Below are 82,085 nucleotides of genomic sequence, written 5' to 3'. Positions count from 1 at the left end.
CGGGGGGTTTCGCAGCCCGGCGTTGCGGGGTGCCGCTGCGCCCACCCGTGCCGCCCCAAGCGGCACGACTGCCCGCAGCTGGGGTGGCGTCATGTGAGGCCCAGCCAGGCGTCTGCGCCGAAGGTGCCCTTTACGTCGGAGGCGACGGTGGTCGGGTTCACCGTGGTGTCCAGGGCGTACACGGTCGTCGTGCGGGAGCCCCGGACCCGGAGCTGCACCGGAGTGTCCCCGGGATGGTCGGCGAGGATCCGCTTCAGTTCGCTCACGGACTGCCGGGTGATCCGGTGCGCGGGCAGGGCGAGATGGACGGGCGGCCTGCTTCCCTGGTCGGCCGAGGCGACGTCCAGGACGGCGAGTTCCCTGCCGAACAGGTTCAGCGTGCCGTCCCGGTCCTCGATGCGGCCCCGTACGGAGACGACGTCGTCCTCGGTCAGCGCGTGCTGGACGAGCTGGTACACGGCGGGGAAGAACAGCACCTCGATGCCGGCGTCCCGGTCCGTGAGCTGGACGACCGCCCAGGCGTTGCCCTGCTTGGTCACCTTCCGCTGGACGCCCGTGATCAGCCCGGACAGCCGTACCTCCCCGGACGTACGGCCGGAGGCGAGGAGCTCGGCGACGGAGCAGTCGCGGGCGGCGGCGAGGATCCGCTCGGCGCCGTCCAGCGGGTGGGCGGAGACGTAGAGCCCGAGCATCTCCCGCTCGGTCGCCAGCAGTTGACGGCGCGGCCACTCCTCCTCGGCCACGGCGAAGTCCAGGCCGAAGGCCGGGGCGGCGTCCGCCTCCGCCCCGCCGAGACCGGCGAAGAGATCGTCCTGGCCGAAGCTCGCCGCCTTCTTCACCGGGATCACCGCGTCCACGGCGGCCTCGTGCACGGCGGTCAGGCCCTTGCGGGAGTGCCCGAGCGAGTCGAAGGCGCCCGCCTTGATCAGTGACTCCACCGCCCGTTTGTTCAGGGCCGGCAGGCCGGCCTTGTGCAGGAAGTCGGAGAACGAGGTGAACCGCCCCCCGCGACGACGGGCGTCGATCACGGCCTCGATGACACCGTCCCCGACATTGCGCACGGACCGCAGCCCGAACCGCACGTCGTCGCCGACCGCCGTGAACTCCGCGACCGACTCGTTGATGTCGGGCGGCAGCACCCGGACGCCGTTGGCCCGGGCGTCGGCGAGGTACAGCGCGGCCTTGTCCTTGTCGTCGCCGACCGAGGTGAGCAGGGCGGCCATGTACTCGGCGGGGTAGTTGGCCTTGAGGTAGGCCGTCCAGTAGGAGACGAGGCCGTAGCCGGCCGTGTGGGACTTGTTGAAGGCGTAGCCGGAGAACGGCAGCATCACGTCCCAGAGGGCCCTGACCGCCTCGTCGGAGTAGCCGTTCGCCGTCATGCCGCCGTGGAACTTCTCCCACTCGGCGGCCAGCACCTCGGGTTTCTTCTTGCCCATCGCCCGGCGCAGCATGTCGGCGCCGCCCAGGGTGTAGCCGGCGAGCTGCCGGGCGACGGCCATGATCTGCTCCTGGTACACCAGCAGGTGGTGGGTGGGGCCGAGGATCGGTTCCAGGGCTTCCCGCAGCTCCGGGTGGATCGGGGTGGCGGCCTGCTTGCCGTTCTGGCGCAGGGCGTAGTTGGTGTGCGCGTTGGCGGCCATCGGGCCCGGCCGGTACAGGGCGTTGGCCGCGGCGATGTCCTCGAACCGGGTGGGAGCCATCAGCTTGAGCAGGGCACGCATGCCGCCGCCGTCCAGCTGGAAGACGCCGAGGGTGTTGGCCTCGGCCAGCAGCCGGTAGGTGCGGGCGTCGTCCAGTGGGATGACGACGGTGCCGGGGTCGCCGCCCGGATCGCCTCCGGCGCCGTCACCGGGGTCGACGGTGGCCAGCCGGACGCCCCGGTTCTCCCGGACGTTCTCGATGGCCTGGTCGATGACGCCCAGGTTCCGCAAGCCCAGGAAGTCCATCTTCACCAGGCCCATCGCCTCGCACGACGGGTAGTCGAACCCGGTGATCCTGGCCCCGTCGGAGGCCCGCAGATGCAGCGGGATCCGGTCGGTCAGCCGCGTCTTGGACAGGATCACGGCGGCGGCGTGCACACCGGTCCCGCGCGTCAGCCCCTCCACACCCCGGGCGGTGTCGATCACCCGCGCGACGTCCGGCTCGCTCCCGTACATCTGCCGGATCTCACCGGCCTCCGGATACCGCGCGTGGGACGCGTCGAAGAGGGCGTCCAGCGGGGCGGACTTGCCGTTCTGGTCGGGCGGCAGCGCCTTGGTGATCCGCTCGCCGTGCGCGTACGGATACCCCAGGATCCGCGCCGAGTCCTTGATGGCGTTCTTGGCCTTGATCTTGCCGAAGGTGTTGACCAGGGCCGTGTACTCGTCGCCGTACTTGTCGATGACGTACCGCACCATGCGGTCGCGCTGCCGGTCGTCGAAGTCGAGGTCGACGTCCGGCGGGTTGATGCGCTCGGGGTTCAGGAACCGCTCGAAGAGCAGCCCGTGTTCCAGCGGGCACAGCTCCGTGATGCGGGTCGCGTACGCGACGAGCGACCCGGTGGCCGAACCGCGCCCCGGGCCGAGCGGGATGCCGTTGTCCCGGGCGTACCGGCAGATGTCCGCCACGACCAGGAAGTAGGAGCTGAACCCCATCGGCCCGATGACCGCCATCTCGGTCTCGAACCGCTCCAAGGACGTGCGCGGGGACCGGGTCCCCGTAGCGGAGGGCGAGCCCCGCGCGGACCTCCTTCCGCAGCCACGACTCCTGCGTGTCCCCCTCCGGAACATCCGGGAACCGGGGCATCTCATCGACATGGTCGAAGACCTCGGCGTACGACTCGACGCGCTCGGCGATCAGCAGGGTGTTGTCGCAGGCGCCGGGCAGGTCGGCGAAGAGGGCGCGCATCTCGGCGGCCGACTTCAGGTAGTAGCCGGTCCCGCTGAACCGGAAGCGGCGCGGATCGTCCTTGTTCTTGCCGACGCCGATGCACAACAGGTTGTCGTGGGCGTCGGCCTGGTCCTCGGTGACGTAGTGCGCGTCATTGGTGGCCAGCAGGGGAAGACCGAGCTCCCGGGCGAGCCGCAGCAGCCCGTCGCGGACGTCGCGTTCGATGGCCAGCCCGTGGTCCATCAGCTCCAGGAAGTAGTTCTCCCGCCCGAAGATCTCCTGGTAGGCGGCAGCGGCTTGCTTGGCCTCCTCGTACTGACCGAGTCGCAGCCGGGTCTGCACCTCCCCGGAGGGACACCCGGTGGTGGCGACGATGCCCTCGGGCCACCGGCTGATCAGCTCCCGGTCCATCCGGGGCTTCCCGGCCGGGAACTGCCCCTCGTAACTGGCCTGTGTACTCAGCCGGAACAGATTCCGCAGCCCCGTCGCGCTGTACGCCCACATGGTCATGTGGGTGAACCGCCCACCGCCGGAGACGTCCTTCGACCCCTCCCCGTCCTCCCCGACGGCCCGCCGACCACCGGGCCCCCAGAACTCCTGCTTCCGCGAGAACCGGGAGGAGGGAGCGACGTAGGCCTCGATCCCGATGACGGGCTTGACCGCAGGGTGCTCCTTCGCGGTCTGTGCGAACTCGTGGGCCCCGAACATGTTCCCGTGGTCGCTCATCGCGATCGCGGGCATGCCCTGCCGCTCCACCTCGGCGAACATCGGCCTCAGCTTCTGCGCGCCGTCGAGCATGGAGTATTCCGTGTGGTTGTGCAGATGAACGAAGGAACTCGGCATCCTCGATATGTAATCGGTCTGACCTCGGCCGATCAAACAACCTCGACGTGGTTGCAACAACTACTGTTTGTACTACTAGGCTGCCGCCGTGGACCTCAAAGCAGTACGGGCATTCGTCGCGATCGCCGACGCCGGGCAGTTCCAGAAGGCCGCCGTGGATCTGTCGCTCACCCAGCAGGCGGTGTCCAAGCGGATCGCCGCGCTGGAGAAGGACCTCGGTGTGCGGCTGCTGGTCCGAACCCCGCGAGGAGCGGACCTCACCATCGACGGACAGGCACTCCTGCCCCACGCCCGGGCGCTGCTCCAGGCGGAGGAACGCGCGCTCGCCGCCGTACGCCCCGGGGACCGCGCACTACGCGTGGACGTCGTGGGGCGCCGGGCCGCCACGGCCGGTCTGGTACGGGACTTCCACCGCGCGCACCCGGAGATCGCGCTGGACATCGTCGCCCTGTTCGGCGCGGACGCGGCGGTGACGGCTGTGCGCGACGGCGCGGTGGACGCCACGTTCCGCGCGACGACGATGCCCGGGCACCGGCTCCCGGACGGCATAGCGGCCGTCTCCGTCCTGGACGAACCACTGCGCCTGTGCGTAGGCCCCGACCACGAGTTCGCGCGCGCACCCTGGGTCACGCCGGCGCAACTGGCCGGGCACCGGATATGGATGCCCGGCAACACGCCGGGGACGGAATGGTCCGCCTACTACGACGACCTCGCCGCGACCTTCGGCCCGACCATCGACGCGATAGGGCCCAACTTCGGCGTCGAAGCCCTCCTCGACACCATCGCGGCCTCCCCGACCCTGTCGACGTTCCTCAGCGAACGCACCCCCCTGGTCTGGCCGGCCGACCACGACCTCCGCCTCGTCCCCGTACTGAACCCGACCCCGGTCTACCCCCACTCCCTCCTCTGGCGCACGGACAACCCGCATCCGGGCCTGGCAGCACTCCGCGACCACCTGGTGGCTACACGCCCACGGTTGACGGAGGGGGAGGTGTGGAAGCCGGCTTGGGCAAGGTGAGGTGCTGCGTCCGTCGGCTGTCCGTAGCACGTCTCTTCGCTGTCAGAGGTGGCCACCCGGCGCACTCGCCGTGGCCCAGAAACTCAGGACAATACGCTCGAGTGGTTTACCCGGCGCACCCGTCCGCAGAGCACCTGACCTCAAATACCTTCATTCCGTAGTCATTTGACTACGTTGAGTGAATGGAGATCGCGGATGCGTTCGACGTTTATGGGGGCACTGGCCGTGGGGCTCACGCTGGCGGTGTCCGCACTTGTGCCCTCGGGCTCCGCTGGTGCGGCTGATCAGTATGAGTGGGCCGCGCTGGGCGACTCGTACACCGCCGGCGGGTTCGTCGGAGACCCGCAGCCCCCGCTCGGCGATGCGACACGGGACGGCTGTGACCGCACCACCGACGCCTACCCCGGCGTTGTCGAGAGGGAGCTCGACGAGTTCCCGCCGGGCAAGTACGTCCACCTGACCAACGTCAGCTGCGGCAACGCCACCATCGCCGAGATCGCCGACACCAAGCAGACGCCGATCAGCCCGGTCCAGCCCCCCGCCGAAGGCTGGCCCGCAGTGGACCCGCAGATCCAACGAGCGAAGCTCAACGACAAGACCGACATCGTCACCATCGGCGTCGGCGGCAACAGCCTGCCCTTCGGCGGCATGCTCCTCAAGTGCCTCGAACTGGGCGCGACGCCCGGCAAGTCCTGCCGCGAGTACTACACCAGTCCTCCCGAAGGCGAGGAGAGCATCCAGGACAAGCTCGCCAGGGTCCAGGACGAGTACATCCACATGCTGGCCAAGGTGCACGAGGCCGCACCCAACGCCAAGGTGATCACCGTCGGCTATCCGGCCGTCCTGCCGCAGGAGGGCAGTGCCTGCAACCGCCTCTCCCTCACCGAGCTGGGCGCGATCAAGCACGCCGACGTCGACTGGCTCCGTGACAACGTCCTCAAGCCGCTGAACAGCACGATCCAGCGGGTTACGTCGTTCTTCGGCGACCGCTACGTCGACGTCTACTCCTCCAGCGTGGGCCACGACGCCTGCCAGCCCGCGGGCACCAAGTGGGTCGAGGGAATCTGCGGCGACGCCGAGGACTACTGGCCTGACAGGCTCCCCGGCACCCTGCTGAACTGCGCTCCCATCAACAAGCGTGTCACCCTGGTCCACCCCAACACCCAAGGCCACGCCAACACCGCCGCCCACGTCGAACGAGCCATCCGCATCGCCCTCCTCGACCACTGACCAGCAGGCCGAACCCGGCAGGTGCCAGAGCCACGGCACCTGCCGGGTGCGGCGGTACTTGCCGAAGACGTAGCCCCGGTCGGCGTCCAGCCGCCGGGGTCCGCGTCGGGGAGTCGGGTGCCATTGGAGCACTTGGGCCACAGGCTCCAGCCCGCCCCAGAGTCCTGCGCCAAGGCCTTGACCCAAACGCTCCACTCTCCACCCCAAGCGCTCCGCTCCCGCCCCCGCACGCGTGAACCAGCCGTGCTGTTCGTCGTCGGCCCCATCGGTAGCCGGGCGCCGTCGGCAGGCATCCGATGATCCGCCGGGCGCACTGCCTGGCCTCGCCCTACAAGGCGTTGTCCAGCGTCAGGGTGAGCTCGGCGATCCGCCACCTACCGTCGGACCGTCGCAGGCTGAACGTGTAGACCCCGGTCGAGATCATCTGGATGCTCTCGCCGGTGTTCCTCGTCTGCAGCAGATGGGCCCGCACCTCGGCGGTGGCGGCGTCCGTCGTCGTGACCACGACGCTACCCAGGTGGTGCCGCACCCTTCCGGTCTGGGCCGTGTGCCCGTCACGGATGAAGTCGAGCACCGCCGCGCGTCCGGCGACCGGGCCGAGCACCCCCTGTCCGGGCATCGTGAAGGTCCAGGTGGTGTCCTCGGTCAGGACCGCTTCCAGCTCGGGCACATTCAGCTCGTCCAGGGCGTGGGCGTAGTTCGCCACCGCCTGCTGGAGTTCGGCGATCACGAGGCCACCGTCAGCACGATCTTGCCCTGGATGTGGCCCTGCGCGGCTCGCGTGTGTGCGCTGACCGCTTCGGACAGCGGGTAGGTGCTGTCCACCCCGACCTGGAGCTTGCCCTCATCGAACAGGCGCCCGATCTCGGCGAGCTGAGGGCCGTTGGAACGTACCTGAATGTTCGAGACGGCGATGTCCAGACGCGCCGTCTCTTCCGGGTCGTACTGGGCGAAGAACACCGGAAGCATGGTGCCTCCGCGCTTGAGCACGGTCAGGAAGCGTGAGCTGTCCGGGCCACCGACGGTGTCGATCACCAGGTCGACGCCGCTGACCACGTCCGCGGCCCGTGTCGTGGTGTAGTCGATGAACTCATCGGCGCCGAGCTTGCGCAGGAACTGCTCGTGCCGGCTTGAGGCCACCGCGATGACGTGTGCCCCCTTCCATTTCGCCAGCTGCACCGCGAAGTGACCCACTCCACCAGCGGCCCCGTTGACCAGCACGGTCATCTCTGGCGTGATCGGCACCGGCTGGTGCACCTGGCCGGTGAACGGAGACGGCACGTCGTGGCCGAGATCAACCAGGTACTGCCAGGCCGTCAGCACGGCCATCGGCGCCCCGGCCGCCTGTACGTGGTCGATACCGGCCGGCTTGTGAGCCAGGTCCGAAGCCGGCGCGGCCACGTACTCGGCGTACGTCCGGCCGTCGAATCCCGGGAACCGCAGCATGCCGAAGACCTCGTCACCGACGGCGAACCCCAGCACGTCCGGAGCGACCGCCTCGACCACGCCCGACATGTCCGTTCCAGGGATCAGGGGGAACTCCAGCGCCGGCCTCATCTCGGCCGGCATGACCTTCATCCCCTCACGCAGGTACCAGTCCGGCGGGTTGATGCCCGCCGCGTGCACCCGGACGAGCACCTCGCCCGGGCCGATCTCGGGAACCGGCACCTCGTCGTACCGCAGAACTTCCGGCCCGCCCGCCTCGTGGAACTGGATCGCCTTCATCGCGCCTATCGCTTTCTCAGGGAAACGTTGCTCCTTCAGTCAAAGCCCGGGATGGCATGGCCGTCCAAGACCGGTTCGGCAACCTGATCATTCCGAAACGGCATGACGCGTACCCTGCAAGGGTGAACGATCTCGGACAGGACCTGGAACTGCGGCTCGTGCGCTACTTCACCGTGGTGGCGGCGCACCAGCACTTCGGCCGGGCCGCCGCCGACCTGCACGTAGCCCAGCCGGCGCTGAGCCGCCAGATCCAACGGCTCGAGAAATATCTCGGCACACGACTGCTGGACCGCACCCCCCAGGGCACCCGGCTCACTCCGGCCGGCCAGACATTCCTCCCCCGGGCCCAAGCCCTGCTGCAGGCCGCCCGCCAGGCCGAACTGGCCGTGCGTGAACAAGCCCAGACCGAACGAATCACCATCGGTTACGTCGAAGACCTGGTGATCACTGCCGCCGTACGGGAACTGCGCCGCCGTCACCCGGACGCCGAGATCGCCACCCGGTACATGAGCTGCGGCGACGTCGGCGCACTGCCCGACAAGCGCGTCGACGCCCTGATCGCGCGGGCCCCGCTGCCGCTCGCCGCCGACGACGTGTTCACCACCCCGCTGTACGAGGAGCCCCGGATGCTTGTGGTCCCCCGCGGCCATCCCTTGGCCGACCGCGCGTCGGTGACCGCGGAAGAACTGGCCGGCGAAGAGGCGGCGCCGTGTGCGTTCGAGACCGCAGACTGGACTTCCTACCGGATCCTCGGGGCCGGCGTGCCGCCGATCGAGAGCTACGAGGACAAGCTCGAACTCGTCGCGAGTGGCGAGGCGATCGCCGTCCTACCGGTCGGCGATCGGCGTAGCTCACTGCGTCCCAACCTCGTCACCGTCCCGATCGAGGGCGCTCCCCCCAGCCAGGTCGTCCTGGTCAGCCGCAAGGGCGACCCGAACCCAATGATCAGGAATCTCCGGCTGGCCGCCAAGGCCGTCCTGGCCACCCCGGCAGCCTGACCGGAACCAGGCCGGGCGATGACCACGGGCGGCAGGTCTACCACGCAGCACCGAGCTCTCGTCCTTGACGCCGGCCAGGAACGACGCCCAGGGGCTCGTGCCGAACACGAGTATCGGGCTGTGGGGGAGTTTGCTGTCGCGGACCGGGACTATGCCGGGGTGGTCGTCGGAGACCTCGAGGCAGTTGTTGTCGCCCCCGTCGCTGTAGCTGGACTTGCGCCAGGTGAGCTTCATGATCTGTGCTCCTCCAGTACGTCCCTGATGAACGTCAGCGAGTCCGACGGGACAGCGCCAGATCCCGCAGCAGATCGTAGGACAAGCGGTGGTGCAGAACTTCCTCTGGATCGTCCAGCAACAGCCCGCTGCTGTCACCCTCCGTGTAGGCCACAGCACTGCCGTCCTCCTGCCACAGCAGGGTCCGATAAGGCAGGACATGACCCCCTCCCAGCTGTCAATGTCCTGTCGTACCCATCAGTAGCGCAAACTCCTGCCCCTGCTCTGACATCTTCACTGCCGTCACAGAACCGCAAGCAGGAGTGAGCCCCCCACATGCGTCTCATTCGCACGTCAACTCTCAAAAAAATCAGCACAGTTGCAGCCACCACCGCCCTCGCCATAACCGGTCTCCTGGCCGGCGCGGGGACCGCCACCGCCGGCCCCGCCGGGGCGACCGACATCCGGGGTGTCGACCCCGGGGACACCGACCGGATGATCGAGCGGCTCTGCGGTCAGGAGACGAGCCTGACCGGCGTCTACGGCGCCCTGAACGTCGACACCGGTGAGTTCAAGACCCAGGACGAGTACCTGCGGGACGTCTTCGGGCTGTGGAAGCCCGCCGGGCCCTGGGAGCTGTTCCGGGGCTGGTGCGGGTACGCCGAGGCGTCCACCTGGTCCATCAAGGGCGACACCGTCCGTACGTCCCGGTGGATCGGGAACAAAGGCTCGGCCGACGACAAGGAGACCTTCGTCAGCAGCTACAGCACCAAGACCTTCGCCAAGAAGAGCGTCGGCGGCACCATCAGCCTCTCCCTCGCCAAGAGCATCTTCAGCGGAACCGTCGGCGGCAGCGCAGGGTACGAGTGGGGCTGGGAGAAGGAGTCCAAGTTCGAGACCCGGAGTGAGAAGACCATTCCGCCCTGTCGGCAGGTCGCCGTCACCTGGACGCCGTACCAGCGCGTGGTGCGCGTGAACCCCGTCTTCCAGGTCGAGGACTACCAGTGGGACAAGGGGGACGGGGAGAAGACCGTCCACAGCTGGCGTGACCGGGGTTACCAGACCATCTACTCGCACGGGTATTACATAGACGGCATCTCCGACAAGCTCCTCCCCGACGGCCAGCCCGACGGCCGGGAGGACAAGGTCGAGGAGAAGCTCGATCCGAAGTCCTGCACCCAGTAGGTGAGATACCCCGGCAACCTTTCCGTGTGGGGCGGCGACTGGTCAGCGGTCATTCCCCCACACGGATCGGATCGCCGCATGAGTGAGCCGCGCAGCAAGGCCCGTCATCGTCACCGCAGAAGCCGCACCGCCCTGGCGGCCGGAGTCCCGCTGGCCCTGACCGCCGCCGGCGCCCTCGCCTACGGCATCACCGACCTCGGCGTCCTCGGACAGGCCTCGGCGGCGGAAGCCGTCCCCACCTGGGCCGCCGACACCGCCGACGGGTTCGCCTCCGTCAACTCCCTCGGGCAGAACGGGACGTACGGCGGCCGGGGCGGCAAGACCGTCACGGTGAAGACGCTCGCCGACCTGGAGAAGTACGCGACCGCCGCCGAGCCGTACGTCATCGTCGTCGCCGGGACCATCGACATGAACCCGGTCGGCAAAGAGATCAAGGTGCAGTCCGACAAGACCATCGTGGGTCAGGGGACCTCCGGGCACCTCGTGGGCGGCGGGTTCTTCCTCGGCCAGGGCGTGCACAACGTGATCATCCGGAACCTGACCATCCGGGACTCGTATCAAGGGATCTGGAACGACAAGGATCACGACTTCGACGCCCTCCAGATGGACGGCGCGCATCACGTCTGGATCGATCACAACGATCTGCGGCACATGGCCGACGGGCTGATCGACGTCCGCAAGGACAGCACGAACGTGACCGTCTCCTGGAACAAGCTGAGCGACAACAACAAGACGTTCGGCATCGGCTGGACCGAGAACGTCAAGACGGACATCACCATCCACCACAACTGGATCCGCGAGACCGAGCAGCGCAACCCGTCCACCGACAACGCCGCCCACGCCCACCTCTACAACAACTTCCTCGAGGACGCCCCGGGCACGGACATCGGCTCCTCGTACGGCAACTACTCGCGCGGCGCGACGAAGATGGTCCTGGAGAACTCCTACTTCCAGGGCATCAAGAACCCCGTCATCAAGGACGGTGGCGCGGCCGTCGTGCAGCGCGGCAGCGTCTTCTCCGGGACCAGCGGAAGGAACGAGAGCGGCGGGACCGCCTTCGATCCCAAGGCCTACTACGCCTACGCCCTCGACCAGGCCGCCGATGTGCCGTCGGTCCTCAGGTCCGGTGCCGGGCCCCGTGCCACCATCGGTACGACGGCCGCCGCCACCAAGGCCGCTGCCGCCACCACCCTGACCGTCGCGGCGGACGGCAGTGGTCAGTACCGCACCGTGCAGGCCGCCGTGAACGCCGTGCCGGCGAACAATCCGTCGCGGGTCGTGATCGCCGTGAAGCCGGGGACGTACCGGGAACTGGTGAAGGTGCTGGCCAACAAGCCGCACGTCACCATTCAGGGCACGGGCGGGAGCCGCAAGGACACGACGATCGTCTACAACAACGCGGCCGGTACGCCCAAGCCCGGTGGCGGTACGTACGGCACCGGCGGCAGCGCCACCGTCGCCGTCGAGGCCGACGACTTCCAGGCCCGGAACCTGACCATCTCCAACGACTTCGACGAGAAGGCCAACCAGAGCCTCAGCGGACACCAGGCCGTCGCGCTGCGGACCGCCGCCGACAAGGTGTTCCTGGACGGGGTCATCGTCAGCGGTGACCAGGACACGCTGCTCGTCGACACCGCCGCCAAGGACAAGCTGGGCCGGGTCTACGTCAGCGACTCGTACGTCATCGGGAACGTCGACTTCATCTTCGGGCGGGCCACGGCCGTCGTCGACAAGTCCGTCATCACGCTGAAGAAGCGCTGGGACGGCACCTCGGCCGGGTATGTCACCGCTCCGAGCACCGCCGCCAACCGCAAGGGCATCCTGATCGCCAACTCCACGGTGAACGGCGACGTGTCGAACGGCAGCTTCTACCTCGGCCGGCCCTGGCACGCGGGCGGTGACGCCTCGCTCGACCCGCAGACCACGGTCCGCAACACGAGCCTCAGTGCCGCGGTCAAGTCCACGCCGTGGACCGACATGAGCGGTTTCTCGTGGAAGGACGACCGGTTCGCCGAGTACAGGAACACCGGCGCCGGGGCGGGGAGTGCGAGCAGCAACCGTCCGCATCTGAGCGATGCGCAGGCCGCCGACCAGGAGGTCGCGGACTGGCTCGCGGGCTGGACGCCTTCGGCGTCCTGACGGCTCCCTTCCGGGTTCGGCTGACGAGCGGCGCCGAACCCGGAAGGGCCACCATGGTGATCCTTGGAGATCCTTACTGCTTCCAGGCGTAGTGCAGCCGGTCCAGGCCGCTCTGGTTGTTCACGGTCAGGCTGAGGTCGGTGCCCGTGCCCTGGAGCGTGGTGAGGGAGTAGGTGTCACCGTTGCGCAGGCCGGGCCAGTAGACCGAGCCGAGGCCCAGCTCCCGGATGGTGTCGGTCGCGGCCTGTATGTAGGCGATCTCGTTGGAGCTGCCCACCGGGCCGTTGTAGTCGAGGCCGGTGGTCATCGAGGCGCCGAACTCGTCGAGGATCGTGCGCGAGGCGCAGTCGCCGATACGGGACTTGAAGTCCGCCTTCCACTGGTCGACGCTGGTCCAGTCGGTGTGCCAGAAGCCGTAGTTGTGCAGGGCGAGGCGGACGCCCTTGAGGCGCGGGTCGGCGCAGACGGGCTTGACGTCCTCGCTGTACTTGTAGCCGCCGATGAGGACCCGGTCGCGGGGCACGTTGGCGTGGGCGGTCACCCACTTCGCGGCGATGTCGGTCCACTCCTCGGCGGTGTAGCCGAACGGCTCGTTCATCGGCTCGAAGTACACCTTGGAGTTGCCGTTGTAGGCGGAGGTGATCCGCGCCCACATCTGGTTCCAGGAGGCCTGGTCGTCGATCTTGCCGTCCTTGGCGTTGTCGGCCTCCCAGTAGCCCAGGATGACCTTGAAGCCCTGGGCGGTGGCGGCGTCGATCGCGCCCCGGTACGACTTCCAGAAGGGTCCGTTCACAGAGGTCGGGTTGACCGGGAGGCGGACCGTGTTGGCGCCGAGCTCGGCGAAGCCGCCGATGATCGCCTTGGACTTGGCGTAGGTGGTGGCGTAGCTGTCGGAGGTGGCGAGGCCCGAGGGCACGACCGCGTCATGCGCGTAGTTGTCGCGCGGGTCGGCCCAGTTGACGCCCTTGAAGTCGCTGACGGGCGGCGGTGTGGCGGGACGGGAGGCCGGCGAGGCGGCAGCGGGGGAAGCGAGAGCTCCGCCGAATGCCGTGACGCAGGCCAGCAGCGCCCCCGCGCAAGCTGTCCCGCGATGGTTCTTTTGAGACACGACATCCCCTTCTGAGCAGTGCGAAGGCGAGCGGTCACGGTCGGACCGCTCAGTGGAGCACGAAACTAGAAGGGGACTCGAACAGAGGTCAACACTTCTGCACACAAAGTTTCACCCAGGGACCCGCGGGGCCCAGCGGCCTCAGGAGGACTTCTCTCCGTCCGAGGACGACGACGACATGTCCTCCAGGTTCTGGCGGGCCTTCTGGGAGAGCTGCTTCTTCCCGGCCAGCACGTCCTCGTAGAAGCGCGCGCCGCCGACCTTGGCCATCGGGAAGTCCTCGTCGAACTCCTCCGCCTCGTGGTAGGGGTCGCCCTGCTTGGTCAGCGCGCTGCGCATGGCCTTGCCGGCCCCCGGGAACCTGCGCTCCTCGGACTCCTTCATGACCCCGTAGAGCATGGCGGCGGCCCGCTTCTGCGTGGCGCTCATGCCGGCGAGGAGTTCCTCGTCCAGGGCTTCGCCGCGCACGGCGGCCGCGACCATGGGCTCGTGCTCGGCGTCCAGGGCCTGGACGAGCTCGGTGTACGTGGTCCCGAGGTCCTCGCTGCCCGGGTGCTGGGTCTTCTTGTTCGACGTGATGTACGGGCCGGCGCCCCGGCCCTTGTTCACGGTGTACGGGCCGAAGGGGCTCTGTCCGGGGCCGTACGTGGGCGCGGCCTGACCGCGTTTCTTCGCCCGCTCGTTGGCCCTCCGCAGCCGGCTGAGCCCGTCCATGGGCTTCTCCTCGGCGGGGCCGGCACCGTTGCCGCCCTGGGGGCTGCGCTGGACGGCCACGAAGGCGGCGTTCCCGGCGGAGTTCTGGAGGGACATGGCCGCGTCCGGCGTCATCCGTCCCGCGGCTGCCAGCCGGGCCGCCTCGGGGCCGGTCGCACCCGGCCGGAGGAGGGGCCGGTGGTCGTGCGCGTCCGCTTCCGACTCGGGAGACCGGCCGTGCCTGCGCATCCGCATCATCCTCATCTCGGTCCGGGCGTACCCCGCCAGTCTCCGCGGCGGGTGCGGGGCACGGCAGTGCCCGGGGGCCAGACTTTCGGGCACGCTCCGCTGCGCGAACGGCCGTCCACGCACGGCGTGCGGCTCAGCCGCCCACGGACAGCCCCGAGCCCGACACCCGCACCCGGATGCCGTCCTTCCCCACCCGCACGTCCTGCAGCCGCACGTCCCCCTGCTCCGGCTTCGGCAGTTCGAACGCCAGGGACAGCCGGTCGGCGAGGACCGGGCGGGTCAGGCCGGACAGCTCGTCGAGGAGGTCGGGGTCGAGACCCAGGCGGCGCATCACGTCGGGGTTGCTCAGGGCCAGGTCGATGAGGTTGAGGCGTTCGGCCTGGCGGGCGAAGCGCGGGGTGCCGGTCAGCTCGGCGAGCTTGCCGTCGTCGGCGAGGGCCTCCTGCACGGTCGCCTCGGGCACGCCCATCCGCTCCACGATGGCCGGGACCGACAGCAGCGCCTTGGCCTTCCGGGTCTCGCGGGCGAGGTCGGCGCCGGCCTTGGGCGTCAGGTGCAGGCCCTCCGAGGCGCGCTTGCCGGGGCGGTAGGTGGCCAGGTCGCCGATGTCGAGGCGCATCCCGCCGATCTCCGTGGCGATGCCCCGCTCGCCCTGGCGCTGGATCCGGGCCTCGGCCCGCAGCCGCAGGTCGTGGCCGGCGACCGGCAGGGTGCCGTCGGCGTGCACCCGGTCGCGGCCCTCGCCGGTGAACGTCACCTGGGAGGCACCGAGTTCGCGGTTGAGGTCCTCGAAGGACAGCACGACGTCCCCGTCGAACCGGGGGATCTGCGCGCCGCGCACGGAGGTCAGTCCGTCGGCGTTCAGCCGGATGTCGTGGGCGGTGGCCGACACCTTGGCGAGCGAGACCCGGTCGGCGGCGACGTCCGGGACGGTCACCTTCACCGAGTCCAGCCGCTTGTCGGCGAGTTGGGTGAGGAAGGGGAAACCGCCGATCTCGACCTCGGGCGCCGCCGCCAGGTCGAGGCGGTCCTTGAGCGTGTCCGCGGCCCGGTGCTCGGCGTACAGCAGGGCCCAGCGGTCGCCGAGGGCGGCGAAGGCCGCGATCACGAGGAGGGCCACCACCGCCTTCACGGCGAGAGGCAGTCCGGCGAAACGATTCCGCTTACGCCGTCCGCCCCGGCGGTGGTCGGGTGGCGACCACTGAGGCTCCTGCTCGTCCGGCTGCTCGGCGTCCTCGCCGAGGAACTCCTGCAGAGGGGTCGCCTCCAGAGGTCCGTCGTCGAGGGCGCCGAGTTCTTCGTAGGGGTTGTGAGCTCCCTCGGAGGGCTGGTCGTGGCGGTGGTGCGTGTCCATGCGGTGGGGGGTGCGCATCGTCTCATCCGAACATGCGCACCGCCCCCGCTCGCAACCTGAACCACAGGTATGCGATTTACTTCACGATCGCGATGCGGTCCGCCTTCGGCGGCGTCATCGGGTTCGTGGCCGAGGAGTTGGCCGTCATGTACTGCTCCAGCGCGGTCAGGTCGTCGGCGCCCACGACGTCTCCGGTGCCCTGGCCCAGCGTCGGGAAACCGTCGCCGCCGCCCGCGAGGAAGCTGTTGGTCGCGACGCGGTAGGTGGCCGCCGGGTCGATGGCCGCGCCGTTCAGCTTGACGCTGTCGGTGACCACGCGGTCGGCGCCGGACTTGGTGAGGTCCAGCGTGTAGGTCAGGCCGGAGGACACCTGGAGCACCTTCGGGGCCGCCGCGTTGGCGCCGCTCACCTGCTCCTTGAGCACCTGGATCAGCTGCGCGCCCGTGAAGGTCTGCAGATTCACGGTGTTGGCGAACGGCTGCACCGTGAAGCCCTCGGCGTACGTCACGACACCGTCGCCCTCACCGGCCTTCGCCGCGTACGTCAGCGGCGCCCGGATGCCGCCGGGGTTCATCAGCGCGAGGTCGGTCTCCGGGTCGAGCTGCTTGCCGTGGGCGAGCTGGGCGTCGGCGATGAGGTCGCCGAGCGGGGACTCGGTGCCGGTGTTGCCGATGTCGCCGGAGATGTAGCCGATCGCGCGGTTGCCGATGGGCGCGGCCAGGGTGTTCCACTTGCTGATCAGCTGCGTCATGTCGGGCGCCTTGGGGACGTCCCGGGTGACCACGCGGTTCGCCGACTTCACCGCCGTACGGGCGATGTCACCGGTCTTCCGGTCGTACGTGAGCGTGGTGTCCGTGTAGAGGCGGCCGAAGGACGCGGCCGAGGTGACCATGCGGGGCTTGCCCGCCGGGTCGTCGATGCTGCACACGTACGCGTTGTGGGTGTGGCCGGTGACCAGCGCGTCCACCTGCGGCGTGACGTTCTTGGCGATGTCGACGATCGGTCCGGAGACGCCGTCGCCCGCGCCCGGGGAGTCGCAGTCGTAGTTGTACGACGACGAGGCCGGGAAGCCGCCCTCGTGGATGAGGGCGACGATCGACTTCACGCCCTGCTTCTGGAGCACCTTGGCGTACTTGTTGATCGTCTCGACCTCGTCCTTGAAGGCGAGGCCCTTGACGCCGTCGGCGGAGACGATGTTCGGGGTGCCCTCCAGGGTCACGCCGATGAAGCCGACCTTGACGCCGTTCTTCTTCCACACCCAGTAGGGCTTGAGGATCGGCTTCTTCGTCTTCTCGTCGAGGACGTTGGCGGCCAGGTAGGGGAAGTCGGCGCCCTGGAACTTCTCGTCCGTGTAGCAGCCGTCCTTCGGGTGGCAGCCGCCGTTCTGCAGGCGGGCCAGCTCCCCCGCGCCCTCGTCGAACTCGTGGTTGCCGACGGAGGTGACGTCGAGGTCGAGCTTGTTCAGCGCCTCGATGGTCGGCTCGTCGTGGAAGAGCCCGGAGATCAGCGGGGAGGCGCCGACCATGTCGCCGCCGGCCGCGGTGACGGAGTACTTCTGGCCCTTGCGGGCCTCGCGCAGGTGCGTGGCGAGGTACTCGACACCGCCCGCGTCGATGGTCTTCGTGGTGCCGTCGGGCTGGTTCTCGGTGACCCGGCCGGAGGAGCCGGCGGGCGGCTCCAGGTTGCCGTGCAGGTCGTTGAAGGACAGCAGCTGGACGTCCTGGTAGCGGCCGGGCCAGTGGCCGCCCTTGCGGTGGTCCTCGCCGGCGGAGGCCGACCCCGGCAGCGCCGCCGCGGCCAGGACGCCGACGGTGGCGGCACCGGCGGCGAGAGCGACGAGACGGGCCGTACGACGTCTGCGGCGCTCCTGGTGCGCCGACGCCGCTGCGGGTGAAGTGGCTGGCATTCGCCCCCCTGGGTGACTGCTGGGACAGTGATGTCGTCCGGCGCAGCCTAGAGTCAACGCGCGTAGCGCGACAGGTGTTTCGTGGTTACATCCTGGTTGCCTTTTGCCGCCGATTTGCCCGTGGGGCCCCGTACCCTCGTACGCATGACCAGCGACGACACCGTACGGCCCGGCCGTAACCGCTCGATCGACACGTATGCCGCGCTCTCCGCGGAACAGACCGAGGCCGTCCTGCGGCTGCTCGACGAGGCCGCCGCCACCGACGGTCAGCAAGCGGTGTCCGAGCAGGGCCGGTTGCAGTTGCGGGGCGGGGAGCGCGAGGGCGTGTCCCACCTGCTGCTCACCGTCGAGGCCGGCGAGGGACGCGAACTCGTCGGCTACGCCCAACTGGAGGACACCGACCCGGTGGAGCCGCCGGCCGCCGAACTGGTCGTGCACCCCGGACACCGGGGGCAGGGGCACGGGCGGGCCCTGGGCTCCGCGCTGCTGGGCGCGTCCGGCAAGCGGTTGCGGGTGTGGGCGCACGGCGGGCACTCCGCGGCCCGGCATCTCGCCCAGGTCCTGGGGCTGACCCTGTTCCGTGAACTGCGTCAGATGCGGCGCCCGTTGGCCGACTTCGACGCGCCCGAGCCGGTCCTGCCCGAGGGCGTCACGGTCCGTCCCTTCGTCCCCGGCCGGGACGACGCGGCCTGGCTCGCGGTGAACGCCGCCGCCTTCGCCCACCACCCCGAGCAGGGCTCCCTCACCCAGCGGGACCTCGACGACCGCAAGGCCGAGCCGTGGTTCGACCCGGCGGGTTTCTTCCTCGCCTTCCGCGGCGACGAACTCGTCGGCTTCCACTGGACGAAGGTGCACGCGCAGGAGGGCCTCGGGGAGGTGTACGTCCTCGGCGTCGGCCCCGGCGCCCAGGGCGGCGGACTCGGCAAGTCCCTCACGACGATCGGCCTGCGGCACCTGGCGCGGCGGGGGCTGCCGACGGCGATGCTGTACGTCGACGCGGACAACCTGGCGGCGGTGTCGGTGTACGAACGGCTGGGGTTCGTGACGCACGAGGTGGATCTGATGTACCGGACGGAGACGTGAGGGGCCCGGCCCGGCTCAGCCCACAGGGGCCGGGCGCTCCGCCGCGACCCGTGCGACGGACTGCCTGACCTGGTCCAGCGCCGCCGCTCGTTCCTCGTCGGTCATGCGGGCCGGGCCGTAGGTGATCACCGGTTCGAGGACCTCGAAGCCGACGAACTCCAGCATTCCGCGGTGGATGTGGAACAGGAAGTCGTCCATCGGGCCGAAGGCGCCACCGGGCCGGAACGACTCGGTGGGCCCGCCGGTCGTGAACAGCAGCATCGCGCGCTTCCCGGCGAGCGCGGCCTGCCCGAACAGCCCGTGGTCCCCGCCGAAGACCCCGCCCATCACGAAGACCCGGTCCACCCATCCCTTGAGGACGGCGGGCAGCGAGAACCACCACAGCGGGAACGACAGCACGAGCAGGTCGGCGGCGAGCAGCCGGTCGAGATGGGCCCTGACGGCCGCGTCGAGGGTGCCCTCCCGCACCGCGCGCATCTGCTCGGCCTGCGGCTTGAACGGGCCGTCCACCGGCGCGAACTCCTCGCGGGCGAGGACCGGGGCCCAGCCGTCGGCGTAGAGGTCCAGCACGTCGACGCGGTACCCGGCCGCGCGCAGGGACTCGGTCGCGGCCGTCATCTGGGCGGTGCTGAAGGAGCGGGGCTCGGGGTGGGCGTGGACGATCAGCGCGGTAGGCGCAGCGGAGAAGGTCGACATGATGAGATCATATCGACGTATCGCGATTCGTCAATTTGTTTAGCGGGGTCGCTCAGGTCAGAGGCTGGTGCCGATCTCCCGCGCCAGCTGTGCCACCCGCTCCTCGTCGCGCCGGTAGTGGGTCCACTTGCCCACCCGGGTGGGGCGCACGAGTCCGGCACGCTCGAGCGTGCTCATGTAGCTGGAGACCGTCGACTGCGCGAGTCCCGCCTTCGCCTGGATGTGCGTGACGCACACGCCGACCGACCGGCGGTCCGCGATCGGCTCGTACTCGCCGAAGTGCGCCTCGGGATCCTTCAGCCACCGCATGATCTGAAGCCGGGCGGGGTTGCCTAGGGCCTTGAACACCTCGATCAGCTCACCTTGGTCCAGTCCCGCCGTCGCGGCCATGCGTCACCCTTCTCGCCCGGGAGCCGGAGAGTCCGACATTCCGACACACCACGATATCTCGATGCCGGATCCGTCCTATTCCGCGGCGAGGGCCGGGTCCTCCGGCGGCGGCAGAGGTGCCCCCGGAAGCCGTACCGTCGCCACCGTGCCCCCGCCCTCGGCGCGGGACAGCGACACCTCGCCCCCGGCCTGCTGCACCGTCCGCGCCACGATCGACAGGCCGAGCCCCGAGCCCGGCATCGCCCGTGCGCTCGGGGAGCGCCAGAAGCGGTCGAAGACGTGGGGGAGTTCGTCGGCGGGGATGCCCGGGCCGTGGTCGCGGACCGTCAGGACACCCTGGGACAGGCGCACCTCGACCGTGCCGCCCTCCGGGCTGAACTTCACCGCGTTGTCCAGGATGTTGACCACCGCCCGCTCCAGCGCGGACGGCTCGGCGCGCACGAACCAGGGCTGGACGTCGGCCGTGATCGTCAGCTCCGGGCCCCGCAGCCGCGCCCGCCGCAGCGCCGACTCGACGGTGTCGTGCCAGGCGACGATCTGCGTCCGGCCCGCGTGCTGGCCGGTGTCCGGCCGGGACAGTTCCTGGAGGTCGCCGATGAGCGCCGCCAGCTCCGTCATCTGTGCCTTCACCGACGCGAGCAGGGCCTTGCGGTCCGCCTCGGGGATGGGGCGGCCCGTCTCCTCGCTGCGGGTGAGGAGTTCGATGTTGGTGCGGAGCGAGGTGAGCGGCGTACGGAGTTCGTGGCCGGCGTCCGCGATGAGCTGTTGCTGGAGGTCGCGGGAGCTGGCCAGGGCGGAGGTCATCGAGTTGAAGGAGCGGGACAGGCGGGCCACCTCGTCCTCGCTGGCGTCGTCCACGGGGATGCGGACGTCCAGATCCTCCGTGCGGGCCACGTGCTCGACGGCCTCCGTGAGTTTGTCGACCGGGCGCAGACCCGCCCGGGCCACCATCAGACCGGCCGCCCCGGCGCCCATCACCCCGACGCCGGAGACCAGCAGGAGGATCAGCGCCAGTTCGTTGAGTGTGGACTCCGTTCCCTTCAGGGGCACGGCGATGACCAGGGCGTAGTCGGCGGCCACGCCCTGCTGGAACGGGCCGTCCTTGACGACGACGGCCGTGGTCAGCACGCGCACCGAGTTGCCGTCGCTGTCGGTGCCGTTGCGCAGACTGATCTTGGTGGGGTCGGGGTTCTTGGCCACGTTCTTGTCGCTGCTCGTGACCTTCACCTGGGGCATGAGATTGCTGAACAGGCAGACCCTGCCGTCGGACCTGACCACCTGCGCGTAGGTCTGCGGCCGCGGCGCTCCGCCGAGGGTGTTCGACGGCTTCTGGGGACACGTCTTCGTCAGCGCGTCGAAGTCGTCCGCCTGAATCGTGCGGAACGACGACTTCAGGTCCCCGTCCACCTGGTCGTACAGCTTCCCCTGCACGATGAACCAGCAGGTCACCGACACCGCCGCCACGGCGAACGCCACCGCCGCCGCCACCAGCAGCGCCAGCCGGGACCGGATCGGCAGGGAGCGGAACCGGCGTACGGCCTTGTTCACTCCGCGCCGCCCTGCCGCAACACGTAACCCACGCCCCGCACCGTGTGGACGAGGCGCGGCTCACCGCCCGCCTCGGTCTTGCGGCGCAGGTACATCACGTAGACGTCGAGGGAGTTGGACGACGGCTCGAAGTCGAAGCCCCAGACCGCCTTGAGGATCTGTTCCCGGGTCAGCACCTGGCGCGGGTGCGTCAGGAACATCTCCAGGAGCGTGAACTCCGTGCGGGTCAGCTCCACCTGGCGGCCGCCCCGCGTGACCTCGCGCGTCGCGAGGTCCATGCGCAGGTCGGCGAAGGTGAGGGCGTCCTCGTCGGCCGGGCTGCCCGCGCCCATGGCGGCCGCGTAGGAACTGCGGCGCAGCAGGGCGCGGATACGGGCGAAGAGTTCGTCGAGTTCGAAGGGCTTGACCAGGTAGTCGTCGGCGCCCGCGTCCAGTCCGGTCACCCGGTCCCCGACCGTGTCGCGGGCGGTGAGCATCAGGATGGGTGTCGTGTCGCCGGTGGCGCGGATGCGGCGGGCGGCGGTCAGGCCGTCCATGCGGGGCATCTGGATGTCGAGGACGACCAGGTCGGGCCGGTAGGCCGCGGCCTTGTCCAGGGCGTCCGCGCCGTCGACGGCGACCTCCGTGCCGTACCCCTCGAAGGCGAGGCTGCGCTGGAGTGCTTCGCGTACCGCCGGCTCGTCGTCGACGATCAGGATGCGCTGGGGGTCACGGTCGCCGTCTGCGGGGCTCATGGGTCGGGGTCCTCGGGGTGGGAAGGGGAGGGGCGCACTGACGCTCTCAGCCTCGCACGGCGGCGGGGTGAGCCGGGAGGAGTGTCAGCCGCGTGCGCTGCGGCGCCTGGCCCGCTTCGCGGTGGCGGCCCTGCGGGGCGCGCGGGGCGCGGCGGGCGCCACCTCCGGAGCCCGCCCCGCCGGCGCGTGCAGCTCGTACGCCACCGCCAGTGCCAGCCTCACTCCCGCCGCGTCTCCGCCCGGCTCCGTGTGCGCGACCTGCTGGATCATCGCCTTGCTCCTCGCTCCTGGGGCCCGTGGTTCTCAGTCGGTCGCACCGGCCCGCAGCTTCGCGAGGTCGGCCTTGACGGTGTTGATCGGTATGGCGAAGCCCAGTCCGACGCTGCCGGCGCTGGAGGACGAGGAGGCCTGGCCCGTCGGCGAGTACATCGCGGAGTTGATCCCGATGATGTTGCCGTTCATGTCGATCAGCGCGCCGCCGGAGTTGCCCGGGTTGAGTGACGCGTCGGTCTGGAGCGCCTTGTACGTCGTCGTGTCGGAGCCGGTGTCGCCGTTGAACTGCCGCCCGCCGAACTCGAACGGCCACTGGTCACCGCCCTGCCCCTGTCCCTGGCCCTGCCCCCACTGCTGCTGGCCCTGCCCCTCGTCGGTGGGGACCGTGACGTCACGGTCGAGGGCCGAGATGATGCCGCTGGTGACGGTGCCGGACAGCCCCTCGGGGGAGCCGATCGCCACGACCTGGTCGCCGACCTGGAGACCGGAGGAGTCGCCGAGCGTGGCCGCCTTCATGCCGGAGGCGTTCTCCAGCTTGATCAGCGCCAGGTCCTTCTTGCTGTCGGTGCCGACTACCTTCGCGGTGTACGACTTGCCGTCGTTGGTCGTCACCTTGATCTGGGAGGCGCCGGAGACGACGTGGTTGTTGGTGACGATCTCGCCGTCACCGGTGATGATCACGCCGGAGCCGGTGGAGGAACCGGCGTTGGAGTCGGCGCTGATCTCGACGATGCTCGGGCTGACCGCCTTGGCGACGCCGGACGTGGTGCCCTTCTGGCTGGACGGCACCACGTTGGTGCTGGTGGAGCTGGAGGCGACGGTGTCGTTGCCGGTCAGCTCCTGGATGCCGTAGGCGGTGCCGCCGCCGACCGCCGCGGCGACGATCGCCACGGCGGCGAGCAGGGCCACCGGGCCCCGGGGGCGCTTCCTCGGAGCCGGAGCCGGAGCCGGAGCCGGAGCCGAAGTCGAAGTCGGAGCCTGTGCCGGGGTGTACGCCGGCGGGGGCGGCCACTCGGGGTTCACCGGGGCCTGCTGCTGACCCTCGTAAGGGTTCTGGTTCTCGCCACTGCGGTGGAAGCTCTCGGTCATGTCTCAGAGCTTGTCGCCCGACCATGAGAGCTTCCTGAGTGCTCCCTGAGAAGCCCGACAGAACCTCGTATGCCCGATATAAAGCCGCCCGGGCGGGGTCCTCGGGCAGGGTTCTAGGGGCAGCCGCAGGACCGGCGGATCACCAGGCGTGACGGGAACACCTTCAGCCGCTCCCGGCGTGCCCCCGCCACGCGCAGACCGTCGTCGAGGACGAGGTCCACCGCCGAGCGGGCCATCGCGGAGCGGTCGGAGGCGATCGTCGTCATGGGCGGGTCGGTCAGCGCCGCCTCCTTGATGTCGTCGAAGCCGGCCACCGCCAGCTCGCCGGGGACGTCGATGCGCAGCTCGCGCGCCGCGCGCAGGAGGCCGATCGCCTGGTCGTCGGTGGAGCAGAAGATCGCCGGCGGCCGGTCGGGGCCGGAGAGGATCTTCAGGGCGGTCTGGTAGGCGTCGTAGCGGTTGTAGAGGGCCTCGAAGAGGCGGCCCTCCGTGGAGACGCCGGCTTCGTCCATCGCGCGCCGCCAGCCCTCGACGTGGTCGGAGACCGGGTCGCCGACCGCGGGGGTCTCGGCGATGCCGCCCATACAGGCCACGTACGCGTGGCCGTGCTCCAGCAGGTGACGGACGGCGGCCTGGGCGCCGCCCAGGTCGTCGGTGACGACGGCGACGTCGTCCATGGCCTCGGGCCGCTCGTGCAGCAGCACGACCCGGGCGTCCCAGGCCTCGATCTCGGCGGCGGCCTGGTCGTTCAGCGCGTGGCTGACGAGGATCAGTCCCGAGACCCGCATCCCCAGGAAGGCGCGCAGGTAGTGGACCTCGCGCTCGCTCACGTAGTCGGTGTTGCCGACGAGGACCATCTTTCCGCGCTCGGAGGCGGCCTGTTCGACCGCGTGCGCCATCTCCCCGAAGAAGGGCTGGCGCGCGTCCGGGATGATCAGGCCTATGAGGTCCGTACGCCGGGACGCCATCGCCTGGGCGACCCGGTCCGGCCGGTACCCCAGCTCCTTGATCGCGGCGAGGACACGCTCGCGCGTGGCCGGGGCGACCGGCCGGGGTCCGTTGTTGATGACATAACTGACCACGGCAGTGGAAGTCCCTGCCAGTCTCGCCACATCATCCCGAGTCACCTTTGCCACGCGCGGAGTCTACGCGGATATACCGGGCCTGGGCAGGGCGGAAAGGAGCTTCCGTAGGATTTCCCGGCGATATTGAGATTACCGTTCGATCCTCATGCCGCGTTTTCGCGTCTCTTTAAGCCTCGGCGCGGGATTTCCCGGCGTCCAGGGCGGCCGACTCGTCCGCGTCGTCCCGCTTCGCCATGGCGGCCTTGGCTTTCGCCTCCTCGGCGGCGCGCTCCACCTTCTCCGGCGTAACGAATCGATAACCGACGTTCCGGACGGTGCCGATCAGCGACTCGTGCTCGGGCCCGAGCTTGGCGCGCAGGCGTCGTACGTGCACGTCGACCGTGCGTGTACCGCCGAAGTAGTCGTAGCCCCAGACCTCCTGGAGCAGCTGGGCGCGGGTGAAGACCCGGCCGGGGTGCTGCGCGAGGTACTTCAGGAGCTCGAACTCCTTGAAGGTCAGGTCGAGGACCCGGCCCTTGAGCTTGGCGGAGTACGTCGCCTCGTCGACCGACAGGTCGCCGTTGCGGATCTCCATGGGGGAGTCGTCGCTGACGATCTGCTGCCGGCCCATGGCCAGCCGCAGCCGGGCCTCGACCTCCGCGGGGCCCGCGGTGTCGAGGAGGACGTCGTCGATGCCCCAGTCCGCGGTGACGGCGGCGAGACCGCCCTCCGTGACGACGAGGACGAGCGGACAGCCGGGTCCGGTCGAGCGCAGCAGCTGGCACAGGCTGCGGACCTGTGGCAGGTCGCGCCTGCCGTCGACGAGGATGACGTCGGCACCCGGGGTGTCGACGAGCGCGGGGCCCTCCGCGGGGGCCACTCGCACATTGTGCAGGAGCAGGCCGAGCGCGGGGAGCACCTCCGTCGACGGCTGGAGGGCGTTGGTCAGGAGCAGCAGAGAACTCATACGTCTGGTTCCTCCTCGGTCCCTGCGAGGACGTTTGTTGGCAACAGCACAGCTCTGCGATCCCGAAGGCCCCGTACACCTGCGGTTTCCCGCTTCGTATACAACGCTTCCGAAAGCACAAAAGGACCCGGGGGCTACGTTGCCCGAGTCCTCTGCCCAGCAGAATAGCCCACATGAGCTCTGGACCGGCAGGTCATGTGGCGCGATCCACGGTTCGTCCGCACTGTGAGACAACCGGGGGAACGCATGTGCGGACACCTTTGCGGACTTTTCTGCGCGCCTCCGACGGCGTGACGATCGACGCCGTATACGACCCGGGCACCGTCGTGCGCGACGCCTCCCGGACGCCTGCCGATCACTCCGTGTTCGTCGTCGCCCACGGTTTCACCGGCGCGGTGGACCGGCCGCACGTGCGGCGCGTGGCGCAGGCCTTCGCCCGGTACGGGGCCGTCGTCACGTTCTCCTTCCGGGGGCACGGGGCGTCCGGCGGGCGGTCCACGGTCGGGGACCGGGAGGTGCTCGACCTGGCGGCGGCGGTGCGGTGGGCGCGGGAACTCGGGCACGCGCGCGTGGGCACGGTCGGGTTCTCCATGGGCGGCTCGGTGGTGCTGCGGCACGCGGCGCTGCACCCCCGGGACACGGACGCGGTGGTGTCGGTCAGCGCCCCGGCCCGCTGGTACTACCGGGGCACCGCCCCCATGCGGCGGCTGCACTGGCTGGTGACGCGGCCCGAGGGGCGGATGGTGGGCCGGTACGGCTTCGGTACGCGGATCCACCACCGGGACTGGGACCCGGTCCCGCTCTCGCCGGTGCAGGCGGTCCCGAGGATCGCACCGACCCCGCTGCTGATCGTGCACGGCGACGCCGACGGCTACTTCCCCCTCGACCATCCGCGGATGCTCGCCGCGGCCGCCGGTGACCAGGGCGAACTGTGGCTGGAGCCGGGCATGGGGCATGCCGAGCACGCGGCGAGCGACGGCCTGCTGGAGCGGATCGCGGCGTGGGTCGTCGGCCGGGCGGGCTAGCCTGACGGGGTCCACCGTCAGGTGAGTCCCTTGTGACTGTGCGATTGAGGAAGCAGATGCCAAAGGTCACGGTGCGCTACTGGGCCGCCGCCAAGGCCGCGGCCGGGGTGGCCGAGGAGCCGTACGAGGCGGCCACGCTCGCCGAGGCGCTCGACGGGGTGCGCGGGCGACACCCCGGTGAGCTGGAGCGCGTGCTGCGGCGCTGCTCGTTCCTCGTCGACGGTGACCCCGTGGGCACCCGCGGGCATGAGACGGTACGGCTGGCCGACGGCGGCACGGTCGAGGTGCTCCCGCCGTTCGCAGGAGGGTGACGATGACCGACCAGCCGTATGGGAACGGCGGACCGTACGAGGGGTACGGGCCGAACCAGGCGTATCCCCAGCAGCCGTACCCGAACCAGGGGTACCAGCAGCCGTACGAGGATCCGTACGCCGCTCAGCAGTACACCCAGCAGTGGCAGGGGCAGACCTGGGAGACCCAGACGCACCAGCCGGTGTCCGCACCGGTGACGTCGGCGGAGGAGACGGCGTACCTGCCGCCGCAGGGATACGCGGCTCCGCCCGCCGGTGAACCCGCTCCCGCTGCCGCCCCCGCCCCCGATTCCGAGTACGGTCCCGCCACTGTCGGCGGGAACGCGCGGATCACGGACGCCCAACGGGCGCGGGCGGAGGGGCGCTCGCCGATCATCGAGCCGGGGATGCAGCCGGCCGCGCTCACGGCGCTGCTGGGGCTGCTGCTGGCGGGCGCGGCGGCGGTCGGGACGTACGCGCTCCTCGTGCCGCTCGTCGCCCTCCAGGCCGTCACCGCGGCGGGCTGGTTCCGGCTGAACGGGATGTGGCCGGCCCGGCAGGGCATCGCGCTGGGCTTCGCCGGGGCGCTGGCCGCGGACGCGGCACTGCTCGTGTCGGGCCGCTCGCCCGCCGCGATCCTGGGCACGCTCGGGGTGTGGGTGCTGCTGGCGCTGGTCCTGCAACTGCGGTCGCACGCCGACCCGGACGAGCGGATGTACGGCCTGATGGCGACGGTCGCGGCGTCGGCGCTGGCGATCGTCGCGGGCGGGTACCTGGCGGCGGACGCGGACGCGGTGACCGTGGGCGCGGTCGGCGTGGCCGTCGCGGTCCTGGCCCGTGCCCTGCCGCTGCCGACTCCGGCGTCGGTGGTGGTGGCACTGCTCGCGGGCGCCGGCGCGGGCATCGCGGTCGGCACGCTGACGGACCTGGGCACACCGGCCGCCCTCCTCGGCGCGGGCGCCGCGGCCTGCGCCCTGATCGGCCACCGGGTCGCCAGCTACGACTACCCGTCCCGCTTCGTCCACTTCACCGCAGGCGTGGCCCTCCCCCTGGCAGCGGCGGCCCCGGCGGTCTACATCCTGGGCAGGGCGCTGGCGTAGACCCAGCTGCGGGCAGTCGTGCCGCTGGGGGCGGCACGGGTGGGCGCAGCGGCACCCTGCACCGCCGGGCTGCGCAACCCCCCGCCCCCAGCCCCAACGCCGTGCGCCCCCTGTCACAGATGATCCACAATCCCGACCCCCCACCCTCCACAGGGTTACCCTCACGCAAGGGACGGCCACCGGGTCGTCGAACACCGGACCGGTGGGGGAAACACCGCATGCGCGCACTGCGAATACTGCTGATCGTCGTCGTGATCCTGGGCGGACTCTTCGTCATCGCCGACCGCGTCGCCGTCAACTTCGCCGAGGACGAGGCCGCGGACCGCCTGAAGACCACCGAGAACCTCGCCAGCACCCCCGACGTGTCCATCAAGGGCTTCCCGTTCCTCACCCAGGTCGCCGGCGGTTCCCTCGACGACATCCAGGTCGGCATCCAGAACTACGAGGCCGCCGCGGGCAACGGCGACAGCGCCCAGAAGATCCGTATCGACGACCTCCGCGCCGACATGAAGGGCGTCGAGTTCTCCGGCGACTACAGCTCCGCCACCGCGACCAGCGCCACCGGCACCGCGACCATCGCCTACGACGAGCTGCTGAAGACCGCGAAGTCGGAGCCCACCCAGGTCGCCCCGGGCGTCACCGCCAACGTCGTCGGCCTCTCCGACGGCGGCAACGGCAAGATCAAGGTCACCGTCGAGGCCACGGTCCTCGGCACCAAGCTGCCGGAGCCGGTCTCCGTGCTCAGCACGGTCACGGTCGTCGACGGCACCGTGCGCGTGAAGGCCGACGGCCTGCCCAAGTTCGGCGGTGTCGACATCGCCGAGAACCGCGTCCGGGCGATCACCGACTTCCAGCAGAAGATCGACGGCCTGCCCGGCGGCATCGAGCTGGACAAGGTGCAGGCTGCGCCGGACGGCGTGGAGATCACCGTGAAGGGTTCCAACGTCCGCCTGGCCGGGTAGGAAGGCGCAAGGCGGCGGACCAGCGGTGTCCGGTGGGCGAGACAGTGGCGTCCGCAGCTCAGATGTGACGGCCGATACGTTCGGCGACGATCCTCGTCCTGAGCCCCCGCATACCCGTCTGATCCCACATCGCGGACCATCCCGTCTCAATATGCGACACAACGGTGACACGTGCGCCTGACCGTCCCTACGATCGAGGGCATGAAGCGACAGGCGGATCTCACGAAGCGGCGGGCAGTAGACCTGTGCCGCGTCGCCGCCATGCTCTGTCGCACCTTCTGAGCGACCGCGTCGGCTGCTGCGCCGGCGCGCGCATCCCCCAGCCCCGCATCACGGGCACCCGTGCGCCGCCCTGCCTCAAGGGTGCGCCCTGCAGATCTCGCACGCCCCGCCGTAACTGCCCCGGAGGAGAAGAAGCATGAGCCGCAACGACGTCCTGGTTGACGCCGACTGGCTCCAGGAGCACCTGGACGACCCGACCATCGCCATCGTCGAGGTGGACGAGGACACGTCCGCCTACGAGAAGAACCACATCCGCAACGCCATCCGGATCGACTGGACCCAGGACCTCCAGGACCCGGTCCGCCGTGACTTCGTCGACCAGGAGGGCTTCGAGAAGCTCCTGTCGGAGAAGGGCATCGCCAACGACCACACCGTGGTCCTGTACGGCGGCAACAACAACTGGTTCGCCTCGTACGCGTACTGGTACTTCAAGCTGTACGGCCACGACAACGTCAAGCTCCTCGACGGCGGCCGCAAGAAGTGGGAGCTCGACGCCCGCGAGCTGGTCGCCGGCGACGAGGTGCCGGAGCGCCCGAAGACGGACTACAAGGCCAAGGCCCAGGACACGTCCATCCGCGCCTTCCGCGACGACGTCGTGGCCGCCATCGGTTCGCAGAACCTCGTCGACGTGCGCTCGCCCGACGAGTTCTCCGGCAAGCTGCTCGCCCCGGCCCACCTGCCGCAGGAGCAGTCCCAGCGCCCCGGCCACGTGCCGAGCGCCCGCAACATCCCGTGGTCCAAGAACGCCAACGACGACGGCACCTTCAAGTCGGACGACGAGCTCAAGGAGCTCTACACCGAGGAGAGCGTCGACCTGGCCAAGGACACCATCGCCTACTGCCGCATCGGTGAGCGCTCCGCGCTGACCTGGTTCGTGCTGCACGAGCTGCTCGGCGTGGAGAACGTCAAGAACTACGACGGCTCCTGGACCGAGTACGGCTCCCTGGTGGGCGTGCCGATCGAGCTCGGCGCCAACAAGTAAGACCTCCCGACCGACCTCTCATCACCCCCTTCAGGAGAACGACATGTGTGGAGCGAAGGCCGGCGGCCCCGACGCCTCGACGATCAAGCCCGGTGAGACCACGATCCAGGGTCAGGTGACCAAGGACGGCGAGCCCGTGGTGGGCTACGTCCGTCTGCTGGACTCGACCGGCGAGTTCACGGCCGAGGTGCCGACCTCGGCGACCGGACAGTTCCGCTTCTACGCGGCCGAGGGCACCTGGACCGTCCGTGCCCTCGTGCCCGGCGCCACCGCCGACCGCACGGTCGTCGCCCAGCAGGGCGGACTGGCTGAGGTCGCGATCGCCGTCTGACGGCGACAGGGCCAGGAGGGGCCGCACCCCCCGGGTTGGACACCTGGGGTGCGGCCCTTCGGCGTGCCCGGACCTACGCTGGAAACATGTACGCACGACGCCGGCGCACCTATTTCGCGATGATGGGCGGCTGCATCGGGCTGTTCGTCCTGGCCTGGGGCGTCGTGCGGCTCTGGTCGATCCCCGTGGCCGTCGGGATGTGCGTCGTCGCCATGGTCATCCCGCCCCTCGCGGCGATGGTCGCGAACCGCCGGGGCCCCGACGACCGCTGGTGGGACGACCCGTCCGGCGACCCCCAGTCCGACGAGTGGTGGGACGAACTGGACGGCAAGAAGCGGCCGAGGTGACCGGCGTCTTCTCTCGTCCGGCGGGTATCCCGGCCCCATGAGACTGACAGCGGCGACCCTGGACGCACCGAACGCCCGCGCACTGGCGGACTTCTATCTGCGGCTGCTGCCCGGCTGGCGGGTGTGGCGCGGGGAGGAAGGGCAGGACTGGGTGCACATCCGGCCGCCCGACGGCGGTACGGGGCTGTCCTTCCAGACGGAACCGGCCTACCGCCCGCCGCTCTGGCCGAGCGCGCCGGACCGGCAGCAGATGATGATCCACCTCGACATCGAGGTCGACGACCTGGCGGCGGAGACGGCCCGTGCGGTCGCCGAGGGGGCGAGGCTCGCCGCGTTCCAGCCGCAGGCCGGTGTCCGGGTGCTCCTGGACCCGGCGGGCCACCCCTTCTGCCTCCACACGGAGACGGACCGGCAGACTCAGTAGACGAGCGCCTGGGTGTCGTCCGCCAGGGACTCCTGGACGAAGACCTGCGCGCCCGCGATGCGGACGCCCTCGATGACGTCCTTCTCCGTGATCTCCCGGCGGGCCGCGCACTGCGTGCACAGGGTGATGCGGCCGGCCGCCATGACCGACTCGATCAGATCGGGCAGCGGGGCCGCGTGCGGCAGCTCGAACTCGGCCGCCCGGCCGGGCAGCGCGAACCAGGCGGACTCGCCGGTCAGCCACAGGGAGACGTCGACACCACTGGCCACGGCCACCGCCGCCACCGTGAACGCCTGCGAGCACCGCTCGGGGGCGTCGGCCCCCGCCGTCACCTTGATCACCAGCTTCTTCGCCATAGCCGGAATCGTAGTGCCGAAAGCGCCCGCGTAAGCTGGGGCCGGCCCTGTGCACACATCCGCACCCCGCTCAAGGAGCACCCCGTGGAGCTTTTCTTCGAAATCCTGTTGGTCCTGGTCGCCGTCGGCGTCATCGCCTTCGCCGGACTGACCGTGAAGAAGCTGTACCAGGGCCAGCGCTGACCCACGTCTAGGAAGTTCCCATGATCGAGATCCCGTCCGACCTTCACAAGGACCTCGTCCCGCTCGCCTTCCTGCTCGGCAACTGGGCGGGTGCCGGCGTGCACGACTTCCCCGGCTCCGAGAAGTGCAACTTCGGGCAGGAGGTCACGTTCACCCACGACGGCCGGGACTTCCTGGAGTACCACTCCCACTCCTGGGTCCTGGACAACGACGGCAACAAGGTCCGGCCGCTGGAGTCCGAGTACGGCTTCTGGCGGATCGACGCCGAGCGCAAGGTCGAGGTGACGATGACCCGCGACGACGGCGTCATCGAGATCTGGTACGGCGAGCTGGCCGACCAGAAGCCGCAGATCGACCTGGTGACGGACGCCGTCGCCCGGACGGCCGCCTCCCAGCCCTACAGCGGCGGCAAGCGGCTGTACGGCTACGTCAAGAGCGACCTGATGTGGGTCGGCGAGAAGCAGACCCCCGAGGTCGAGCTGCGCCCCTACATGTCGGCCCACCTGAAGAAGGTCGTCACCCCGGAGGACGTCGAGCGCTGGGCCAAGGCCCTGCCCGACGACATGCCGGACGACGGCATCGCTTTCTTCAAGTAGTCCTAGACTCAGGGGTGTGGTGAGCACCGACTGGAAGAGCGATCTGCGGCAGCGCGGCTACCGGCTGACCCCGCAGCGGCAACTCGTGCTCGAAGCCGTGGACACCCTGGAGCACGCGACCCCCGACGACATCCTCGTGGAAGTGAGGAAGACGGCGTCGGGGGTCAACATTTCCACGGTGTACCGGACGCTGGAGCTCCTGGAGGAACTCGGGCTGGTCAGCCACGCGCATCTGGGGCACGGGGCGCCGACGTACCACCTCGCGGACCGGCACCACCACCTCCACCTGGTGTGCCGCGACTGCCAGAACGTCATCGAGGCGGACGTCTCCGTGGCCGCCGAGTTCACCGACAAGCTGCGCCAGACGTTCGGCTTCGACACCGACATGAAGCACTTCGCGATCTTCGGCCGGTGCGAGGACTGCACACTGAAGGCTTCAACTACCGAGTCGTAGGCTTAGAAGTATGAAGAGCCCCCTGCTGACCCTGCCCGGCGCCGTCCCCGCCGAGGGCGCGGACGAAGGTGTCGCGGCCCACTACGGTGACCTGTTCCGCGAGCAGCGCGCCCTCGCCGACGGCACCGGCTTCGTGGACCTCTCGCACCGCGGAGTCGTCGCCGTCACCGGCGACGACCGGCTCGCCTGGCTGCACCTGCTGCTCACCCAGCACGTCAGCGAGCTCCCGGTGGGCCGGGCGACCGAGGCGCTGATCCTCTCCGCGAACGGCCACATCGAGCACGCGCTGTACCTCGTCGACGACGGCGAGACGGTCTGGGCCCATGTGGAGCCGGGCACCCAGGAGGCGTTGATCGCGTACCTGGAGTCGATGAAGTTCTTCTACAAGGTCGAGGTCGCCGACCGCACGGCCGACACCGCGGTGGTGCACCTGCCGGCCGGCTCCATCGCCGACGTCCCGGAGGGTGCCGTCGTACGGGAGACGCCGTACGGCCGTGACCTGTTCCTGCCGCGCGCCGACCTGGAGGCGTTCGCCGAACAGGCCGGGCCGCCCGCCGGGATCCTGGCCCACGAGGCGCTGCGCGTGGAGCAGCACCGGCCCCGGCTCGGCTTCGAGACCGACCACCGCACCATCCCGCACGAGCTGGGCTGGATCGGCTCGGCGGTGCACCTGCAGAAGGGCTGCTACCGGGGCCAGGAGACGGTCGCCCGGGTGCAGAACCTGGGCAAGCCGCCGCGCCGGCTGGTCTTCCTGCACCTGGACGGCAGCGAGGTCCATCTGCCGACCGCCGGCACCGAGGTCCGGCTCGCGGACGACGGCCCTGACGGCCGGAAGATCGGCTTCATCACGACCTCCGCACGCCACCACGAGCTCGGTCCGGTCGCCCTCGCCCTGGTGAAGCGGAACGTGGCCGTGGACGCGCCCCTGGTGGCCGGCGACACGGCCGCCGCCCAGGAGGTCGTCGTCGAGCCGTAGCGCTTTGACGCTTGTAGACCTTTCGGGTCAGATTTCGATCTGCACGGTGAACGGGCCGTCGTTCGTGAGCGATACCCTCATCGCCGCGCCGAAGCGGCCCGTCGCCACCGTCGCGCCCAGCGAGCGCAGCTGGGCGACCACCTCGTCGACCAGCGGTTCGGCGACGTCGCCGGGGGCGGCGGCGTTCCAGGTGGGGCGGCGGCCCTTGCGGGCGTCGCCGTAGAGCGTGAACTGGCTGATCACCAGGAGCGGGGCGTCGACGTCGCTGCACGACTTCTCGTCGTGCAGCATGCGGATCGACCAGAGCTTGCGGGCCAGCTGGGCCGCCTTCTCCTTGGTGTCCTCATGGGTGACGCCGACCAGGACGCACAGCCCCTCGCCCTCGATCGCGCCCACCGTCTCGCCGTCCACGACGACGCTCGCGCCGTCCACCCTCTGCACCACTGCTCGCATGGGTCCATCATGCAGGGCGGTGAAAGTCGGGCCGCGGGCGGTTCGCGCATGGCACGAACGGGTGGTTTGCACCGGACGCCAACGGACCGCGCTGGGACGTATTTTGCTGCCTATCCGCCCATCTGGGGTCTATCGGGGGCACTCGTTCCCATAGCGGCCACTTGGGGTGGCACGATGCTTTCACGCACCGGTCGAGGGGACGGTTGAGGCACATGAGCACATCAAGCACCGGGCAGCAGTCGGGGGCTGTCTGGTCGGCGTACACGGGGATCGCGGCGACGGAGTACCACCGGCCGCCCACACAGCGCACCGACAGCCCGCGGCTGCCGTCGGACGCTCCCGAGGACGGGCCGGCCGCGCGGAGCCTGCCCGAGCTGCGCACGCAGCGCCGCGAGGCCCAGCGCGACGAGGCCGACCTCAGCTACGTGCGGCGGCTGCTGCAGGGGCGGATCGACATCCTGCGGGCCGAGCTGGCGCGGCGCACCCCGGCGGAACCGGTCTGCGTCGCCGTGCCCGCGGAGACGTCCGTGGTCGAGCGGCTGGCGGAGATCCTGCGCGACGCCCCCGCCCGCACCCGCTCCTCCGCACGGCACCTGACCCTGGGCACACCGCAGGGCGAGGAGTACCGGCGGCTGGCCGCGGACATGCTCTCCGAGGTCGAGCTGTCCGATCTCCAGGCGCGCACGGACGAGGAGCTGACCACCGCGATGGGGCGGCTCGTGCGCTACGAGCAGCAGGTCTCCCGGCGGCGGCAGCGGCTGCAGCGCACGGCCGACGAGTGCAGCGCGGAGATCACCCGCCGCTACCGCGAGGGCGAGGCGCAGGTCGACGACCTGCTGGTGTGAGCCGCCCCCTGGGGTGGGGAGGGCCGGTGCGCGGAAATCCGCGCGACACCGACCGGCCCTCCGCCTAGCGTGAATCCATGACCCCCACGCCCCGAGCCGACGGCATCGACATACGCCCGATCACCGAAGCCGAGTTCGACGACTGGCTGCGTGCCGTGAACACCGGTTTCCTGCGGGCGTCGGCCGTCTCCGACGAGGAGCGCGAGGAGCGTCGTCGCCGGAGGTTCGTGCCGGGCCGCTACCTCGGAGCCTTCGACGGGGGACGGTGTGTGGCGACCTTCAGGTCCTTCGACCAGGAACTGACGGTCGTGGGCGGGGCGACCGTCCCGGCCGACGCCGTCTCGGGCGTCACCGTCACCGCCACCCACCGCCGCCGCGGGCTGCTCAGCAGCATGATGGCGCGGGACCTGGCGGCCGCGAAGGAGCGGGGAGACGTCGTCGCGACGCTGATCGCCGCCGAGTACCCGATCTACGGCCGGTACGGCTTCGGGCCGGCGACCTGGACGGCCGAGTGGACGGTCGACGTGCCGCGGACCGGTCTCGACGCCCGCTGGGCGGGCCCGGCGGACGGCGGGCGGATCGACCTGGTGGACGGCGAGGAGGTCCGCAAGCTCGGCCCCGAACTGCACGACCGGCTGCGTCGTACCCAGCCGGGCATGATCGACCGCGACGAGCTGTGGTGGCAGCTGGAGACCGGCGCCGTGCGGTTCGGCCCGTCGTGGAAGCCGCGCTTCTTCGCCGTGTACCGCTCGGCGTCCGGCGAGGTCGAGGGCCTGGCAGCGTACGAGGTGGACGACAACTGGGGTGACGCCAAGCAGCCGTTGAACACCGCGACCGTGAACTGGCTGACCGGCGTGACACCGGCCGCGGAGCGGGCCCTGTGGCAGTACCTCTGCTCGATCGACTGGGTCGTGAAGGTGAAGAGCGGCTACCGGGCGCCGGACGACCTGCTCCCGCACGTCCTGCCCGACCCGAGGGCCGCCAGGATCACATCGCTGGCGGACTGGCTGTGGGTGCGGATCCTGGACGTCGAACGGGCCCTTGAGACGCGGACGTACGAGGGGGAGGGCGCGCTGGTGCTGGAGGTCGCCGGGGCGGACCGGCTGACCGGCGGGCGCTACCGCCTCGACGCCTCGGCCGACGGGGCGTCCTGCACGCCGACCACCGAGACCGCGGACCTCGCCGTGGGGCTGGGCGACCTGGGGGCGCTGTGGCTGGGGGACGAGTCGGCGGTGCGGCTGGCCGCGCTGGGCAGGGTCCGGGAAGAACGAGCGGGCGCCGCCCGGAAGGCCGACGCCCTGCTGCGTACGTCCAGGCGGCCTTGGTGCCCGGACCTGTTCTGAAGCGCTCCCTTCTGCCGACGACGGGGACCCGCATCCGTAGCGAGCTGTTCGGTTGTGGTTGTCGTGCGGTGCTGTTCCGGTCGGGCGGGGCTCCCGGCTCCCCTCCGGAAGGGAGCCCCGTGAGTGGATGGCCAACCTCCTGAAGGGCTGACCATGTCGCTCAAGTTGGCGACCAACTTCTCTGTACTTATCTCCGCTTGGAAGCGGCTCATAACCACCTCGTCCTGAACTGCCCAAAGATGGCGGGAAGTTGTACCGTTCAGAGGTGGACCCGGAACACGCCTCCGTCACTGGACGGAAGAGGTCGCAACGGCCACAGAGGACACATCGCGAGGTGGCCGAAGAGCTGCGCGCCCGGATCAGGTCAGGAGCGCTGCGGCCGGGTGAACGCATGCCCACCCAGGCCCAGCTGGCCCACGAGTTCGGGGTCGAGCGCGGTGCCGTGCGCCAGGCGCTGCGCATCCTGCAGTCCGAGCGGTTGCTCACCCATGTGTCCAAGGGCGCCCCCGCGATCGTCGTCGCCGACCTCACCCGGGCGCTGACCGGGCCGGAAGCGCCGCCGCTGCCGACGACGGTGGCCCTCGCGCCCCGGATCGCGCAGGCGTTCGCGGCGGAGCACGTCGAGATCGACGCCGTGTGCCTGACCTCCATCTCCCTCACGCTCGCCATCGGTGAGCCGCTGCGGCAGATCCACGCCGGGCGGCTGAAACCGGCCAAGGTCGACGTCCGTGTCCTGCTGCCCAGCCGGGACATCGACCTGGCCTTCCCGGTGCCGGTCGAGGGGCGCCGGGACGACTGGGTGCACGAGCGGTGGGTCGCGATGCGCAACGCCCAGGGGCAGGTGCTGGAGCACAACCTGCTGGCCCTGCGCGCCACGCACGGCATCGACGTGCACGTCACGTTCCGCGCGCTGCCCTTCACGCCGCCGGTGAAGCTCTACCTCCTCAACGGCGCGGAGGCGCTGTTCGCGTACTACACGCTGGCCCGCCGGGAGACCGAGATCGACCACGAGCAGCTGGAGATGTACGACGCCCAGGGCACCCGGTCGATGCTGTTCTCCTTCCGGCAGGGCCCGGGCCTGCGCGACACCACGTTCGTGGAGCAGTCCCACCTGTGGTTCAACGCGCTGTGGGAGACGATCAGTTCGGAGCTGGTGCTCACGGGCTGATCAGCGGGCGGGCCCCGTCATCAGCAGAGCGAGCACGACCGCTCCGGCGGAGCTGACCGCCGGGCTCTTGGCCTTGATGCCCACGGTGAGCAGGAGCAGGCCGACGATGCCCGCCGGGCCGTACTTCCACTGGACGAGCTGCTCGAAGGCGACGACGAAGACGGCGGAGAGGAGAGCGAGGGCGGGCATCGGGGTTCCCCCTTCGGAAGTTCGGAAGCAAAACTTCCGCCAACTCCGAGAAGTTGGCAACCAACTCTGATTAAGTTGTCCCCACTTGTCCCCTAGCAATAAACAACTTTCAAACAACTCCCGCCAGATGGATCAGAGTTGTAGCGTTTGGTCGTGACTCAGAAGAGCGTGGGGGGAACGTGGCGGAGAACGTGGCAGTGAACGGCAGCAGAAGGCTCACGCCTCAGGAGATCGCCGACCGCCTGCGGGAACGCATCCGCGCCGGTGAGCTGAGGCCCGGGGACCGGCTGCCCACCCAGGCCGAACTCGCGGAGGAGTTCGGCGTGGAACGCGGCACCGTCCGCCAGGCCGTGCGGGCGCTCCAGGAGGACGGCCTCCTCGCCAACGTCAGCAAGGGCAGCCCGCCGCGGATCGCGGCACCGGCGCCGGCGCGGGGGGAGCCGCAGCCGACGATGGTGGGGCTGGCGCCCCGGCTGACCGAGGCGTTCTCGGCCCGGCGCGTGCGGGTCGACGTCGTCTGCCACACCGCGGAGACGCTGATGGTCGCCATCGGCGAACCGCTCCGCCTGATCCACGAGGGCCGCCTCCACCCCGAGTCGATCGACGTCCGCATCCTCGTCCCCTCCCGGGACATCGAGCTGGCCTTCCCCGTCGCCGTGGAGGCCCACGGCGACGACAACCCCGTCCACCAGCGGTGGCTGGCGATGCGCAACGCCCAGGGCCAGGTCCTCCGGCACAACCTGCTGGCCCTGCGCTCCACGCACGGGATCGACGTCCGCGTCACCTTCCGCGCTCTGCCGTTCACGCCACCGATGAAGCTCTACGTGCTCAACGGCGAGGAAACGCTGTTCGGGTACTACATGCTGACCAGGCGCGCGGAGGAGTGGGGCAGCCAGACCCTGGACATGTACGACGCCCTGGGCTCCCAGTCCCTGCTCTTCTCGTTCGTGAAGCGGGCGGGACACCGCGATGCGGCGTTTGTGGAGGAATCCCAGAAGTGGTTCGACGCCCTCTGGGAAACCATCACGACGGACCTGACACTCTCCTAGTGACTTCTGATACGACGCAGACCGAACCGGTGGCATCCAAGACCGAGATCGACCCGGGGCAGCAGCTCGTGGATCTGATCAGACCTGCCCGCGTGGTGCTCTGGGACTTCGACGGACCGATCTGCCGGCTCTTCGCCGTCCGCAAGGCCGAGCAGGTGGCACGTGACCTGGTGGAATGGCTCGAGTCGCAAGGCCTGCACGGCCTGATGACGCAGGCCGAGCGCGAGTCGCTGGACCCGCATGTCGTGCTGCGTGCCGTCTACAGCCGGCATCCGGGCAGCGACCTGGCCGCGCAGCTGGAGAAACGCCTCACCGATGAGGAGTTGCGGGCCGCGGCCACGGCATGGCCCACCGCGTGGGCCGACCCCCTGATACGCACCTGGACGGCGGTCGGTTCCCGGCTGGCCATCGCCAGCAACAACTCCCCGCGCGTGATCCGTGAGTACCTCACGGGCCGGGACCTGCTGTCCTGCTTCTCCCCGCACGTCTACGGCCGGACCGAGAACCTCCAGCAGCTCAAGCCGGACCCGCACTGCCTCAACCGCGCGCTGAACGCCATGGGCGCCGCCCCGGGCTCCGCCCTGATGATCGGCGACACACCCTCCGACCACCGGGCCGCCCAGCTCGCGGGCGTACCGTTCCTCGGCTACGCGCGGGGCGACCGGAACGCCAAGCTGCTGCGGGAGGCCGGCGCCGAGGTCGTCGTGCAGTCGCTGGAGCCGTTGCTGGCACTGTTGCGGCGCTGAGGTCCGGAGCGCGGTTCAGCCCTTCGTCATGAGGAGCAGCAGGATCACCGCTCCCAGGGACGCGCAGGTCGAGTTCCGCGCCTTCACGCCGACGCCCAGCAGGAACAGGGCGACCAGCCCCATCGCTCCCAGCTTCCACTGCACGAGCTGTTCACAACCGAGCGCGAGTACCACGCCGACGAACTGCAGAGCTGGCGTTGCCACCACGATTCCCCCTCTGGGCCGTCAACTCGTCCGCCAATTGGACTGGTTGCCTGAAAATGGTCTAACCGTGGGTCAAGATTTCTAATCCTCGGTCTCATTGGTCGTTCAGTGGTTGGAGGGAAGTTGACTGACAGTGGTGTGAATCCGGCAGGGGGGCGGTAGGTTCTGAGCATGAGCAGCTCAGCACGCGCGGATGGCGCCGGCCGTAGGTTCCTGCAGGTGGCGGAGCTCCTGCGGGATCGCATCAAGGACGGGACGTACCCTGCCGACAGCCTGCTGCCACCCCAGCGGGAGCTGGCCGCCGGCCTCGGTGTCTCCAGGGACACGATCCAGCGTGTCCTCAGGCAGCTCAGCGACGAGGGGCTGCTCGACATCCGCCAGGGCAGCGGCAGCCGCGTGCGGGGCGGACCGCCCGGGGCGCCGCCGGAGACGGCCGCGCACGTGGAAGCGGGCCGGCCCGCCCTGGGGGCGTGGATCGACCGGGCCTTCCAGGAGGAAGCGGAGGTGAGCCTCGATGTCTTCTCGCTGACCTCCGAGACCCTGGTCGGCCATCTCACGAGGCAGGCCGAACGCATCATCGTCGAGCAGAAGACCCCGCCGCGTGCGCTGCGCGTCCGCATGCTGCTCCCGGCCGAGGACGAACCGCTGGCCTACCCCCGGGCGCAGGACCCCGACGACCCGCGGATCCACGAGCGATGGCGGATGATGGCGCGCCGGTATGTCCGGGAGACGCGCGAGCTGGTCGCCAGGCTCGGGGACGCGGGAGTCGACACTGACCTGCAGGTCAGGCGCGTACGGCTGACGCCCACGTTCAAGCTGTACGTCCTCAACGGAAAGCACATGCTCTACGGCATGTACAAGCCGGAGAGGACCGTCATCACGCTCGACGACGAGGAGGAGACCCAGGTCGAGGCGGTGGATGTGCTCGGCGCCTTCTCGAAGCTCCACTCCTTCCATGCGTCCGGGGACGAGCGCGATGCCGCCTTCTTCGAGGAGAAGCGTGACTGGTTCCAGTCGACTTGGGACGTTCTGGGGTCGACGGCGCGACGAGAAAAGTGAGGCGTCCGAGCACCCAGTGTGAAGAAGGCTGTCCGAATAGTGACACGCGGTGAGTCACGCCGGTCGCCGTACTACTGTGTGCGCCCATGTCGTCCCCTCTGCACCGCAGAGCGTTCCACTCGCTGGTACGCCGACTCGCGGAGGCGCGGCGCCGCAGCCCCGACGGGGAGGTGGTTTCCGGCCATCACAACACGAACCTCGTCATGTCCCTGGGAGCTCCGCTGGCTCTCGTGCTGGGGCAGCGGTCCGGGGGCGTCCTCGCCAAGTTCCGTACGCCCCTGCGGGCGGTCGAAGTGGTGCCGCGGATCTGGCGGCGGGAGTCCGAGCTGCTGCGGGCGCTCGACGGCCGGGTGCGTCATGTGCCGCGCTGCCTGGCGGACTTCGGAGAATGGTCTCTGCACGAGTACCTGCCGGGCCCGACCCTCGCCGAGGCGGCCCCCGAGGGACAGCGGATCGGCCCGGACCGGGTGGTCGCGCTGGCCGGGTTCTTCGCGGAACTGGCCGGGGTGCCCGAGCGTGATCTGCCGCCGTTGCCCGCCGACTGGCCTGACGACGGCGACAGCGAGGGCTTCCTGGGCTGGCTGGCCCGTTTCGCCGAGCAGCAGGTGCACCAGTCCAATCGGCCGCGTTTCGGCCTGCTCTTCGACGCGGTGGGCATCCCCCGCGACGCCGTCGAGCGGTTCGTGAACACCCTCCCCACACCGGCCCAGCGCCCGTTCGCCCTGCTGCACACCGACGTCCACCGGGCCAATGTGCTGGTCCTGCCCGGGTCGGCCGGCGAAAACCTCGCGGTGATCGACTGGGAACTCGCCCTGTACGGCGACCCGTTGCACGACCTCGCGACACATCTGGTCCGGATGGACTACGACAAGGACGAGCGCGAGCTGATGATCGACCTGTGGACCCAGGCGATGCGCCGCTCGGGACACGGCGAGATGACCGCCGACCTGGACCGGGGGCTGCGCGCCTACCGTGACTTCGAGTACGTCCAGTCGCTGTACCCGGATGTGATGCGTGCCGCGCTGTACCTCCCCGAGCACCCCGGCGAACGCGAACTCGCGGAGGCGGCCGACCGGGTGTGCCGGGCGCTGCGCCGGGCCTGGCGGCCGCTGCGGCTCACGGGTGACCCCCGGGACGAGAACGAGGTGCGCGAGGCGCTGCGGCGGTGGCATGCCGGGGACCGGGAATGGCGTACCCGGTCGGGCGCCGACGGACCGGGCGGGGACGGGCCGCAGCAGGGGGACATAACCTGGCTCCCCCGGGTGCGGCGCTGGCGTACCCGGCAGGCCCGTCCGGCTCAGGCGGAACGCAGGGAGCCGACGGGCGCGCGGAGCTGAGACGGATCCGGGCGGGGAAGGCGGGCGGAGACGACATGGCCGTAGCCATCGACGCGTTCACGGACGTACGCACGCTGCTGGCCGGTGCCCGGGGCGTGCTCTTCGACTTCGACGGGCCGATCTGCCGGCTCTTCCCCGAGGACGGCTCCCGGCCGATCGCCGACGAACTCCGGGACGTGATCGACGCGTTCGGCGCCGGCCACGTCCTCGGCGAGGCCGAGCGCGCCGACAAGGATCCGCACGTGGTCCTGCGCGCGGTGCACGAGCGGGGCGGGCCCGCCCTGCGGGGACTGCTGAGCGACCTGGAGGGCCGGGTCACGGCGGGCGAACTCGCCGCCGCCGAACGCGTCGCCGCACAGGAGAAGTGGCACACCCCGTACGTGGACGCCCTCATCCGCACACTGTCGGGGAGGGGAGCCCGCCTCGCCGTGGTCACCAACAACTCGCCCCTCGCGGCCGAGGCGCACCTCGACAGGCGCGGACTGCTCCGGTACTTCACCACGGTCCAGGGCCGCCGCCCCGACGACCCGGGCCTGATGAAGCCCCATCCCGACGTTCTCTCCCGCGCCCTGCGCGAACTGCGCCTCGGCCCCGAGGACGCGGTGATGATCGGCGACACGGGCACGGACGTGCGGGCGGCCGCACGGGCGGGCGTGGACTTCATCGGCTACGGACGCGACGAACGCAAGATCGACGCCCTGCGCCGAGCGGCGGCCGCGATGGTGATCACCTCGTACGAACCGCTGGCCGAGAGCGAGTGGGCGGACGGATCGTAGGCTCGCCGCATGAGCGAGATCGGGCTGCGGGAGCGCAAGAGGCAGCGGATGTACCAGGTCGTGTCGGACATCGCGATCCGGCTCTTCCTGGAGAAGGGGTTCGACGCGGTGTCCGTCGCCGAGGTGGCGGCGGCGGCCGAGATCTCGAAGCCGACGCTGTTCCGGTACTTCCCGGCCAAGGAGGATCTGGTGCTGCACCGGATCGCCGACCACGAGGGGGAGGCCGCGCGGGTGGTGGCGGAGGCGGAGGAGCCCCCGGTCGAGGCGTTGCGGCGGCACTTCCTGGACGGACTCGAACGGTCCAATCCCGTGACCGGGCTCAGCGATGACCCTCAGGTCCTCGCCTTCCACGGCCTGCTCTACGAGACGCCCTCCCTGGTCGCCCGGGCCCACACGCACCAGGAGCGGTCCGAGGCCGCGCTCGCGGAGGTGCTCGGCGGTGATCTGGACGCGCGGCTCGCGGCCGGGCAGATCATGGCGGTGCTGCGGGTCCTCGCGATGGAGAACTGGCGGCGGATCGCGGCGGGGGAGCGGGTGGCGGACGTACGGCCGGACGCGGTGGCGGCGGCCGAGCGGGCGTTCGGATGGCTGGCGACCGGACTGCCGCCGGACCTCCAAGGTGATACACAGTAATAAATTTAACTCGGTTGCGTTTTCGCTTATGCTCGGTGGAATGACGTCGACCGAGCCTGCCCTTCACCACGTACTCGACCGGGAACGCGCCCATCACGAGCGCTGCCGGGACGCCCTCGCCGCCATGGTCGAGGGCGCCGGTGAACAGGTCGTCATCGGGGAGGACGTATCCGCCTCCGGTGCCGACGCCGAGGTCCTCGGACACCGGCTGCGCAGCCAGGCCAAGGCGCTGCGCGAACTGCCCGAGGGGCCGTTGTTCTTCGGGCGGCTGGACTACACGGGGAGCGACCGTCCGGGGAGCGAAGCGCAGGCGCTGCACATCGGGCGGCTGCGCATCACCGAGCACCCGGCCGAACCGCCCCTCGTGGTCGACTGGCGCGCTCCCGTCTCGCGCGCCTTCTACCAGGCCTCCGCGCGTGATCCGCAGGGCGTCGCCGTGCGCCGGCGGTTCGGCTGGGCGCCCGGCAGCCGGGGCGACTCCGGCGACCTCACCGGCCTGGAGGACGAGCACCTGGAGCAGGGCGAGGCCCGGGCCAGTGAGATCGTCGCCCGCGAGATCGAGCGGCCACGGGTCGGACCCATGCGGGACATCGCCGCGACCATCCAGCCCGAGCAGGACGACCTCGTCCGGGAGGACCTGACGGTGTCGGTGTGCGTGCAGGGGGCGCCCGGCACCGGCAAGACCGCCGTCGGGCTGCACCGGGCCGCGTACCTGCTCTACACCCACCCACAGCGCATCCGCCGAGGCGGTCTGCTGATCCTCGGGCCCAACCGCACCTTCCTGTCGTACATCGCGGAGGTCCTGCCGGCCCTCGGCGAGAGCGGGGTGCGGCAGTCGACGCTCGCCGAGGAGATCGCCCGGCATCCGGTCAGGGGCGCCGACGAGCCGGCGGCCGCCGTCGTCAAGCACGACGCCCGGATGGCCGAGGTGCTGCGGCGGGCGCTGTACGCGCGCGTGCGCACCGAGGGGGCCGGCTCGCTCGCCGTGCCGGACGGGTCGTACCACTGGCGGGTCCCGGAGGCGGAACTGGCACGGATCGTCGCGACCGTACGGGAGGAGGAACCCCCGTACGAGGTCGGGCGGGAGCGTGTGCGGGCGCGGATCGTGAGGTGTCTGCGCGAGCAGGTGGAGCGGCGGGCCGGGCCGCCCACGAACGCCTGGGTGCGCCGGGTCGAGCGGGCGCGGCCCGTGTCCGCGTACCTCGACGCCGTCTGGCCCCGGGTGCGGCCCGAGGAGGTCGTGGCCGGGCTGCTCGGCGGCCACGGGGCTCTGGCGGAGGCGGCCGACGGGTTGCTGGACCCCGCCGAGCAGGAGGCGCTGCGCTGGCTGAAGCCGCCCCGGTCGTGGAAGTCGGCGCGCTGGTCGGCCGCCGATCTGGTGCTCCTCGACGAGGTCGCCGGGCTGCTCGAGCGCCCGGAGGGGTACGGGCATGTCGTCGTCGACGAGGCGCAGGACCTGTCACCGATGGAATGCCGGGCCATCGCCCGCCGGGCCTCCTTCGGTTCGCTGACGGTGCTGGGCGACCTGGCCCAGGGGACGACGCCGTGGGCGGCACGGTCGTGGCGGACGGTCCTCGCGCACCTGGGGAAGCCGGACGCGCCCGTGATCGCGCTGACCACCGGCTTCCGCGTGCCGCAGGCGGTCGTCGGGTTCGCCAACCGGCTGCTGGAGCGGCTGGACGTGGACGTGCCGGCGGCCCGTTCGCTGCGCGGGGACGGGGAGTTGCGGATCCGGGAGACCACCCGGGACAGCGTGCCCGCGGCGGTCGTGGACGCCGTACGGGACGCCCTGCGGCGCGAGGGCTCGGTCGGAGTCGTCGCGGCGGACGCCGACGTCCCCGGGGTGCGGGCCGCACTGGAGGCCGCCGGTGTCGAGGCGGCGGGCCACGAGGAACTCGGCGCGCGGCTGTCGCTGGTGCCGGCGAGCGTGGTCAAGGGACTGGAGTACGACCATGTCGTGGCCGTCGAGCCGGCGGCGATCGCCGAGGCCGAGGAACGGGGACCGCACCGGCTGTACGTGGTGCTGACGCGGGCGGTGTCGCGGCTGGAGGTGGTGCGGGCTCGGCCGTTGCCGTTCTGACGCCCGGCGTCGGTGGTTGGATCGGTGTCATGGCTGACGTCAACACCTTCACGGACATACCCACGACCACACTGGCCGACCTGCTGGGCCGCGAGCAGGTCATGGACATCGGGATCCGGCCGCTGTGGGGACCGGTGCCGCGCGTGGCCGGACCGGCCTTCACCGTGCGGTGCCCGCCCGGCGACAACCTGATGCTGCACGCCGCGATCCACCGGGCCGCCCCCGGCTCGGTCGTCGTCGTGGAGTCGGGCGACCTCGACTACGCGCTGGCCGGAGGCCACGTCTGCGCCGTCGCCCGGCGCCGGGGCGTCGCCGCGTTCGTCGCCGACGGCCTGATCCGCGACCTCGCCGAGGTACGGGAGATGCGCTTCCCGGTGTTCGCCCGCGGGGTCATCCCCATCCCGGGCGCCAAGTCGGCCGTCCGGCCGCTGGGGGAGCGGGTGCGCTGCGGCGGGGTCGCGGTCGACGCGGGCGACGTGGTCGTCGCCGACGAGGAAGGCGTCGTGGTGGTGCCCGCCGCCCGCATCGAGGAGACCCACACCGCCGCCCGCGCCAAGCTGGCCAAGGAGGAGGCGGAGACCCTGGACACCTGGGAGTCGGCCCACCGGGCCCGCATCGACAAGATTTTGGCGGACCAGGGGTTCGAGGACTGACGGTCAGTTCCGTACCGCGAAGGGACCGCCCTCGGTGAAGACCAGTTCGCCGAAGCGTTCGCCGATGTGGCGGTGGGTGGCCGCATCCGGGTGGACGTTGTCGGGGAGCGGGAGTTCGGCCGCGTCGGACGCGCCGTAGAGCTCCAGGCCGTCGAGGTAGTGGAGGTTGGGGTCGTCGGCGGCGCGCTGCCGCACGATGCGGGACAGTTCCTCGCGGATGACGGTGAGGGTGAGCTTGCCGGTGGGCGTCTCCGCGGGGTCGCCCATGGCGGCGAAGACCAGGCGGCCCTTGCCGAGCTCGTCGATCTCGGGGGCGGTGGGGCCGGGCGTGTCCTCGTGGATGGCGCAGTGGACGGGGGAGACGAGCAGCAGCGGGGTGTCGGGGTGTCCCTCGCGGATCGTGTCGAGGAAGCCGTGCACGGCCGGGCCGAAGGTGCGCAGCCGCATCGCGTCCTGGTTGACGAGGTTGATGCCCATCTTGACGCTGATCAGATCGGCCGGGGTGTCCCGCATGGCGCGCGCGGTGAACGGGTCGAGCATCGCGCTGCCGCCCAGGCCGAGGTTGATCAGCTCCACACCCCCGAGGGACGCGGCGATCGCCGGCCAGATGGCCGTGGGGCTCGCGGCGTCGGAGCCGTGGCTGATCGAGCTGCCGTGGTGCAGCCACACCCTGCGGCCCCGGTCCGGCAGTGGCTCTACGGGCGCGTCGGTGCGCAGGGCGACGAGCTCGGTGGTCTCGTTGTGCGGCAGCCAGATCTCGACGTCCTTGTCGTGCGCGGGCAGTCCGGTGAAGCGGACCGTGCCGACCGGGCCGGGCTCGACCTCGCCGTCCCAGGTGGCCATGTCGATCGTGAGGACGTTGCCGCCGGTCCCGGAGGCCTGGCCGGCCGGTCGGCCGTCGACGAGCAGGTCGTACAGGCCGTCCGGGCGCGGCGGGAAACCGGCGTAGTCGCGCTTGGTGCGCAGGGTGTCCAGTTCGACGGCGGTCGCTGCCGTACGGAAGACCAGCCGTACGCCGGAAGGCTGGGCCTCGGCCATCGCCAGCTGCGCGTTGGTGTTCTGCGCGCGGGCCCGGGCGGGCAACCGGTGCGGGAGCAGGCCGTGCTCGGTGCGCTCCAGGTCGAGGGCACCACGCAGCAGGTCCGCCGTGAGGGGGGTGGTGATCCAGTCGTGCTCGGTGTGCATGGGTGTCAGCCTCGGGGATCGGTAGGGGCCGCGGGCCAGTTCCGCAGCAGCGTGTCGAGGGCGTCGAGGATCCGGGCCCACGTCTCCTCGGTGTCCGGGGCGCTGTGGCTGAAACCGCCGCCCAGCTCCAGGCTGACGTAGCCGTGGAAGACGCTGCCGAGCAGCCGGACCGCGTGGGTCTGGTCCGGTTCCGTCAGGTCGTAGCCGCGCAGCAGCGCCCGGGTCATCCGCGCGTGCCGGACACCGGCGCTCGCGGCGGCGGTCTGCGGGTCGAGCCGCAGTTGGGCCGCGGCGTAGCGGCCGGGGTGTTCCCGGGCGTAGTCGCGGTAGACGTTCGCGAGCGCGGCCAGGGCGTCCTTCCCGGCCCGTCCGGCCAGGGCCTCGGCGGCCCGGTCGGCCATTTCGGCGAGGGCGAGCAGGGCGATGCGGGTCCTGAGGTCCTGGGAGTTCTTCACGTGCGAGTACAGGCTCGCGACCTTGACGTCGAACCGGCGGGCCAGCGCCGAGACGGTGACCTGGTCGAAGCCGACCTCGTCGGCGAGCTCGGCGCCCGCCTCGGTCAGACGATCCGGCGTGAGTCCTACGCGTGCCATAAGGGTCCTCCCTCTTGCCTGAAGGGAGTGTGCATCTTCCTAAAGCTTTTAGGCAAGTGGCTTACTCAGACACCTCAGACGCTCTCGGGTGCCCGTCGTGCGGACGCCCGCAGGCGCCTCCCTCTCCGGGTCAGCCCCCAGGGCTTGAGGACGGAGATCACGGTCATGAAGGTGTAGGCCGACAGTGAGACGCTCGGTCCCATCAGCACCTCGTGGGTCTCGGGCAGCGGTCCGCCCGCGGCGACCGCGGAGTTCACGGCGGGGCGCAGGACGAACGCCGTGGCGGCCGTCGTGGCGAGGGTCAGCCAGAACTTCGTGTACACCCAGCGGTACCGCGCGAGCCCCCAGGGCGTGCCCAGCGACAGGACCAGCCCGCTGGCGAGCGTGAGGAACGCGACGGGAAGCAGCAGCCAGTCGGCGAAAAGCTTCATGGCCCGCGCGGAGGCCTCCACGGTCACGGCGGACCCGGTGACGGCCGCGGTGATCCCGAGCGCGAGCAGCCCGAGCGTGAGCCCGAGCCAGCTCGCGGAGGCGGTGACGTGGACGACGAGAAGGGCCCGGCGGACGGGGCGGCTCAGCTTCGGGTTCGGCTTCACGCTGTCACCGTGCCGGGGGAGGGGTGGTGCCGGCGTCTTACGGCGGGAGTAAACCGGCGTACCGGCGTCGGAGTACGAGGTGTGTCAGTGCTCTCGCCTAGCTTCATGGCATGACCGAGCCCTCCCACGTCACCGCCGCCCGCGAGTCCTACGACACCGTCGCCGCCGACTACGCCCGACTCGTCAAGGAGCCGGCCGAGCTGGACCCGGTGTCCCGCGCGATGCTGGCGACCTTCGCCGAGCTGGTACGGCCCCCTCACCCGGGGCCGGTCGCCGACCTGGGCTGCGGTCCGGGCAAGGTGACGGCCCACCTGGCCGCCCTGGGAGTGCCGGTGTTCGGCGTGGACGTCTCACCGAGGATGGTCGAGCTGGCGCGGACGGCGTACCCGGAGCTCCGTTTCGCTGTCGGCTCGATGACCGCGCTGGACATCGGCTCCGGCGAACTCGGCGGCATCCTGGCGTACTACGCCACCCACCACACCCCACCGCAGTGGCTGCCGACCGTGTTCGCGGAGTTCCACCGCACCCTCGCCCCCGGCGGCGTGCTGATGCTGGCAGGCCACGTGGGCGACGACGAACACCTGCGCCCGACCCACGCCTACGGCGGCCACCCGGTGTCCTACGAGTGGTACCTCCTGCCTCCGGACCGGATCGCCGAACTCCTCCACGGGGCCGGGCTGGTCGTCACCGCGCGCACGGTGCAGGAGCCCGAGGAGGGGGCCAGACGGCAGACGGGCACGTTCCTGGCGTACAAACCGCGGTAGGCCCGGACCGATTGCTGGCGTCGCGGGTCAAATCGATGGCCAGCCGGGTCCGTTCACCGATTTGATCGGTGCCGAGCCCTGGAACTGCTGGAAGGACACCACCCTGTGCCCGTTGCCCCCGCGGCCTCCGGCCCTGCTGTCGCGCTCCTGCACGAACTCGGCGCGGCGGACCTCGCCCACCCGGGCGGCACCCTCATCGCCCACCTTCAGCGCGTCCAAGGGCAACTCGCCGCCTGGGACGCCCGCCCGGCCCTCCAACTCGCGGGCCTGTGCCACGCGTTCTACGGAACCGACGGTTTCCCCGAGGCCCTGCTGCCCCTGGACCGCCGTAGCGAACTCACGGCGGTGGTCGGCGCCGAGGCCGAAGCGCTGGTGTACCTGTACTCCTCCTGCGATCGCGGGGCCACCTATCCGACGCTCGCCGACCCCGACGGGCCCTTCCACGACCGGTTCACCGGCCTGAGCCACACCCCGGAGCCGCAGTCACGGCGGGACTTCGCCGAGCTCTCCGCCGCCAACGAACTCGACCTCGCCCGCATCGACCCCGCCTTCCGCGACCGATGGGGCCCCGAACTCCTCACCCTCTTCACCCGCATCCGCCCCCTGCTGAGCCCACCTGCCTGGTCGGACTGTCAGGAGGTGCTCGCGGGATGAAGTTGAGCGCGATCACCCTGGACTGCGCCGACCCGCTGGCGCTCGCGGCGTTCTACCAGCAGGCCACCGGCCTGGACCTGCATCCGAAGTCGAACGCCGAGTTCGCCTCTCTGGGCAGCGAGGGCGACATCTCCATCGGCTTCCAGCGCGTCGACGACTACCGCGCACCGAGCTGGCCCGACCAGGAGGTGCCTCAGCAGCTGCACTGTTGTTTCAGGGTCGCGGACCTGGCGGAGGCCGAGGCACGGCTGGTGGAGCTGGGCGCGGGCAGACCGGAGTACCAGCCGAACGCGGGCAGGTGGCGGGTGCTCACGGACCCGGCGGGGCATCCGTTCTGCATCGTCGGGGGCTGAACGACGACGCGCGGCCCCTCTCAGGCGTTCGGTTCGCCCTCCTCGGGTGCGTCGCCGGCCCGCTGTTCGACGACGAAGGAACCCTTGCCTCGCACAGTGACGATCAGGCCGCGCTCGCGCAGTTCCTGTGCGGCCCGCCGCGCGGTGAGTCGTGCCACGCCGTATTCGTCGGCGAGGTGGTTCTCGGAGGGGATGGGCCTGTCTGGGGCCAGCTCCCCGGACGCGATCTTCCCGGCGATGACGTCGGCCAACTGCACGTAGAGCGGCCTGGCGCTCATAGGGTCCAGTGAGGTCTTCGGCGCTTCGGTATCGCTCATACGTCCAACGTAGAGCGGTAGCGACCTCCTCGATCGTGTGGATCCCTCTGTACTTGTATATAGAGGGCTGCATCCCGGTGTAGCGTCGAAGACGGAAAACCCCGGCGAGGTGGCTAGACCTCCCGGGGCACGGCCAACGCTGCTCAAGGAGCGTCGACATGCACGACCTTATCCCCCGCGCCCTCGAATGGCTGCGCCTTCTCTTCGCCCCGGGGACCGGCAAACGACGCCGCTGCCTCCGCTGCTCCCCACACCTCCGCCTCACCCCCGTACGTCCCGTCTCCCAGCCTGAGCCCTCACACCTCCCACGACACCGCTCCCCCTACGGCCTCCCCACCCACCTCGACGGCACCGCTTCCGCCCTCGTCCGCCCCTATCTCGCCGCCCACGAAGCACTCGTCGGCGACCAGAAGGCGGCTGCCTGATGGAACACGTGGACGGCCCTGCTCACGACACACTCACCCCCCGGCTCCTGCCCTGGCTCTCCCCGGAAGGCAAGCCCTGCTACCTGAGCACCGGGAACGGCGGCGGTTACCTCTCCCGTCTGGCTGACGAACTGGAGGACCTCCAGCTGACCACCGGGACCGACGTGCTCGGTCTGGCCCGCAGGGTGCTGGAGGACCCCGAGTCGCCCTGCACCGAGGTCCGCTACGCCGGCCTCCGTCTCGCCGAGTGCCTGACCGACGCCCTGCGCGTCGCAGAGTCCCGCGGCATGCGCCTGCCCGCGCCGGGCACCGAGGACACTGCGGGTGGCGAAGGCGCCCGAGGGCAACTCACGCGCAACGCAGGGAGCGGGGCCCTATCTCCTCGGACGTGCGCGCAGAGGCAATGAGTCGTCGTCGAAGACCCTCCGGAGGATGGCGAGCCGACGATGCTGCTGCAAGGTTCCGGGTCCTGGCTGATGGCCGTGGGCGGCAGATCGAGGCGGGGCATCCGGCCGGTGGTCCACAGCGTGCGGCGGCGGACGGCAGCCATGCCCCACCGTTCCGGTCTCCTCTCGTGTCCTGTCCTAGGTCCACATGCGCGCCGCAGGGGATTGGTGTAGTTCTCGAAGGGAGAGAAAGCACCACACTCGGCCCGCCGGCGACGTCCGCGCGGCTCGCCCCCGGACTCGTTCACCGTCATGTCCAGCTTCGTACGAGACGGAGGCCGCCGCCATGCAACCAGTCGTCACCGTGGGCCTCGACGGCTCACCGGAGAGCCTCACCGCCGCCCGCTGGGCCGCCGACGAGGCCGAGAAGCGCAAGCTCAGCCTGCGGCTGCTGCACGCGTGGCCGATGCTGGTGCCGGAACCGGCCCGCGGGCCCTCCGAAGTCGACCAGAACTACTGGGCGAAGCGTCTGGTCCACACCGCGCAGTCGGAGCTGCAGACACGCCATCCGGGTCTGACGGTCGTGGGCAGCCTGGTCGCCGAGGACGCCCGGGAGGCCCTGCTGCGGGCGGCATCGGATTCCGAGATGCTCGTGCTCGGCTCCCGGAGGCTGGAGACCTTCTCGAGCTACTTCCTGGGCGACGTCAGCCTCCCGGTCCTGGCACGCGCCGACCGGCCCGTCGTCGTGGTCCGCACGGCCCCGGGAAAGGAGCACCCGCCTCCGGCGACCGCGAGCCGCGTGGTCGTGGCGGTGGAACCGCGCGGGTCCAGCGACGAGTTGCTCGACTTCGCCTTCCACACCGCCGCCGCGCGGGGCGTTCCCCTGCTGGCCGTCCTCGGCCGCAGCGTGCCGCTCCACGCGCGCACCCCCTGGGGTGTGGACCACGACGCCACCGAGGAGATGACGAGGAACGGCCACAAGGAACTGGGCAAGGCGCTCCGCCCCTGGCAGGAGAAGTACCCGGGGGTGGAGGTGTCCGACAGTGTCCGTCTCACGAGCCCGGCCAAGGCCGTCGTGCAGGCCACCGAGGACGCCGGGCTGCTGGTCGTCGGCCGGCGCGTGCACCGGCACCCGCACACGGGACCGCTGCTGAGCCACGTCGCCCACGCCGTCCTCCACCACGGACGCTGCCCCGTGGCCGTCGTCCCCCATGCCTGAGTCCGACTCTCCGCCCCTCATAACCCGCCGCACCGTACCGCCATGATCAGCAGGTCGTATGGCCTTGCGGGTAGGGGGCCCGGGCGATGCGTTCGGCTGCTTGGGAGGCGCCCATGCTCAGCCGCTTTCCGACTGGCCGGTGAGCCGTCTCCGGCGTGACACCGGAAGCGAGACCAGCTCGTTGGTGACCAGCTTCGGGGCCTTGGCGCCGGGGATCAGCACCGCACCGGCGTCAGTCCGCGGAGTCCCTCTCCGGCGTCCCATCGCCCACGGTGTCCGGATGTGAGACGCGGCTGGCGGACCGGTCGTCGGTGCGGTCCGCCCCTTGCGGGTCGATCGTGGCCGCCCAGCGTTCCGCCCAGTGGGCGAGGGGGTTCAGGGCGTGGCGCGCCTCCTGTCCCAGCGGGGTGAGCTCGTAGCGGCTGTCGGGTAGTTGGTGAATCACCTGGGCATCCAGCAGTTCGGTCAGGCGCTGCCGCATCACGCTGGAGGACATGTCGTCGCACCGCTTCTGCAAGGGGCGGAATCCAAGCGGACCCGCGCGAAGCTCCCACAGGATGCGCAGACTCCACCGCCGCCCGAACAGATCGAGTGCGGCCATGAGGGGGCGGCCGGTGGTCGAGCCGCGAACAGGACTGCCAGGTCTGGGTGTTGCCATGTCGCGATGTCCAGCTCTCCAGGGTTGTTGCTTCGAATTCCGACACGCTAGCATCGGTGACCGCTTCGGAAATCGAAACGGAGGGGGCTGTTGTGGCACCTGCCCTGACGACCTGGGTGAGAGGCGTTCCTGAGAGCCCGCGCCGACGGAGGCGAGTACGCGGTCACCGCCGGCGGCGGCCACAACCACCGCCTCGAACTCGCGGCGATGGTCCTGCTCAAGGAGAACCACATCGCCGCGGCCGGCGGGGTGACCGCCGCGATCGAGGTCCAACTGCTCCGGTGAGAGCCCGGCCAGTTCTGGCGGCATCTGTGGCAGGGGCTCAGGGTTGATGGCCGATCACGCCGTACTGGTGCGACTCCTCCCTACTAGTCGCTCCTCTTCGTTCCAGTTCCGCCGCCGCCCTTCCGGCGAGGCCGGTCATCGACTCGACCGGCTCCGACCACAGCCCCAGCCGGTTGATCGAAGCCGTCCGACTTCGACGCCGTCTCCGTCGGCTCGCTGACCCACAGCGCGCCGGCGATGGATCTGAGTATTTATCTGGTGATCAGTTCCGAACACAGGAGGAACCGTGGCCAAGGGCTACTGGGTCAGCGTCTACCCCACCATCACAGACCCTGAGGGGCTTGATGTCTACAACGCACTGGCCGGTCTGGCCGTCAAGGCCGCAGGCGGGCGGGTGCTCGCCAGCATCGGCAGCCGGGTCGTCGCACACGAAGCCGGAATCGCCGAGCGCGTTGTCCTGATCGAGTTCGACAGCTTCGAACAGGCGGTCGCCGCATACGAGAGTGCGGCCTATCAGAAGGCGCTGGCCGAACTCCCCGACGGCTTCGAGCGCGACTTCCGCATCATCGAAAGCCTCGACTGACGACCGATGCCGCGTCAGGGAGGAACACGATGCCGACTGCGGAGACCACCCCGGCTCGTCAGCGCACCGAACCGTCGCGAAAAGTGCGGACTCGATGAGCGCGGCCTAGTGGGCGATCTTGTTGCGGCGATCGCCGGCGCAGACCGCGCGACCGCACACGGCTACTTCGACGACTTCACCCTCCGCCGACTGCCGCCGCGCTCGCCACGGCCCGGACGCCTGCTTGCGGCCGACGCGCCACCGACAACGTCGTTTCTCGGCGACTCGCGGAGGCCGGTCCCAAAACACCTGCACCAGGAGGCCGCACGCGGATGACGACAGTTGTCGTGCAAATACGACACCTATCGTGCTCAGGCTCACTCGGCCGCACGGGTGGTGTGGCGCACTATTGCAAGCAGGTGCTTGCAATAGTTAGCGGGGTGGTGCACTGTGGAGCCATGGCAACCCTGAACGTCGGCAATCTCGGTGACTACCTGCGCGAGCAGCGGCGCAACGCGCAGCTGTCGCTGCGGCAGCTCGCCGACGCCGCGGGGGTGTCCAATCCGTACCTGAGCCAGATCGAGCGCGGGCTGCGCAAGCCGAGCGCGGAGGTGTTGCAGCAGGTCGCCAAGGCCCTGCGGATCTCCGCCGAGACGTTGTACGTCCGGGCCGGCATCCTCGACGCCGAGCGGGACCGGGACGAGGTCGAGACGCGTGCCGTGATACTCGCGGACCCGACGCTGAACGAGCGGCAGAAGCAGGTGCTGCTCCAGATCTACGAGTCCTTCCGCAAGGAGAACGGGTTCGGGACGGAGGATGGGGACGCGGACGTGGTCGTCGAGATGGCCGCTCCGGAGAGAGTCCTCGGCAGTGCGACCGGCGGTGCCGCCGGTGCCGGTGCCGAGATACGTCCGACCCTCGCGGCCGACGACGACGCCCGACCGGCCCGTCGTTCCCGTAGCACCGACGGCGGTACGTCCGCCACCCGCCGCACCCGCAAGGACAGCGGCCGCAGTGACACCGACCCGCAGCAGACGGCCGGCTGAGCCGGACCAGGGCACCGGCCGCCCGCTGCGGATCACACCACCCTCAGCCGAACTCTCAAGCGAACAGAATCCGGGAGGACCATCACCATGGCCATCACCGACGACCTGCGCAAGACCCTCAGCGACCCGACCCCGCTCTACTTCGCCGCAGGCACCGCCGACCTCGCCCTCCAGCAGGCCAAGAAGGTCCCGGCCCTGGTGGAGCAGCTGCGCAACGAGGCCCCGGCGCGGTTCGAGGCCGTGCGCAACACCGACACCAAGGCCGTCCAGGAGAAGGCGTCCGCCCGGGCCAAGGAAGCTTCCGCCCGCGTCCGCGAGACGCAGGAGACGCTCCAGAACAAGGTCACCGGATTCCTCGGGTCCCTCGACACCGACATCAAGAAGCTCGGCAGCAACCTCGACGCGGACCTGAAGAAGTTCGGCGAGAGCGCCCAGGACTTCGCGCTGCGCGGGGTCGGCGTGGCCGCCGAGTACGCCGTCAAGGCGCGGGAGACCTACGAGAAGGTCGCCGAGCACGGTGAGCAGGCGGTACGCACCTGGCGCGGCGAGGCCGCCGAGAGCATCGAGGACGTCGCCGAGGGCGTCGAGGAGCTGGCCGTGGCCGTCGAGCCGAAGGCCAAGCCGAAGCCCCAGCCGGTCGAGGTCAAGACCGAGCCGGCGAAGCCCGCCGGTACCTCCGCCGCCACGGCGAAGACGGCGCCCGCCAAGCCGGCCCCCGCCAAGAAGGCCCCGCCGGCGCGCAAGCCCACCAACGACAGGACCACGGCCACGAACGACAAGACCACGGCCCCCAGCGGCAAGACCACCGCGACCAACGGCAAGACCACCGCCAAGAAGACCACCCCGCCGGCCAAGTAGGACGGCGGAAGGCGGAGAGCGGCCATCGGGCCGGGCACCCTGGGGGTGCCCGGCCCGTTGTACGGGTACGGTGACCGCGTAGGACGAGCCGAGTCAGGTGGTGGACGTTGTGCTGATGCAGGGCTTCGCAGGGTTGATGTGGCTTCTGAGCATGGCCCTGATCGTTTTCAGTGGCTTCGCGTTGATCGACGCCGCTGTGCGCAGGGAGGACGCCTACCGGGCGGCCGACAAGAAGACCAAACCGTTCTGGCTGATCGTCCTCGGGATCGCCTTCGTGGTGAACCTGCTCTTCCCGATCCTGTCGTTCCTGCCGATCATCGGACTCATCGCGACGATCGTGTACATGGTCGACGTACGCCCCGCCATCCGCGCGCTCCCGGGCGGTGGCCGCAGCCACCGCGGCTCCAGCAGCGACGGTCCGTACGGGCCCTGGAACGGCGGCCGGTAACAGCCCCCTCAGGTCCGAGGGAGCCCCCTCAGGTACGAGGGAGCTAGGGCACCCGGTCCAGCAGCAGTACCGCCACGTCGTCCGTCAGCTCGCCACCGTTGAGGTCGCGCACCTCGTTCACCGCCGCCCGCAGCAGCGCCTCGCCCCGCAGCCCCTCAGCGAGCTGGCGGCGGACCATCTCCGTCATGCCGTCCTGGCCGAGCCGTTCCCGGCCCCGGCCGATATGGCCCTCGATCAGGCCGTCGGTGTAGAGCATCAGGCTCCATTCGGCGCCCAGCTCCACCTGCATCCGCGGCCAGCGCGCGCCCGGCAGCAGCCCGAGGGCCGGGCCGTTGTTGTCGTACGGCAGCAGGCGGGCCGGTTTGCCCGGGCGCGCCAGCAGCGGCGACGGGTGCCCGGCCAGGCACAGGCCGGCGCGGCGGCCGTCCGGCGCGATGTCCACCGTGCACAGGGTCGCGAAGATCTCGTCGTCGGCACGCTCGTGCTCCAGCACCTGCTGGAGCGTGTTCAGCAGCTCGTCGCCGCACAGGCCCGCCAGCGTCAGCGCGCGCCAGGCGATCCGCAGCTCCACACCGAGCGCGGCCTCGTCCGGGCCGTGACCGCAGACGTCACCGATCATGGCGTGCACGGTGCCGTCCGGCGTGCGCACGACGTCGTAGAAGTCGCCGCCGAGCAGGGCGCGCGAGCGGCCCGGGCGGTAGCGGGCGGCGAACCGGAGCGGGGAGCCGTCCAGCAGCGGCGTCGGCAGCAGACCGCGCTCCAGACGACGGTTCTCCTGGGCCCGCAGCCGGCCCTCGGCAAGCCGCCGCTCGGCCGACTCGGAGCGCTTGCGCTCGACGGCGTAGCGGATCGCGCGGCTCAGCAGCCGGCCGTCCAGCTCGTCGCGGAAGAGGTAGTCCTGGGCACCCACGCGCACCGCCTCCGCGCCGCGCTCGGCGTCGCCCGACGCGGTCAGTGCGAGGACGGCGTGCCGGGGCGCGATCTCCAGCACGTGCCTGAGCACGGCGAGCTCGTCGTCGGTGTCGCCTCGGCCCGGCGCCGGCAGTGCGAGGTCCAGCAGGATGCAGTGGACGTCGTCGGTCAGCAGCCGCCCGGCCTCGGTCAGGTTGCGGGCCGTGCGGACGCGGATCGGCTTGCCTGCCTGGTCCAGCATGTCCGGCACGATCGGCGAACCGGCCGGGTCGTCCTCGATCAGCAGCAGCGTCAGGTTGGTGTGGGTGGTGGTGCTCTCCACCTTCTCCGTGGTGTTCCCGGCGTTGTCCGGGGTGCGCGGGGCCGCTGCCGAGGCGTCCGTCACGGAGTCCTCGGCCGGGCGGCCGCACGGGGACGCGGCCTGCGCCTGACCACTCTCCACGGCCGGGATCGCTCTCTGCCGCGGTATGGGTACGGGCATCGTCTTGGGTTCCTTCCCTCCCCCCGAGGGCACGGTGGGGCGAGGGACCTCGACCCACCGACGGGGACCATAGCGGGTGTCGGCGCCGCATTGGAATGGTGTGAGCCACGCCGCCGCGCCACCGGCCAGCGTCATATGCCGCGATATGTGCAGCAGTTGGACAGGGCCGGGATGCCGCGGGGATGACGAACGTCACGCCCGCGCATGGTTGGGCCGGGGGTGCGGGGTGGGGCGGGTCACGTGCTCCAGGTCACCGGCCGGTTCGCCGCGCGCGGGTGCCGCGACGCGTTGTCCGATATCCGGTGTCCGCTCGTCGTATCCGGTGACCGCTCGTCGTATCCGGTGTCCGCGCGGCCGGTGCGGGCGGCACGGGCTCAGTCGGAGTCGGCGGCGTCGGCGCCGGTGTCCGGCCGTACCACCCCGAGGATGGGCATCGACCCGGCCCCCGCGATCGTCACCGTACGCCCGGGCCGGGGGGCGTGCACGATCGCCCCGTCGCCGACGTACATCGCGACATGGCTGGCGTCGTCGAAGTAGATGATGAGGTCGCCCGGGCGCATGTCCCGGACGTCGATGTGCCGCAGTTGCTTCCACTGCTCCTGCGAGGTGCGCGGGATGCCGCGGCCCGCGGAGATCCAGGCCTGTGAGGTCAGCCCGGAGCAGTCGTACGTCCTCGGGCCCTCGGCGCCCCACTGGTACGGCTTGCCGATCTGGGCCGTGGCGTACGCGACGGCCTTCTTGCCCTGCTCGGACGCCTTGCCGCTGATGTCCTTGAGGATGCCGGAGCCGAGCCAGGCGGTCTGTGCCTTGTCGGCGGCCTCCTTCTCCAGCTCGACGAGGCGCTTCTGTTCCTCCTTCTGAAGCGCGGACTCGAGCTTCTCGGCCTGCGCGATCTGCTTCTCGATCTTCTTCTGCGCGGCGGCCTTGGTCTTGCGGCCCGACTCCAGCTTCTTCCACTGCGCGGAGGCGTCCTTCGCGTACTGCTCCAAGTCCTCCTGCGTCCGGGTCAGTTCGCCGAGCAGTCCCTTGGTCGCGTGCTGGCCCTGGCGGACCCGGCCCACCCCTTCGAGGAACTCCTGCGGATCGTCGCTCAGCATCAGGTGGGCCTCGGGCGGCAGTCCGCCGCCGCGGTACTGGGAGGCGGCCGCGGCCCCCGCCCGTTCCTTCAACTCGTCCAGCCGCTCCTGGCCCTTGACGATCTTCTTGGCCAGTTTGACGATCTCGGCGGACTGTTTGTCGGCCTTCTCCTCGGCGGCGTTGTACTCGTCGGTGGCGCGGGCCGCCGCGCGGTAGAGCGTGTCGAGCTTCTGGCGTACGGCCTCGAGATCCTTGCTGGGAGCGAGCGGCGGGCTCGCGCTCGGCGTCGGTGTGGGGCTCGGGCTGGCGAACGCCGTGCCCGGAGCCGCCAGCACGGTGATCGCGCAGACCACCGTCACGGCCGTCGCGATCAGACCCCGCTTGCCCCTGCCCATACGTCAGCCCCCAGCTGATTAACCGTCAGTAACATCCGGCCGCTTGGGGATGCTGCCATGTCGGCCCGCGAAACGACAGGGGTAGTGCTTCCCGCCGTTCCCTCCCAGGTATGCCTCCGGCATGACGATCTCCCCGCCTGTGTGACGAACAACTCAAAGAGATCGTTCCCGGCGGCCCGTGTCGACCGGCCACGCCGAGGAGGTCAGCCGGTCGGCCGGTCGGCATGTCAGCCCCGTGGCGCCAACGCCGTCCACCGCACCGTCACTTCGCCCTGCCGCCACCGCGCCGGCCCGTCCACCACCGGCCAGTCCGCCGTCAGGTCCCGTACCGCACGGATCCAGCGCTGGCGGGCGCCGTAGGAGGCGTAGGGCGCGGCGGCGGCCCAGGCGCGGTCGAAGTCGCGCAGGAACGCGTGCACCGGTTCGCCCGGGACATTGCGGTGGATGAGCGCCTTGGGCAGGCGTTCGGCCAGGTCCGAGGGGCGTTCCAGGGAGCCGAGCCGGGTCGCGAAGGTGACCGTGCGCGGGCCCTCCGGGCCGAGCGCGACCCAGACGTGCCGGCGCCCGATCTCGTCGCAGGTGCCTTCGACCAGCAGCCCGCCGCGCGCACCGGTCGCCGGATCGGCCGGCGCGAGCCGGGCGCACAGCCGCTCCCACACGGCCGCGACCTCGCCCTCCTCGTACTGCCGCAGCACGTTCGCCGCCCGGACGAGCAGGGGGCGCTGCGGGATCGGGATCTCGAACCCGCCGTGCCGGAAGACGAGCCCCGCCCGCTCGTACGGCAGTGCCGCCGCGACCCGGGCCGGCTCGATCTCGACGCCCACCACGCGCGCGCGGGGGGCGACCGTACGGAGGCGGTGCAGCAGTTCGACGGCCGTCCAGGGGGCGGCGCCGTACCCGAGGTCGACCGTCACCGGGTCGGCGGCACGGCGCAGCTCCGCGCCGTGCGTGGCCGCGATCCAGCGGTCCATACGACGCAGCCGGTTGGGGTTGGTCGTCCCGCGCGTCACCGTTCCCACGACCGGGGTCCCCGCGCCCGGGCGAAGCCGGGAGTGGGGGCGGGGCGCTGCGCGGGATGTCATGCGTACGAGGGTAAGCGGCACCTGAGCCCAGGCTCCCAGCTCCCGGCTTCGGCCCCCGGCTCCCGGTTTCGGCCCCCGGCTTCGGCCCCCGGCCCCGGCTCCCGGCTTCGGCCCCCGGCTCCCGGTTTCGGCCCCCGGCCCCGGCCTCGGTCCCGGCCCCCGGCCTCGGCCCATCGGACTGCTGGGCGGTGCCGGTGCTGTCCGGGCGGGCCGTGTCCTCGGCGAGCCCGACGCGCAGATCGTCGAGCAGGAGCGTGCCGTCGGGCCCGGTTGCCCGGAGTGCGGGAGCCGCCGACCTTTTCATGACCAGGACAACCGGAGTGACCTGGCTTTTCCGGTCGAGTTCACCCGCCCGTCGCGCGCCCCGGGGCATACCCCCACACGTCGAACGGTTGAGCGAGGACCGGTAATGATTCGGTAAAAGTCGCGAACCGGGAAATGGAGCGCCCCCTTCCGGTGTTTCCGCCTCGGAGGGCACGTGCGCCCTGCGAAAGGCATGCCCGGAGCGAGGAGGAACGCCACGTGAGCCAGTACATCGGCAGGCTCGGGCGGCGCTCCGCGTCCGCTCCCGCGCGCCTGAGGCTGCACCGCAAGCCCCGCCGGGTGGCCATGCTCTCCGTGCACACGTCCCCGCTGCACCAGCCGGGCACCGGCGACGCCGGCGGCATGAACGTCTACATCGTGGAGCTCGCGCAGCGCCTCGCCGCGATCAACGTCGAGGTCGAGATCTTCACGCGCGCGACCGCCGCAGCCCTCCCGCCGACCGTCGAACTCGCCCCCGGCGTCCTCGTCCGGCACATCGACGCCGGCCCCTACGAGGGCCTCAACAAGGAGGACCTCCCCGCCCAGCTGTGCGCCTTCACACACGGCGTCATGCAGGCCTGGGCCGGTCACCGCCCCGGCCACTACGACCTGGTCCACTCCCACTACTGGCTCTCCGGCCACGTCGGCTGGCTCGCCGCGCAGCGCTGGGGCGTCCCCCTGGTGCACGCCATGCACACCATGGCCAAGGTCAAGAACGCCAACCTGGCCGACGGCGACACGCCCGAGCCGGCCGCCCGCGTCATCGGCGAGACCCAGATCGTCTCCGCCGCCGACCGGCTCATCGCCAACACCACCGAAGAGGCCGACGAACTCGTCCGGCACTACGCGGCCGAGGCCGACAAGGTCGCCGTGGTCCACCCCGGCGTGAACCTCAGCCGCTTCTCGCCCGCCGACGGCCGCGCCGCCGCCCGGGCCCGTCTCGGCCTGCCCCAGGACGCCCTGATCCCCCTCTTCGCCGGCCGCATCCAGCCCCTGAAGGCCCCCGACGTGCTGCTGCGGGCCGTCGCCGTCCTCCTCGACGAGCGCCCCGACCTGCGCTCCCGCATCCTCGTCCCCGTCGTCGGCGGCCCCAGCGGCAGCGGCCTCGCCAAGCCCGAGGGCCTGCAGAAGCTGGCCGCCCGCCTCGGCATCGCGGACGTCGTACGGTTCCGCCCGCCGGTCGGCCAGGAACAACTCGTCGACTGGTTCCGCGCCGCCTCCGTCCTGGTCATGCCCTCCTACAGCGAGTCCTTCGGCCTGGTCGCCATAGAGGCCCAGGCGGCGGGCACCCCGGTGCTCGCGGCATCGGTCGGCGGCCTGCCGGTCGCCGTCCGCGACGGACACACGGGCTTCCTCGTGCAGGGCCACGACCCGGCCGCGTACGCGCGCGTGCTCGGCCACTTCGCCGACGACCCGCAGCTCGCCCCCCGGCTCGGCGCACAGGCCGCCCGCCACGCCCAGTCCTTCGGCTGGGACACCGCGGCCGCCGCCACCGCGGACGTCTACACGGCCGCGATGCAGGCACACCGCCGTCGCGTACGCTCGCAGCATGGGTGAAACCGATCAGCAACAGCGCGCGGCGCAGGTCGTCGAGGGAGCGCTGAAGGAGGCCGAGCTGGAGTGGGAGAGCCCGGAACCGGGCACCTATGTCGCCCAGCTCCCCGGCACCCGCAAGCTGAAGACGACGGTCTCCCTGATCGTCGGCCGCCACTCCCTCTCGCTGAACGCCTTCGTCATCCGCCACCCCGACGAGAACGAGCAGGGCGTCCACCGCTGGCTCCTGGAGCGCAACCTCAAGCTCTACGGCGTGAGTTACGCCGTCGACCAGCACGGCGACGTCTACGTCACCGGACGCCTCTCCCTGTCCGCCGTCACCGCCGACGAGATCGACCGCCTGCTCGGCCAGGTCCTGGAGGCCTCCGACGGTGCCTTCAACACCCTGCTGGAGCTGGGCTTCGCCTCGGCGATCCGCAAGGAGTACGAGTGGCGGGTGGCGCGCGGTGAATCGACGCGGAACCTGGATGCGTTCAGCCACCTGACCCAGCGGCCCGCAGGCTGACTTCAGGTCCGCACCAAGACGTTTGACCCAACCCCTGCGCACCCTCTTCCCGGCGTAGGGGTCCCATGGCATGCTCACCAACCGACGCAATTCTGAACGTCGTTCACATCCATGACGAGCCGCATGGAGGGCGTACGGACATGGGCAATGCGCATCTCACCAGACGGGCCCTGCTCGGCGGGACCACGGCCGTGGCGCTCGGCGCGATAACGGGAACGACGACCGGCACGGCACAGGCGGCCCCCGTCGAAGGCCCTTCAGTGCCTTCAGCCCTACCCGTCCCTTCAGTGCCTTCAGTTCCTTCCCTCTGGCGCGAGTTCACCGGACACCCCTTCACTCACCCGCAGATCCCCTTCGTCGGCCGGGCCGGTCACCGCGGCGGAACCCGCCGCTTCCCCCGCCGCCCCGTCGTGGCCGACGTCCGTGACTTCGGTGCCGTGGCGAACGGCACGAGCGACTCCGCCCCCGCGATCAACCGCGCCGTCGCCGCCGCCGGAAGGGCCGGCGGCGGCACGGTCACCATCCCGCCCGGCACGTTCCGTATCGACGACGTGATCCGCGTCGGCCACTCGAACGTGGTCCTGCGCGGCGCCGGAAGCGGCCGTACGACACTCCTCGCGACCAAGAACCTCACCGAACTGATCGGCGTCTACGGCTCCCGCTACGGCGGCGACAAGTCCTCCTGGTCCTGGGCGGGCGGTCTGATCTGGCTGGCCCCCGAGGCCCGTTGGGACTCCCTCGTCGCCGCGATCAGGGCGAAGTCCTGGCCGTTCGAGGGCTGGACGGGCAACCGGCGTGACGAGTGGCGCACGCTCACGACGCTCGCCCCGGCACGCCGTGGGTCCTGGACGGTGACGGTCCAGGACCCCTCGGCACTGCGCCCCGGCGCTCTGGTCCTCCTCCGCCTCGCCGACGACGCCGGCCACACGCTGCTGGAGCACATGTCCGGCGGCGGCCCCGGCCCCGAGGCGTACACCTGGGACGACAAGACGAAACTGACCTCGTACGTCCCCTACGAGTGGCCGGTGCGCATCACCCGCGTCCGAGGCCGCCAGGTCACCCTCGAACGCCCCCTCCCGCTCGATGTACGCCCCGAGTGGGACCCCAGACTGACCACCCACGTGAGGGAGTTGACCGGATCGGGCGTGGAGGGACTGACCCTTCAGGCCGTGGAGACCCCGCAGCAGCCGCACCTCCTCGACAAGGGCCACAACGGCGTCGTCTTCCAGTGCGCCTACGACTGCTGGGCCGACGACGTCACCGTCCGCCACGTCGACAACGGCTTCGGCCTGGTGGCCGCCTCCGCCTGCACGCTCCGGCACACGCGCGTGGCGGGCCGAGGAGTCCACCACCCGTACTTCTGCCGCGAGGGCTCGCACGACAACCTGATCGAGGACTTCACGATCGAGGCCCGCACGACCCCCGCCCCCGCCGGCACCCAGCTCCACGGCATCAACGTGGAGGGTCTGTCCTCCCACAACGTCTGGTCCCGCGGCGACATGCGGATGGGCACCTTCGACAGCCACCGCGGCCTGCCCTTCGCCAACGTCCGCACCGACATCACCGTCCACAACGACGGCCGCCACGGCGGCGACGCCAGCGCCGGGCCGCTGTTCGGCGCGCGTTTCACCCACTGGAACATCCGAGTGACCAACGGCCGCGCGGGCATGATCCGCCTCGACGGCCTCGCCCCCCACTCCGCGACCGTGGGCCTCAACGAGGTCACCGAGTTCGACCAGATCGACGTACCGGACTTCACCGGCGACCTGCACTCGCGCCTGGAGCTGTACGGCACGACGGACGCCGTACGGCCGCGCAATCTCCACGACGCTCAGCGCGCGCTGCTGCGATAGCGCCCCGGCGGCACACCCACCAGCTTCCGGAAGTGCCGGGTGAGATGCGACTGGTCGAAGAACCCGGTCGCCACCGCCACGTCCCCCGGCGCGCGCCCCTCCAGGAGCAGCCGCCGGGCGCGCCCCACGCGCAGGGACGTGAGGTACTGGTGCGGGGCGATGCCGTAGGCCGTGCTGAACGCCCGTACGAGATGGGCGGGATGGACGCCGAGCAGCCCGGCGGCCTCCCGCAGCGCGACGCCCTCGACGACCCGCTCGTCGAGGAGCTCCCGCAGCCGCCGCGCCAGGACGGGATCGGCGGGACGGGGCGCGGCACCCTCGGTGCGCAGGTGCCCGCGCAGCCGCTCCCCGACGAGCAGCAGCCTGCTCTCGGCCTCCAGCTCCTCACCGGGCCGCACCAGCGCGCCGTGCAGCTGCCCGACGCGCCGCCGCAGCAGCGGATCGCGCAGATCGGGCCGGTCGACGGCGGCCCCGATGAGCTCGTCCCCGAGATACGTCCCGTCGAGATACAGCACCCGCTTGCGGAAGCCCTCCGGGCTGACCGGGGAGCCGTTGTGCGGCACGTGCGGCGGCAGCAGGGACACGGTGTCGTGCGGGGTGCCGTGCTCATGCCGGTCGAGGTCGTACCGCACGGCGCCGGTGTCGACGATCAGCAGCGTCCAGGCCTCGTGGACGTGCATCGGATACGCGTACTCGGTGAAACGGGCGTGGAAGACCTCGACGACACCGGCGACGGGGGGCCGCCAGGCGGAGACGGTCCGGGAGGACCCGGATGCGGACCCGGACGAGGACCCGGACGAGGGCTCGGAAAGGCGCTCTGCGGCCATGCAAAGAACGTACAAGACCCCGGCGGGGCCTGCCGGGCACGCTCGGATCATGAACACCGCATCACCCCTGGAGCCGATCCGCTTCGACACGAAGATCGCCGTACTGCTGCGTGCGGACCTGGAGCCGTGGCAGCGCCTCAACGTGACGTCGTTCCTGGTCAGCGGCCTCGGAACGCAGATCCCCGAAGTGATCGGCGACCCGTACGAGGACGCGGACGGCGTGCCCTACCTGCCGATGTTCCGCCAGCCGGTCCTCGTCTTCGAGGCCACCAAGGAAACCCTGACCACGGCCCACACCCGCGCCCTGTCCCGCTCCCTGCCCCGCTCGGTCTTCACCTCCGACCTGTTCGGCACGGGCAACGACCGCGACAACCGGGCGGCCGTACGGGCGGTGCCGACGGCGGAGCTGGACCTGGTCGGCCTCGCGGTGTACGGCCCGAAGAACGCGGTCGACAAGGTGGTGAAGGGGGCGCGGATGCACCCGTGAGACGGTGCGCTGCCCTGAGGCGACCAAAGTCGCGGACGTGTAGACCAACGGCTGACGACAGAGCACGCCGTTCCGGCCGAGACTCGCTCCATGGAGGACGCGAGGCACGTGGACATGGGCGAGCGACCCGATCCGCCGACGGGCGGTTCGGCAACGGAGCTGGCCGAATCGGCCTGGGCGATCACCCTCTTCTGCACAGGGGTGGGCGCCGGCATCGGTGCCGCGCTCCCGCTCCTCGCCCGCTGGCTGCTGTCCCTGCCGTGGGCACCGCTGGAGGGCCCGGCCGAACTGCTGACGTCGGTCCCGGAACCCGCCCTCACGCTCGGCACCGTCGCGGTGGGCGCGCTCGGCGGCCTGCTGCTGGGCCTGACCGCCGTGCACGAGTCGCTGTCCGTCCGGGTTTCCGGCACCCACGTGACCCTGACGATCAGGGACAGCGTGCAGGAGTTCGCCCGTGAGGAGATCGCGGCGCTCTCCCGGGACGGCAAGCACCTCGTGGTGCTGGCCCCGGACGGCCTGGAACTGGCCCGGGAGCCTTGCGGTCTGCCCTGGCGCCGCCTCACGGACGCGCTCGCCGAGCACGGCTACGAGTGGGCGGCGGAGGACCCGTACCGCGCCGAGTTCCGCCGCTGGGTCCCCGGCACCCCCGGCCTGCCCGAGGGCGCGGACGCCCTGCTGAGGGCACGCGCACAGGCCCGCAAGCACGAGGGCGACGCCGATGACGCCCGTGAGTTGCGCGGGGAGTTGCTGCGGCTGGGGGTGGTCGTACGGGACGAGGGTGGGCGGCAGTACTGGCGGTCGGTGCGGAGGGGTTGATGTGACGGGTCGATGTGCCCCGCCGGGATCGGTGACTAGACTCCGCGCGGAGGTCTCCCGTGACAAAGGCCCGAATACCTGGATTAATCGCTCCGCTCGCGTTGCTCGTCGCCCTGTCGGTGATCACAGGGTGCGCCGGCCGAGCGCCGGACGCGTCGCCGGACAGAAGCCCGGCCGTATCGGCACCACGTCCCGCCATCCACCTGGGCGAGAGAGACTCACTGGTCCCCGGCGGCCCGCCGCTCCCCTTCCGCGTCTCCGTCGAGGGCCGCCTCACCGACGCGCAGGCGGCCCAACGCGTCCTGGGGCTCTACACCGGTCTGACCCCCGACCGGCTCCAGGTCCGGGAAGACGGCGCGTGGCACGACGTTCCGCTCCAGTGGACCAACGAGCAGGACGACAACGGGGAGTTCGTCGCCGTACTGCCCCTCGCGCACCACGGCAAGGCCCGGAGGGCATTCGATTTCCGGCTGTTCACCGCCGACAGGGAGCGCGGCTCCGGCGAAGGCCCCACCTCCACCGTCGCCGCGCAACTGGCCCGGAAGGGCTGGACACCAAGCGCCCACGCGGCGGCATCGGCACCGCGGCTCCGGCTGCCGATCGACCCCACGCACCTCGCCATCGAGGCACCGGACGTGCTCAGGGCGACGGAGGGCGGCCCACCCGTGGAGTGGAAGGTGCGGGTCCGTAACGCGGCAGGCAAGCTCACCCGCTCCGGCCTGCGCATCGCGATCACCCTCGGCCCCGGCGCGGCCGGCCAGTCAGTCAGCGGCCTGCCCTGGTCGGTGGAGGACCAGGGGGACAGGGGGGACAAGGGCCGCTGGACCGACCTGACCGGCCGAACGCACATCGAGACGGACGAGTTCGCCCTCGCCCCTGGCCAGTCCCGAACCGTCCGCGTCCGCCTGGCGCTGCCACGTGCCGCGCCCGGCTACAGCGAGGTCGGCGCGGTGCTGTCCGCGGCGGTCACGGCCCCTTGGTGGCCGTCCGACCCGGAGGAACCCTCGGGCGTCTCCAGCGGCGCGGAGTCCACGAACGTCCTGGTCGAGCGGTAGGACGTGGTCACCGACCGCAGGCCTCGGCGATCTACAGGCTGTTCTCGTAGAGGTGGTGCCGGGTGATCCGCCCGTCCTCGACGGTGAGCCGCAGGGCGAACGGCCCCTCGAAGGACTTCCCGGTCGCCCGCACGGTCCCCGACAGGTGCCCCGTGAGGACGGCGTCGTTCCCTTCCACGAGAAAGGCGTCGACGGAGGCGCGAGCCTCCTCCGGCACGGTGTGTTCCATCAACTCGTCGAACTGCGCGGCACATTCGGCGGCCGTGGACCGCGGCCGGATCCACGGCACCCCCGGATTCTCGGCGAGCACCCAGTCGACCTCGTCGGCGAAGAGCGCGGTGAGTCCGGCGGTGTCCCCGGCGAGACGGAGCTCGAGGAACTTCTGAACGGTGGCGCGGGTCGCGTCCGAGGTGCTGGTAGGCGTCATGAGGCTGAGCTTGCCGGGGCACTGCGGGCGCGTCGATTACCTCACGGGTAAGGAAGCCCGCTCACTGCCCGACCCGGCCGTCGACCCGCTCCCGCAGGAGGTCGGCGTGGCCGCAGTGGCGTGCGTACTCCGCGATCTGGGCGAGCAGCACGTCACGGAGCTGGAGCCGGCCACCGGGCTCGGGGCCGAGCTCGGAGAAGCCGGTGTTCGTGGCGGCGAGATCGGTGGCCCCGTCCAGGTACCGGTCGGTCCTCTCCACCTCGGTCCGCCACTGCCGCCAGGCCTCGTCCACGACCGCTTGGTCGGCGACCGCGCCGTTCCAGTCCCCGTCGCGATCCTCGTCGGTCCGGTACAGCTTCGGCGCGTCCTCCCCGGCCATCACCCGCCGGAACCGCCGCTCCTCTTCGGTCAGATGCCGCACCAGCCCGAGCAGCGACATCGTCGACGGCGGTACGGACCGCTGAGCCATCTGCCCGGCGTCCAGTCCCGCGCACTTCATCTCCAGCGTGAGCCGAAAATGCCGCAGACAGTCGAGCAACGCCCCGCGCTCGTCGACGACTTCGACATCGGTCTCGCGGGGGTCGTCACCCGGATCCACCCACATGTCGGGGTGGACGCCCGCCCGCGTCCACCGAGTGGGCGCTGCATCACTGGTGTGCTCGTCCGGGGCCATGGGGGCATGGTGGAGGGGGCGGGGAGGCTCCGCCACTGAATTTGGCCCCTCAGCTGATCCCTTCAGCCGATCTGCTCGGCCGGCGCGACGATGAGGCCGCCGGGGACGCGCCGACGTAGCCGCGATGACGGTCTCTCAGCCTCCGCCTGGAAAGCCGCGGACGTCGAGTGCCTGCTGTCGACGCTGAACTGCTCGGCGTGGAGTCCGTGGTCGTGGTTGCCAGCGGCCTCATGTGTGCGTGCCGCTGGATGATCGAGCAGCGTTTCGCCAGGCTGCACGCTTCCGACGACTGAGCCCTGCGACGGCCCCAGGTTGCCCGAGCCGCAGCCCCAAGCGAACCTGGGAGAAACATTCCCCTCGTTTCGGTTACCCCGCAGCCCGCCTTGGTGAGCGGCGCTGTACCTCCGGCCCGCGGGAGGAGCATATGAACGACGCGGATTTCCGGGCACCGAAAAAGCAGCATAGAGAGCCGGGGGCGATCCACCGGACACTCAGGCGAGTAGTAGGCGGCGTTCGTAATTTCCTTGCCGACACACAGGAGCGGGCCAGACGTTCCTACTGGTCCTACCGCGACCGCCACTACGTGCGCAATTGGCCGCAGGTGATTGGTCGCTCGATTTCAGGTGTTCTGATTTTTGTCCTGGCAATGGCGTTCGTCGCCTGGATGGCCTGGGGTATCGTCGAATTGCTCTCTCCAGCCCCAAGAAATCCCGGACCCTTTGAAAAGGGGTGCACAGGGCACCCGCTTGCATGTAGTGGTCTCGCCAGTGGGCTCACAACATTGTTCTTGTTCGCTTTGACTGCCCTTCTCTTCCTCGTGGCGGCCTATTGGCCGGTCAAGCGGAAGTACTTGAAGACGGTCAGGAACAACCCACACGGAGTCGTCCCTACGGCAGGAAGAATATTCGGCGAGGTCGTGGGTCGTGACGCGCTTTGCCACACCATTCTCAAGGAGGTGACCGCCAAGGAGAACCCCCGGCCGCAGCTGATCATGGGAGGCGCCGGCGCGGGGAAGACGGCCGTACTGCTGAAACTGGCAGAGAAACTGGCAAAAGAACGTTACATCCCGGTGCCCATCCGGCTTCGTGAAAAACAAGCACGGGAGACGAAGGACAGGGAGAACCTCGACTTCGAGGCGCTCGGTGAACAGCGTTTCTACGAGATCATCAGGACTCGTTCTCGCATCATGCCCTTCACGGTCGACCCGAAGAAACTCTGGCAGAAGTTGCGCAACAACGGCAGGATCGTTGTGCTGGCTGACGGTCTTGAGGAACTACTGATCAGTGATGGAATCGGGTCCGGGCGTGACATATTGATCCGGGATGCTGTACAGCGTGCGAATGAGCAAAACCTTCCTCTGGTCATCGCATCGAGGCCACATGACCCCATCCGTGGCATCAACGCTTCCCTTATCGACCTGGAGCCTCTGAACGAGGAAGAGGCGCTTGATTACCTCAGATCGAGCCAAGACCACTCCACTGAGGACGAACAGCGACTCAAATATGTAGTGCGGGTGGCAAGAGTAGTCGAATCCCCCCTTTATCTACAGCTCATGAAAGAACTCTGCGACCAGGGTCTGACGAAACATCTCCGCTACAGGGATGCAGACACCGACTTGGACACACGAAGCCACGAAATACTTACCAATCAACGACTTCACCTGCTCAAGACATGGGTGACCGCCGTGAGTGACGGCATGCTGCACCGCCACGTGCAAATCTCCACGGACGTCAGACGCAAAGTCATCGACCAAATATCGCTCCTCGCTTGCATTGGGTTGCAGCGAGACTCCGTGGTCGTAGAATTCAGATATCTTTTCGAGGGACGGCCGGAAACCCATGAACCGCTTGAAGACTGCACAAAGGTAAAGGACAAGCTGAAAAAGCTCCAAAGCGCATCGGGAATCGGCCGTGAGCTGGCAACGACGCTTGGCGCGAAACTGGGCCTGGTGGAGCCCTACGGTGACGGTCTTCGCTTCCCGCACAGCATCATGCAGGCATATCTCGGATCCCGAATGATGCATATTGCGCTGAGTCCCGAATATATACGAGACGCGATGTGGAAGCGGGTGGAAGGAGAAGAACATCTTGACGTCGGCAACGAGTTCCTCCTCGCGCTTTCGATGTATGCCTATAGTCACGGAACTTCGTTCAGCGCCGCTGGAGAAATGCTGGACAGGGAAAAGGAAGACCTGCTTCTGAAACTGGAACCCTGGTACAAGAGGTTGAATTTCGATGAGGGGTTCGATACTTTCGAGAAGGCAATGCGGGGTGCCGACCCGAGTAAGGTGCTCGAGGTGTTTATTCATGCGTTTGAGATAGATAGCGAAATGGGCGGAGCGCGTTTTGCTGGTATCGCGGAGAGGCTGGTTGGCTGGATCAAAAACAAGCAGGGCGAGGAGAAGATCGTCACCGATCAGTGGACTATTGGGCAAGCTAAATTGCGCCTTGCTCGATCACTGGCCACCACCCTTCACAACCTGGAGGACAGTCGGGCCCTGTATAAGGGTATGCCGCAAAGGAACCAAAAGGCAGAGGTGCTGGAGGAAGGTCTGAGAAAAGGGTACGAAGCACTGAATGCGATCGCGGGAACCGACCGTTCACACGGAATCAGGCTTGCCGCGGTGCAGGAATTCGCCGACAGCGGAACAAAGGGCATAAGTACGCTGCGCAATCTTGATGAGCGGCGCGAAGAGGAGAAAGACTCCCCTGGTGAGTGGGAAGAAGTGGCGCGATCGTGGCTTCTCCCCATGCTCTTTGGGAGTGCATCAGTGTGGCACAAGCAGTACACGGGAGATAATTCGCAACACTCGCACAACCTGGAATGGGTCAATGAGGAATTTGAAAGAGTGCTGCATGGGGCAATGGGCGGCGCGAGCCCAGAAGGTGAAGGAGGGTGCCTGGTAAAACAGGTTGCTTTGGCGCAAGGATTCAAATATGCAGCCAATCGGCGTCGCCAGCACCGACATAATACGCCGGAATGTGAAAGCTATCTGATCAGTCGGGCCAATTCATTGCTGCGCCGGACGGACTTCTGGTTCACTCAACTCACTCTCATCCAGGCGCTGTGCCTTTGGCATATGCCTGATGCGGACAGCGAGCATCCGGAGCCAGAGCGGCTGACCTACTCACAGGCGCGGTCCAAGGTGAACGCTTGGCTCGACACCGCGGGCACCGAGGCTCGTTCGCCACTGGCGGTAACCAACGGACGGAGGGTGCATCATCCGTTCGTGACTGCCGGTGCCGACATGGCAGTACTCGCTCTTGAGCATCACGCGCCGGAACGGTTCCTGTGGATAGACGAGTTCGGCGTCGTGTCGAGAGTGGGCTCCGAGTCCAGGCACCTTGACCGGATGAACACTATTGATCACCTGTGGGTTCCGCCCTCAGCGGGTTGGAGCCTGCTCGACCCGCGAGCACGGAAGCTTGTGGCCGACGTGCTGCTCCTGCTCAACCTGGCCGACCGAGGGGACCCGCCTTCCTCGAAGGACTTCGAAACGCGCCTCAAACAGACCGGGGGCACCGACCTGCCCTCGTGCCTCCGCGGCGACCGAGGGTGGCTCGACCCCTGCCGTCCCGGTTCGACAGAGAAGTTGACCCTGGGGCGCGAGAATTGTGCCTCAGGCTGTCCGGTACAACTCTGCCCCTATCCGCCTAAGTCCGACAATATTCATCAATCCGAGATGAGTGAGGCCTTCTGTCGAAAGCAGCGTGAACTCGTTGCGAAGCATAGGTTCCTCAACTTCCGGCAGACCATGTGGTGGCAAGGAGCCTCGCTGCCGAACATGAGGAGTTTCTGGGAATCCATGGAGGACCGAGCCCAGGGCCGCCGGCCCCGCAGTCAGTAGCCGCGCCCGCACGCTCGCCGGGCTGCGAGGCCGCCACAGCGGGCATAAAGGTATGCAGCGTCCCTGGGGCAGTCGCTGCCGGAACCTCACTTCGCGCCTCGGCGGCCGTACGGTCGAACCCGTCACCGAGGAGGTCTTCCGATGCGCAGCGTGACCTATTCGATGGGCATGTCACTCGACGGCTACATCGTCGGGCCGGACGGCCGCTTCGACTGGACGGTGCCCGACGAGGAGGTCTTCCGCTTCTGGATCGACGATATTCGTCAGGTCGGCGTCCACCTGATGGGACGACGGTTGTACGAGACGATGCTGTACTGGGAGACCGCCGACCAGGATCCATCGCTCGACGACTCAGGGCACGAGTGGGCCGCGCTCTGGAACCCGCTCCCGAAGGTGGTGTTCTCCACCACGCTGTCGGAGGTGCAGGGCAACGCCCGACTGGTCTCCGGCGGTCTGGTGGAGGAGATCGAGCGGTTGCGAGCCGAGCCGGGGGAGGGCGAGATCGCGATCGGTGGCGCGACGCTCGCCGCCGAGGCGGCCGCTTCGGACCTTATCGACGAGTACCGGGTCATGGTCCACCCGGTGCTGGTCGGCGGCGGCATCCCGTTCTTTCCCCAGCACGAGCGCCGGGTGGATCTCGACCTCGTCGAGACCCGCACCTTCGGCTCGAAAGTCGTCTACCTGCGCTATCGAGTGGCGCGCTGAGGGTCGTTCCTTAGAGTACGCAGCATGACGCTGCAACTAGTTCAGGTGAACTTCAAGGCCCGGGACGACTCGGCGCTCGGTCACTTCTGGGCGGAGGTGCTCGGCTGGGGTGTTTCCAGTGAAGGCCCTGGAGTCACCAACCTGGAGCCTGTGGGCTTCGACTGGCCGGACCCGTCCGCCGTCTGCATCGATCTCGTCCGCGTCCCGGACCCGGAGACGGTGAAGTGCCGCGTGCACCTCGAGCTCGCGACCACCTCCGACGCCCATCGGGCGGAGCTGGTAGCACGCCTGAAAGACCTCGGGGCGACGACCGTCGACGTGGGCCAGGGCGACGTGCCGGGGACGATGTTGGCCGACCCGGAGGGCAACGTGTTCAGCGTTCTGGAGCCCCGAGAGCTCTACCGGGACACCGGCCCCATAGCCGCCGTGGTCGTCGACTGCGCCGACCCACGCGCCATGGTCCGGTTCTGGGGCGAGGCGATCGACTGGACCGTCCATGAACTGACCGACGACCGCGCCCTGCTGCGCTCCGTCAAGGGCGTCGGGCCGTACCTGGAGTTTCGCCGCACGCCGGATGACAAGGTCGTACGGAGCCGCATCCATCTCGACGTCATGTCCAACCCTGTGGAGGACCAGGCGAAGGAGGTCGCCCGGCTCGTAGCTCTCGGCGCGACACGGGCCGACGTGGGTCAGGGCGACGTCTCCTGGGTGGTCCTGGCCGACCCGGAGGGCAACGAGTTCTGCGTCCTCGGCCGCGGCTGACATGGCTCAAGTACTCGGACAGAGCTGAGTACTTGAGCTCTGTCCGGTGGTTGGGTGAGCCGAAACGCTGGGGATATGCGCCGAGGACTACTGAAACCCCTACCCCAGTTGTTGCCGATCCTCGTGTTGGCCGGGGTGTCGGCAGCGATGTGGGCTGCCTGGCTGGGCTGGGACCAGCATCGTGACGTGCAGCCTGATGGTTCGACGACCGGCCCGTACGAGGCGTGGCAGGTGATCGGGCTGGTGCTGACCCTGCTCGTACCGGTGTGCTGGGCGGCATCCCGGCGCCACATCGCAGGTGCAGTGCTCGGCACCACGGTGGGCCTGACCGTCGCCGCCTTCTACGACTGGTCGGACGACGCCAGCGGCCTTTTCGTGGTCGGCGTGGTGCTGGTCATGTCGGGGACTCTGGGCGTGACCGCCCTCGTTTCCGTCGTGACCGCCTCCGTGAAACGAGACGGACGACCCCGTCCGGGAGGAAACCCGTCCTGAGCCGGCCCTGCGGCCTCCGCTGACCAAGTGGCTGATCTTCGGTGCTCTTGGAGGCCCGGGGAGAACAAGGCCGTGGCCTCCCTCTTCGAAGCAGCCAAGCCGACGCGACACGACGGTCGAGGGCTCGTACGCTCTGAGGAGGAGAGGTGCGGGAGTGGCGATGGCAGACGAGTACGTCTTGTCGGTGTGCGACGACGTGCCCCATGACGTGGTGCTCACTGAGACCGGCGTCCGTGTGCAGGACGTCGTTCAGGTCGTTCGTCGGTTGACGGGGCTGAGCCTCTGGCGCAGCAAGGTCCTTGCAACAGAGGTCCCAGCCGTGATCCTCGTCGGCGTGCCTCAGGAAGACGCTGAGGAAGCCGTCACGGCCCTGCATGAGGCGGGAGCACAAGCAGAAGCGAGGCAACAGCCGGAGCCGGGCTTCCCCGGGAACTGAGCACGGCCCGACCAAGCAGCTGACGGCCCACGGACGGCCCCCCAGCAACAAGGCCCCTGCCAGCGGAGAAACCGCAGGTAGGGGCCTTGAACAGTGCTGCTTACTTCTTCTTGCCCTGGTTCTTGACCGCCTCAATAGCCGCCTTGGCCGCCTCGGGGTCGAGGTACGTGCCGCCCGGGTTCTGGGGCTTGAAGTCGGCGTCGAGTTCGTAGGACAGCGGGATGCCCGTCGGGATGTTGAGGCCCGCGATGTCCGCGTCGGAGATGCCGTCCAGGTGCTTGACCAGGGCGCGCAGCGAGTTGCCGTGGGCGGCGACCAGGACCGTCTTGCCTGTCAGCAGGTCCGGGACGATCGCGTCGAACCAGTACGGGAGCATGCGGACGACGACGTCCTTGAGGCACTCCGTGCGCGGGCGCAGCTCCGGCGGGAGGGTCGCGTAGCGCGGGTCGGAGAACTGGGAGTACTCGGCGTCGACGTCCAGCGGCGGCGGCGGGGTGTCGTAGGACCGGCGCCACAGCATGAACTGCTCCTCGCCGAACTCGGCGAGCGTCTGGGCCTTGTCCTTGCCCTGCAGGGCGCCGTAGTGGCGCTCGTTCAGGCGCCAGGAGCGGTGGACCGGGATCCAGTGGCGGTCCGCGGCCTCGAGGGCCAGCTGGGCCGTGCGGATCGCGCGCTTCTGGAGGGACGTGTGGACCACGTCGGGGAGAAGGTCGGCGTCCTTCAGGAGCTCGCCACCGCGGACTGCCTCCTTCTCGCCCTTCTCGTTGAGGTTCACGTCCACCCAGCCGGTGAACAGGTTCTTCGCGTTCCACTCGCTCTCGCCGTGGCGGAGGAGGATCAGCTTGTACGGTGCGTCGGCCATGCCCCAGAGCGTAATCCACGCATTCGCCCGTTCGCGTGGCTGCCCGGCAGGCGGACGTTTGACGGGTTCTGCTAATTGAGTGGCCGCTGTCAATCGGCCACTTGTAACTTGTGGTCGCCGGGTGCGCCACTTACATCCAGCGTTCTCGTGACTCGTTCACGTCCTGTGCCGCTCTGGGGGAGTCCATGCCGTCCATGCCGTATGCGTACGCCCTGCGCGCCAGACATGCCGTCCGGGAGACGGTCTCCGGACTTCCCCGCGCGTTCTGGTGGCTGTGGACCAGCACCCTCGTCAACCGGCTCGGCGCCTTCGTCGCCACCTTCATGGCGCTGTACCTGACGCTCGACCGCGGCTACTCCGCCTCGTACGCCGGTCTGGTCGCCGCGCTGCACGGGCTCGGCGGTGTCGTGTCCTCGCTGGGCGGCGGGGTGATGACCGACCGGCTGGGCCGGCGGCCGACCCTGCTGATCGCACAGGCGTCGACCGCGGTGTCCGTCGCGCTCCTCGGGTTCGTGCGCGACCCGGTCGCGATCGCCGGTGTGGCCTTCCTCGTGGGCGCGGCGAGCAACGCGTCCCGGCCGGCCGTGCAGGCGATGATGGCGGACATCGTGCGGCCGGAGGACCGTATCCGGGCCTTCTCCCTCAATTACTGGGCCCTGAACCTGGGCTTCGCGATCTCCTCCATGGCGGCCGGGTTCATCGCCGAGTCCAGCTATCTCGCCGGGTTCCTGATCGAGGCGGCGATGACGATGGTCTGCGCGATCGTCGTCTTCCTGAAGCTGCCGGAGTCCAAGCCCGCCGAGACGGCGAACACGGCGGCCCGGGACGACTCCGTCGGCCTCGGCACCGTCCTGCGCGACGGGCGCTTCATGAGCGTCGTCGGGCTGTCCTTCCTCGTCGCGCTGATCTTCCAGCAGGGGTCGGTGGGGCTGCCGGTGGCGATGGGCGACGCCGGGTTCACGCCGGCCGAGTACGGCATGGCGATCGCCGTCAACGGCGTACTGATCGTGGTCCTCCAGATCCCGGTCACGCGGTTCATCGAGCACCGGGATCCACGGCGACTGCTCGTCATCTCCTCGCTGCTCGCCGGGTACGGCTTCGGGCTCACCGCCTTCGCCGGGTCGGTCGGCGTCATCGCCCTCACGGTGTGCGTGTGGACGCTGGCGGAGATCGTCAACGCGCCGACGCAGACGGGGCTGGTCGTCCGGCTCTCCCCGCTGCACGGCCGCGGGCGCTACCAGGGCATGTACACCATGTCGTGGTCCGTCGCCGGCCTCGTCGCCCCCCTGTTGTCCGGGTTCGTCATCGACCGGTTCGGGGCGGAGTGGCTCTGGGGGCTGTGCGCGGTGGTGGGGACGGTGGCCGGGCTGGGGTACGGGGTGCTGATGCGCCGGCTGGACGAGCGGCCGCAGGAGGAGAAGGGGGCGGCGGTGGCCGGGCCCGGGTCAGGGGCGCGGTCGCAGCCGGAGGTCGGTGCCGGGTGAGCCGGAGGGCTCACATCGGCAGGGAGAACAACCGCACCGGCCCGGGAGGCCAGGCCGCGTCGTCGCGCAGGGGCGTCACCATGGTCCGCAGCGGCATGGTCACCAAGCGGGATCCGGGCTGTTCGACCCGTACGTCCGTGTCCAGCGGATGCCATCCCAGGCGCTGGTAGAGCGGCAGGAGCGGAGGGCGGCAGAACAGGAGCGCGTGCCGGGGACCCATCGTGCGCGCGTGGTCGAGGGCCGCCCCGAGCACGAGACGTGCCAGGCCCCGGCCTCGCTGGTCAGGTGCTACGGCCACGCCACCGACGCCGGCCACCTCTGTCTCCACGTCGCCGATCGCGATCGGAAGCCGGAGCAGACCGGCATGCGCCACGAGCCGGCCGCCCTGGTCGCCGTGTCCGTGTCCGTGTCTGATGCCGAAGTGCTCGTCCTTGGGCAGGAAGGTGAGGCCGGTGTCGGCGACGCCGAAGGGATCGTCGCCGTCGCCGAGGATCTCGGCCTGGTCGGCCTTCGTGTAATGGGGGAGGCGTACGGCGGTCGGTGCCGCGAGGGGCGGGTTCGTCGCGGAGGACTCGTTCGCAGGCATACCCGCATCATGATCTCGCCGGCGAGGGCCGCCAAGTGCCTACTCGGCCGACCCTCGCGACGTCGACGGCCCGCCCGCGCCACGTCACGGGCGGCGTCCTCGGCTCACTGCACCGTCAGCGGCACCGGGTGAATCTCGTCCGCCTTGTGCCCCGCCCGCTCGTGAATGCGCTGGACCGCCTCCGCCGAGGGGGCCTCCGAGAGGCAGTAGACGCGGCCGGACTCCGGGTCCGCCCAGGCCATCTCGAAGTGGACCTGCTCGTCCTTCTCTATGGCGAGGTCCGCGTTGTGGGCCTCGCGCAGTTTCTCTTCGGTGATGCCCTTCATGCTGTGGTGGACATCCATGTACTTGGCCATGGCCCGCGGCTCCTTCCGTGAGAACCCTCGCGTTCCATGTTCCGCCCGTACGCGCACGTCGGCGACCCCGCAATAGGGGCCCACACAGCCGTAGGGCCCCGGCCGGGAAAGCCGGAGCCCCACAGGGTCGTACGAACGAGGTGCAGGCGTCAGCCGCACTGGCAGGGACTGCCCGACTGGCACCCGCAGCCACAGCCCGAGCCGCAGCCGCACGCGGCGATCAGGGTCAGGTTCCTGATCTCGGCGGGCTGCTCGGTCGGGCGCTCCTGCGCGGGGTCGGGCGTGGTGCTGGGGGAATCGGCCATGGGTTCCTCCTCCGAGGCTGGTGCCTGTGCCCATTGGACGCCCGTAGTGCTGGGCGCATCAACGGCGCACGGAGGCGTCCGCGCGCCTCAGCCGAAGTCCACCGCATCCGCCGAGTCGCACCCGGCCGCTCAGCCGAATCCGCCGAGTCCCACCCGGCCGCTCAGCCGAATCCGCCGCGTCGCACCCGGCCGCTCAGCCGAGTCCCACCCGGCCCGCTCAGGCGCTGTCCGCCCCCGTCACGGCCTGGATCTCCGGCTGCACGTCCGCCTGGATCTCGTCGGCGTGCTCGCCCGTCACCAGGTACACCACCCGCTTGGCGACCGAGACCGCGTGGTCGGCGAAGCGCTCGTAGTAGCGGCCCAGCAGCGTCACGTCCACGGCCGTCTCGATGCCGTGCTTCCAGCGGTCGTCCATCAGGTGCTGGAAGAGCGTGCGGTGCAGCAGGTCCATCTCGTCGTCGTCCTGCTCCAGCTGGAGCGCCAGGTCGACGTCCTTGGTGATGATCACCTCGGCGGCCTTCGCCATCAGGCGCTGGGCGAGCTGGCCCATCTCCAGGATGGTGGCGTGCAGGTCGCTCGGGACCGCGCGGTCCGGGTAGCGCAGGCGCGCGAGCTTCGCCACGTGCTGGGCGAGGTCGCCGGAGCGCTCCAGGTCGGCAGACATGCGCAGCGACGTGACGACGATCCGCAGGTCCGTCGCCACCGGCTGCTGCCGGGCCAGCAGGGCTATGGCCCGGGCCTCCAGGTCGTGCTGGAGCTCGTCGACCCTCTGGTCGGCCTCGATGACGTTCTCGGCCAGCTTCAGGTCGGAGTCGAGGATGGCGGTCGTGGCGCGCCCGATCGCCGACCCGACCAGCCGGGCCATTTCCACCAGACTGTCGCTGATCGAGTCCAGTTCCTCGTGGTACGCGTCCCGCATCAGGCTTCCCTCTCGTGCGTCTACTTCGGGGGTCCGGGGGGCCGGGCCCACCGGACAACCGGCGGTACGACCGTCGTATCACCAACGGTCCGCACCCCACGCTCCCACGATCCGACCCGTACGCGTCCGTTTCCGTCACCCCAAATGAACCGGTACTGGCTCCAAGGTGAACTCTGGGCGACGAGTGTTCGAGCTCGCACTCCGACGGCTGTGGCCCGCGCCCGAGCCATGCCTAACCTGGGTGCATGGACGTGAACGCGGCGGTCGCCGCAGCGGCTGCGATCGCCGGGGTACTCACCGGTGTCATCGCCATGCTGGCGTTCCGCTGGAGCGAGCGCGAGCAGAAGCGCCCCACACGTACCTCCCTGCACACGGACGCCGTGCTTCCACCGGGCGTGGACACCGTCCTGTCGGTCCTCAGGTCGTCCGCCGTCGTCCTCGACGAGGCGGACGCGGTGGTCAAGGCCAGCTCGGCGGCGTACGCCCTCGGCCTGGTCCGCGGCGGCAAGCTGGCCGTCGAGCCGATGCTGCAGATGGCCCGGGACACCCGGCGCGACGGGGAGATACGACAGGTCGAGCTGGACCTGCCGCGGCGCGGTACCGGACGCGGGGACGCGCTGGCCGTCTCCGCGCGGGTCGCGCCGCTCGGCTCCCGGCTGGTGCTGCTGCTCGTGGAGGACCTGACCGAGGCCCGCCGTATCGAGGCGGTCCGGCGCGACTTCGTCGCGAACGTGAGCCATGAGCTGAAGACGCCCGTCGGTGCCCTCTCGCTGCTCTCCGAGGCCGTCATGGACGCCTCCGACGACCCCGAGGCCGTGCAGCGGTTCGCCGGGCGCATGCAGATCGAGGCCACCCGGCTGACCAGCCTCGTGCAGGAGCTCATCGACCTGTCGCGGGTGCAGAACGACGACCCGCTGGAGGACGCCGAGCCGGTCCGCGTCGACGAACTCGTCGCCGAGGCCATCGACCGCTGCCGGCACCAGGCCGGCACCAAACAGATCACCATGGCCGCGGGCGGCACCGCCGACCTGCACGTGTGGGGAAACCGCGGCCAGCTCGCCGCCGCCCTCGGCAACCTCGTCGAGAACGCGGTCAACTACTCGCCCGCCCGCACCCGCGTCGGCATAGCGGCCCGCAGGGTGAACGCGCCCGGCGGGGAACACATCGAGATCGCCGTCACCGACCAGGGCATCGGCATCTCCGACAGGGACAAGGAGCGCATCTTCGAGCGCTTCTACCGCGTCGACCCGGCCCGCTCCCGTGCCACCGGCGGTACGGGACTGGGGCTGGCGATCGTGAAGCACGTGGCCGCCTCGCACGGCGGGGAGGTCACGGTGTGGAGCGCCGAGAACCAGGGCTCCACCTTCACGCTGCGGCTGCCGGAGGCCGGTGTGGCCCGCGACCGCGCACATCAGCAGTCCGCCCGAGAAGAACGCGCGCCAGGCGCGGGCCTCGACGAAGAGGCCGGGCGGTCCACCCCAACATCCCCCGATTCATCCGCGTACGAAACGCTTCCCGCCCCGGAGGTCCTTCCGTGACCCGAGTGCTCGTCGTCGAGGACGAGGAGTCCTTCTCCGACGCCCTGTCGTACATGCTCCGCAAGGAGGGCTTCGAGGTCGCCGTCGCGACCACCGGGCCCGACGGACTCGACGAGTTCGAGCGCAACGGCGCCGACCTCGTCCTTCTCGACCTGATGCTGCCCGGCCTGCCGGGCACCGAGGTGTGCCGCCAGCTGCGCGGCCGTTCCAACGTCCCGGTCATCATGGTGACCGCCAAGGACAGTGAGATCGACAAGGTGGTCGGCCTGGAGATAGGGGCCGACGACTACGTCACCAAGCCGTTCTCCTCGCGCGAGCTGGTGGCCCGTATCCGGGCCGTGCTGCGCCGCCGCGGTGAGCCGGAGGAGGTGACTCCGGCGGCGCTGGAGGCCGGTCCGGTCCGTATGGACGTCGACCGGCACGTGGTGACCGTCGGCGGCACCAAGATCGACCTGCCGCTGAAGGAGTTCGATCTGCTGGAGATGCTGCTGCGCAACGCCGGCCGGGTGCTGACCCGGATGCAGCTCATCGACCGCGTTTGGGGTGCCGACTACGTCGGTGACACCAAGACCCTGGACGTCCACGTCAAGCGCCTGCGCGCCAAGGTCGAGCCGGACCCGGGTGCCCCGCGCTACCTGGTGACGGTCCGCGGTCTGGGCTACAAGTTCGAGCCGTAGGCCGGCCAGGGCTACGCGTTCGAGCCGTAGACCGGCCTGGGCTGCATGTTCGAGCCGCAGACCGGCCCGCGGGGCGAGAACCGGACACCGGACAACAGAAGGGC

89 protein-coding genes and 2 pseudogenes are annotated in these 82,085 nt (G+C 70.1%); 54 read left to right on the top strand and 37 right to left on the bottom strand.

Going from position 1 to position 82,085, the window contains the following annotated elements; genetic code table 11:
• Positions 1-89: 89 nt before the first annotated feature.
• A pseudogene (gene dnaE, locus SSQG_RS18090) lies at positions 90-3,711 on the bottom strand (DNA polymerase III subunit alpha).
• 88 nt (positions 3,712-3,799) lie between these two features.
• Here dnaE and SSQG_RS18085 point away from each other — a divergent pair.
• Both SSQG_RS18085 and SSQG_RS18080 read left to right on the top strand, forming a co-directional pair.
• Positions 3,800-4,729, top strand: a complete 930-nt coding sequence (locus tag SSQG_RS18085) for a LysR family transcriptional regulator (RefSeq protein WP_003991253.1) — start codon at positions 3,800-3,802, stop codon at positions 4,727-4,729.
• Positions 4,730-4,924: 195 nt separating this feature from the next.
• Positions 4,925-5,959 (top strand): SGNH/GDSL hydrolase family protein, encoded by a 1,035-nt coding sequence (locus SSQG_RS18080; RefSeq protein ID WP_106434180.1) that lies wholly within the window; start codon positions 4,925-4,927, stop codon positions 5,957-5,959.
• A 328-nt stretch (positions 5,960-6,287) separates the two neighbouring features.
• Here the strand turns inward: SSQG_RS18080 and SSQG_RS18075 are convergent, their stop codons facing one another.
• Together SSQG_RS18075 and SSQG_RS18070 are read right to left on the bottom strand one after the other, a co-directional pair.
• Complete coding sequence (locus tag SSQG_RS18075; protein WP_003991250.1) at positions 6,288-6,689, bottom strand: nuclear transport factor 2 family protein; 402 nt, start codon at positions 6,687-6,689, stop codon at positions 6,288-6,290.
• Complete coding sequence (locus SSQG_RS18070; protein WP_003991249.1) at positions 6,686-7,684, bottom strand: NADP-dependent oxidoreductase; 999 nt, start codon at positions 7,682-7,684, stop codon at positions 6,686-6,688. Before SSQG_RS18070 ends, SSQG_RS18075 begins: the two co-directional genes overlap by 4 nt.
• A gap of 122 nt (positions 7,685-7,806) precedes the next feature.
• On the opposite strand from SSQG_RS18070, the gene SSQG_RS18065 reads away from it, so the two are divergent.
• Positions 7,807-8,682, top strand: coding sequence for a LysR family transcriptional regulator (locus SSQG_RS18065; RefSeq protein WP_003991248.1), 876 nt, complete (start codon positions 7,807-7,809; stop codon positions 8,680-8,682).
• Between the two features lie 63 nt (positions 8,683-8,745).
• Here the strand turns inward: SSQG_RS18065 and SSQG_RS39260 are convergent.
• Both SSQG_RS39260 and SSQG_RS42765 read right to left on the bottom strand, forming a co-directional pair.
• Positions 8,746-8,916: pseudogene (locus SSQG_RS39260) on the bottom strand (DUF397 domain-containing protein); the annotation flags it as partial.
• A 34-nt stretch (positions 8,917-8,950) separates the two neighbouring features.
• Positions 8,951-9,070 carry a hypothetical protein gene (locus tag SSQG_RS42765; RefSeq protein ID WP_244299166.1) on the bottom strand — a complete coding sequence of 40 codons (120 nt, stop codon included), beginning with the start codon at positions 9,068-9,070 and terminating at the stop codon, positions 8,951-8,953.
• Positions 9,071-9,231: 161 nt separating this feature from the next.
• Here SSQG_RS42765 and SSQG_RS18060 point away from each other — a divergent pair, with 161 nt between their 5' ends.
• Positions 9,232-10,080 (top strand): hypothetical protein, encoded by an 849-nt coding sequence (locus SSQG_RS18060; RefSeq protein ID WP_003991246.1) that lies wholly within the window; start codon positions 9,232-9,234, stop codon positions 10,078-10,080.
• Between the two features lie 78 nt (positions 10,081-10,158).
• Positions 10,159-12,219, top strand: a complete 2,061-nt coding sequence (locus SSQG_RS18055; protein ID WP_003991245.1) for a pectinesterase family protein — start codon at positions 10,159-10,161, stop codon at positions 12,217-12,219.
• A 73-nt stretch (positions 12,220-12,292) separates the two neighbouring features.
• Here the strand turns inward: SSQG_RS18055 and SSQG_RS18050 are convergent, their stop codons facing one another.
• From SSQG_RS18050 to SSQG_RS18035, 4 genes are all read right to left on the bottom strand, one after another.
• Positions 12,293-13,327 (bottom strand): glycoside hydrolase family 5 protein, encoded by a 1,035-nt coding sequence (locus SSQG_RS18050; protein WP_039933026.1) that lies wholly within the window; start codon positions 13,325-13,327, stop codon positions 12,293-12,295.
• A gap of 141 nt (positions 13,328-13,468) precedes the next feature.
• Entirely contained in the window at positions 13,469-14,269 is an 801-nt protein-coding gene (locus SSQG_RS38220; RefSeq protein ID WP_052310299.1) for a hypothetical protein, read from the bottom strand.
• A gap of 133 nt (positions 14,270-14,402) precedes the next feature.
• Positions 14,403-15,641: an LmeA family phospholipid-binding protein gene (locus SSQG_RS18040; protein WP_039933024.1), complete on the bottom strand. Its 1,239-nt coding sequence runs from the start codon at positions 15,639-15,641 to the stop codon at positions 14,403-14,405.
• Positions 15,642-15,699: 58 nt separating this feature from the next.
• Entirely contained in the window at positions 15,700-17,529 is a 1,830-nt protein-coding gene (locus tag SSQG_RS18035) for a bifunctional metallophosphatase/5'-nucleotidase (RefSeq protein ID WP_003991241.1), read from the bottom strand.
• A gap of 144 nt (positions 17,530-17,673) precedes the next feature.
• Between SSQG_RS18035 and mshD the strand changes: the two genes are divergently transcribed.
• Positions 17,674-18,612 carry a mycothiol synthase gene (mshD, locus tag SSQG_RS18030; RefSeq protein WP_003991240.1) on the top strand — a complete coding sequence of 313 codons (939 nt, stop codon included), beginning with the start codon at positions 17,674-17,676 and terminating at the stop codon, positions 18,610-18,612.
• Between the two features lie 15 nt (positions 18,613-18,627).
• On the opposite strand, the gene SSQG_RS18025 is transcribed toward mshD, so the two are convergent.
• The 8 genes from SSQG_RS18025 to SSQG_RS17990 all read right to left on the bottom strand — a co-directional run bounded on the left by SSQG_RS18025 (position 18,628) and on the right by SSQG_RS17990 (position 25,373).
• Complete coding sequence (locus SSQG_RS18025) at positions 18,628-19,308, bottom strand: NAD(P)H-dependent oxidoreductase (RefSeq protein WP_003991239.1); 681 nt, start codon at positions 19,306-19,308, stop codon at positions 18,628-18,630.
• A gap of 57 nt (positions 19,309-19,365) precedes the next feature.
• Positions 19,366-19,698 (bottom strand): ArsR/SmtB family transcription factor, encoded by a 333-nt coding sequence (locus SSQG_RS18020; RefSeq protein ID WP_039933023.1) that lies wholly within the window; start codon positions 19,696-19,698, stop codon positions 19,366-19,368.
• Positions 19,699-19,773: 75 nt separating this feature from the next.
• Positions 19,774-21,246 (bottom strand): sensor histidine kinase, encoded by a 1,473-nt coding sequence (locus SSQG_RS18015; RefSeq protein ID WP_003991237.1) that lies wholly within the window; start codon positions 21,244-21,246, stop codon positions 19,774-19,776.
• On the bottom strand, positions 21,243-21,980 hold the full coding sequence (locus tag SSQG_RS18010; protein WP_003991236.1) for a response regulator transcription factor: 738 nt from the start codon (positions 21,978-21,980) through the stop codon (positions 21,243-21,245). The genes SSQG_RS18015 and SSQG_RS18010 overlap by 4 nt, the downstream gene beginning before the upstream one ends.
• A gap of 84 nt (positions 21,981-22,064) precedes the next feature.
• Positions 22,065-22,250: a hypothetical protein gene (locus SSQG_RS18005; RefSeq protein ID WP_003991235.1), complete on the bottom strand. Its 186-nt coding sequence runs from the start codon at positions 22,248-22,250 to the stop codon at positions 22,065-22,067.
• Positions 22,251-22,283: 33 nt separating this feature from the next.
• Positions 22,284-23,342 carry a S1C family serine protease gene (locus SSQG_RS18000; RefSeq protein ID WP_003991234.1) on the bottom strand — a complete coding sequence of 353 codons (1,059 nt, stop codon included), beginning with the start codon at positions 23,340-23,342 and terminating at the stop codon, positions 22,284-22,286.
• 113 nt (positions 23,343-23,455) lie between these two features.
• Positions 23,456-24,478: a LacI family DNA-binding transcriptional regulator gene (locus SSQG_RS17995; RefSeq protein ID WP_003991233.1), complete on the bottom strand. Its 1,023-nt coding sequence runs from the start codon at positions 24,476-24,478 to the stop codon at positions 23,456-23,458.
• Between the two features lie 115 nt (positions 24,479-24,593).
• Positions 24,594-25,373, bottom strand: a complete 780-nt coding sequence (locus SSQG_RS17990) for a winged helix-turn-helix transcriptional regulator (RefSeq protein WP_003991232.1) — start codon at positions 25,371-25,373, stop codon at positions 24,594-24,596.
• A gap of 173 nt (positions 25,374-25,546) precedes the next feature.
• Between SSQG_RS17990 and SSQG_RS17985 the strand changes: the two genes are divergently transcribed.
• The 9 genes from SSQG_RS17985 (at position 25,547) to SSQG_RS17950 (ending at position 31,116) form a co-directional block, all read left to right on the top strand.
• Positions 25,547-26,398, top strand: coding sequence for an alpha/beta hydrolase (locus SSQG_RS17985; protein ID WP_003991231.1), 852 nt, complete (start codon positions 25,547-25,549; stop codon positions 26,396-26,398).
• Positions 26,399-26,454: 56 nt separating this feature from the next.
• Complete coding sequence (locus SSQG_RS17980) at positions 26,455-26,709, top strand: MoaD/ThiS family protein (RefSeq protein ID WP_003991230.1); 255 nt, start codon at positions 26,455-26,457, stop codon at positions 26,707-26,709.
• Positions 26,710-26,711: 2 nt separating this feature from the next.
• Complete coding sequence (locus SSQG_RS17975; RefSeq protein WP_039933018.1) at positions 26,712-27,788, top strand: hypothetical protein; 1,077 nt, start codon at positions 26,712-26,714, stop codon at positions 27,786-27,788.
• Between the two features lie 218 nt (positions 27,789-28,006).
• A complete protein-coding gene (locus tag SSQG_RS17970) occupies positions 28,007-28,750 on the top strand; it encodes an LmeA family phospholipid-binding protein (protein ID WP_003991228.1) in 744 nt (247 codons plus the stop codon).
• A gap of 201 nt (positions 28,751-28,951) precedes the next feature.
• Positions 28,952-29,032 carry a putative leader peptide gene (locus SSQG_RS44010; protein WP_350310325.1) on the top strand — a complete coding sequence of 27 codons (81 nt, stop codon included), beginning with the start codon at positions 28,952-28,954 and terminating at the stop codon, positions 29,030-29,032.
• Positions 29,033-29,168: 136 nt separating this feature from the next.
• Positions 29,169-30,014 carry a sulfurtransferase gene (locus SSQG_RS17965; RefSeq protein WP_003991227.1) on the top strand — a complete coding sequence of 282 codons (846 nt, stop codon included), beginning with the start codon at positions 29,169-29,171 and terminating at the stop codon, positions 30,012-30,014.
• Positions 30,015-30,057: 43 nt separating this feature from the next.
• The gene (locus tag SSQG_RS17960) at positions 30,058-30,345 is read left to right on the top strand and encodes a DUF1416 domain-containing protein (protein WP_003991226.1); all 288 of its coding nucleotides are present in this window, start codon (positions 30,058-30,060) and stop codon (positions 30,343-30,345) included.
• 86 nt (positions 30,346-30,431) lie between these two features.
• Positions 30,432-30,692 (top strand): DUF3099 domain-containing protein, encoded by a 261-nt coding sequence (locus SSQG_RS17955; RefSeq protein ID WP_039933016.1) that lies wholly within the window; start codon positions 30,432-30,434, stop codon positions 30,690-30,692.
• Between the two features lie 37 nt (positions 30,693-30,729).
• A complete protein-coding gene (locus SSQG_RS17950) occupies positions 30,730-31,116 on the top strand; it encodes a VOC family protein (protein ID WP_003991224.1) in 387 nt (128 codons plus the stop codon).
• Here SSQG_RS17950 and SSQG_RS17945 read toward each other — a convergent pair.
• Complete coding sequence (locus SSQG_RS17945; RefSeq protein WP_039933015.1) at positions 31,110-31,472, bottom strand: DsrE family protein; 363 nt, start codon at positions 31,470-31,472, stop codon at positions 31,110-31,112. The genes SSQG_RS17950 and SSQG_RS17945 overlap by 7 nt on opposite strands.
• A gap of 203 nt (positions 31,473-31,675) precedes the next feature.
• Between SSQG_RS17945 and SSQG_RS17935 the strand changes: the two genes are divergently transcribed.
• Genes SSQG_RS17935 through SSQG_RS17925 form a run of 3 tightly spaced genes read left to right on the top strand, consistent with a single transcriptional unit; the run spans position 31,676 to position 33,681 of the window.
• Positions 31,676-32,251 carry an FABP family protein gene (locus tag SSQG_RS17935; protein ID WP_003991222.1) on the top strand — a complete coding sequence of 192 codons (576 nt, stop codon included), beginning with the start codon at positions 31,676-31,678 and terminating at the stop codon, positions 32,249-32,251.
• A 16-nt stretch (positions 32,252-32,267) separates the two neighbouring features.
• Positions 32,268-32,705 carry a Fur family transcriptional regulator gene (locus SSQG_RS17930; protein WP_003991221.1) on the top strand — a complete coding sequence of 146 codons (438 nt, stop codon included), beginning with the start codon at positions 32,268-32,270 and terminating at the stop codon, positions 32,703-32,705.
• Between the two features lie 10 nt (positions 32,706-32,715).
• Complete coding sequence (locus SSQG_RS17925) at positions 32,716-33,681, top strand: YgfZ/GcvT domain-containing protein (RefSeq protein ID WP_003991220.1); 966 nt, start codon at positions 32,716-32,718, stop codon at positions 33,679-33,681.
• Between the two features lie 27 nt (positions 33,682-33,708).
• Here SSQG_RS17925 and dtd read toward each other — a convergent pair whose 3' ends face one another.
• Complete coding sequence (gene dtd / locus SSQG_RS17920) at positions 33,709-34,134, bottom strand: D-aminoacyl-tRNA deacylase (RefSeq protein WP_003991219.1); 426 nt, start codon at positions 34,132-34,134, stop codon at positions 33,709-33,711.
• Positions 34,135-34,346: 212 nt separating this feature from the next.
• On the opposite strand from dtd, the gene SSQG_RS17915 reads away from it, so the two are divergent.
• The 3 genes from SSQG_RS17915 to SSQG_RS17905 all read left to right on the top strand — a co-directional run bounded on the left by SSQG_RS17915 (position 34,347) and on the right by SSQG_RS17905 (position 37,490).
• On the top strand, positions 34,347-34,979 hold the full coding sequence (locus tag SSQG_RS17915) for a hypothetical protein (RefSeq protein ID WP_003991218.1): 633 nt from the start codon (positions 34,347-34,349) through the stop codon (positions 34,977-34,979).
• Between the two features lie 77 nt (positions 34,980-35,056).
• Positions 35,057-36,322 (top strand): GNAT family N-acetyltransferase, encoded by a 1,266-nt coding sequence (locus SSQG_RS17910; RefSeq protein WP_003991217.1) that lies wholly within the window; start codon positions 35,057-35,059, stop codon positions 36,320-36,322.
• 250 nt (positions 36,323-36,572) lie between these two features.
• Complete coding sequence (locus SSQG_RS17905) at positions 36,573-37,490, top strand: winged helix-turn-helix domain-containing protein (RefSeq protein ID WP_003991216.1); 918 nt, start codon at positions 36,573-36,575, stop codon at positions 37,488-37,490.
• On the opposite strand, the gene SSQG_RS17900 is transcribed toward SSQG_RS17905, so the two are convergent.
• Positions 37,491-37,679: a hypothetical protein gene (locus tag SSQG_RS17900; protein ID WP_003991215.1), complete on the bottom strand. Its 189-nt coding sequence runs from the start codon at positions 37,677-37,679 to the stop codon at positions 37,491-37,493.
• Positions 37,680-37,876: 197 nt separating this feature from the next.
• Here SSQG_RS17900 and SSQG_RS17895 point away from each other — a divergent pair, with 197 nt between their 5' ends.
• Positions 37,877-38,728: a winged helix-turn-helix domain-containing protein gene (locus SSQG_RS17895; RefSeq protein ID WP_052310457.1), complete on the top strand. Its 852-nt coding sequence runs from the start codon at positions 37,877-37,879 to the stop codon at positions 38,726-38,728.
• A complete protein-coding gene (locus SSQG_RS17890) occupies positions 38,677-39,474 on the top strand; it encodes an HAD family hydrolase (protein WP_003991213.1) in 798 nt (265 codons plus the stop codon). The genes SSQG_RS17895 and SSQG_RS17890 overlap by 52 nt, the downstream gene beginning before the upstream one ends.
• A gap of 15 nt (positions 39,475-39,489) precedes the next feature.
• Here the strand turns inward: SSQG_RS17890 and SSQG_RS17885 are convergent, their stop codons facing one another.
• On the bottom strand, positions 39,490-39,678 hold the full coding sequence (locus SSQG_RS17885) for a hypothetical protein (protein WP_106434179.1): 189 nt from the start codon (positions 39,676-39,678) through the stop codon (positions 39,490-39,492).
• A 171-nt stretch (positions 39,679-39,849) separates the two neighbouring features.
• On the opposite strand from SSQG_RS17885, the gene SSQG_RS17880 reads away from it, so the two are divergent.
• The 6 genes from SSQG_RS17880 (at position 39,850) to SSQG_RS17855 (ending at position 46,216) form a co-directional block, all read left to right on the top strand.
• Complete coding sequence (locus SSQG_RS17880; RefSeq protein ID WP_003991211.1) at positions 39,850-40,737, top strand: GntR family transcriptional regulator; 888 nt, start codon at positions 39,850-39,852, stop codon at positions 40,735-40,737.
• A gap of 86 nt (positions 40,738-40,823) precedes the next feature.
• Positions 40,824-42,074 carry a phosphotransferase family protein gene (locus tag SSQG_RS17875; RefSeq protein ID WP_003991210.1) on the top strand — a complete coding sequence of 417 codons (1,251 nt, stop codon included), beginning with the start codon at positions 40,824-40,826 and terminating at the stop codon, positions 42,072-42,074.
• Between the two features lie 35 nt (positions 42,075-42,109).
• Positions 42,110-42,850 (top strand): HAD family hydrolase, encoded by a 741-nt coding sequence (locus tag SSQG_RS17870; protein WP_039933011.1) that lies wholly within the window; start codon positions 42,110-42,112, stop codon positions 42,848-42,850.
• A 9-nt stretch (positions 42,851-42,859) separates the two neighbouring features.
• A complete protein-coding gene (locus SSQG_RS17865; protein WP_003991208.1) occupies positions 42,860-43,483 on the top strand; it encodes a TetR family transcriptional regulator in 624 nt (207 codons plus the stop codon).
• A 40-nt stretch (positions 43,484-43,523) separates the two neighbouring features.
• Positions 43,524-45,563 (top strand): HelD family protein, encoded by a 2,040-nt coding sequence (locus SSQG_RS17860; protein ID WP_003991207.1) that lies wholly within the window; start codon positions 43,524-43,526, stop codon positions 45,561-45,563.
• Between the two features lie 29 nt (positions 45,564-45,592).
• Positions 45,593-46,216, top strand: a complete 624-nt coding sequence (locus tag SSQG_RS17855; RefSeq protein WP_003991206.1) for an RraA family protein — start codon at positions 45,593-45,595, stop codon at positions 46,214-46,216.
• Positions 46,217-46,219: 3 nt separating this feature from the next.
• Here the strand turns inward: SSQG_RS17855 and SSQG_RS17850 are convergent, their stop codons facing one another.
• The 3 genes from SSQG_RS17850 to SSQG_RS17840 form a co-directional block, all read right to left on the bottom strand.
• Positions 46,220-47,401, bottom strand: a complete 1,182-nt coding sequence (locus SSQG_RS17850; protein ID WP_003991205.1) for a GDSL-type esterase/lipase family protein — start codon at positions 47,399-47,401, stop codon at positions 46,220-46,222.
• A 5-nt stretch (positions 47,402-47,406) separates the two neighbouring features.
• Positions 47,407-47,994: a TetR/AcrR family transcriptional regulator gene (locus SSQG_RS17845; RefSeq protein WP_003991204.1), complete on the bottom strand. Its 588-nt coding sequence runs from the start codon at positions 47,992-47,994 to the stop codon at positions 47,407-47,409.
• 74 nt (positions 47,995-48,068) lie between these two features.
• Entirely contained in the window at positions 48,069-48,590 is a 522-nt protein-coding gene (locus SSQG_RS17840) for a DUF2269 family protein (RefSeq protein ID WP_003991203.1), read from the bottom strand.
• A 110-nt stretch (positions 48,591-48,700) separates the two neighbouring features.
• On the opposite strand from SSQG_RS17840, the gene SSQG_RS17835 reads away from it, so the two are divergent.
• The 3 genes from SSQG_RS17835 (at position 48,701) to SSQG_RS17825 (ending at position 50,361) form a co-directional block, all read left to right on the top strand.
• A complete protein-coding gene (locus tag SSQG_RS17835) occupies positions 48,701-49,354 on the top strand; it encodes a class I SAM-dependent methyltransferase (RefSeq protein ID WP_003991202.1) in 654 nt (217 codons plus the stop codon).
• Positions 49,355-49,459: 105 nt separating this feature from the next.
• A complete protein-coding gene (locus tag SSQG_RS17830) occupies positions 49,460-50,008 on the top strand; it encodes a DUF6817 domain-containing protein (RefSeq protein ID WP_003991201.1) in 549 nt (182 codons plus the stop codon).
• Positions 50,005-50,361, top strand: a complete 357-nt coding sequence (locus tag SSQG_RS17825; protein WP_039933006.1) for a VOC family protein — start codon at positions 50,005-50,007, stop codon at positions 50,359-50,361. The genes SSQG_RS17830 and SSQG_RS17825 overlap by 4 nt, the downstream gene beginning before the upstream one ends.
• 20 nt (positions 50,362-50,381) lie before the next feature.
• Here SSQG_RS17825 and SSQG_RS17820 read toward each other — a convergent pair whose 3' ends face one another.
• Positions 50,382-50,678, bottom strand: coding sequence for a GntR family transcriptional regulator (locus tag SSQG_RS17820; protein WP_003991199.1), 297 nt, complete (start codon positions 50,676-50,678; stop codon positions 50,382-50,384).
• Between the two features lie 158 nt (positions 50,679-50,836).
• Between SSQG_RS17820 and SSQG_RS17815 the strand changes: the two genes are divergently transcribed.
• From SSQG_RS17815 to SSQG_RS17805, 3 genes are all read left to right on the top strand, one after another.
• Positions 50,837-51,103 carry a hypothetical protein gene (locus SSQG_RS17815; protein ID WP_003991198.1) on the top strand — a complete coding sequence of 89 codons (267 nt, stop codon included), beginning with the start codon at positions 50,837-50,839 and terminating at the stop codon, positions 51,101-51,103.
• Complete coding sequence (locus SSQG_RS17810) at positions 51,103-51,510, top strand: hypothetical protein (protein WP_052310297.1); 408 nt, start codon at positions 51,103-51,105, stop codon at positions 51,508-51,510. Before SSQG_RS17815 ends, SSQG_RS17810 begins: the two co-directional genes overlap by 1 nt.
• 325 nt (positions 51,511-51,835) lie before the next feature.
• Positions 51,836-52,708, top strand: coding sequence for a universal stress protein (locus tag SSQG_RS17805; RefSeq protein WP_003991196.1), 873 nt, complete (start codon positions 51,836-51,838; stop codon positions 52,706-52,708).
• A 232-nt stretch (positions 52,709-52,940) separates the two neighbouring features.
• Here the strand turns inward: SSQG_RS17805 and SSQG_RS17800 are convergent, their stop codons facing one another.
• On the bottom strand, positions 52,941-53,309 hold the full coding sequence (locus SSQG_RS17800; protein ID WP_078506870.1) for a winged helix-turn-helix transcriptional regulator: 369 nt from the start codon (positions 53,307-53,309) through the stop codon (positions 52,941-52,943).
• 186 nt (positions 53,310-53,495) lie between these two features.
• Here SSQG_RS17800 and SSQG_RS43470 point away from each other — a divergent pair, with 186 nt between their 5' ends.
• From SSQG_RS43470 to SSQG_RS17780, 5 genes are all read left to right on the top strand, one after another.
• Positions 53,496-53,651 carry a hypothetical protein gene (locus SSQG_RS43470; RefSeq protein WP_078507034.1) on the top strand — a complete coding sequence of 52 codons (156 nt, stop codon included), beginning with the start codon at positions 53,496-53,498 and terminating at the stop codon, positions 53,649-53,651.
• A gap of 286 nt (positions 53,652-53,937) precedes the next feature.
• Positions 53,938-54,234: a DUF1330 domain-containing protein gene (locus tag SSQG_RS17795; protein WP_003991194.1), complete on the top strand. Its 297-nt coding sequence runs from the start codon at positions 53,938-53,940 to the stop codon at positions 54,232-54,234.
• Between the two features lie 437 nt (positions 54,235-54,671).
• Positions 54,672-55,259 (top strand): helix-turn-helix domain-containing protein, encoded by a 588-nt coding sequence (locus SSQG_RS17790; RefSeq protein WP_003991193.1) that lies wholly within the window; start codon positions 54,672-54,674, stop codon positions 55,257-55,259.
• Positions 55,260-55,346: 87 nt separating this feature from the next.
• Positions 55,347-56,117, top strand: a complete 771-nt coding sequence (locus tag SSQG_RS17785; RefSeq protein ID WP_003991192.1) for a hypothetical protein — start codon at positions 55,347-55,349, stop codon at positions 56,115-56,117.
• Positions 56,118-56,232: 115 nt separating this feature from the next.
• Positions 56,233-56,565: a DUF2516 family protein gene (locus SSQG_RS17780; protein ID WP_078507033.1), complete on the top strand. Its 333-nt coding sequence runs from the start codon at positions 56,233-56,235 to the stop codon at positions 56,563-56,565.
• Between the two features lie 43 nt (positions 56,566-56,608).
• Here SSQG_RS17780 and SSQG_RS17775 read toward each other — a convergent pair whose 3' ends face one another.
• From SSQG_RS17775 to SSQG_RS17765, 3 genes are all read right to left on the bottom strand, one after another.
• On the bottom strand, positions 56,609-57,958 hold the full coding sequence (locus tag SSQG_RS17775; RefSeq protein WP_039933004.1) for a PP2C family protein-serine/threonine phosphatase: 1,350 nt from the start codon (positions 57,956-57,958) through the stop codon (positions 56,609-56,611).
• Positions 57,959-58,332: 374 nt separating this feature from the next.
• Positions 58,333-59,430, bottom strand: a complete 1,098-nt coding sequence (locus SSQG_RS17770) for a C40 family peptidase (RefSeq protein ID WP_003991189.1) — start codon at positions 59,428-59,430, stop codon at positions 58,333-58,335.
• Positions 59,431-59,657: 227 nt separating this feature from the next.
• Positions 59,658-60,449 carry a hypothetical protein gene (locus SSQG_RS17765; protein WP_003991188.1) on the bottom strand — a complete coding sequence of 264 codons (792 nt, stop codon included), beginning with the start codon at positions 60,447-60,449 and terminating at the stop codon, positions 59,658-59,660.
• Positions 60,450-61,034: 585 nt separating this feature from the next.
• Here SSQG_RS17765 and mshA point away from each other — a divergent pair.
• The 3 genes from mshA (at position 61,035) to SSQG_RS17750 (ending at position 64,727) form a co-directional block, all read left to right on the top strand.
• Entirely contained in the window at positions 61,035-62,372 is a 1,338-nt protein-coding gene (gene mshA, locus SSQG_RS17760) for a D-inositol-3-phosphate glycosyltransferase (protein WP_039932995.1), read from the top strand.
• Entirely contained in the window at positions 62,365-62,874 is a 510-nt protein-coding gene (locus SSQG_RS17755; protein ID WP_003991186.1) for a YbjN domain-containing protein, read from the top strand. The genes mshA and SSQG_RS17755 overlap by 8 nt, the downstream gene beginning before the upstream one ends.
• 140 nt (positions 62,875-63,014) lie before the next feature.
• Entirely contained in the window at positions 63,015-64,727 is a 1,713-nt protein-coding gene (locus SSQG_RS17750) for a glycosyl hydrolase family 28-related protein (RefSeq protein WP_003991185.1), read from the top strand.
• On the opposite strand, the gene SSQG_RS17745 is transcribed toward SSQG_RS17750, so the two are convergent.
• Positions 64,706-65,554 (bottom strand): helix-turn-helix transcriptional regulator, encoded by an 849-nt coding sequence (locus SSQG_RS17745; protein WP_003991184.1) that lies wholly within the window; start codon positions 65,552-65,554, stop codon positions 64,706-64,708. The genes SSQG_RS17750 and SSQG_RS17745 overlap by 22 nt on opposite strands.
• A 49-nt stretch (positions 65,555-65,603) precedes the next feature.
• Here SSQG_RS17745 and SSQG_RS17740 point away from each other — a divergent pair, with 49 nt between their 5' ends.
• The 3 genes from SSQG_RS17740 to SSQG_RS17730 all read left to right on the top strand — a co-directional run bounded on the left by SSQG_RS17740 (position 65,604) and on the right by SSQG_RS17730 (position 67,912).
• Positions 65,604-66,041, top strand: a complete 438-nt coding sequence (locus SSQG_RS17740) for a DUF2000 domain-containing protein (protein WP_003991183.1) — start codon at positions 65,604-65,606, stop codon at positions 66,039-66,041.
• 90 nt (positions 66,042-66,131) lie between these two features.
• Entirely contained in the window at positions 66,132-66,857 is a 726-nt protein-coding gene (locus tag SSQG_RS17735) for a YqeB family protein (protein WP_003991182.1), read from the top strand.
• A gap of 101 nt (positions 66,858-66,958) precedes the next feature.
• Complete coding sequence (locus SSQG_RS17730) at positions 66,959-67,912, top strand: hypothetical protein (protein ID WP_039932993.1); 954 nt, start codon at positions 66,959-66,961, stop codon at positions 67,910-67,912.
• A gap of 31 nt (positions 67,913-67,943) precedes the next feature.
• Here SSQG_RS17730 and SSQG_RS17725 read toward each other — a convergent pair whose 3' ends face one another.
• Positions 67,944-68,339, bottom strand: a complete 396-nt coding sequence (locus SSQG_RS17725; RefSeq protein WP_003991180.1) for a nuclear transport factor 2 family protein — start codon at positions 68,337-68,339, stop codon at positions 67,944-67,946.
• A gap of 61 nt (positions 68,340-68,400) precedes the next feature.
• The gene (locus tag SSQG_RS17720) at positions 68,401-69,012 is read right to left on the bottom strand and encodes a DinB family protein (protein ID WP_003991179.1); all 612 of its coding nucleotides are present in this window, start codon (positions 69,010-69,012) and stop codon (positions 68,401-68,403) included.
• Positions 69,013-69,436: 424 nt separating this feature from the next.
• On the opposite strand from SSQG_RS17720, the gene SSQG_RS41400 reads away from it, so the two are divergent.
• The 5 genes from SSQG_RS41400 (at position 69,437) to SSQG_RS17690 (ending at position 75,254) form a co-directional block, all read left to right on the top strand.
• Positions 69,437-72,859 (top strand): NACHT domain-containing protein, encoded by a 3,423-nt coding sequence (locus SSQG_RS41400; protein ID WP_003991178.1) that lies wholly within the window; start codon positions 69,437-69,439, stop codon positions 72,857-72,859.
• 141 nt (positions 72,860-73,000) lie between these two features.
• On the top strand, positions 73,001-73,564 hold the full coding sequence (locus tag SSQG_RS17705) for a dihydrofolate reductase family protein (RefSeq protein ID WP_003991177.1): 564 nt from the start codon (positions 73,001-73,003) through the stop codon (positions 73,562-73,564).
• 24 nt (positions 73,565-73,588) lie between these two features.
• On the top strand, positions 73,589-74,326 hold the full coding sequence (locus SSQG_RS17700) for a VOC family protein (RefSeq protein WP_003991176.1): 738 nt from the start codon (positions 73,589-73,591) through the stop codon (positions 74,324-74,326).
• Positions 74,327-74,401: 75 nt separating this feature from the next.
• Complete coding sequence (locus tag SSQG_RS17695; protein WP_039932981.1) at positions 74,402-74,818, top strand: hypothetical protein; 417 nt, start codon at positions 74,402-74,404, stop codon at positions 74,816-74,818.
• A 160-nt stretch (positions 74,819-74,978) separates the two neighbouring features.
• A complete protein-coding gene (locus tag SSQG_RS17690) occupies positions 74,979-75,254 on the top strand; it encodes a ribosomal protein L7/L12 (protein ID WP_039935162.1) in 276 nt (91 codons plus the stop codon).
• A 100-nt stretch (positions 75,255-75,354) separates the two neighbouring features.
• On the opposite strand, the gene SSQG_RS17685 is transcribed toward SSQG_RS17690, so the two are convergent.
• Positions 75,355-76,116 carry a phosphoglyceromutase gene (locus SSQG_RS17685; protein ID WP_003991174.1) on the bottom strand — a complete coding sequence of 254 codons (762 nt, stop codon included), beginning with the start codon at positions 76,114-76,116 and terminating at the stop codon, positions 75,355-75,357.
• Positions 76,117-76,301: 185 nt separating this feature from the next.
• Here SSQG_RS17685 and SSQG_RS17680 point away from each other — a divergent pair, with 185 nt between their 5' ends.
• Positions 76,302-77,600, top strand: a complete 1,299-nt coding sequence (locus SSQG_RS17680; protein ID WP_244299163.1) for an MDR family MFS transporter — start codon at positions 76,302-76,304, stop codon at positions 77,598-77,600.
• Between the two features lie 10 nt (positions 77,601-77,610).
• On the opposite strand, the gene SSQG_RS17675 is transcribed toward SSQG_RS17680, so the two are convergent.
• From SSQG_RS17675 to phoU, 4 genes are all read right to left on the bottom strand, one after another.
• Positions 77,611-78,186 carry a GNAT family N-acetyltransferase gene (locus SSQG_RS17675; protein WP_003991172.1) on the bottom strand — a complete coding sequence of 192 codons (576 nt, stop codon included), beginning with the start codon at positions 78,184-78,186 and terminating at the stop codon, positions 77,611-77,613.
• 104 nt (positions 78,187-78,290) lie between these two features.
• The gene (locus SSQG_RS17670) at positions 78,291-78,542 is read right to left on the bottom strand and encodes an SCO4226 family nickel-binding protein (protein WP_003991171.1); all 252 of its coding nucleotides are present in this window, start codon (positions 78,540-78,542) and stop codon (positions 78,291-78,293) included.
• 149 nt (positions 78,543-78,691) lie between these two features.
• Entirely contained in the window at positions 78,692-78,847 is a 156-nt protein-coding gene (locus tag SSQG_RS41835) for a hypothetical protein (RefSeq protein WP_003991170.1), read from the bottom strand.
• A 217-nt stretch (positions 78,848-79,064) separates the two neighbouring features.
• Positions 79,065-79,766 carry a phosphate signaling complex protein PhoU gene (gene phoU, locus SSQG_RS17665; protein ID WP_003991169.1) on the bottom strand — a complete coding sequence of 234 codons (702 nt, stop codon included), beginning with the start codon at positions 79,764-79,766 and terminating at the stop codon, positions 79,065-79,067.
• Between the two features lie 245 nt (positions 79,767-80,011).
• Between phoU and SSQG_RS17660 the strand changes: the two genes are divergently transcribed.
• On the top strand, positions 80,012-81,304 hold the full coding sequence (locus SSQG_RS17660) for a sensor histidine kinase (RefSeq protein WP_003991168.1): 1,293 nt from the start codon (positions 80,012-80,014) through the stop codon (positions 81,302-81,304).
• Positions 81,301-81,981, top strand: coding sequence for a response regulator transcription factor (locus SSQG_RS17655; protein WP_003991167.1), 681 nt, complete (start codon positions 81,301-81,303; stop codon positions 81,979-81,981). Before SSQG_RS17660 ends, SSQG_RS17655 begins: the two co-directional genes overlap by 4 nt.
• Positions 81,982-82,085 lie beyond the last annotated feature (104 nt).

The organism is Streptomyces viridochromogenes DSM 40736, from assembly GCF_000158955.1.
Taxonomy (GTDB): domain Bacteria; phylum Actinomycetota; class Actinomycetes; order Streptomycetales; family Streptomycetaceae; genus Streptomyces; species Streptomyces venetus.
This window is presented reverse-complemented; position numbering and strand designations above follow the sequence as displayed.

Coding starts and splice junctions, on each gene's coding strand:
- SSQG_RS17950 (WP_003991224.1), top strand. CDS start 30,730: ATGAGACTGACAGCGGCGACCCTGGACGCACCGAACGCCCGCGCACTG.
- SSQG_RS17725 (WP_003991180.1), bottom strand. CDS start 68,339: ATGACGCCTACCAGCACCTCGGACGCGACCCGCGCCACCGTTCAGAAG.
- SSQG_RS38220 (WP_052310299.1), bottom strand. CDS start 14,269: ATGCGCAGGCACGGCCGGTCTCCCGAGTCGGAAGCGGACGCGCACGAC.
- SSQG_RS17925 (WP_003991220.1), top strand. CDS start 32,716: ATGAAGAGCCCCCTGCTGACCCTGCCCGGCGCCGTCCCCGCCGAGGGC.
- SSQG_RS17670 (WP_003991171.1), bottom strand. CDS start 78,542: ATGGCCAAGTACATGGATGTCCACCACAGCATGAAGGGCATCACCGAA.
- SSQG_RS17835 (WP_003991202.1), top strand. CDS start 48,701: ATGACCGAGCCCTCCCACGTCACCGCCGCCCGCGAGTCCTACGACACC.
- SSQG_RS17990 (WP_003991232.1), bottom strand. CDS start 25,373: ATGAGTTCTCTGCTGCTCCTGACCAACGCCCTCCAGCCGTCGACGGAG.
- phoU (WP_003991169.1), bottom strand. CDS start 79,766: ATGCGGGACGCGTACCACGAGGAACTGGACTCGATCAGCGACAGTCTG.
- SSQG_RS18025 (WP_003991239.1), bottom strand. CDS start 19,308: ATGTCGACCTTCTCCGCTGCGCCTACCGCGCTGATCGTCCACGCCCAC.
- SSQG_RS17800 (WP_078506870.1), bottom strand. CDS start 53,309: ATGGCCGCACTCGATCTGTTCGGGCGGCGGTGGAGTCTGCGCATCCTG.
- SSQG_RS17745 (WP_003991184.1), bottom strand. CDS start 65,554: ATGGCCGCAGAGCGCCTTTCCGAGCCCTCGTCCGGGTCCTCGTCCGGG.
- SSQG_RS17825 (WP_039933006.1), top strand. CDS start 50,005: ATGAAGTTGAGCGCGATCACCCTGGACTGCGCCGACCCGCTGGCGCTC.
- SSQG_RS17860 (WP_003991207.1), top strand. CDS start 43,524: ATGACGTCGACCGAGCCTGCCCTTCACCACGTACTCGACCGGGAACGC.
- SSQG_RS18020 (WP_039933023.1), bottom strand. CDS start 19,698: ATGGCCGCGACGGCGGGACTGGACCAAGGTGAGCTGATCGAGGTGTTC.
- SSQG_RS17870 (WP_039933011.1), top strand. CDS start 42,110: ATGGCCGTAGCCATCGACGCGTTCACGGACGTACGCACGCTGCTGGCC.
- SSQG_RS17695 (WP_039932981.1), top strand. CDS start 74,402: ATGCGCCGAGGACTACTGAAACCCCTACCCCAGTTGTTGCCGATCCTC.
- SSQG_RS41835 (WP_003991170.1), bottom strand. CDS start 78,847: ATGGCCGATTCCCCCAGCACCACGCCCGACCCCGCGCAGGAGCGCCCG.
- SSQG_RS17680 (WP_244299163.1), top strand. CDS start 76,302: ATGCCGTCCATGCCGTATGCGTACGCCCTGCGCGCCAGACATGCCGTC.
- SSQG_RS17815 (WP_003991198.1), top strand. CDS start 50,837: ATGCACGACCTTATCCCCCGCGCCCTCGAATGGCTGCGCCTTCTCTTC.
- SSQG_RS17910 (WP_003991217.1), top strand. CDS start 35,057: ATGACCCCCACGCCCCGAGCCGACGGCATCGACATACGCCCGATCACC.
- SSQG_RS18035 (WP_003991241.1), bottom strand. CDS start 17,529: ATGCCAGCCACTTCACCCGCAGCGGCGTCGGCGCACCAGGAGCGCCGC.
- SSQG_RS17970 (WP_003991228.1), top strand. CDS start 28,007: ATGCGCGCACTGCGAATACTGCTGATCGTCGTCGTGATCCTGGGCGGA.
- SSQG_RS17705 (WP_003991177.1), top strand. CDS start 73,001: ATGCGCAGCGTGACCTATTCGATGGGCATGTCACTCGACGGCTACATC.
- SSQG_RS18010 (WP_003991236.1), bottom strand. CDS start 21,980: ATGAGCCCCGCAGACGGCGACCGTGACCCCCAGCGCATCCTGATCGTC.
- SSQG_RS17685 (WP_003991174.1), bottom strand. CDS start 76,116: ATGGCCGACGCACCGTACAAGCTGATCCTCCTCCGCCACGGCGAGAGC.
- SSQG_RS18040 (WP_039933024.1), bottom strand. CDS start 15,641: ATGCGCACCCCCCACCGCATGGACACGCACCACCGCCACGACCAGCCC.
- SSQG_RS17755 (WP_003991186.1), top strand. CDS start 62,365: ATGGGTGAAACCGATCAGCAACAGCGCGCGGCGCAGGTCGTCGAGGGA.
- SSQG_RS18080 (WP_106434180.1), top strand. CDS start 4,925: ATGCGTTCGACGTTTATGGGGGCACTGGCCGTGGGGCTCACGCTGGCG.
- SSQG_RS17865 (WP_003991208.1), top strand. CDS start 42,860: ATGAGCGAGATCGGGCTGCGGGAGCGCAAGAGGCAGCGGATGTACCAG.
- SSQG_RS17945 (WP_039933015.1), bottom strand. CDS start 31,472: ATGGCGAAGAAGCTGGTGATCAAGGTGACGGCGGGGGCCGACGCCCCC.
- SSQG_RS17960 (WP_003991226.1), top strand. CDS start 30,058: ATGTGTGGAGCGAAGGCCGGCGGCCCCGACGCCTCGACGATCAAGCCC.
- SSQG_RS17700 (WP_003991176.1), top strand. CDS start 73,589: ATGACGCTGCAACTAGTTCAGGTGAACTTCAAGGCCCGGGACGACTCG.
- SSQG_RS41400 (WP_003991178.1), top strand. CDS start 69,437: ATGAACGACGCGGATTTCCGGGCACCGAAAAAGCAGCATAGAGAGCCG.
- SSQG_RS17985 (WP_003991231.1), top strand. CDS start 25,547: ATGAGCTCTGGACCGGCAGGTCATGTGGCGCGATCCACGGTTCGTCCG.
- SSQG_RS18000 (WP_003991234.1), bottom strand. CDS start 23,342: ATGACCGAGAGCTTCCACCGCAGTGGCGAGAACCAGAACCCTTACGAG.
- SSQG_RS17660 (WP_003991168.1), top strand. CDS start 80,012: ATGGACGTGAACGCGGCGGTCGCCGCAGCGGCTGCGATCGCCGGGGTA.
- SSQG_RS18055 (WP_003991245.1), top strand. CDS start 10,159: ATGAGTGAGCCGCGCAGCAAGGCCCGTCATCGTCACCGCAGAAGCCGC.
- SSQG_RS17740 (WP_003991183.1), top strand. CDS start 65,604: ATGAACACCGCATCACCCCTGGAGCCGATCCGCTTCGACACGAAGATC.
- SSQG_RS17935 (WP_003991222.1), top strand. CDS start 31,676: ATGATCGAGATCCCGTCCGACCTTCACAAGGACCTCGTCCCGCTCGCC.
- SSQG_RS17980 (WP_003991230.1), top strand. CDS start 26,455: ATGCCAAAGGTCACGGTGCGCTACTGGGCCGCCGCCAAGGCCGCGGCC.
- SSQG_RS17850 (WP_003991205.1), bottom strand. CDS start 47,401: ATGCACACCGAGCACGACTGGATCACCACCCCCCTCACGGCGGACCTG.
- SSQG_RS17855 (WP_003991206.1), top strand. CDS start 45,593: ATGGCTGACGTCAACACCTTCACGGACATACCCACGACCACACTGGCC.
- SSQG_RS17965 (WP_003991227.1), top strand. CDS start 29,169: ATGAGCCGCAACGACGTCCTGGTTGACGCCGACTGGCTCCAGGAGCAC.
- SSQG_RS17690 (WP_039935162.1), top strand. CDS start 74,979: ATGGCAGACGAGTACGTCTTGTCGGTGTGCGACGACGTGCCCCATGAC.
- SSQG_RS17805 (WP_003991196.1), top strand. CDS start 51,836: ATGCAACCAGTCGTCACCGTGGGCCTCGACGGCTCACCGGAGAGCCTC.
- SSQG_RS17820 (WP_003991199.1), bottom strand. CDS start 50,678: ATGAGCGATACCGAAGCGCCGAAGACCTCACTGGACCCTATGAGCGCC.
- SSQG_RS17780 (WP_078507033.1), top strand. CDS start 56,233: ATGCAGGGCTTCGCAGGGTTGATGTGGCTTCTGAGCATGGCCCTGATC.
- SSQG_RS17845 (WP_003991204.1), bottom strand. CDS start 47,994: ATGGCACGCGTAGGACTCACGCCGGATCGTCTGACCGAGGCGGGCGCC.
- SSQG_RS17785 (WP_003991192.1), top strand. CDS start 55,347: ATGGCCATCACCGACGACCTGCGCAAGACCCTCAGCGACCCGACCCCG.
- SSQG_RS17675 (WP_003991172.1), bottom strand. CDS start 78,186: ATGCCTGCGAACGAGTCCTCCGCGACGAACCCGCCCCTCGCGGCACCG.
- SSQG_RS17770 (WP_003991189.1), bottom strand. CDS start 59,430: ATGGGCAGGGGCAAGCGGGGTCTGATCGCGACGGCCGTGACGGTGGTC.
- dtd (WP_003991219.1), bottom strand. CDS start 34,134: ATGCGAGCAGTGGTGCAGAGGGTGGACGGCGCGAGCGTCGTCGTGGAC.
- SSQG_RS17880 (WP_003991211.1), top strand. CDS start 39,850: ATGAGCAGCTCAGCACGCGCGGATGGCGCCGGCCGTAGGTTCCTGCAG.
- SSQG_RS17875 (WP_003991210.1), top strand. CDS start 40,824: ATGTCGTCCCCTCTGCACCGCAGAGCGTTCCACTCGCTGGTACGCCGA.
- SSQG_RS17735 (WP_003991182.1), top strand. CDS start 66,132: ATGGAGGACGCGAGGCACGTGGACATGGGCGAGCGACCCGATCCGCCG.
- SSQG_RS44010 (WP_350310325.1), top strand. CDS start 28,952: ATGAAGCGACAGGCGGATCTCACGAAGCGGCGGGCAGTAGACCTGTGC.
- SSQG_RS17915 (WP_003991218.1), top strand. CDS start 34,347: ATGAGCACATCAAGCACCGGGCAGCAGTCGGGGGCTGTCTGGTCGGCG.
- SSQG_RS17720 (WP_003991179.1), bottom strand. CDS start 69,012: ATGGCCCCGGACGAGCACACCAGTGATGCAGCGCCCACTCGGTGGACG.
- SSQG_RS17790 (WP_003991193.1), top strand. CDS start 54,672: ATGGCAACCCTGAACGTCGGCAATCTCGGTGACTACCTGCGCGAGCAG.
- SSQG_RS18060 (WP_003991246.1), top strand. CDS start 9,232: ATGCGTCTCATTCGCACGTCAACTCTCAAAAAAATCAGCACAGTTGCA.
- SSQG_RS17975 (WP_039933018.1), top strand. CDS start 26,712: ATGACCGACCAGCCGTATGGGAACGGCGGACCGTACGAGGGGTACGGG.
- SSQG_RS17955 (WP_039933016.1), top strand. CDS start 30,432: ATGTACGCACGACGCCGGCGCACCTATTTCGCGATGATGGGCGGCTGC.
- SSQG_RS17810 (WP_052310297.1), top strand. CDS start 51,103: ATGGAACACGTGGACGGCCCTGCTCACGACACACTCACCCCCCGGCTC.
- SSQG_RS17750 (WP_003991185.1), top strand. CDS start 63,015: ATGGGCAATGCGCATCTCACCAGACGGGCCCTGCTCGGCGGGACCACG.
- mshD (WP_003991240.1), top strand. CDS start 17,674: ATGACCAGCGACGACACCGTACGGCCCGGCCGTAACCGCTCGATCGAC.
- SSQG_RS18070 (WP_003991249.1), bottom strand. CDS start 7,684: ATGAAGGCGATCCAGTTCCACGAGGCGGGCGGGCCGGAAGTTCTGCGG.
- SSQG_RS18005 (WP_003991235.1), bottom strand. CDS start 22,250: ATGATCCAGCAGGTCGCGCACACGGAGCCGGGCGGAGACGCGGCGGGA.
- SSQG_RS17775 (WP_039933004.1), bottom strand. CDS start 57,958: ATGCCCGTACCCATACCGCGGCAGAGAGCGATCCCGGCCGTGGAGAGT.
- SSQG_RS17900 (WP_003991215.1), bottom strand. CDS start 37,679: ATGCCCGCCCTCGCTCTCCTCTCCGCCGTCTTCGTCGTCGCCTTCGAG.